Raw genomic sequence first — 115,343 nt, forward strand, 5'->3', positions numbered from 1 at the left:
GGCGCGCCTCCGGTTCGGCGGCGCGCTGGGACGGCACGGCGGCCCAGGTCCGGGTGCCGGCCTCGGTGCCTCCGGTGCCCCCTCCGGCCGCCGCGACGATCGCGTCGGGGGTGCCGAGACGGTCGAGGATGCGGCGGACCGCGGCGGGGGTGTCGGCGATGGCTCCGGCCCGGCGGCGGCCGATCTCCTCGCGCAGTTCCGTGACCAGCCGCATGCGGGTGGCCGACGGCAACTGCCGCTGCTGGGCCAGGTCGCCGACCCGGCTCAGGTAGTCGAAGACCAGCTGGTCGCTCTCGATCCCCACGAAGTCCCCTCCGGGGCGGGTGCGTTGGATACCCCGTGGGGACGAAGGTACCGGTTTCCGGCGCGCGGGAGCGTCCGCTCCGGGGCTCGGTCTGCCGTACGACGTCCACCGGCCCGGGAGATCGCGGGGCCGCCTGACGGTCCACCGGCCGGGGGCCGGGCCCGGGGAGCGTGCCACCCGCTACCGTTGACGGGATGAGCCCCGAGACGACGGCCCCGCGGTCCCTGGCGGAAGCACTCCGCGCGCGGGACGACGCCTCGCTGTCCGCCCTGCTGCGGTCCCGGCCCGACCTGATCACCCCCGTCCCCACGGATCTCACCCAGCTCGCCACGCGGGCGGGCACCCGGGCGTCGGTCGTACGTGCCCTGGAGCGTCTGGACCGGTTCACGCTCCAGACGGCGGAGGCGCTCGCGGTGGCGCGGGAACCGGCGACGTACGACGAACTGCTCGGGCTGCTGGCGGGCGACGACGGCGACCCCGCGGTCACGGCGGCCTTCCCGCACGCGCTCGGGACCCTGCGCGAGCAGGCTCTCCTGTGGGGGGCCGACGACCGCCTCCGGCTCGTGCGCACGGCACGTGAACTGCTCGCCCCTTCCCCGCAGCACCCGTCCCCGACGGGGCTCGGGCCGACGGTCGGCGAGGCCACGGCCGGCATGTCGCCGGGGCGTATCCAGGAGATCGTGACCGCGGCGGGGCTGGCGTCCACCCATGACTCCGTGTCGGCGGTGGCGTCGCTGAGTGGCCTGTTCGCCGACCGGATCCGGATGTCCGCGCTGCTCGACGAGGCGCCCGCCGAGGCGGTGGGGGTGCTGTCCCGGCTGGTGTGGGGGCCGCCGTACGGGCAGGTGACGGCCGAACCCGCGGCGCATCTTCGCTGGCTGATCGGGCGGGGGCTGCTGCTGCCGACGGCACCGGGCACGGTCGTGCTGCCGCGGGAGGTCGCCCTGCATCTGCGGGCGGGCCGCGCGCACCGGGTGACGGAACCGGTGCCGCCCGCGGTCGAGGTCGCGACGACCCACCGCCCACAGGCTGTGGACGCCGCCGCGGCCGGTCAGGCGTACACGACGCTGGCGACCGTCGAGGAGCTGCTGAAGGACTGGCACGAGGGCGGTCCCGCCGTGCTGCGCGCGGGCGGCCTGAGCGTGCGGGACCTGAAGCGGACGGCGGTGGCGCTCGACGTCCCCGAACCGGTCGCCGCCTTCTGGGTGGAACTCGCCTACGCGGCGGGCCTGGTGGCCTCGGACGGTGAGGCCGAGGAGCGCTACGCGGCGACACCGGCGTACGACACGTGGCTGGAGCTGCCCGCCGCGGAGCGCTGGGCGCGGCTCGCCTCGGCGTGGCTCGCGGCGACCCGCACGGCCGGTCTGGTCGGCGGACGGGACGCGAAGGACCGTACGCTCTCGGCGCTCGGCCCCGGCCTCGACCGCTCACCGGCACCCGAGGTCCGCCACCGCGTCCTCACCCTGCTCGGCGAGCTCCCCGACGGCTCCTCCCCCGACACGGACTCGCTGCTCGCCCGGCTGCACTGGGAACGGCCCTCGCGCGGTGCCTGGCCCTCGCCGGCCGATCTGCGGGCCGGGCTGACCCGCTGGACCCTGTCCGAGGCGGAACTGCTCGGGGTGACCGGCCGGGGCGCGCTGTCCGCGCAGGGGCGGGCGCTGCTGGGCCTGCCCGCCCCGGCGGGTACGCGGGCGGCGGAGCCGTCCGGTCCGGGCGACAGACTTCCCGCGCCGCACAGGTGGCGCCCGCCGGTGACCGCCCCCGTACCGCGCTCCCCCGCCGAGCAGGCCGCGGCGGCGGCCCGGGCCGCCGTGCTCCTCGCGCCGCTGCTGCCCGAGCCGCTCGACCACGTCCTGCTCCAGGCGGATCTGACGGCGGTCGCGCCCGGCCCGCTGGAGCGTCCGCTGGCCGACACGCTCGGGGTCCTCGCGGACGTCGAGTCCAAGGGCGGGGCGACGGTCTACCGTTTCACCCCGGCCTCGGTGCGCCGGGCGCTCGACGCGGGCCGTTCGGCGTCCGACCTGCACGCCTTCCTCGCCGCCCACTCCCGTACGCCGGTCCCGCAGCCGCTGGCCTATCTGATCGACGACATGGCGCGCCGACACGGCCATCTGCGGATCGGGGCGGCCTCGGCGTACGTCCGCTGCGACGACGAGGCGGTGCTCAACGAGATCCTCGCCGACAAGCGTTCGCAGGAGTTCGCGCTGCGGCGGATCGCGCCGACGGTGCTGGTCGCGCAGACCGACCCGTCGAGCCTCCTGACCGGCCTCCGGACGATGGGCTTCGCGCCGGCCGCCGAGTCGGCGGAGGGTGACGTGCTGATCAGCCGGGCGCACGCCCACCGCACCCCACCGCGCACGGCGCCCGAGCCCGTCCCGGACGGTCCGCCGGTCCCCGACGCCACGCTCCTGGGTGCCGCGGTCCGCGCGATCCGGGCCGGTGACCTCGCCTCCACGGCCCCGCGCAAGGACGACCCGGCCGCCGGCCGTCCCGGCAACGGCGCGCTGCCCCGCACCAGCTCCGCCGAGACCCTCGCGACCATGCAGGCCGCCGTGATGACGGGCGAGGCGGTGTGGATCGGCTACGTCAACGCCGAGGGGTCGGCCAGCCAGCGCGTCATCGCCCCCATCCGGGTCGAGGGCGGCTTCGTGACGGCGTACGACCACACGGCGGACGAGGTCCGCACCTATCCGCTGCACCGGGTCACGGGGGTCGCGGAGCTGGCCGACGACCAGCCGTGATCGCCCGCCGGTAGGGCACACTGGACGTTTGGCCGAGCATCCGCGCCGGGTGCCGCCACGCAGAAAGGGACGGGTGTGAACGGACCCCTCATCGTCCAGTCCGACAAAACGCTTCTGCTGGAAGTCGATCACGAGCGGGCCGACGCCTGCCGTCGGGTCATCGCCCCCTTCGCCGAGCTGGAGCGGGCGCCCGAGCACATCCACACCTACCGGGTGACGCCGCTCGGCCTGTGGAACGCGCGGGCCGCCGGGCACGACGCCGAGCAGGTCGTGGACGCGCTCGTGGAGTTCAGCCGCTATCCGGTCCCGCACGCGCTGCTCGTGGACATCGCCGAGACGATGGACCGCTACGGACGCCTCACACTGAGCAAGCACCCGGCCCACGGGCTCGTCCTGACCAGCACCGACCGGCCCGTCCTCGAAGAGGTGCTGCGCTCCAAGCGGATCGCCCCGCTCGTCGGCAACCGGATCGACCCGGACACCGTGGCCGTGCACCCCTCCGAGCGCGGCCAGATCAAGCAGACCCTGCTGAAGCTGGGCTGGCCGGCCGAGGACCTCGCCGGGTACGTGGACGGCGAGGCGCACGCCATCGAGCTCGACGAGACCGGCTGGGCGCTGCGGCCCTACCAGCGCCAGGCCGTGGAGAACTTCTGGCACGGCGGCTCCGGCGTGGTCGTGCTGCCCTGCGGCGCGGGCAAGACGCTCGTCGGAGCCGGTGCCATGGCCGAGGCCAAGGCGACCACGCTCATCCTCGTCACCAACACCGTCTCCGCCCGGCAGTGGAAGCACGAGCTGGTGAAGCGGACCTCGCTGACCGAGGACGAGATCGGCGAGTACAGCGGCACCCGCAAGGAGATCCGTCCGGTCACCATCGCCACCTACCAGGTGCTGACGACCCGGCGGAAGGGCGTCTACCCGCACCTGGAGCTCTTCGACTCCCGCGACTGGGGCCTCATCCTCTACGACGAGGTCCACCTGCTGCCCGCCCCGGTCTTCAAGTTCACCGCCGACCTCCAGGCCCGGCGCCGGCTGGGGCTGACCGCCACGCTGGTACGCGAGGACGGGCGCGAGTCGGACGTCTTCTCGCTCATCGGGCCCAAGCGGTTCGACGCGCCCTGGAAGGAGATCGAGGCGCAGGGCTACATCGCGCCGGCCGACTGCGTCGAGGTGCGGGTGAACCTCACCGACTCCGAACGGCTCGCGTACGCCACCGCCGAGAACGAGGAGAAGTACCGCTTCTGCGCCACCACGGCGACCAAGCGGAAGGTGACCGAGGCGCTGGTCCGCAGGTTCGCCGGTCAGCAGATCCTCGTGATCGGCCAGTACATCGACCAGCTCGACGAGCTGGGCGAGCATCTGAACGCGCCCGTCATCAAGGGCGAGACCAGCAATGCCCAGCGGGAGAAGCTGTTCGACGCCTTCCGGGAGGGCGAGATCAGCGTGCTCGTCGTGTCCAAGGTCGCCAACTTCTCCATCGACCTGCCGGAGGCCACCGTGGCCATCCAGGTCTCGGGCACCTTCGGCTCCCGCCAGGAGGAGGCCCAGCGTCTGGGCCGCGTCCTGCGCCCGAAGGCCGACGGCCACCAGGCCCACTTCTACTCCGTGGTCGCCCGCGACACGATCGACCAGGACTTCGCCGCCCACCGCCAGCGCTTCCTGGCGGAACAGGGCTACGCCTACCGGATCATGGACGCCGACGAGATCCTGGCCGACACCGAGTAGCCATCCGGCAGGCAGTCTCACCGCCTCCGGCCGACCTTTCAGCCCCGGCCGAGGACATTTCCAGCCCCTCCGGCGTCGGCAAGATTTCAGCCCCTCCGGCGTTTGAGGAGCGGGGTCCGGGGCGGAGCCCCCGGGGGGGTAAGTCAGACGGGCCCGAGCCGTCCACCGACGGGCCCGGACCGGAGTCCTGGTTGGCCCGGGGCAAAGAGGCGGGCGTACACGTCAGTGGCGCCGTACGCCCGCCTCTTCGCCGTATTCGCCGAGCAGGACGACCCCGATGGCCGCGCGCCCGAACACCTTGACGGCCTTCAGCGCGTCGCCGAGGCGGTGGCGGTGGTCGACGGAAGTGACGGCCGTCGCGCCGTGCGCGACGGACCCGGGATGGGCAGGACCTGGGGTGAAAGTGACTGCGCTCATATCTCCATGGTGCGACTGTCCCGACCCGAACGGCGTCGGTCTCCGGACCGAACCCCGCCCACCCCCAGGTACGGCTCCGGACGGTCCGCCCTCCGCCTCACGACGGACCCCGTCCCCTAGGGACTCGGGGGCCGGACCCTGACACGCCGGGCGGGCACCGGAAGGACACGGCGCGCGGGCACCGGAAAAACCATTGGCCCCGGCATCCGTCCTTCGCCTAGAATCTTCGGTCTTGCCCGCCTCCCTTCACGGAGTGCCGCCGCCCGGCCGGAAACCGGACGGCACCCGGAATCACCACGGATTCCGCAGGGATTCCCGACGGATTCCCGACGAAATCCGCAGCGATTCACGATCTGCATCATCGCGCAGCACCGCCAGAGCACCGCGGCACTCCCGCAGCACCCCCACGCAGGTTTCCGGAGGCAATTCCCCGTGTCCCCCCTGTCCGACGGTCCGGCCGGCGTCCCGACCGATTCCGACGATCCCCTCTCCCGCGAGCGCTCCCACCTCGCCCGGTCCCGTTCCGCGCTCCGCGCGATGCGCGAGGACGCGGAGAACCTCGACATCCGCGACGTCACCGCGAACTGGGTGAACGCCGAGGTGCTGCACCGGCAGATCGCCGAGCGCATCAAGGCCCTCGCCGACCTCAGCCACACCCCGCTGTTCTTCGGGCGGCTCGACTATCTGCACGCCCCGGGCTCCGACCTGGCGGAGGGCGCCGAGGGCGAGCGGTTCTACATCGGGCGACGCCACGTCCACGACGCCGACGGCGACCCGATGGTCATCGACTGGCGCGCGCCGGTGTCCCAGCCGTTCTACCGGGCCTCCAAGAAGGACCCGATGGACGTCGGGCTGCGCCGCCGCTTCGGCTACACCGGCGGCGACCTCACGGCCTACGAGGACGAGCACCTGTCCGACCCGGCCGAGGCGGCGTCCACCAGCAAGCTGCTCCAGCAGGAGATCGAGCGCCCGCGCGTCGGCCCGATGCGCGACATCGTGGCGACCATCCAGCCCGAGCAGGACGAGATCGTACGGTCCGGGCTGTCCGGTTCGGTCTGTGTGCAGGGAGGTCCCGGCACCGGAAAGACCGCCGTCGGCCTGCACCGGGTCGCGTATCTGCTGTACGCGCACCGGGAGCGGCTCGCCCGCACCGGCACCCTGGTGATCGGGCCGAACAAGTCCTTCCTGCACTACATCGAGCAGGTCCTCCCCGCGCTCGGCGAGCTGGAGGTCAGGCAGGCGACCGTCGACGACCTCGTCGCGCACGTCGAGGTGCGCGGAAGCGACGACGCGCCCGCGGCCGTGATCAAGGGCGACGCCCGGATGGCCGAGGTGCTGCGCCGGGCCGTGCGCTCGCACGTGACCGTCCCCACCGAGCCCGTGATGGTGGTCAGGGGGTCACGGCGCTGGCGCGTTCCCGCGTACGAGCTGGAGGAGATCGTCCGGGAGCTGCTGGACCGGGACATCCGGTACGGCGCCGCCCACCAGGCCCTTCCGCAGCGGATCGCGCACGCCGTGCTGGTCCAGATGGAGCGCTCCGGGGAGGCGCCGGACGACCGGGTGCAGGACGCCGTCGCCCGCAACCCCGCCGTGAAGGCCGCCGTGAAGGCGATCTGGCCGCAGGTCGACCCCGCGAAGCTGGTGCTCCGGCTGCTGACCGACGCGGAGTTCCTCGCCGCGCACGCGGAGGGGCTGCTGGACGAGGGCGAGCAGAAGGAGATCCTCTGGGCGAAGCCGGTGCGCAGCGTGAAGAGCGCGAAGTGGTCGGCCGCCGACGCCGTGCTGATCGACGAGGCCACCGATCTCGTCCAGCGCACGCACTCCCTCGGGCACGTGGTGCTCGACGAGGCGCAGGACCTCTCCCCGATGCAGTACCGCGCGGTGGGCCGGCGCTGCACGACGGGGTCGGCGACCGTGCTCGGGGACCTGGCGCAGGGGACGACCCCGTGGGCGACCCGGAGCTGGGAGGAGGCCCTCGGGCACCTGGGCAAGGGGGACGCGGTCGTCGAGGAGCTGACCGCGGGTTTCCGTGTCCCCACGGACGTCATCACCTACGCCTCCCGGCTGCTGCCGCACATCGCGCCCGGTCTCACGCCGGTCGCCTCGGTGCGCGAGAACCCGGGCTTCTTCGAGGTGCGCGCGAGCACGGCGGACGCCGAAGTCCTCGGCGCGGTGGAGGAGTTGCTGGGCCACGAGGGGTCGGTCGGGCTGATCGCCGCCGACGCCCGGATCCCCGTGCTCGCCGAGGCGCTGACGTCGGCCGGGCGGACGTATCTCGGTCCGGGCGAGGAGACGACGGCCGAGACCCGGCTGACGCTGGTGCCGGCCTCGCTCGCCAAGGGCCTGGAGTACGACTACGTGGTCCTGGACGAGCCGCGGGCCGTCGTCGACGGCGAGCCCGACGAGCGCACCGGGCTGCGCCGTCTGTACGTGGCGCTCACCCGTGCGGTCTCGGGGCTGGTCGTGACCCACGCGGCACCGCTCCCGGCCGAACTGGGCTGACCGGCCGACGGCCCCCGGCACGGACGCGGGCGGCCCCCGGCACGGATGCCGGGGGCCGTGAACCGCGTTGCGCGACGGGCTACTTGAACTTGCGGCTGGTGGCCAGGTAGACCTGCTTGGCGTTCTCGCCGAGGCGCGGCCCGGTGATGAACGTCTTGCGGTCGCTCAGCGAGTTGTTGGAGACCAGATAGGTCCGGCCGTTGTGGCTCATGAACCAAGGCCCTCCGGAGGCACCGCCGTTCATGGTGCAGCCGATCATGAACTGGGCGGGGACGTTGCTCGCGAGCACGAACCGCTTCGTGGCGCCGTGGCAGTCGTACATCTTCGAGCCGTCGTAGGGCGACTCGGCCGGGTAGCCGCGGACCTTCATGGACGTGACCTTGTTGGCGGCCGGGGCGGCGAACCACACCGGCAGCGCCGAACCGAGCTGCTCCTGGAGGGACTTGCCGCCCTTCTCGGGCTTGACGTGGAGCACGGCGTAGTCGTACCCGGAGGCCGCGTTGCCCGTGTGGCCGCCGCCCTTCATCCACTGGGACGAGGTGGTGGCCCAGTCGGCCCACCAGATGCCGTACGGGGAGACGGACTTGGCGCGCGGGTCGGTGATCTGGCGGCTGCTCAGGCTCGCGCTGTTGTTGTACGAGGGGACGAAGGCGATGTTGCGGTACCAGCCGCCGCCCTTGCCCGCGTGCACGCAGTGGCCCGCGGTCCACACCAGGTTGGACTTGCCGGGGTGGGCCGGGTCGGTGACGACGGCGGCCGAGCAGACCATGTTGCCCTGGGGCGAGGAGAAGAACATCTTGCCGACGGGCGGCGCGTAGCGGTGATAGGTGCTCTTGACCTTGGCGGCGGTCTGCTTCTTCACCTTGCCGTCGGGCAGGTAGGAGGTGGCACCGCTGCCCGAGCCCGAACTGGTGCTGCCCGCCTGGGCGACCGGGATGCTGGCCTTGGCCTGGGCCATCTTCTCCGGCGACCAGAAGTCCTTGATGTACGGGTTGGCGAAGTCCTCCGCCTTGGAAGCCCAGTTGCCGTAGTCCTGCCACCCCCCGCTCTTCCACTTGTCCAGGGCGGCACCACTGAGTTCGGTGGGAACGCCCGCGGGCAGCTTGTAGCCGCCGATCGAGACCGAGCCGTCGTCCTGGCCGGTGTCGACGCCCTTGTCGGCCCGGGCGGACGCCGTGGGCCGGGCGACGGCCCCCTCGTCGCCCTTCTTGCTGTCACAGGCCGTGGTGGTGATCATGACGGCCGCGATCACGGCCGCGGCCGCCGCGAGCGTGCGGCTGCGTATGGATGGCATGAAGCCTGGTCCCCCTGATGCTGCTGTGCTGCCGCACCGCTTTCGCCGGCACGCACATATGTGTGATTGTCATGCCCCGGCCGATCGGGGCATGACCAAATATGCATGCAAAAGGCTGCTCGGTGATCGCCGTGCGACTCTCACAACACAACAACTACGTGGCGGAGATGGATCCGTGACCTGCCGGACCGGATCGCCCGCACCCGTCCGGAACGCGGGACCGGATCGACCGCACCCGACCGGAACACGGGACCGGCGCGCGGTACCGGCACGCGGGACCCGCCCCGTGGAACCGGCCGCCTACGCGTCCACGGCCGTGCGCCACTCCCGTACCGACTCCGCGGAGACCGGCCCCGTCCAGCCCCCGGGACGTGCGGCACCGCCGATGTGGAAGGCGTCGAGGCCCGCCGCGCGCAGCTCCGGCAGATGGTCGAGGCGCAGGCCGCCGCCGACCATGATCCGCGGCTCGTACCCCGGTTCCCCGCGGCGGGCGCCCTCGGCCGTGAGGACGGGGAGTCCGTCGTCGACACCCGCCGGGGACCCGGCGGTCAGATAGGCGTCGAGACCGGGCAGGTCCGCGAGCTGCTTGCGCAGGGCGTCACGGTCGGCGGCGCGGTCGATCGCGCGGTGGAACGTCCAGCGGCAGCCGTCCAGTTCGGCGACGATCCGCTCCAGGGCGGCCAGGTCGGGGCCACCGTGCTCGTCGAGGAAACCGAGGACGAACTCGTCCGCGCCCGCGTCCCGCAGCTCGCCCGCGGCCCGCACGAGAGCGTCGACGCCCGCCGTGCCGCCGGCCGAGAAGCCGTCGGACAGGCGCAGCATCACGCGCAGCGCGATGTCGACGGAAGCACGGATCCCGGCGAAGGTCTCCACCGACGGGGTCAGCCCGTCGGCCGCCATGTCCGTGACCAGCTCCAGCCGGTCCGCCCCGCCGGCCTGAGCGGCGACCGCGTCCTCCACGCCGAGGGCGATCACCTCCAGGACTGCGCTCTTCCGCTCACTCATCGGACCTCTTCTCCTGGGCCGCTATAGGTCTAGTCCAATCAAACAGTACGCGGGCGGGAGCGGAGGCGCGAGAAGATCGCGGCGGACGAAGGGGAGGTCGCGGCGGTTTCCGGCCCGGGCCCCTCCCGGAATCTCCGGCCCGCGCACCCGACTCCGCCCTGTTCCAGCCATAGTTGAACCCTCATATACCCTCCTCATGCATGGAGATCATGTAAAGGTCGCGTGAAAGGGCGGGGCAGTGCGACGACGCGGGTGGGGTGCGGCCGTTCTGGCGGTCGCGGCGGTGTCCGGGACGCTGATCGTCCAGGGGGCGGGCGGCGGGGACGCGGGCGGCTCCGGGGGCGACGGGAGGTCCGGACCGATCCGGACCGGTTCGGCCACCGCCCCGCTGACGGTGGCCGACGGTGGCACGTCCGCCCGGCTGGACCGGCGGGACACCGCGCCCTTCAGCATGCTCGGCATCACCTGGGCCGAGGCGTCCGCACGGGTGAGCGGCACCATCGAGGTCCGGACCCGGGACACGGCACGTCACACGTGGTCGACGTGGCTGCGGCTGGACGGTGACAGCGGCGAGGGCGAGCGGGGCGCGTCCCGCGGCGGCACCACGCCCGCGTGGGTGGGCCCGTCCGACGGGGTCCAGGTGCGGATGTCGAGCGGTGCGTCGCGGCGGCTGCCCGAGGGCCTCCGGCTGGACATGATCGACCCCGGCGGTACGACCCCGGCGATGGAGCCCGCCGGGTTCGTGATGGACCCGGTGGACCCGACCGGCGAAGCCGAACCGACCGGCACGGCGGACGCGACCGATCCGGCCACGACGGAGGGCCCCGCGGACACCACCTCTCCCGACCCGTCCTCGACCCGGACCTCCGGGTCCCCGTCCGGTCCGACGGACTCCACCGAACCCACGCAGCCGTCCACCGGGAGCGCGAGTCCTTCCCCGGCCGTCTCCGCGCCGGACCCGGCCTCGCCGACCGCTACCGTGCCCCCGGCCCCGCCGTCCACCGCGCCCCGCCCGCCGATCACCTCGCGCGAGGGCTGGGGCGCCGACGAGTCCATCAGCCCCGAGGAGCCCGGCTATCTGCCCGGAGGGAAGATCAAGGCGGTGGTGCTGCACCACACCGCCACCTCCAACGACTACACCTGCGCCGAGGCCCCGGCTCTCATCCGGGCCGTCTACGCCTATGACGTACAGCAGTTGACCTGGAGGGACATCGGCTACAACTTCCTGGTCGACAAGTGCGGCACGATCTACGAAGGCCGCAAGGGAGGCGTCGACCGGCCCGTGATGGGCGCGCACGCCTACGGCTTCAACTCCGAGACCACGGGCATCGCCGTCATCGGTGACTACAGCGACATCGCCCCCTCGAAGGAGGCGATGGCCTCGGTCGCCCGGCTCGCCGCGTGGAAGCTCGGCCAGTACGGCGTCGACCCGACGGGCACCACCACCCTCACCGCGGGCGCGAGCGGGCCGAACTACTTCCGCCAGACCTGGGACGCGGGCACCAGGATGACCTTCCCCGTCATCCACGGCCACCGCGACGGCTACAACACCGTGTGCCCCGGCGACGCGTACTACGCCATGCTGCCCACGGTCCGCGCCTGGGCGGGCGGGACGGTCGAAGGGCTCAAGCTCGACTCGGTCACCGGTACCGGCGTGTCCGGCACCACCGTCCTCACCGACACCGCCGTCACCGTGAAGTGGTCGGCCTCGACCCCGGCCGCCCTGGTCGGGCGGTACGACGTCCTGGTCGACGGCGAGGTCGCGGTCACCGCCGCCGGCACCGCCTCCTCCGCCGAGGTGAACCTGGCCCCGGGTACCCACAAGGTCTCCGTGCGGGGCGTCCACCAGTCCGGCCGGACCGCGATCACGGAGGACGTCACCGTCCTCGCCGAGCCCGCCCCGGCCCTCACGCCCCCCGCCACCCCGCCCACGACGAGCCCCACCACCCCCGAGGCGACCACCTCACCCACGGCCGAGGCCACCACCCCCACCCCGACCACCACGCCCACGGCCGAGGCCACCGCGCCCACCGCGAAGGCCACCACCCCCACCCCGACCGCCTCGCCCACCACGAAGGCCACCGCCCCCGCCGACACCACGCCGCCGGTCTTCTCCACCCAGCCGAATCTCGCCCTGCGCACCGGCACGGTGAGCACCACGGCCGTCCCGCTCACCCTGAAGTGGAAAGCCACCGACACGAAGGAGCTGAAGGAGGTCCGCCTCACCGCCCCGGTCGCCAGGACGTACGGCCCGACGGTCACGAGCGCGAGCCTCACCGCCAAGTCCGGTGTGGCCACGACCTGGAGGATGACGGCGTACGACCGGGCCGGCAACGCCCGCTCGGCCTCCGTGAGCGGCACCCCCGTGATCCTCCAGGAGAGCGCGGCCACCAGAACCGGCACCTGGACGTCCAAGTCGTCGAGCGGCTACCTGGGCGGCAAGTCGTACAGCAGCTCCAAGAAGAGCTCCTCGCTGACCTGGACCTTCACCGGACGCTCGGCGGCCCTGGTGGTCTCGCGCGCCGCGACCTCCGGTCAGGTGTACGTCTACGTGGACGGCCGGAAGACCGCCACCGTGGACCTGAGGACGACGACCAGCAGGTACCGCGACGCGATCTGGGCGACGACCTGGACCGCCGCCGCCAGGCACACGGTGAAGCTCGTGGTCGTCGGCACCGCCGGGCGGCCCGCGGTCACGACCGACGGGCTGGTCTACCTCAAGTAGTCGAAGGACCGGTCCTTCAGGGGCCACCGCGCCGTACCGGTGCGGTGGCCCCTGTCCGCCGGGTCCGTCGCGGCCGGACCGGACCGGCCGCTCGCTCACCCGAACAGATTGAGCTCTTCCTCCCGCGCCCCCACCAGCTCGTACGTCGTCGTCTTCGGGACCGGCCGCCCCGAGAAGAGCCGTACGAGGGTCGCGGCGTCGCCGATGTAACGGGCCGGGGGACGGTCGCCGGGGACGCCTCCCAGGAGCAGCGGGTCGTCGAGCTGGTCGAGGTCGGCGTGCAGCGGGACCCCGTCGCTCTCACGGCTGAAGCGGACCAGGAGCGCGAGGGCGTGCGGGAGTCCCTCCCCCTCGTAGGCGCCCGGTTCGCCGAACGCCTCGCGCACGTCCCCGGCGTGGATCCACTCGCCGAGCGCGACCGCGTCGAGCACGCCCCGGGTGCGGGCGATCGCCGGGCCCGCCTCGGTCATCCCGTGTTCCAGCTCGTCGATGACCCGCGCCGTCGGCCAGTCGGCACGCTCGGCGATGTCGCGGTCGTTGACCTCGGCCTCGAACACCCCTGGTTCGAAACGGCGCTCGACGACCCGTGTCAGCACCGCCGAGCAATGCGCCAGCACGTCCCGCACCGTCCACGCCGGACACCCGGCCGTCAGGCGGGCGAAGTCGTCCTCCGGGCGGGCCCGCAGCAGCGGGATCAGCGCGTCGCGCTCGGTGCGCAGGAGCAGACCGGGCAGTTCCGGGTCCCGTACATCGTGTGCGTCTTGAGGAATCATGACTCCACGCTAGGGGCTGCCCGCGCAGTTCGTAGGGGCTACCCGCGCAGTTCGAAGGAGATGTGCGGGGACAGCGCGCGGAGGAAGTCCCGGGCGTCGAAGATCTCGCCGGCGGAGGCGACGCCGGTCGTCCTGGTGCGTCCGGTGAGGATGCGGTCGAGCGCCTCCACCACGAGCGGCGCGGTGACGGCGTAGATGTCCCGGCCCCGCGCCACGGCACGCCGTTCGGCGCCGCCGGAGCGCACCACGACGTCGACGAGGAAGGTCTGCCCGGACCGCCCGCGCTCGTCGACCGGGCTCGGAGAGGGGGTGTCCGGGGCCGCCAGTTCCCCGGCCGCCTCGACGGTCATGTAGGTGCACACCTCGGAGACGGCGAAGTGGCTGGGCACGGTGACCACGTCGGCCATCGAGAACTCCCCGAGAACGGCGCGCGGGCCCATCGGCTCGGGGAACGGCCACTCCAGGGCGGGCAGGGCGCCCTCGACGTACTCCAACCGCCCTCCGGTGTAGCGGACGCGCCGGCCGCCGCGCCGCTCCCGGGAGACCGCGCCCGCCGCGCGCGTCCCGGCGGTGGGGTGCCAGCCGCTCAGCCCGTACGCGATGTGCGCCTCGTCGGCCGTCGTCCACTCGCCCATCGCGGCGGTGACCAGCAGGTCGCCGAAGCCGCCGTAGAAGGCCATCGCGGGGACGACCACCGTTCCCGCGGCCTCGGCCGGCTCCGCGAAGTGCGCGAACGTGTCGAGGTTGGCCTCGATCTCGGCCGCCACGTCCACGTACGGGATCCCGGCGCGCAGGGCCGCCTCGATCACGGGGCCGGCCGTCGTGGCGAACGGCCCGGCGCAGTTGACCACCGCCGCGGCGCCGGTCAGCGCCCGGTCGAGGGACGCCGGATCGTCGACCGTGGCCGGCCGGACGTCCAGGCCCGGCCACGAGGCCGCCAGTTCCTTCAGCTTCTCGGCGTCCCGGCCGGAGAGGACCGGCGTGAACCCGCGCTCCAGCAGTTCGGCCACCACGAACCGGCCGGTGTGCCCGTACGCGCCGAACACCGTCACCGCCTGCCCCGACTCCATGGGTTCTCCCCCGCGCTCGAAGTGAACTGCCTTGATCCGTAAGGACATCCTGGCGAGAACGGGCGCCGCGCACGAGTGTCCGGAACGCCATGGCCCGTACAATTCCGGACATGACCTCTGTCGCGCTGGCCGTCACCGACGGGATGCTGCACTTCGAACTGGCCCTGGCCTGCGAGGTCTTCGGCTCCGCTCCGGACGCCGTGCGGGTGCCCTGGTACGACCTCGCGCTCTGCGGGCCGAAGGCGGTGCGCGTCGGACCGTTCCGGCTGGAGCCCGACCGCGGCCTCGACCGGCTCCCGTACGCCGACACGGTGATCGTCCCGGGCTGGGCCGACGTCGACCGGGAGCCGCCCGCCGCCCTCGTCGACGCGGTGCGCGCGGCCCACGAGGCGGGTGCGCGCGTGGCCTCCCTGTGCACCGGCGCGTTCGTCCTGGCCGCCGCCGGGCTGCTGGACGGGAGGCGCGCGACCACGCACTGGGCGCACACCCGGACCCTGGCCACCCGCCATCCCCGGGTGCTGGTGGACCCGGACGTCCTGTACGTGGACGACGGCGGCGTGCTCACCTCCGCCGGCAAGGCCGCCGCCATGGACCTGTGCCTGCACCTCGTCCGCCTCGACCACGGCTCCTCGGTCGCCAACACCGTCGCCCGCAACCTGGTCGTGCCCCCGCACCGGGACGGCGGCCAGGCCCAGTTCGTCAGCACGCCGGTGCCCGCACCCGACCACCATCCGCTCGCCGAGCTGTTCCCCTGGGTCATCGAGCGGCTGGACCGTCCGCTGACCGTGGAGGACCTGGCCCGCCGGGCGCGGATGAGCTCGCGCAACCTGGGCCGCCACTTCAGGTCGGTGACCGGCACCACCCCGCTCCAGTGGCTGCTGACCCAACGGATCCGCCATGCGCAGGAGTTGCTGGAGACCACCGACGCGGGCGTCGACGCCATCGCGGCGGCCACCGGCATGGGAACCGGGACGACACTGCGCCGGCACTTCAACCGCACGGTGGGCGTGCCCCCGGACGCCTACCGCCGCACCTTCCGCGCACGGACCCGCCCCGGCCCCGCGCCCGCGGACAGCACCACGGCGGGGACCGATACGGGGACCGGTACGGGCACCACGACGGGAAGCCCCGCGGCGGGGACAATGGCGGCATGGCAGCAGAGAGCAACCGCCACCCCGCCCACGCCGAGCTGACGAAGCGCTGGGCGGACACCGTCCTGGCCGCACGTGAGGACGAGGGCGGGTCCGGCCCCGCGCCGGATCCCTACGGGGCCGACCTCCTGGCCCGCTGGGCCGAGCCCCGGCGCCGGTACCACACCACCGACCATCTCCTCGCGGTCCTCGGCCACATCGACGTGCTGGAGGCCCACGGGGAGCGCCCCGGCGATCCGGCCGCCGTGCGCCTGGCCGCCTGGTTCCACGACGCCGTGTACCTCCCGGACCGTTCGGAGAACGAGGAGCGCTCCGCCCGGCTCGCCGAACGCGCGCTGGCCGAACTGGGCGTCGGCCCGGACCGCACCGCCGAGGTCGCCCGGCTCGTCCGGCTCACCGTCTCCCACGACCCCGCCGGCCACGACACCGACGGTGCCGTCCTGTGCGACGCGGATCTCGCGATCCTGGCCTCGCCCCCGGCCGCGTACGCCGCCTACACCGCCGCCGTCCGCGAGGAGTACGCCTTCGTCCCCGACGACGCCTTCCGTGTGGGACGCGCGGCCGTCCTGCGTCAACTCCTCGACCTGCCGAGGCTGTTCAGGACTCCGTACGGCGAACGCGTCTGGGCGGCACCGGCCCGCCGGAACATGGAGGACGAACTGGCGTCGCTGACGGAAGCCTGACGGCCGCCGCCGTCCGTCCGACCCTCATGGCCAGGAAACCCGTACGCTCCGAGAGGTGATCCGTCCTATTCTCGGCCGCATGACAGACATGGGCGGGGATCAGATCGAGGAAGCCGTAGCGGGCTGCGCCGCGCTGCTGCGGGCGGCGGCCGGACGTGACTGGGACGGCGTACGGGCGGGACGGCTGGAGTGGAGCTGCCGGCGGACCGCCGAACACATCGCGAGCGACCTCATCGCGTACGCCGGGCAGTTGGCCGGGCGGTCCGCCACGGCGTACGTGCCGTTCGACATCACGGTGGACGAGGGCACCGGCGACGCGGGGGTCGTCGACGTGATCGAGACGACCGGCGCCCTGCTCGCCGCCGCCGTCCGCACGACCCCGCGCGAGGTGCGCGCCTTCCACCCGTACCCGTTCCGCAGCGCGAACCGCGAGGGCTTCGCCGCGATGGGGGTCACCGAGGTCCTGCTGCACACGCACGACATCGCCGAGGGCCTCGGCCTGGAGTACGAGCCGCCGGCCGAGCTGTGCGCCCGGGTCCTCACCACGATCTTCCCGCACGTGCGCCCCGAGCCCGACGCCCCGTGGAACACGCTCCTGTGGGCCACCGGACGCGGCGACCTGCCCGGCCGGGAACCGCTCACCGAGTGGCGCTGGAACAACAACCTGGTGATCGACACCGAGCGGCTCACCCTCCAGGGGGTCACCCCGGCCGCCGCCGCCGATCTGCACGCGGGCGGCACGGGCGGCTTCGCGTGGATCGAGGGCGGCCCGTTCGAGGGCTCCCGGTTCGCCGCCGGAATGGTCGCGAGCTCCTACGAGAAGGGGGAGCACCGGCCGGAATGGGGGATGTTCGCGCTCGTACGGCGCGAGGACGGTCTGGCGGTGGGCGGGATCGGCTTCCACGGCGCGCCCGACGAGGAGGGCCGCGCCGAGGTCGGCTACGACCTCGCGGAGAACGCCCGAGGCCGGGGCTACGCCACCGAGGCCCTGCGCGCCCTGGCCGAAACGGCCCTCGCCCGCGACGGCGTCAAGCTCCTGATCGCCACCATCGAGCAGGAGAACGCCCCCTCGCAACGGGTCATCGCCCGCGCCGGTTTCACCCGGGCGAGCGAGGACGTGGAGAAGTCCGCCCGCGAACTGCACGGCCTGGAGGAGTCCTTGAGGCTGTACTCCCGCGAGGCCTGAGCCTGTGCGAGGGCCTCGAGCCCTCCCGTGGACCGGCCCGGTCAGCGCGTCCGCTTGCGCCGGCGCAGTCCCGCGCCGTGCAGCAGTCGCACGACCTCACGGCTGCTGACCTCCACCGCTCCGGCGGCGACCGCGTCGTCGTAGCGGTGCGAGGGGATGTCGTAGTGGTCGCGCTCGAAGGCCCTCGGGGGCGCGCCCAGCCGGTCGGCGAACGCGTGGAGTTCGTCGTAGGAGACATCGCTGATCAGGTGGGACCACACCCGGCCGTGGCCCGGCCAGGTGGGGGGATCGATGTACACGGTCACGAGGGCGGATTCGTGCCGGTCGCCGAGCCGAGCGCGCCCACCGGGGAGATCTTCACGCCCGCCTGGTGGCACACCCAGTGCGGGTCGGGGCCCAACTCGGGTTCCACCTCCAGGGCGTGCGGGTCGCCGCTGGAGCACACCGGGCACAGCGGCCACCGTCCGTGCCGCTCCAGGATCGCGTCCTGCACGTCCTGGGCGACGAGCCCGGCGACGAACCCGGCGCCTTCCGGCCACTGCTCGACCCACCAGCGGCGCTGCACCACCGAGTCCTCGACCAGGGAGACGACGTCCGCCTCGGCCACCTGGCCCGCGATCAGGTCGGCGAGCACACGGGCGCGCGCCGCGTGCAACGCCTGCTCCAAGGGGCTGAGGGGGTTACCGGTGGGGTCCATGTCCTCATTGTGCGCACCCTTGACCGTATGCCCCAAAGGAAAATATCTTTCATGGTGTGACCCATGACGTGAAGGAAATTTTCGCGGGTGAGGCACCGCCCGCCCCCGCGGCCCTCGCGGCCAAGGTGCGGACCCTCGCCCCCTCGATGACACGCTCCATGCAGCGGGTCGCCGAGGCCGTCGCCGGTGACCCGGCCGGGTGCGCGGCCCTCACGGTCACCGGACTCGCCGAGCTCACCGGCACCAGCGAGGCCACGGTCGTCCGCACGGCCCGCCTCCTCGGCTACCCCGGATACCGCGACCTGCGCCTCGCGCTCGCCGGGCTCGCCGCGCAGCAGCAGTCGGGCCGGGCCCCCGCCGTCACCGCCGACATAGCGGTCGACGACCCCATCGCCGACGTCGTCGCCAAGCTCGCCTACGACGAGCAGCAGACCCTCGCCGACACCGCCGCCGCACTCGACACGGTCCAGCTCGGCGCCGCCGTCGCCGCCATCGCCACCGCCCGCCGCGTCGACATCTACGGTGTCGGCGCGTCCGGGCTCGTCGCCCAGGACCTCCTGCAGAAACTCCTGCGGATCGGGCTCATGGCCCACGCGCACAGCGACCCGCACCTCGCGGTGACGGGCGCGGTGCAGCTGCGCGCCAAGGACGTGGCGATAGCCATCACGCACTCCGGCTCGACCGGCGACGTCATCGAACCGCTGCGGGTCGCCTTCGAGCACGGGGCGACGACGGTGGCGATCACCGGCCGCCCGAACGGACCGGTCGCGCAGTACGCCGACCACGTCCTCACCACCTCGACCGCCCGTGAGAGCGAGCTGCGCCCGGCGGCCATGTCGTCGCGCACCAGCCAGCTCCTGGTGGTGGACTGTCTGTTCGTGGGGGTCGCCCAGCGCACCTACGAGACGGCGGCGCCCGCGCTGTCCGCCTCGTACGAGGCCCTGGCGCACCGCCACTCCCCGCGCGGCGGCCGCTAGCCGCGCCGCACGACCGGCGGACCCGGGCTCCAGGGCCGCGACGCCGGCCGGCGGACCTGGAGCCGGCGCCCCGGGACACACCGGGAAACTTGAACCAGCGGGGAGAGCGCGGTCCCGCGGGCGGCTGTCGGCGCTCGCGCGGCGGTGCCGCGCGTCGTCCCGGCCCGCGCCCCGCTCCCGGGGCCGCGGATACGACACCTCACCGGAAAGAGCCGACCCTGTCATGACCTCCATGCCCAACCACGGTGATCTTCGAGCAGAGTTGGAGACGCTGACCACCGAGGCGTTCCGCCCCGAACTGTCGGACATCGACCGCCTGTCCACGCTGGAGATCGCGCGGCTCATGAACGGCGAGGACACGACGGTGCCCGCGGCCGTCGCCGCGCAGCTCCCGCTCATCGCCGCCGCGATCGACGGCATCGCGGAGCGCATGGCCCGCGGCGGCCGCCTCGTCTACGCGGGCGCCGGCACCGCGGGCCGCCTCGGCGTCCTGGACGCCTCGGAGTGCCCGCCGACCTTCAACACCGATCCCTCCCGGGTCGTCGGCGTGATCGCGGGCGGCCCGACCGCCATGGTCACCTCGATCGAGGGCGCCGAGGACTCCCGGGAACTCGCGGCGGCCGACCTGGACGCGCTCGCCCTGACGGCCGACGACACCGTGGTCGGCGTCTCCGCCTCGGGCCGTACCCCGTACGCCGTCGGCGCGGTCGAGCACGCCCGCAAACAGGGCGCGCTCACGGTCGGCCTGTCCTGCAACGCGCACAGCGCGCTCGCCTCCGCCGCGGACCACGGCATCGAGGTCGTGGTCGGCCCCGAACTGCTCACGGGCTCCACCCGGCTGAAGTCCGGCACCGCGCAGAAGCTCGTCCTCAACATGCTCTCGACGATCACGATGATCCGGCTCGGCAAGACGTACGGGAACCTGATGGTCGACGTACGGGCCTCGAACGAGAAGCTGCGGGCCCGCTCCCGCCGCATCGTCGCCCTCGCCACCGGGGCCTCCGACGAGGAGATCGAGCGCGCGCTCGCCGCCACCGACGGCGAGGTGAAGAGCGCCATCCTGACGATCCTCGGCGGCGTCGACGGGCCCACCGCCGCCCGCCTTCTGGAGGACGCGGAGGGCCATCTGCGCGCCGCGCTGGCGGCTTCGGCCGGCTGACCAGCACGCTCGGGGAGTGAGCACACCGGACTCCATCACAGCGGCGGCCATCCTCCCCCTCGTGGGCGGACCCGCGAACGTCCTCACCGTCGCCCACTGCATGACCCGGCTCCGGCTGGGTCTGCGGGACGGCGGCCTGGTGGACGAGGCGGGCCTGCGGGCCCTGCCCGCCGTCCTCGGCCTGGTCGCGGACGACGGCTCGTACCAGATCGTGCTGGGCCCCGGCACGGTCGCCCGGGTGACGCCCGCCTTCGAGGCGCTGCTGGCGAGCGCCCCGGCACCCCTCGCCCCGCACGGCGCGGAACCGGCCACCGCTCCGGCCACCGCGCCGGGTGCCGAATCCGGTGCCGGACCGGGTGCCGGACCCGGTGCCGAAGCGGCGACCACAGCGGACCGGCTCGCCCTGCGCGGCGCCGAGCTGAAGGCCTCCCGGTCCCGCCGCAACGCCACCCCCCTCAAGCTGTTCCTGCGGCGCGTCGCGGACGTCTTCGTGCCCCTGATCCCCGCCCTGATCGGCTGCGGGGTCATCGCCGGCCTCAACGGCCTGCTGATCAACCTCGGGGTGCTGAGGGGCCTGACCCCCGCCCTGACCGCCATCGCCGCCGGGTTCATGGCGCTGATCGCCGTATTCGTGGGATTCAACACGGCCAAGGTGTTCGGCGGCACCCCGGTCCTGGGCGGCGCGGTGGCCTCGGTCGTCGTGTACGCGGGGGTCGCCAAGGTGACCGTCCTCGGGGTGACGCTCGCCCCCGGCCAGGGCGGTGTCCTCGGCGCCCTGGCCGCCGCCCTGCTCGGGACGTACGTGGAGAAGTGGTGCCGCCGCTGGGTGCCGCCGACCCTGGACGTCCTGGTCACCCCCACCCTCACCGTGCTGCTGACCGGCCTGGTCACCCTGTACGCGCTGATGTACGCGGCCGGTGAGCTCTCCGCCGCCATCGGCACCGCCGCCGCCTGGCTGCTCTCCACCACCGGCGCCCTCGCCGGGCTCGTCCTCGGCGCCCTGTTCCTCCCCCTGGTCATGCTGGGCCTGCACCAGGCCCTCATCCCCATCCACACCACGCTCATCGAACAGCAGGGCTACACCGTCCTGCTGCCCGTGCTCGCCATGGCGGGCGCGGGCCAGGTGGGCGCCGCCCTCGCGGTCTACGTCCGGCTGCGCCACGACACCTCGCTCCGTACGACGATCAGATCGGCACTCCCGGCCGGGCTCCTCGGCGTCGGCGAGCCCCTGATCTACGGCGTCTCCCTGCCCCTCGGCCGTCCCTTCGTCACGGCCTGCGCGGGCGGAGCGGCGGGCGGCGCGTTCATCGGCTTCTTCTCGATGCTGGGCGACCGTGTCGGCTCGACCGCCATCGGACCCTCCGGCGTGGCCCTGTTCCCGCTGCTGTCCGGCAACCGGGGCCTCGCCGTCACCGCGGCGATCTACGCGGGCGGCCTGCTGACCGGGTACGCCGTCGGGTTCGCGGCCACCTACTTCTTCGGCCTCGGCGGCACCCTCCGGAACGGTCCCGACGGCGGACTCGACCGTGACACCGGCGGCGCGTCACCGGCCCACCGGTCGGAACAGGCCGCCGTGTAGCCGAGCTGTCGGCGGCGCATGCGACGCTGGGAGCATGAACCACGCACAGCTGGCCGAACTGGGCCGCGCCCTGCGGGTGCTCGGAGAGCACGGCGACGCCCTGAGCACCGACACCCCCGACGCCAAGCTGCACGAGGTCAAGGCGGACCTGAAGCGGGCCCTGAGCCTGCTCGACGAGACGGTGGCGACGGCCAAGCCGACCACCCGCTGCTCCGAGCACCCGAACGGCCCGGTGGACGAGAGCGCCCCGGACCGCTGTCTGCTCTGCGAGACCCGCCGCCGCACCGCCCGCCGCACCGAGGTCAACGACGCGTACACGCAGGGCCGGCCACTCGCCCCGGACGAGCTGCCCGACCGCACGATGTCCCGCTACGGAGTGCGCGGCGACCGCCCCCAGCCCCAGCAGCGCTGGCTCCCGGAGGTCTGGAACGGCCAGACGTGGCTCCTGTGCGGCACTCCCCGCCGCGACCGCCAGGAGGCCGAGCGCTACCTCGCCGCCGAGCGCCGGGCCCCCCGCCCCGGCATGGCCTACCGCCTCGTCCACGAGTTCACGGACTACGAGGTGCTCCGCATCTGGGGCACCCCGGTCAAGGTCGACATCGAGCCGATGGGCAACCTCTAGGCAGGCCGGAGAACCTTCAGGCAGGCCAGGGCTCAGGCAGGCCGGGGGCCCGGAGGCGGGCCCCCTCTCCCCGGCTCCCGGGTCAGGGCAGCCGCCCCTCCGCGTTGATCCGTCGCACCCGGGCCCGCAGCACCTCCCCCGGTGGCGCCTCGCCGAGGGCCTCGGGCGGACAGTCCCACTCGATCCCCCCGCCGGGCGGCCGCAGTTGTACGAGGCCGCCCTCGCGCCCCATCACCTGCCCGAGCCGCCCGTCCCGCACGTCGATCGCGTACTCCTCGCCGGACGCCATCTCCATACCCACCGATCCCTCCACACTGAGTGTTCCCATTCACCACCCAGCGTGACCGGCATGCTCGTAACCTGGCCAGAGTCGGCGCTCCAACAACCCCACCTGTTGGACGGGAAGTCGCCATGCCCAACCCCAAGGACCTCGACCCCTCCTCCTCCCCACGCGCCATGATCGGCGCGGAGCTGCGGCACGCCCGCGAGAACGCCGGCCTCAGCCAGTCCGAACTGGGCGAACCCCTCTTCGTCAGCGGTTCCTTCATCGGCCAACTGGAGTCGGGCACACGCCGCCTCCAGCTCGAGTACGCCGTCCAGATAGACGAGATCCTCGGGACCAAGGGCTTCTTCGAGCGCAATTGCAGGGCGCTGGCGAGGTCGAAGTACCCGGACCACTTCGTGGAGGCGGCTGAGGCGGAGGCGGTTGCGACGGGGATCAGGGAGTATGCGCCGGCACTCGTCCCCGGCCTCCTGCAGACACGAGGGTATGCCCAGGCAATGTTCCGCCGGGGACGCCCGACGGCAACAGCGCAGGTCATCGACGAGTTGGTCGCGGCCCGACTGGAGCGTGGGCGCCTGCTCGACGATCCAACAAAGCCGCTGTTGTGGGCGATCCTTGACGAGGCCGTGCTGCGCCGAAGGGTAGGAGAACGGCCAGTCATGGCCGAAGCCCTACGTCACATTGCCACCCTGGCGGAAGAGCACCGGGTCATCGTGCAAGTGCTGCCCTTCGCAGCGGGAGCCCACATGGCCATGGAAGGCTCCCTCAAGCTGATGACCTTCGACGATGCAGCGCCTCTCGCCTACCTGCAAGGCTTGGGGACAGGCCGGCTGGAGGACGACCCAGCCACCGTCGCCCACCATGACCTGACCTTCCATCTCCTCGCGGCCAACGCACTCTCACCGCACGAATCACTGGCTCTGGTCCGCTCGGTGGCAGAGGATTACGCGCATGAGCGACAGCCCTAAGTACGCCCTGCGCAAGGCCACTTGGCGCAAGTCCAGCTACAGCGGAGCAAGCGGCGGCGACTGCCTGGAAGTTGCCCTCACCGAAGGCCACCCCACCCGCATCCCCGTTCGGGACTCCAAGAACCCCGGTCCCCTGATCGCCTTCGGTGCCGCCGCGTGGGGCGCCTTCGTGGGCCACGTCGGTACCACCGGCTGACCGGCACGAGGCGCGCAAAAAAGGGACGGCGCCCGCGTACAGCGGGCGCCGTCCCTCCCCCGTTCCCCCCGTTACCGGGAAGCTGTCAGCTCAGCGAGCCCAGCGCCGCCGCGTCGTACGGGGCCAGGTCCTCGAAGCGGCCGGCCAGGACCTTCGCCGCCCACTCGGGGTCCTGGAGCAGCGCGCGGCCGACGGCGACGAGGTCGAACTCGTCGCGCTCCATGCGGTCGAGAAGGTCGTCGATGCCCTTGACCGGGGAGCCCTCGCCCACGAAGGCCTTGATGAAGTCGCCGTCCAGGCCGACCGAGCCGACGGTGATGGTGGGCTTGCCCGTCAGCTTCTTCGTCCAGCCGGCGAGGTTGAGGTCGGAACCGTCGAACTCGGGCACCCAGTAGCGGCGGGTGGAGGCGTGGAAGGAGTCGACGCCGGCCGCGGCGAGCGGGGCGAGGATCGCCTCCAGCTCCTCCGGGGTCTCGGCGAGCCGGGCGTCGTAGGCCTGCTGCTTCCACTGCGAGTAGCGGAAGATGACGGGGAACTCGGGCGAGATCGCGGCGCGCACCGCGGCGACGATCTCCGCCGAGAACTTGGTGCGGGCCACCGGGTCGCCGCCGTACGCGTCCTCGCGCCGGTTGGTGCCCGCCCAGTGGAACTGGTCGAGCAGGTAGCCGTGGGCTCCGTGCAGTTCGACACCGTCGAAGCCGATGCGCTCGGCGTCCGCGGCGGCCTTGGCGAACGCCTCGATGACGTCGTCGAGGTCCTGCTGGGTCATGCTCTTGCCGGTGACCTCGGCGCCCTCCTTGTAGAGGCCGGAGGGGCCGACGGGCGGGGCGTCCGCGATGGGCGGCTCGCCCGCCTTGCGGACCATGCCGATGTGCCAGAGCTGCGGGACGATCGTGCCGCCCGCCGCGTGCACGGCGTCGGCGACCTTCGCCCATCCGGCGAGCTGGTCCTCGCCGTGGAAGCGCGGCACCGCGTCGCTCTGTCCGGCCGAGTCGTGGCCGACGTAGGTGCCCTCGGTGACGATCAGGCCGACGCCCGCGGCGGCGCGGCGGGAGTAGTAGCCGACGACGTCCTCCCCCGGTACACCGCCCGGCGAGAACATCCGGGTCATCGGGGCCATGGCGATCCGGTTCGGGACGGTCAGGCCGTTGATCGAGACGGGACGGGACAGGATCTCGGCTGCGCGGGTCGCGGCGTCAGTGGTCACGTGGGGGCTCCTCGAAGAGGTGGTCGGTATGACGTCGAGCGGTCTGCGAAGCAGGAGATTCCGTGCGGTATGTGCACATGCATCAACTGCTCGTCAGCGTCAACCTCCACACCGGGCGGGGCATTCCGCCGCACCCGCGCCCACCCCTGTGATCCGGGCCACGTCGGGGGCGGGGGCCGGCCCCGGAAGCCGTCCGGGGCGGGCCGGGAAACGCCCGAGGGCGGCACCCCCCTTGCGGGAGGGTGCCGCCCTCGGAACGTCAGGACGGTTGATCGACCGGGGTCGATCAGAAGTCCATGTCACCGCCCGGCATGCCGCCCGGAGCGGCCGCGGAGGCCTTCTCCGGCTTGTCGGCGATGACGGCCTCGGTGGTCAGGAACAGCGCGGCGATGGAGGCGGCGTTCTGCAGGGCAGAGCGCGTCACCTTCGCCGGGTCGATGATGCCTTCGGCGATCATGTCGACGTACTCACCGGTCGCGGCGTTCAGGCCGTGGCCGACGGGCAGGTTGCGCACCTTCTCGACGATGACGCCACCCTCGAGACCACCGTTGACGGCGATCTGCTTGAGCGGGGCCTCCAGGGCCAGACGCACGGCGTTGGCGCCGGTCGCCTCGTCACCCGTGAGCTCGAGCTTCTCGAAGACCGAGGAAGCCTGGAGCAGGGCCACGCCACCACCGGCGACGATGCCCTCCTCGACGGCCGCCTTCGCGTTGCGAACGGCGTCCTCGATGCGGTGCTTGCGCTCCTTGAGCTCGACCTCGGTGGCGGCACCGGCCTTGATGACGGCCACGCCGCCGGCCAGCTTCGCCAGACGCTCCTGGAGCTTCTCGCGGTCGTAGTCCGAGTCCGAGTTCTCGATCTCGGCACGGATCTGGTTCACACGGCCGGCGACCTGGTCGGCGGAGCCGGACCCGTCGACGATCGTGGTCTCGTCCTTGGTGATGACGACCTTGCGGGCGCGGCCCAGCAGGTCCAGACCCGCGTTCTCCAGCTTGAGGCCGACCTCCTCGGAGATGACCTCGCCGCCCGTGAGGATGGCGATGTCGCCGAGCATGGCCTTGCGGCGGTCACCGAAGCCCGGAGCCTTGACGGCGACGGACTTGAAGGTGCCACGGATCTTGTTGACGACCAGGGTCGACAGGGCCTCGCCCTCGACGTCCTCGGCGATGATCAGCAGGGGCTTGCCGCCCTGCATGACCTTCTCCAGGAGCGGGAGCAGGTCCTTCACGTTCGCGATCTTGGAGTTCGCGATCAGGATGTACGGGTCGTCGAGGACGGCCTCCATACGCTCCATGTCGGTGGCGAAGTACGCCGAGATGTAGCCCTTGTCGAAGCGCATACCCTCGGTGAGCTCCAGCTCCAGACCGAAGGTCTGGGACTCCTCGACGGTGATGACGCCTTCCTTGCCGACCTTGTCCATCGCCTCGGCGATGAGCTCGCCGATCTGGGTGTCGGCGGCGGAGATGGAGGCCGTCGAAGCGATCTGCTCCTTGGTCTCGACATCCTTCGCCTGCTCCAGCAGGGCACCGGAGACGGCCTCGACGGCCTTCTCGATACCGCGCTTGAGGGCCATCGGGTTGGCGCCGGCGGCGACGTTGCGCAGACCCTCGCGCACGAGCGCCTGGGCCAGCACGGTCGCCGTGGTCGTACCGTCGCCGGCGACGTCGTCCGTCTTCTTGGCGACTTCCTTGACCAGCTCGGCGCCGATCTTCTCGTACGGGTCCTCGAGCTCGATCTCCTTGGCGATGGAAACACCATCGTTGGTGATCGTGGGGGCGCCCCACTTCTTCTCGAGGACGACGTTACGGCCCTTGGGGCCGAGGGTGACCTTGACGGCGTCAGCGAGCTGGTTCATCCCGCGCTCGAGACCGCGCCGTGCCTCCTCGTTGAACGCGATGATCTTGGCCATGTGAAGTGGTCCTCCCGGACGGGGTGGATTGCTCCGGATCGTGCCCGCGCCCGCGACGGACGGCCTGCGAGCCTTGTGGTTCCTTGCCCCACAGGCCCGCGGGCCTCGCTGACCCGATCCAAGTTCTGTCACTCTCACTGGGAGAGTGCTAACGCCAATGATTAGCACTCGACCACTGCGAGTGCAAGCGCCTCTCACGAAAACGGGGCCGATGGACGACCTCCGCACGCGCCCCGGAGGGCGGCCCCCGCGCGGCCCCCACGCGAGGGCGCTCGCGGGCGCGCGGGCGCGCGCAGGACGAGCGGAGGGCGGCCGAAGGCGGCCGGGGACGCACGAGGGGCCCGCATCCCCGATGGGATGCGGGCCCCTCGTACGTGAGTTGCGTCGGTGGTCGTTCGCGCCCGATCAGACGGCGAGTTTGACCATGTCCGCCTGCGGACCCTTCTGGCCCTGCGAGATTTCGAACTCCACTCGCTGACCCTCTTCAAGGGTGCGGTAGCCGTCCATCTGAATCGCGCTGTAGTGCACGAAGACGTCCGCACCACCGTCGACCGCGATGAAGCCGTACCCCTTCTCCGCGTTGAACCACTTGACGGTGCCCTGAGCCATGCCTAACTCCCCTATTACTGGCCCTTGCACAGATCCACACTTCGCGGATCCGGGTCAGACCTCACCCCCCAACGGTTGGGGGTGTGCGCCGGAACGCGTCGACCGCGGCTGAATGTATCTGTCCAACTGCCCTCTGCAACAGGTCAATCGGACGAGAATTCTGGGCATGGCCGATCAATGATATGCGGAGAATGTGCAAGGATTCGGGGCAAGTCGGGCCCCGCAAATGCCATAAAATGCCCAAAAAGGCGAGCGAGTTTGGCTACTTCTTGTCGGCCCGCGAACGCCCACTCATATGCGTCCGGCATGAAACCAACATCCAAAGCGAAGCGACTTCCCCAACTCTAGCGCGTTCAACCCAATAGAATTGCCCCCTCCGTTTGTCTCACGGAGGGGGCAATTCTGTGAACGCGCTGTGTTCGGCATTACCGAGGGTAACGATCAGCCTCCGGCGACGGCCGGAATGATCGAAACGCCGACACCGTCCGGAGTCGCCGTCTCCAGGCCCTGCTCGAAGCGGACGTCGTCGTCGTTGACGTACACGTTGACGAAGCGGCGCAGCTTGCCCTGGTCGTCCAGGACGCGCGCGGCGATGCCCGTGTGGTTCTTCTCCAGGTCACTGATGACCTCGGCGAGGGTCGTGCCCTCGGCCGTCACCTCGGCGGCGCCACCGGTGTAGGTGCGCAGGATGGTGGGGATGCGGACGTTGACGCTCATGATGCGAGGCCAGCCTCTCGGAAGGAGTCGAGGTTCGGGCGGATGGTCGCGGTCAGCCCGGTGTCCGAGGCCACCGCGTCCAGGGTCTTGAGGCCGTCGCCGGTGTTCAGCACGACCGTGGTGAGGGTCGGGTCGAGGAGACCGTTCTCGATCAGCTTGCGGGTGACGCCGACGGTCACGCCGCCTGCCGTCTCCGCGAAGATGCCCTCGGTGCGCGCGAGCAGCTTGATCGCGTCGACGATCTGCTCGTCGTTCACGTCCTCCACCGCGCCGCCGGTGCGCCGCGCGATGTCCAGCACGTACGGCCCGTCCGCCGGGTTGCCGATGGCGAGCGACTTGGCGATGGTGTCCGGCTTCTGCGGCCGTACGACGTCGTGGCCGGCCTTGTAGGCGACGGAGACCGGGGAGCAGCCCTCGGCCTGGGCGCCGAAGATCTTGTAGGGCCTGTCCTCGACGAGCCCGAGCTTGATCAGCTCTTGGAGTCCCTTGTCGATCTTCGTGAGCTGGGAGCCGGAGGCGATCGGCACCACGAGCTGGTCGGGGAGCCTCCAGCCGAGCTGCTCGCAGATCTCGTACGCCAGGGTCTTGGAGCCCTCGGCGTAGTAGGGCCGCAGGTTGACGTTGACGAAGCCCCAGCCCTCGCCGGCCGGGTCGCCGATCAGCTCGGAGCAGAAGCGGTTCACGTCGTCGTAGTTGCCCTGGATGCCGACGAGCTCGCCGCCGTAGACCGCGGCCATGACGACCTTGCCCTGCTCCAGGTCGTGCGGGATGAACACGCAGGAACGGAAGCCGGCGCGGGCCGCCGCGGCGCCCACGGCGCCGGCGAGGTTGCCCGTGGAGGAGCAGGAGAGGGTGGTGAAGCCGAAGACGCGGGCCGCTTCGATGGCCTGGGCGACGACGCGGTCCTTGAAGGAGTGCGTCGGGTTGCCCGAGTCGTCCTTGACGAAGAGCTTTCCGGCGTCGACACCGAGCTCACGGGCCAGGTTGTCGGCCTGCACGAGCTTGGTCCAGCCGGGGTTGATGTTGGGCTTGTCCGCCACGTCCGCGGGGACGGGCAGCAGCGGCGCGTAGCGCCAGATGTTCGCGGGTCCCGCTTCGATGCGCTTGCGGAGTTCTTCGGTCTCGTAGGCCGAGAAGTCGTAGGCGATCTCCAGCGGGCCGAAACACTCCTCGCAGGCGAAGACCGGGCCGAGCGGGACGCGGTGCCCGCATTCGCGGCAGGAGAGCGCCGCGGCCGGGCCGAGGTCCACCGCTTCGGCGGAGTTCGTGGTACTTGCAACTGTCTGCGCAGCCATGGAGGCGAGGCCCTTTCCTCATCTTCCTCACGACGCACTTCGCCGTGAGACGGATTTGGCACCTTCCCGAGCCGGGAGCCTCGCGACACGATCGGCATCGATCGGTACGAGACCGGCTGGAGGGTTGCCGGGGCTTCATCGGGCCGTATCCCTCTGCCCCTCTGGATGAGCGGTATTTGATTGTTGAACCGTTGAACGCGATACGTACCGACGATCCAGGACATGCGATGGTCATCCGCGTTGTTCAAGACTGTAACCGAAGGCCAGGACAGTTGAGATAGTCGTCCGAACCGCGAGACGACGGCAATCGATCTGCCGCTGGCCGCAGCGGGCACGCCGATGAGAGCGTGTGATCAGACAGTGAGGAGCCGCAGACCGTGCTGAAAGACGTCGAAAGCTGGCTGAGCACACGCTCCTGGTCCGTGACCGACCGCCCGCTCCACAAGATCATGGCCGCGAAGCGCATCACGGGATCGACGGTCAGTGTCGTGCTGCCCGCGCTCAACGAGGAGGAGACGGTCGGCGAGATCGTCGCGATCATCCGCCACGACCTGATGCAGCAGGTGCCCCTCGTCGACGAGATCGTCGTCGTCGACTCCGGCTCGACGGACCGCACCTCCGCGGTCGCCGCCGCCGCGGGCGCGAGGGTCGTGCACCGCGACGACATCCTCCCGCGGATCCCGGCCGTGCCCGGCAAGGGCGAGGTGCTGTGGCGGTCGCTCCTCGTCACGAGCGGGGACATCGTCTGTTTCATCGACGCGGACCTCAAGGAGTTCTCGTCCGACTTCGTCTCCGGGATCGTGGGCCCGCTGCTCACCGATCCCGGCGTCGACCTGGTCAAGGCCATGTACGACCGCCCGCTGGGCGGCGCCTCGGGACAGGGCGGCCGGGTCACCGAGCTGATGGCCCGCCCCCTGCTGAACATGCACTGGCCGCAGCTCGCGGGCTTCGTCCAGCCGCTCGGCGGCGAGTACGCGGCCCGCCGCTCGCTGCTCGAACAGCTCCCCTTCCCCGTCGGCTACGGCATCGAACTCGGCATGCTGGTCGACGCCCTGCACCTGGTCGGCCTGGACGCCCTCGCCCAGGTCGACGTCGGGGTGCGCAAGCACCGCCACCAGGACGGCCAGGCGCTCGGCCGCATGGCCGCCGCGATCTACCGCACCGCCCAGCTCCGGCTGGCCCGCGGTCACCTGATCCGCCCCGCCCTCACCCAGTTCGAGCGCGACCGCGACGGTTTCCGGCCGCGCACCTACTCCGTGGACACGGAGGAAAGGCCGCCGATGAGCGAAATCTCCGAGTACCAGACGCGCAGAGCCGCGTAGTCCGGCGCCGACGGCCGCCGATCGCATACGGCCGAAGGGCGCGTTTGAGCGTTTCGAGACGGGGCTAGGTTTCGAGGCATGGCTTCAACGCACGGTGCCCACAGGATTCTGGTCGCCTCCAACCGCGGCCCGGTCACCTACGAGGTACGGGAGGACGACTCGCTGCACGCCAGACGCGGCGGCGGCGGCCTCGTCTCGGGACTCTCGGCGATCGGGCCGGACGCGGGCGCCCTCTGGGTCTGCTCCGCGCTCGGCGACGGCGACCGGGAGGCCGTCCGGCGGGGGGTCCACGAGGACGGCGTACGGATGCTGGCCATCGACGCCGAGGTGCACGCCGACGCGTACAACGGCATCGCCAACTCCGTGCTGTGGTTCGTCCACCACCTGCTCTACCAGACCCCGCTGGAGCCGGTCTTCGACGCGGAGTTCCGGCGCCAGTGGGAGTCGTACCGGACCTACAACCGGGCCTTCGCCGAGGCGCTGGCCGAGGAGGCGGCCGAGGGCGCGGCCGTGCTGGTCCAGGACTACCACCTGTGCCTGGTGCCCGGAATGCTCCGCGAACTGCGCCCCGACCTGCGCATCGGCCACTTCTCCCACACCCCGTGGGCACCCGAGGACTACTTCCGGATGCTCCCCGACGACATCCGCGACGAGCTGATGGAGGGCATGCTCGGCGCCGACCGGGTGGCCTTCCTGACCTGGCGGTGGGCGACGGCGTTCCTGCGCTGTGCGGAAACGACCGACCCCTGGCACTGGGCCGGGTCCTGGTCCTCGGGAACGCCCCGGGCGGTCAGGCACCTGGACGACCCCGGGGCGGGCGGGCGCGAGACCCGCATCGGGGTGCACGGCCTCGGCGCGGACGCCGAGTTCCTGCGCGAGCGCTCGCACCGGGCGGACGTCGAGGAGCGGATGGCCGCGCTGCGCGAGGAGATCGGCTCCGGCCGCAGGACGATCGTGCGCGTCGACCGGACCGAGCTGTCCAAGAACATCGTGCGGGGACTGCTGGCGTACCGGCAGCTGCTCGACGACCACCCCGAGTGGCGCGAGCGGGTCGTCCACGTGGCGTTCGCCTACCCCTCGCGGCAGGACCTCGCGGTCTACCGGGACTACACGGCCGAGGTGCAGCGCGTCGCCGACGAGATCAACTCCCAGTACGGGACGCCCGGTTGGACCCCGGTGGTGCTGCACGTGAAGGACGACTTCGCGCGCTCGCTCGCCGCCTACCGGCTGGCCGACGTCGCCCTCGTCAACCCCATCAGGGACGGCATGAACCTCGTCGCCAAGGAGATCCCGGTCGTCTCCGACGAGGGCTGCGCGCTGGTCCTGTCCCGGGAGGCCGGGGCTTACGAGGAACTGGGCGAGGACGCGATCTCCGTGAACCCGTACGACATCACCGGGACGGCGCGGGCGCTGCACGAGGCGCTCGGCATGCAGCCGGGCGAACGGGCCGAACGCACCAAGCGCCTCACCGCCGCGGCCACCGCCCTCCCCCCGGCCCAGTGGTTCCTGGACCAACTGCGCGAGCTGGAGGCCTGAGCAGAAAATTCAGCCCCCGGCCGGATCCCGGCTGCGGCTGCAATTTTCAGCCCCGGCCGGGGAAATCTCAGCCCCTCCGGCGTTTGAGGAGCGGGGTCCGGGGCGGAGCCCCGGGTACGGGAAGGGCAGGGGCGGAGGGGGCGAAACACGCTTGCGGCCGACCCGCCCCGCAGGGGACGAGCCGGCCGGATCAGGCGAGTGCGGCCGCGAGGGCCGCGAGGAGGCCGACGACTCCGGCGGGCCCGTCGACCACCAGGTCGGCTCGGTCGGCGAGTTCGGCGACCTCGGAGCTGCCGCTGCACACCAGAAGGCCGGGGATCCCGTCGGAGCGGAGCTTGTCGACGGCGGCGAAGGCGGGCAGGTCGCCCAGGTCGTCCCCCGCGTACAGCACGGCCTCGGCCCCGATCTCCCGGACGTACTCCATGAGAGCGACGCCCTTGTCCATCCCGGGCGGACGCAGCTCCAGGACCATGCGCCCCGGCTCGACGATCAGCCCGTGCCGGGCGGCCAGTTCGCCCAGCGGCTCCCGGAGCGCCTCGAAGGCGGCCTGAGGATCGGCGGCACGCCGCGTGTGCACCGCGACGGCACGGCCCTTCTCCTCGATCCAGGTGCCCTGCCAGGCGCCGATGCCGTCGAGGAACCCCGGCAGTTCGGCGCGGACGGCGGCCACGCCGGGATGCGGGGCGGGGGCGGTGACGGTGCCGCTCACCGCGTCCCAGCGCTCGGCGCCGTAGTGGCCGAGGACGACCAGGTGCTCCAGTCCGGCCACGCCCGCGAAGCCGCCGTGGCGCACGGCCACACCGGCGGGGCGGCCGGTGACCACGGCGACGGAGGCGACCTTGGGGGCGAGTGCGGCGAGTGCGGGGACCGCGTCGGGGTGCGCGCGGGCCCGGTCGGGGTCGGGGACGATGGGGGCGAGGGTTCCGTCGAAGTCGAGTGCGACGACGGTGCGGGTGGGGCGCGTGAGGATCGCTTCCAGAGCGTCGCGTCCGGCGGGGGTCACCGGGGCCGGCAAGGAGTCCTTGGATTCGGGGTGGCTGCCCATGGGGCGACCCTATCCGGGCGGGGGCGGCCGCACCGTTCCTATGGATGAGCGGGAGTGGGTCCTGCCGCCCGGACTCGTACTGGATCAGGCCTTGCGCCCCGGCTACCCCGGCCGGACCGGATGCCCCCGTCTCACCGCTCGTCCCGGCGGGCCTCCCGGACCCGGCGCAGTCTGTTGACCGTGACGGGGTCGTGCGCGAGGGCGCGCGGGTCGTTCAGCAGCGCGTTCAAGAGCTGGTAGTAGCGGACCGGGGCCAGGCCCAGTCGCTCGCGTATGGCGCGCTCCTTGGCGCCGGGACCGGGGAAGCCGCGGCGTTCCAGGGCGAGAATGCTCCGTTCGCGCGCGGGCAGCTCTTCCATGGACAGCACGGTAGTCCCCGGCACCGACAAGCGCCGGGGCCGGGGCCGCGGTACCGCCGCGCCCGGGGTGCCGGTCCCGGAACGCGGAATACGACGTCCCCTATCCCGTGAGTGGACTAGACCTTTCAAGGGGTAAAGGGCGACACTGTCCCCCGTGAGACACGTCATCGCCCTCGATGTGGGCGGCACCGGGATGAAGGCCGCCCTCGTCGGGGTGGACACCGAGCCCTCCCCGGACCGCCCCGACGCGCCGCGCCCGGGGGCCCCCGGGCACCCCGCGCTGCTGCACCAGGCCCGCCGGGCGACCGGCCGCGAACGCGGACCCGACGCCGTCGTCGAGGAGATCCTCGACTTCGCCGCCGAACTGCGCGCCCACGGCGAGGAGCACTTCGGCGAGAGCGCCCTGGCCGCGGGCGTCGCCGTCCCCGGCATCGTCGACGCCGCCGAGGGCATCGCGGTCTACGCCGCCAACCTCGGCTGGCGCGACGTCCCGCTGCGCCGGCTGCTCGGCGAACGGCTCGGCGGCGTGCCCGTCGCGCTCGGGCACGACGTGCGCACCGGCGGGCTCGCGGAGGGCCGGATCGGCGCCGGGCGGGGAGCCGACCGCTTCCTGTTCGTCCCGCTGGGCACCGGCATCGCGGGCGCCATCGGCATCAACGGCGTCGTCGAGGAGGGCGCGCACGGCTTCGCGGGCGAGATCGGCCACATCGTCGTACGGCCCGGCGGAGCCCCGTGCCCGTGCGGGCAGCACGGCTGCCTGGAACGGTTCGCCTCCGCGGCGGCCGTCAGCCAGGCCTGGGCCGAGGCGTCCGGCGACCCCGGGGCGGACGCGGCGGACTGCGCCAAGGCCGTCGAATCGGGCGACCCGAGGGCGCTGGCCGTCTGGCAGGAGGCCGTCGACGCGCTCGCCGACGGCCTGGTCACCGCGCTCACCCTCCTGGACCCGCGCACGCTGATCATCGGTGGCGGCCTCGCCGAGGCGGGGGAAACCTTGTTCACACCCCTGCGGGCCGCGGTCGAGCGACGCGTCACGTTCCAGAAGCTGCCGTCCATCGTCCCCGCGGCCCTCGGGGACACCGCCGGATGCCTCGGTGCCGGGCTCCTCGCCCGGGACCTCCTGAACACCACTCCCACGACTCCCCGGAGGTAACCACCCGATGGCTCCTAGCAAGGTTCTCGCCGGCGCCCGGGTGGTACTGCCCACCGGGATCGTGCACGACGGCCGCGTGATCATCGACGGTGCGCGGATCGCCGGCGCGGGTGCCCCCGAGACGCGACCCGCCGGAGTCCTCGGGGAAGCCCCCGCGGACACGCCCGTGACCGACCTGTCCGGCCACTGGGTGGTCCCCGGCTTCGTCGACATCCACAACCACGGCGGCGGCGGCGCGTCCTTCACCTCGGGAACGGTCGAGGACGTCCTGCGGGGCATCCACACCCACCGGCTGCACGGCACCACGACCGTCGTCGCCTCGACCGTCACCGGTGACATGCACGGCCTCGCCGAACGCGCCGGGATGCTCTCCGAACTGGCCGAACAGGGCGACCTCGCGGGCATCCACTTCGAGGGCCCGTTCATCTCGCCGTGCCGCAAGGGCGCGCACTCCGAGGAACTGCTGCGCGACCCGGACCCGGCCGACGTCCGCAAGCTCCTCGACGCGGCGCGCGGCCGGGCCAGCATGGTCACGCTCGCCCCCGAACTGCCGGGCGGACTCGACTCCGTACGGCTGCTCGCCGAACACGGGGTGATCGCCGCGATCGGGCACACCGACGCGACGTACGAGCAGACGAAGGCGGCCATCGACGCGGGCGCGACCGTGGCGACGCACCTGTTCAACGCGATGCCGGCGCTCGGTCACCGCGCGCCGGGCCCCATCGCCGCCCTCCTGGAGGACGAGCGGATCACCGTCGAGCTGATCAACGACGGCACGCATCTGCACCCCGCCTCGCTGGAGCTGGCGTTCCGTCACGCGGGCTCCGGCCGGGTCGCGTTCATCACCGACGCGATGGACGCGGCGGGCTTCGGTGACGGCCGCTACATGCTCGGCCCGCTGGAGGTCGAGGTCGCGGACGGCGTCGCCCGCCTGGTGGAGGGCGGTTCCATCGCGGGCTCCACGCTCACCCTCGACCGCGCCTTCCAGCGCGCCGTCACGGTCGACAGGCTGCCGGTCGAGGACGTCGTGGCGGCCATCTCCGCCAACCCCGCCCGTCTGCTCGGCGCGTACGACCGGGTGGGCTCCCTGGAGCCGGGCAAGGACGCGGACCTCGTGGTTCTCGACGCCGACTTCGCGCTCAAGGGCGTGATGCGCGGCGGAGAATGGGTGGTCGATCCCCGACTGGGGTGATTCACCCCTTTGTTGCTTGCGGCGGTTGGCCCGGGGGGACTGGGCCGACCGCCGTTGTGTTTGGCATGATCGAGCCTCCGGAACCACCGGCGGGCGTCCGACCGGCGCCCATGTCACAGAACTCTTCGGGGGAGGTCGGCCCAGGTGATCCTCACGGTCACACTGAACACCGCTCTCGACATCACCTATCGCGTGCGGGCGTTGCGCCCGCACAGCTCGCACCGGGTGAGCGAGGTGACCGAACGTCCGGGCGGCAAGGGCCTGAACGTGGGACGGGTGCTCACCGCGCTCGGGCACGAGGTGACGGTCACCGGTTTCACCGGCGGCGCGACCGGCCGCACCGTACGGGACCAACTGGCCGAGTCGGCCGGGGTGGTGGACGCGCTCGTCCCGGTGCGGGGCTCGACGCGGCGCACGATAGCCGTGGTCGACACGACGACCGGTGACACGACCCAGCTCAACGAACCGGGACCGGCGATAACACCCGCCGAGTGGTCGGCCTTCCAGGAGACGTACGAGCATCTGCTGCGCTCCGCCTCCGCGGTGGCCCTGTGCGGCAGCCTGCCCCCGGGCGTCCCGGTCGGCGCCTACGCCCAGCTGGTCCGCACCGCACGCGCCTCGGCCGTCCCGGTGCTCCTGGACACCAGCGGCGAGCCCCTGCGCCGGGGAGTCGCCGCCCGCCCCGACATCGTCAAGCCGAACGCCGAGGAACTGGCCGAACTCACCGGCTCCCACGAGCCGCTGCAGGCCACCCGCAACGCCCGGCGGCGCGGCGCGCACGCGGTGGTCGCCTCCCTCGGCACGGACGGGCTGCTCGCCCACACCCCCGAGGGACACTGGCGGGCCACCCCGCCCGTGCGGGCGCACGGCAATCCGACCGGCGCGGGCGACTCGGCCGTCGCGGGCCTGCTGTCGGGCCTGGTGGAGAAACTCGACTGGCCGGCCCGTCTCGCCCGAGCGGTCGCGCTGTCGACGGCGACGGTGGCGGCACCCGTGGCGGGCGAGTTCGACCGGGCCCTGTACGAGAGCCTGCTGGGCCGGGTGACCGTGACCGCGGAGTCCGCCGCGGCCTAGCCCCCTCGGCCCCTCCGGCCCCTCCGGTCTCCGGGGGGGGGGAGGCTAGCGCTCGACCTTCCCCTTCTTCACCGAGAGCTGGTCGAGCAGCACGTTGCAGCTGTCGCCGTCCCCGCAGGAGAGGGTGATCGTGTTGGTGCCCTTGTTGAGGTTGGGCCACGCGTAGGTCGTCGTCCAGCCCTTGGCGAAGTCGCCCTCGGCGGCGTGCGCGAAGTTCTTCATGCTCAGCTTGGAGCCGAAGGGCTTGCCGTTGACGGTGAGCGTCATCGACGCGTCCTGGCCGGGGACGCTGTAGCGCGCGAACACGGTGTAGATACCGTCCTCGGGGATGCCGTTGAACGTCCAGGTCACCGAGGCGCCCGGGGCGTTCAGACCGGCCACGTAGATCCCGCCGTCGGACTGGGCGCCCTGGACGTCGGAGGCCGTCGTCACGCCGGTGCCCAGGTTCAGCGCCTTCGCGTCGGCCTTGGGGAGCTTCGCGGGCTTGTCGGACCCCTTCGTCTCCTCCTGGGTCGGCGCGGCGCTCTGGGAGGCCGTCGGGGTCGTGCCCGCCTGGTCGCCGTCCTTGTCGTCGTCACCGCCGCCCGTCATGGCGACGGCGATGCCGATCACCACGGCGGCCACCACGGCGACCGCTCCGATGAGGAGGCCCTTGGTGTTCGGGCCGCGGCCGCGGCCGCCGTCACCGTGACCGGGCATCGGCGTCCGCGCCGTCTGCGCACCGCCGGGAACGGTCTCGGGGGCCCCGTAGTGGGCGTTCGGCTGGCCGTAGCCGCCCTGCTGCGGCACCTGGCCGTACGGGGCGGTGGGGGCCTGCTGGCCGTAGGTGCCCTGGGCGGTCTGCTGGCCGTACTTGCGCTCGCCGACCGCCCGCACCCGGTTGACCGAGCCCGGGTAGCCGTAGCCGCCGCCTCCAGAGGGCGGCGTGGCTCCGTTGGCCTGACCGTCGGCGTAGAGATAGCCGAACGGGTCGTCCTCCTCGGGCGTGCTCGCGCCGTTGTTGCCGGGCGTCATCCCTTGGTCTCCTCAGCGGGTGCGGTTCTGATGCGGTACACGAATGAATGGCGAGCCTACCCGGTTTCCCTGGGCCGAACGGGGGGCCTTCACCGCATCGATGCACTGACCTGCGTCTTACCCCGCGCGCCTGTGCTGTTTGGGACGAGAACGTTTCTCGACGTACATCCGTTCGTCAGCCGATTTCAACACCTCGTCCGCCGTCATTCCACAGTGGGCCCACCCGATGCCGAAACTGGCGCCGACGCGGACGGCCCGTCCATCGACCCTGATGGGAGGGATGATCGCGTTCCTCAGGCGTACGGCGAGGTCCTGGGCGTCCGCGCGGCCGAGGCCGTCGGCGAGCACCACGAACTCGTCGCCGCCGAGCCGGGCCACCGTGTCGCCGTCCCGGACCCCGTGGGTGAGGCGGCGGGCGACCTCGATGAGAACCTCGTCACCCGCGTTGTGCCCGAACCGGTCGTTGATCGACTTGAAACCGTCGAGGTCGCAGAAAAGCACCGCGAGCCCCTTGGTGCCGTCGTCCGTCTCGCCCTCGGGCGCGACGGTGTGCACATGGTGGTCGAAGGCCTCGAACGCCTCGGCGCCGGCCCGGAAGTCGAAGCCGTGCCCGTTCCCGTCGTAGGCGGGGTGGCCGTTGTCGTCGTACTCGCCGGACAGCGGGTCCGTGAGGTCCCCGTGGCCGTACGCCGCGTCCAGCGAGGCGACCGCGCCGGGCGGCAGGGACGCCGGGCGCCGGCACAGCCGGGCGCCGAGCCGGGAGCGCAGCTCGGCGGAGTTGGGCAGACCGGTGAGGGCGTCGTGCGAGGCGCGGTGCGCGAGCTGGAGCTCACGGCGCTTGCGGTCCTCTATGTCCTCGACGTGGGTGAGCAGGAAGCGGGGGCCGTCGGCGGCGTCCGCGACGACGGAGTTGCGCAGGTGGACCCAGACGTAGGTGCCGTCGCGGCGCCCCAGCCGCAGCTCGGCCCGGCCGCCCTCGGCGGAGGTCCGCAGCAGGGTGCCGATGTCCTCGGGGTGCACGAGATCGGAGAAGGAGTAGCGGCGCATCGCGGAGGCGGGCCGGCCCAGCAGCCGGCACAGGGCGTCGTTGGTGCGCAGGATGCGGCCGTGCTGGTCGCCGCCCATCTCGGCGATCGCCATGCCGGAGGGGGCGTACTCGAAGGCCTGCCGGAAGGATTCCTCGCTGGCGCGCAGAGCCTGCTGCTCGCGTTCCAGGCGGACCAGGGCGCGCTGCATATTCGCGCGTAGACGTGCGTTGCTGATGGCGATGGCGGCCTGGAAGGCGTACATCTGAAGGGCTTCGCGGCCCCAGGCGCCCGGCTTGCGGCCGTTGCGCGGCCGGTCCACCGACAGCACGCCGATCAGCTCGCCGTGGCCGCCGCCGTTGCTGCCGCCGCTGTTGACGTTCGGGGTGTACAGCGGCGCGAAGAGACGGTCGGAGGGGTGCCACTCGTCCTCGAAGCGGGGCGCGGGACCGTCGGTGTACCACTGCGGTACGTCGTCCTCGTCGAGGACCCAGCCCTCGGTGTGCGGTATGAACCGCAGGTCGCCCCAGGCCTCGCCCATGGTGAGCCGGCGCTCCCAGGACGTGCGGGAGCCGACGCGGCCGGTGATGAGGGCTTCGGCCGCGGGATTTCCTGCGAGGGCGGCGACGACGAGGTCGCCGTCGGGGCGTACGAGGTTGACACACGCGAGCTCGTAGCCGAGCCCGGTGACCACGCCGTCGGCGACGGTCTGCAGCGTGTCCGCCAGGCTGCGGGCGGTGTTCATGTCCGCCATCACCTGGTGCAGCTGCCGCAGGGTCGCAAGACGGACGTAGGGCTCCGACTCGGTCTCCATTCGCCCTCCCCTCGAGACCTCGCAGCAACTCCAGGGTTCACTCGGCGTACTGGGTGCTCTTTCGGTTCCGTGCTGACTGCCCGGCGCTTCCCCGCGAACCCCTTCACGCCGTACTGCTTGGTAGCTTCCCCGCTCAACGCCTCCGCCACTGAATCACAGCGCGCTCCCCACTCGGTACACAGGGTCAACAAAATATGGCTCCTGTGACTCAAGTCACAGCGAAACCTGAGCAATTGAGTGGAGATTCTGCATTTCCGTGTGTGTCTGACACATGCATTATTGGCCGACTGTGCAAAACCTGTGCACGCCCGGACCCGTGGAACGAGTACGGACGAGAGTACGGCCGTCCCGCCCTCCGCGTTCGCCCGCCCCGTCTCCGGCCCCGGCGCCGGGTCCTCTCCGCCCGGACCTCTCTCGGTCCCCGGACCTAGGTCCCGGTTCGGGCCGAGGTCCGATGCGGCGCCCCCGGCGCGGAGACTAGCGTTTCGGCGTGCTCACGACTCCCCCTGTCCTCACCGCCACCCCGTCCGTGCATGCTGAGGGGGTGAGCAACGACGAGTTCCGCGCCGCCATGACCCGGCTCGCCGCGGGTGTGGTCCTGGTGACCGCGCACGAACCCGCGCTGGCCCCCGACGGGCCGAGCGGCGAGGACGTCGGCATGACCGCGACCGCGTTCATGTCCGTCTCCCTGGACCCGCCGCTGGTCCTGGTCAGCCTGCGCGAGGGGTCCCGGATGGACGACCTGCTCGACGAACAGCCGCTGTGGGGCGTCTCCGTGCTCGCGGAGAGCCAGCGCCACATCGCCGGCCGCTTCTCCATGAAGGGCCGCATCAGCGACCGGCTCCTCTTCGAGGACATCCCGTACGTCCGCGGCGAGGCGTCCGGGGCGCTCCTGGTGGGCGGCGCCCTGGCCACCCTGGAGTGCAGCACCGAGCAGCGGATCCCCGCGGGCGACCACACCCTCGTCATCGGCCGCGTCCTGACGGCCCGGGTGCCGAGCGCCGACGGCGGGCCCCTGACGTACTTCAAGGGCCGCTACCGGCAGCTCGGCTAAGCGGCCCGGGCAAGCGTGACGGCTCGGGACGGCCGGGGGGGGACGGCTCGGGACGGCTCGGGCCTAGCCCCAGTCGCGGCCCGTGCGGCCGCGCTTGGTCTCGGAGCGGGCCTTCTTCTCGCGCAGCCGGCGTTCGTTGATGCCCCGGGGGATACGGGTGGCGCGGCGCGGCCGGGGCGGCGGCGCGGTGGCCTCGGCGAGAAGGGCGGCCAGGCGCACGGCCGCCGTCTCGCGGTTGCGCCACTGGGAGCGGTGCTCGGAGGACCGGACGCTGACGACCCCGTCGACGAGCCGTCCCGCGAGCTTCTCGAGGGCGCGGTCCTTCCACACGGGCGGCAGCGCCTCGGTGTTCGCGAGGTCGAAGCGGAGCTCGACCTGCGAGTCGCTGGTGTTCACGTGCTGCCCGCCCGGCCCGCCGGAGCGCGAGAAACGCCACATGAGCTCGGCCTCGGGCAGGGAGACGGAGCCGCGGATGACATAGGGACCGGACATGTGTTCATGGTCGCCCGCGCGGGCGGTCCGCGTCACGCGATTTTCGGCGTCTCTCGGGGTGAAGAGGGGAGTCTGGGTAAAAAAGGTAAAGACAGGCGGAACCTCGGGTACCCCCCTCGGCGTTCATAGGGGTGACGGTAGCTTCGTCCCCAGTACGAAGCCCGTATGTCACGAGGGAAGGGACTCCCAACAATGGCTGTAAGCCTGTCCAAGGGTGGCAACGTCTCGCTCACCAAGGAGGCGCCGGGCCTGACCGCCGTCACCGTGGGCCTCGGCTGGGATGTCCGCACCACCACGGGCACCGAGTTCGACCTCGACGCCTCGGCCATCGCGGTCAACCCCCAGGGCAAGGTCTACTCGGACGCCCACTTCGTCTTCTTCAACAACAAGCAGACCCCGGACCAGACCATCGTCCACACCGGTGACAACCGGACGGGTGAGGGCGCGGGCGACGACGAGGCGATCAACGTCAACCTGGCGGGCCTCCCCGCCGACGTCGAGAAGATCGTCTTCCCGGTCTCCATCTACGACGCGGAGACCCGCACGCAGAACTTCGGCCAGGTCCGCAACGCCTACATCCGCATCGTGAACCAGGCCGGCGGCACCGAGATCGCCCGCTACGACCTCTCCGAGGACGCCGCCACCGAGACCGCCATGGTCTTCGGCGAGCTCTACCGCAACGGCGCGGAGTGGAAGTTCCGCGCGGTCGGCCAGGGCTACGCCTCGGGTCTCGCGGGTATCGCGCAGGACTTCGGCGTCAGCGTCTGACAGCCGCGCGCACGCGCACGATGAGCGAAGCCCCCGGACCGCGGTTCACCCGGGGGCTCCTCTCATGGGGCGGCGCCGTCCGGGCTGTCCGGCGGGCGGGACGCCGGGGCGCTCACGGGCGTCGGCCTGCCCGCCGGCTCACGGGTGGGCCGGCTTGCCCTTTCCGTACAGCCAGTTCTTCCAGATCCCGCCGAAGTCCTTGTCCGGCGCGGCCTTCTCGACGTACGCGGTGAACGCGGCCGTGTCCGCGTTCGCGTGACGCCGGGTGGCGGCCCAGCCCTGGACGATGTCGTAGAAGGTGTCGTCGCCCACCAGTTGGCGAATCTTGTGCAGGACCATCGCACCGCGGTAGTAGACGGGCGGGTCGGAGATCTGCGCGGCACCGGGCGGGTCGGCGGGCGGGAAGGCCCAGATCTCGCCGCTGTCGACCGGTTCGTAGTAGTCGCCCTTGTAGAGGGAGTTGAAGATCTCCTCGGCCGAGTCGCCGTCGTGGTCCTCCTGCCACAGCCACTCCGCGTAGGTGGCGAAGCCCTCGTTCAGCCACATGTCCCGCCAGGACTTCGGGGTGACCGAGTCGCCGAACCACTGGTGGGCCAGTTCGTGGACCAGGATTTTGGTGTCCGGCGCGCCGGGGAAGACGGGGCGCGTCTGGGTCTCCAGGGCGTAGCCCGCGTCGTCGGCGCGGTCCACGATCGCCCCGGTGGAGGAGAAGGGGTAGGGACCGAAGTTGTACTCCGCCCAGTCCATGATCTCGGGGATCTCCCCCAGCACCTTCTCGCTCGCCTGCTTCTGGGTCGGGTCCACCGCCGTGTAGACCGGCAGCCCGTTCTTCGCCGTCGAGCGGGTGACGTCGTAGTTGCCGATCGCGAGCGTCGCCGCATGGCTCGCCATCGGCTCCGCGGTGTGCCAGGCGTAGGTCGTCCGGCCGTCCGTGGTCGACTCGCTCGTCAACTCGCCGTTGGAGACGGCCTGGAGGCCCTTCGGGACGGTGATCCTGACGTCGTACGACGCCTTGTCGGAGGGGTGGTGGTCGCCGGGGAACCAGGTCATCGACCCCGTGGGCTCCCCGAGGGCGAGGGCGCCGTCGGCCGTGCGCAGCCAGCCCTCCTTGGAGGAGTCGGCGTCGGTGATCGTCCGGGGGATCCCGGAGTAGCGGACCGTCGTGCTGAACGTCTCCCCCTTGTCGAGGTCGTCGTGCGGACGCACGGTCAGTTCCTGGCCCGCCCGGCTCCAGCGGGCGCCGCGGCCCTCGACGGTGACGTCGGAGACGTCCAGCCCCAGCAGGTCGAGACGGAAGGCGCTGAGGTCCTCCAGGGCCCGCGCGGTGATCTCGGCCGTTCCCGTCAGCCGTTCGTCCCGGGGGTCGTAGGACAGGGTGAGTCCGTAGTGCGCGACGTCGTACCCGCCGTTGCCCATCTTCGGGAAGTACGGGTCGCCGACGCCGGCCGCGCCGGGTTTCCCGTGCACGCCGTCCCCGCCGCAGGCGGTGAGCCCGGCGACGAGCGCGAGAGCCAGGGCAAAGGGGACGGTGACGGAAGATCGGGGCACATCCGCGATCCTAGGCGGCCGCTCCGCCACCCGCCGCGTCCCTGCGGCCGAACGTCCCCGGACCGTCCGGAAACCGCCGCCCCGGTGCCCCCTCTCCGGCCGGAAACCGCCTCCCTGGGCCGACCGGGAAGCGGGCGCCGCCCGGCGTGACACCATCACCTCGTGCTCGACATCGGCTACGCCCTCTCCAACCGCTTCCCCGACCCCCCGCAGACCGACTACCGCCGCGCGGACGTCCACGCGCTGCGGCACGACCTGTTCTGCGGGGACGTGTACCTCGCCGACACCAAGACGGACCGGGAGGTGTCCACGGGCTGGGGCTGGGTACCGGTGCTCGACTTCGCGTGGGCGCTGTGCGACATCGTGGAGCACCTCGACCGCGACCCGCTGGGCAGCCGGGCCTCCCGCCCCCAGCAGGCGGAACTGGACTTCACCGAGTCGACCGACCGCATGCTCTTCGAGCGCCGCTTCGGCTGGGTGGACATCGAGGCCGACTGGATGCCGGGCGACGAGGAGCCGCTGACCTTCTCGCACACCGAGTTCCGCCGCGAGGCCCGTGACTTCCTGCACGACCTGCTCGCGGACCTCACCGACCTGCACGAGGACCTCGCCGAGAACCCGGCGATCTGGACGCTCCAGGCCCGCTTCCCCCGCGTCTCCTAGCGGGCGGACCGGACAGCCGGTGGGTCTCAGACCCCCTCCGCGCCGCCGTCCACCCGCACCCCCAGGGCGGCCGCCAGCACCGGTGCCAGGTCCAGGAGCTGGTGGGTGCTGATGACCGCGCCCGCGAGCCGCTCCACGCCCCGCGCGATGTCCAGCTCCGCCGCCGCGCGCAGGTCCACGTCCACGAGGGTGGCCCCGGTGAGGTCCGCTCCCTTCAGGACGCAGTTCACGAACTCCACCCGCTCCAGGCGGGCGCCCCCGAAGTCCGGCTCGACCAGGACACAGCCCTCGAAGACGACGTCCTTGAGTCTCGCCTTGCGCAGATTCAGATAGTCGATCTTCCCGCCGCGCACGACCACCCGCTCCAGGACGGAGCCGTACAACTGCGCCCCGCCGAGGCGGGCGTCGATCAGCTCGACATCGCGCAGCGTCGACTCGGCGAGATCGGTGCCCACGCCCCGGATGCCCGTGAGGACCGAGTCCAGCACGCGCGCGTGGTGCAGCCGTGTCTCGTCCAGCGCGCAGCCCGTCAGCGCGCAGTCCATGAAGCGGGCTCCCCCGCCGTCCTGTCCGGCGAAGTCCGCCTCCCGGAACTCCAGCCCGTCGTAGTCGCCGTCCGGCTCCAGTTCCGCGCCGTCGTACGGCTCCAGCGCGGGCAGCCGCAGCTCCGGCCGCCGTGCCGCCCTCGGACCGGCTCCCGGTGCCTTCGCACCCGTCCCGTCGCGTCCGCCCGCCACTCTCCTCGCCATGCCCCCATCCTGCCCGCCGCCACTGACAACGGGCGCCGGCCCACGAGAGCGCCCGCATGTCACATCGCGCCGGCCTGCGGAAACGCACGGCATGTCACATCGCGGGCCCGCGTCACGTCGTACCCACGGAAAGCCTTGTCGTCAGAGCACGCCAAAAGCGCGAGCGCAGGTCGGCCGGCACCGAGCAGACACCGAGCAGAGGAGACCTCCAGCCATGTACCGCATCACCGTCATCGGCGGCGGCTTCGCCGGACTCACCGCCGCCGTCACCGCCGCCGAGGCGGGTGCCGAGGTCACCGTGTACGAAGCTCACCACACCCTCGGCGGGCGGGCCCGGACCGCCGAGGGGCCCTACCGGACGAACGAGGGACCGCACGCCCTCTACAGCGCGGGCCCGCACTGGACCTGGCTCCGTCAGCGGGACCTGATCGGAGCGCTCGCCCCGATCCCGCCCCTGGAGGCGGCCCGGCTGCGCCTGCGGCACCGGGGCGTGCTGCGCCGCACCCCGCCGTTCGCGATGCTGAAGCTGCTGCGGCGCTCCGGCCAGCGGGCTCCGGCGGACGTCGACTTCATGACCTGGGCGAGGGGACAGGCCGGGGAGGAGGGCGCGCGGGCCGCGGCCCACTACTCGGCCGTCGCCCTCTTCCACCACGATCCCGGTTCGCTGTCGGCGGCGTTCGTGCAGGAGCGGCTGCGCCGGGCCATGAAGGTGCCGACGGAGGTGCACTGCCCCCGGGGCGGCTGGGCCGGCGTCATCGACCGGATGGCGGGGCGGGCGTGGAACCTCGGCGTGCGGATGGAGACGCTGGCCCGGGTGGACGCCGTCCCCGAGGGCCGGGGCCCGGTCATCGTCGCCACCTCGCTGGCCTCGGCCCGCCGTCTGCTCAAGGACGACTCGCTGACCTGGCCGAGCGGCCGTACGGCGCTGGTCGACCTGGCGCTGCGGAGCCGCCGCGGGGACGCGTTCGCCGTCTCCGACCTGGACGCGCCGGGCTGGATCGAGCGCTTCACCGCCCGGGACCGCACCCTCGCCCCGGCCGGTGAGCAGCTCCTCCAGGGGCAGTTCCCGATCGCCCCGGGAGAGTCCGGGGCACACGGCGCCGCCCGTGCCGAGCAGCTCCTGGACCTCGCCTTCCAGGGCTGGCGCGAGCGCGTCACCTGGCGGCGCACGAGCGTCGCGAACGGCCGTACGGGCGCGGTCGACCTGCCCGGCACGACCTGGCGGGACCGTCCGCGCATCGACCGGGGCGACGGCGTCTACCTCGTGGGCGACCAGGTCGCGGCTCCCGGGGTGCTCTCGGAGGTGTCCTTCAACAGCGCGATGGAGGCCGTGTCGCTGGCCCTGGGCCTCCGGGAGCGCCTTGACCTCAAGCGGGCTTGAGGTTGAACAGTGGTCAGGGCCCGACCGGCCGATCCCGCCGATTCCGAGGAGCCCCCCGATGTACGCGATCCGACTGCACGCCTTCGGTCCCGCCGAGAACCTCGTCCTCGAGCGGACGGAGGACCCCGAGCCGGGACCCGGCCAGGTCCGGATCGCCGTGGCGGCCGCGGGCGTCCACCTCCTGGACACCGCCCTGCGCGCGGGCATGCGGGGCGGCCCGGCCCCCGAGCCCGTCCTGCCGACCGTCCCCGGCCGTGAGGTCGCCGGAACCGTCGAGGCCCTCGGCGAGGGCGTCGCCGGGCTCTGGCTCGGCAGACGCGTCGTCGCCCACCTCGGTTTCGCCCCCGGGGGCTACGCCGAGCTGGCGGTCACGGACGTCGAGCGCCTCCACGACATTCCCGGGAACCTCGACTTCGCGCAGGCCGTCGCCATGATCGGGACGGGCCGTACGGCCATGGGGATCGCGCAGTTCGCCGAGTTCGGCCCCTCCTCCGTGGTCGTCGTGCCCGCGGCGGCGGGCGGCGTCGGCACGCTCCTCGTGCAGTACGCGCACCACGCGGGCGCGACCGTGGTGGGCCTCGCGGGCGGCCCCGAGAAGGTGGCGCTGGCCCGCGCGAACGGCGCCGATCCGGCCGTCGACTACACCGATCCCGGCTGGCCGGAAAAGGTCCGCGCGCACCTCGGCGGCCGGGCGGCGACCGTCGTGCTCGACGGCGTCGGCGGTGACGTGGCCCGGGAGGCCGTCGGGCTGCTCGGCCCCGGCGGCCTGCACCTCGTCTTCGGCTGGTCCGGCGCGGGCCTGCGCGGCGGCTCCCCGTACCTCGTGGAAGGGGTGTCCGAGCAGGTGCTCGGCCCCGTGATGATGCGCAGGGCGGGCGGACCCGACCCCGTGCGGACCCTGGAACTGCGGGCCCTGGCCGAGGCCGCGGCCGGCCGCCTGGTCCCGGCCGTGACCCGTTTCCCCCTCGCCGGGGCGGCCGCGGCGCACCGGGCCCTGGAGAACAGGGCGACGATCGGAAAGGTGGTGCTGGAACCATGACCACGAGCCGGTGGAACGCGCCCCACGAGGCCGAATCGCCCAAAGATGCGACCCCTTCCGTTCCATGGTCTTCTGGGCGAATGAGTGTCACCCGGACAGGTGAACCAGAAGCGCCCGCGGGTCCCGACCCCCATCGCTGGTGGGCGCTGGTGATCATCGCGCTCGCCCAGCTCATGGTCGTGCTGGACGCGACGATCGTGAACATCGCCCTTCCGTCCGCGCAGCACGCTCTCGGCATATCCGACGGCGACCGGCAGTGGGTCATCACGGCCTACACGCTGGCCTTCGGCGGGCTGCTGCTGCTCGGCGGCCGGGTCGCCGACCTCGTCGGACGCAAACGCACCTTCGTCATCGGGCTGATCGGCTTCGCGGTGGCGTCGGGCATCGGCGGCGCGGCGACCACGTCCGGCATGCTGTTCGCCGCCCGCGCCCTCCAGGGCGCCTTCGCCGCCCTGCTCGCGCCCTCGGCGCTGTCCCTGCTGACCACGACCTTCACCGACCCGAAGGAACGTGGAAAGGCGTTCGGTGTCTACGGAGCGCTGGCGGGCTCCGGCGCGGCGATCGGGTTCATCCTGGGCGGCGTGCTGACGGAGTACCTGAACTGGCGCTGGTGTCTGTACGTCAACATCCCCATCGCGGTGATCGCGGTCTTCGGCGCGTTCGGACTGCTGCGCGACCGGCCCGGCCACAAGAACGTCCGGCTGGACGTGCCCGGCGCGGTGCTGGGCTGCGGCGGACTGGTGGCGATCGTGTACGGGGTCAGCGAGGCGGAGTCGCACGGCTGGTCGGCCCCGCTGGTGCTGGGTCTGATCGCGGGCGGGGTCGCGCTGCTGGTCGCGTTCGTGTGGTGGCAGAACAGGGCGCCGAGCCCGCTCCTGCCGCTGCACATCGTCAAGGACCGCAACCGCGCCGGCTGCTTCCTGACGATGGGGCTCGCCGTCATCGGCATGTTCGGCGTGTTCCTGTTCATGACCTACTACCTCCAGGTCGTCCTCGGATACTCGCCGGTGAAGACCGGTCTGGCGTTCCTGCCGCTGACCGTCGCGATCATCATCGGCTCGACGCAGATCTCGGCGCGGCTGCTGCCCCGTGTGGCGCCGCGCGTGCTGATGGTCCCGGGCATGGTCCTCGCGGCCGGCGGCATGCTGTTCTTCACCCAGCTCACCGTCGACTCCGCCTACGCCACCGAGCTGCTGCCGGGGCTGCTCCTGCTGGGTCTCGGCATGGGCCTGACCTTCATGCCGGTCTTCGCCACCGCGACCGCCGGGGTCGCCCCGCAGGACGCGGGCGTCACCTCGGCGACGGTCAACACCTCGCAGCAGGTGGGCGGTTCGATCGGCACGGCGCTGCTGAACACCATCGCCACCACCGCGAGCACGGCCTACATCGCCGCCCATCTCCGCGACCCCGCGCAGAGGGAGCTGATCACCCGGGAGGGCGTCGTCCACGGGTACACCGTGGCCATCTGGTGGGCCGTCGGCATCATGCTGCTGGCCGGCCTGGTCGCGGGGCTCATGGTCACGGCCAAGGCCCCCAGGCACGCGCCGTCGGACGCGGCGGTCGCGGAATCGGTGGGCTGACCCCGGTCCTCCGGACGGTGTGGCCCCGGGCCGCGGGGAGCCGGCGGCCGGGGGTCACACCGGCACCGGGTCAGTGGCGCCCCGCCACCCGGTCGGCGATCCGGGCCAGCCGGGACGACTCCGGGCTGTGGGTGGTCCCTTCACGGCGGTCGGCCGTGCGGTAGGTCGCGTACATGCCGTGGACGCCGATCCAGCGGAAGGGCTCCGGTTCCCACTTGCGGACCTTGTGGCCGACCCAGGGCAGGGCGGTCAGCTCGGTCGCGCCCGCCTGGCCGGAGTCCTGCCGCACGAGGTCGCGCAGGGTGCGTGCGGCGAGGTTGGCGGTGGCGACGCCGGAGCCGACGTAGCCGCCGGCCCAGCCGAGGCCCGTCGAGCGGTCCAGGGTGACCGTGGCGCACCAGTCGCGCGGGACTCCCAGGACACCCGACCATGCGTGGGAGACCTGGACGCCGATCAGCGACGGGAAGAGGCGGACGAGGATCTCGTACAGGGCGTCGACGGTGGACCGCTGGGTGCGGCCGTCGTTGTCGGTGCGCGAGCCGAAGCGGTACGGGACGCCGCGGCCGCCGAGCGCGATCCGGCCGTCGGCGGTGCGCTGGGCGTACATGTACGCGTGGGCCATGTCGCCGAGGGTCTCGCGGCCCTCCCAGCCGATCTCCGCCCACTGGCCGTCCGTCAGCGGCTCCGTCGCGATCATGGACGAGTTCATCGGCAGCCAGGTCCGCTTCTGGCCCTTGAGGTTCGCGGTGAAGCCCTCGGTGCAGCGCAGGACGTAGGGGGCGCGGACGGTGCCGTACGGGGTCACCGCGTGCTGCGGTCGGATCTCGGTCACCGGCGTCTGCTCGTGGATGGTGACGCCGAGCGCCTCCACGGCGGCGGCGAGCCCCTTGACCAGCTTCACCGGGTGCAGCCGGGCCCCGTGCGGGGTCCAGGTCGAGCCCACCGCGTCCGCGACGCGAATCCGTTCGGCGGTCTCCTTCGCGCCGTACAGCTCGCGGTCCTTCTCGCCGAACGACAGTTCGTGGGCGTGGAAGGCCTTGAGCCGCGCGAGCTGGGCGGGCGTGTAGGCCACTTCCAGGACACCGCCCTGGTGGATGTCGGCCTCGATGCCTTCCTCGGCGGCCACCCGGACGACCTCGTCCACGGTGTCGTTCATGGCCCGCTGGAGCCGTACGGCCGCCTCCTGGCCGTGCAGCCTCGCGTACCGGTCGCGGCCCGCGATGCCGTTGTAGAGCCAGCCGCCGTTGCGCCCGGAGGCGCCGTAGCCGCAGAACTTCTGCTCCAGGACGGTGACGCGCAGGAAGGGGGCCGCCTTCTTCAGGTAGTACGCGGTCCACAGTCCCGTGTAGCCGCCGCCGACCACGACGACGTCGGCGGTCGCGTCGCCGGGCAGCGGCTCCCGGGGCGCGGGCAGGCCGTCGTCCGCGTACCAGAAGGAGATGCCACCGTTCACGACCTTGCCCGCCGAGCTGCTCATGGCGGGACGCTAACTCCGCCGGGTGCCGGCTGTCTCCTTCGGATTCCGTGTTTCTCCGCGCCCTCCGGTCAGCGGATAACAGGCGAGTCCGATGAGAACGGAGGTGAAATGCCCGAGATCGGTGAAGGAGCGCTCGATCACGAAGGGAATCCCGTACGCCGCCAGGACGGCCACCAGATACGCGTATCGCCAGGGCGTGGCGATCCGGTAGGTGAGCACGCCGACCACCCCCGCCAGGGCGTAGCTCACTCCGACATCGAGGGTGTCGACCGCGGAGTGCGGTGCCACGCCGTGCTTGATCGCCCAGAGCAGCGCGCCCTCGCTGACCAGCGTCGACAGCACGTGCGCGGCCGCGTTGACCGCCAGCCAGCGGGCGGTTCCCAGCCAGCGTTCGGCGGGTGCCTGGAAGACGGTGTAGAGAACGGCGTACGGAATCCAGTGCCCGCCGTCGATCCACATCGCGCTCGCGAACAGCACCCGCACCGGGTTGTTCGACAGCTCGTGGATGTTCGTCGAGCGCTGCCGCAGGAAGTCCTCTTCGAAATCCGGGGACATGTGGTGCAGGGCCACGGTGGTGACGAAGAGGATCGTCAGCCAGATGTACGTGCCCGGCGCCCCGCGCACGTACATCCACACCCTGTGGAAGAACCGTTCACCCCGCATGACCTGATTGACCCATGCCCGCGGTGTCCCCGGCGCGATCGACATCCCGGACGAGCCGAGCGGGTCACGGGAGCACCCGGCACAACGGCGGACCCGGCCCGGGCGGGCGGCCGCGGGGACCTCTTGGCCCCGGCCCATGATCCGTACCGCCGCCCCCGACGGCGCGCTGGAGACCCTCGAAAAGCGTGGCCGAGGCCCGGCGGTTCCGGGGTCCGGCGCGGGTATCCGGGGCCGCCCCGTCGCGTACACGACACGACCTGTGAAATTGGCCGAATCGACAGAGTGTTCGTAGCGGCCCTGGCTACTCTCTGGTGCTGTGAAGGTTACTGATGGTGCGGAAGTTCTCCGTTTCTCCTTACTGGGCCCACTGCGTGCCTGGCGGGGCGAGACGGAACTGGCACTCGGCTCGCCCCAGCAACGCGCCGTGCTCGCGCTCCTGCTCCTGCGACGCGGGCGAGCGGTCGGCATCGACGAACTCATCGACGGCATCTGGGGCCACGACCCGCCGGCCGGCGCCGTCCCCGTGCTGCGCACCTACGTGTCGCGGCTGCGCAAGCTGCTGGAGTCCGAACGGAGCCCGGGCGCACCGCCCCGGCTCGTGGTGTCCATCGGTGACGGATACGCGCTGCGGACCGAGGAGATCACCAGCGATCTCGCCGAGTTCGAGGAGGGCCTGGCGCTCGCCGAGCACAGCCGCGCCCGGGGCGACAGCCGCGGGGCGGCCCGGCTGCTGGACACCACGCTCACCGGCTGGCCCGGCACCCCCCTGGCCGGCGTGCCCGGGCCGTTCGCGGAGACCGAGCGGGCGCGGCTGGCCGAGCGGCGGCTGACCGCCCTGGAGTACCGGCTCCGCGTGGAGCTCGAACTCGGCCGCCACGAAACGGTGTTGCCCGAACTGGTGGCACTGCGCGCCGCACAGCCGCTGCGCGAGGCCGTGTGCGAACTGCTGCTGGTGGCCCTGTACCGCTGCGGACGGCAGGCCGAGGCCCTGGAGGTCTACGCGAGCACCCGCCGCACGCTCGTGGACGAACTCGGCATCGAACCCGGCCCGTCCCTGCGCGCCGCGCACGCACGACTGCTGGCCGGTGACCCGGGCCTGTCGCCGCCGGCACCGGTATCGGCGGCGGCGGACGGCACGGACACCGAGGACGGCCCCTACGCCGAGCGGGCGGACGACCCCGACCGGGACGATCCGATACGGGCCGCAGGCGGCGTACACCCCTCCCAGCTCCCGGCGGACCTGCCCCTGTTCACCGGCCGTGACGTCGAACTCGGGCGGGTGGACGCGCTGTTGCCCGCCGAGGACCATCCGGACGCGGCCGTCGTCGGGCTCATCAACGGCATGGCGGGGGCGGGCAAGACGACCCTGGCCGTGCACTGGGCGCACCGGGTCGCCCACCGTTTCCCCGACGGCAGCCTCTATGTGAACCTGCGCGGATACGACCAGGGCGGCTCCGTCATGGAACCCGCCGAGGCGCTGGAGACGTTCCTCGTCGCCCTCGGCGTGGCCCCGCAGGCCGTCCCCGAAGGGCTCGACGCGCAGGCCGCCCTCTACCGCAGCGTCCTCGCCCGCCGGCGCGTCCTGATCGTGCTGGACAACGCCCGTGACAGCGGGCAGGTACGACCGCTGCTGCCCGGCACACCGGGCTGTCTCGTCATCGTCACCAGCCGCAGCCGGCTGACCGGACTGGTGGCCGGCCACGGCGCCCACCCGCTGACCCTGGGCCCGCTGACCACCGGCGAGGCCCGCGCGATGCTCACCCGGCGCATCGGCGCCACGCGGGTGGACGCCGAACCGGAGGCCGCCGACGCCATCGTCGAGCTGTGCGCCCGGCTGCCGCTGGCCCTCGCCATCGTGGCGGCGCGGGCCGCCCACCACCCCGGCTTCCGGCTCGCGGACATCGCGGGGGAACTCCGCGAGACCCACGGAAGCCTGGACGCGTTCACCGGCGGCGACGCCCACACGGACGCGCGCGCCGTCTTCTCGTGGTCGTACCACGCACTGCCGTCCGCCGCGGCGGAACTGTTCCGCCGGCTGTCCCTCCACCCGGGACCCGACATCAGCACGGCCGTGGCCGCCGCCCTGACCGCGGTGCCCCCACGCCCGGTCCGCGCGCTGCTGGCCGAACTCACCGGCGCCAGCCTGCTCGGCGAACACGCGCCCGGCCGCTTCGCCTTCCACGACCTGCTGCGCGCCTACGCCCGCGAACAGGCCGACACCGAGGACACCGAGGAGCGGCGCGGCGCTGCGCTGCGCCGGATGTACGACCACTATCTGCACACCACTCACCACGCCTCCGCGATCATCAGCCCGCTCCGCGAGACCATCCCCCTGCCGTCGAGCACAACGGACAGCGGCGCGCTCCGGTTCACCGGCCGGAGGAAGGCCATGCAGTGGCTGCGCACGGAACGGCACGTCCTGCGGTCGGTCGTCGAGCACGCCGCCACCCACGGCTACGAGGACCACGCCTGGCGCACCGCCGTCGGACTGGACCTGTACTTCGACCGGCTGGGCTTCTGGCACGACCTGATGGAGATCAACAGTTCCGCGCTCCGGGCCTCCCGCGCGATCGGCGACCGTCTCGGCGAGGCGCACGCCCTGCGCGGTCTGGGCTTCTTCCACACCCGGTTCGCGCACTCCGCCGAGGCGCGGCGGGACCTCGGCCGGGCGCTGGAGCTGTTCCGGGCCGAGGGCGACGCGTTCGGCGAGGCACGCACCCGGCGCTGTCTCGCCTACCAGGCCAACGGGGAGGGCCGGTTCACCGTCTCGCTCGACCACTACACGCACGCCCGCGAGCTGTACCGGGCCGAGGGCGACACGAGCAGCGAGGCCATCGTCCTCAACGAGGTCGGATGGACGTACATCCTGCTCGGTGAGCACGGCAAGGCGCTGGAACACTGCGAGAAGGCCGTCGCCCTGCACCAGGAGATCGGCAACCCGATCGGCGAGGCCGGGGCACAGGACAGTGTCGGCTACGCCCACCACCAGCTCGGGCAGTACGACGCCGCCGTCGAACGCTTCGAGCGCGCGCTGGCGCTGTACCAGGAGATCGGCGACCACTATCTGGAGGCCGACACCCTGCGCCACATCGCCGACTCCCGGCTCGCCGCCGGCGACCGGGACGCGGCGATCGACGCCTTCCGGGCGGCGCTCGCCCTCCTGGAGGAGAACTCCCACCCGGAGGCCGCCGACCTGCGGGAAACCCTGCGCGACCTGGAAGCCTCCGATCCCGGAGGAACCGGTCCGGCGTGATGGGACGCGGGCGGGGCGAGAACAGGCGGGGTCCGCGGGGCCAGGCGTGCCCGGCATGGGCAGGAGGGGTCCGGGGGGTCAGGCGGCGGCCCTGACCGGCTCCGGTGCCGGCTCCGGTGCCGGGTGCCGGAGCCGGCCGTCCTCGTCCGCGAAGACACCGTGTTCGCGCAGCGCCAACCGCAGACCGCGCAGCGCGTAGTACACCCGGGACTTGACCGTGCCCTGCGGGATGCCCAGGGCCTCGGCCGCCTCCTGGGTGGTGCGGTCCTCCAGGAACGTCGCCCGGATCACGTCGCGGTGGGCGGGAGTGAGCGCCCGCAGCGCCTCCTGCACCACGATGGACGACAGCATCCGCTCGATGTCGTCCGCCTCGGCGCCCAGTTCGTTCAGCCAGGTGGCACCGCCTATCTCCAACGGCCGCGCCATCCGCGTCCGGTGCGCGTCGATGACGAGGTTGCGGGCGACCCGGAACATCCAGGGGCGTACGGCCATCCCCTCGCCATCGGCCAGGTTCCGCTTGTTCCAGCAGCGCAGCAGCGTCTCCTGGATGACGTCCTCGGTACGGTGCGTGTCCCCGCCCAGCATGCGCAGTACATACGTGTAGAGCGCCGGGCCGTGTTCCAGGTAGAGGTCACGCAGCGCCCGTTCCTCGGGAGAGACCGCGCTCGCGGATCCGATGACCGTGACATTCATGGGTGCTCCTGTTCCTTGCGATGACCGGCCCCGGTCGGGGGGACCTGGGGCCGGGGCCTCCTGGGGAACGGAGTGTTCCGAGCGTCGTTCCACGTTCGTTTGACGTCGGGTGTACGAAGTGATGGACGAGCTGGTCGGGGCGGGTGTGACCAGGGGTGGCGGCGAGGTCGCGCGGGGTGACTCAGACGTACGCCTCCAGGGCGTCGACCTGTCCGCGGACCTGCCCGACGAGTGCCGCGTGGCCGGGGGGCAGCAGGCCGTGCCGGTCCAACGTGTCCCACATGTGCAGGAGTTCACGCCCGTGGGCGACGACCGCCCGGTCGTCGTCGAGCTGCTGCCAGGCGGCCGCGGCCCGCGCCACCTCCGCGGGTGCCCGGCCGTCCCTGGCGCCGCACCGGATCCGGGCCACGGCCAGGGCCAGCACGATGGCCTCCCGGTGATCGCCGCGCAGGTGCGCGAGGTACGCCTCGACGGCCCGGGCCTCCACGGCGTGCGGGTGCTCGGCGCCCACCGAGCCGGTCAGGCTCTCGCGCAACGCGGTCGCGTCGGCGAACGCCTCGTCGAGCCGGCCGTCGGCGGCCAGCTCGTTGATACGGCCGATCCGTTCGGTGAGGCCGGCGGGGAGAGCGGTGTCGGCGGCGGGGGCCGCGACGGCACCCGGGTCCGGTACCTCGGCGCGGGCGGCGGCCGTGGCGCGGGCCCGCGCGACCGCGGTGGCGACGGCGGTGGCCGCGGCGGAGACGGGAACGACGACGGTGGCGGGAGCGACGGGGGCGCCGGCCGGAGCGAGGGCCTCCGGAGCGGCGGCCGCCGGGGCAGCGGCCGCCGGGGCAGCGGCCGCCGGGGCAGCGGCCGCCGGGGCAGCGGCCGCCGGGGCAGCGGTCGTTGGGGCAGCGGTCGTTGGGGCAGCGGCCCGGGTGGGGGTTGCCGGAGCCGCGGGTTCGGGCTCGTCGAACGGTTCCTCCTCCGGTTCGAGGACGCGGCTGGACCCGTCCGGCAGCACCTCCAGCACGAAGCGGGCGCCGCCGGGACCGTCGTACACCGTCGCCGCCACGGCGCCGGCACGCTCGTGCGCGTGCCCCTGCAACCGGTCGAGGACGGCCTCGTGAACGGTCTGGCCGGGCGCGGTGGCAAGGGTGTGTCCGTCGATCTCGGCGAGCCCTTCACCGGAGATGTACACATCGAAGCGGGCCATGGCTGTCCTCCTCATGCGGCGGTCTGGGTGGAAGTGATCGCGGTCGCGGTCGTCGTCACGGTCGCGGTCGTGGTCAGGTCGTGGTCAGGTCGTGGTCGCGTCAGGGTCGGGCGTGACGCCCGGAGTGGCGCCCGAGGGAGGGGCGCCGATGCCCTGGTACTTCGCGAACTGGGCGCGGATGGCGAGGACATAGCCCTGGGCCTCGTTCGTCTCCGGCACCCCTCTGGCCGCGCGGACGGCGTCCATCCCGACGTCGTAGGCGGCCAGGGCGAGGTCCAGGACGCTGTTGGCGGTCCCGTCCCCGCCGCTCTGGTTCACCTCGCCGTTGTCGATCATCTGCTGCCCCTGCTTGGCCAGTTCGCACAGGTAGCGGCCCTGCGCCATGATCGAGTCCTTCGCGTCCAGGGCGGAGGTCTTGCCGTTGTCGTCGTCGTCCTTGCCGTACTGCGTGAAGATCTCGGGCGGCAGCTGCGAGAGGCCCTGTTCGCCGTTCGGGCCGACCAGAGCGCTGTTGAAGCCGGACTCCTTCTCGATCTGGGAGGCGATGACGATCGGGCCGATCGCGCCGCACAGTTCGCCGGCCTTCTGAATGGGGTCCACCAGGTCCGCGGGGACGGTGGAGGTGTCCAGCCGGCCCTTGCCGTCGCCCTGGAAGATGCCGAGCGACTGGTCCGCGTCGGCCTGGCTCGGGGGGCTGCCGCCGCCTCCGTGGAACAGCAGGTACAGCGCGATGAGCGGGGCCAGCAGGACGCCGAATCCGCCCAGGATCACCACGACGACCAGCGTTCCGGCCAGGGCGAGCGGCGACAGCAGGCAACCGCAGCCGGTGCCCGCGATGATCCCGTTCCTGACGGCGGTCGACGCACCGCCCTCCCCGCTCTCTCCGCTCATGAGCGCCCGCCTTCTTCCCCTCGCCTTGAACCGCTGCGGCCACATGGCCCGTTGTGCTGTCCGACGGGCTCGACAGACCGAAACGGGGCCCGGAGCAAATAAGTTCAAACCAGTGGAAACCAGATGAGCCAGAGCAGCGGATCAACGAGCGAAAAGGGGGGCGGGGCACACATGGGCACTCCTTCGGCAATGCCGTCGGGCCCGGGGGCATGGGTACGGGGACCCAAGAACCCACAACCGGCGCCCCCGGAAGCACGGCCCGCTCCTGACCCCGCCGGTCAGACGGTGTTCATCCCGGATCCCGGCGCCCGGCCCACGCCTCCGCGGGCGCCCGGCGACCAGCTCGCGGCACCCGTGCCGCAGGCCGGGACGCCGCCTCGTGCTCCGGCCGCCGTGCAGGCCGCCCCACAGGCCGCGGCCCACCCCAAGGGTGTCCCGCCGCGGTCCGCAGGGCGGCGGGCGGCGCGGGCCTCCGGTTCCCCGGAGGCGGCCTGGGGCCAGACGAAGCGGCCCGGGCCGGTACGCGGGAAGTCGCGGGACGAGGTCGGCTGGGTCAAGGCGCACGGCGGCTCCGGCGCGACCTCGCTGGCCGAGGCGTTCGGCGGAGTGGAGGTGGGAGCCCGCTGGCCGGACCCCGCCCGCGGCGAGCCCCGCCGGGTCGTCCTGGTCGGCCGGACCAGCGCGCGGGGACTGCGTTCCGTCTCCCAGGCGTTGGGCGCGCTCAAGGACGGCAACGCCCCGCAGGGAATCGAACTGCTGGGCGTGGTCCTCGTCGCCGACGCTCCCGGACGGCTGCCGCTCGGCCTGCTGCGCCGCATCCGCGTGCTCCGCTCCGTCGCCCGGGTGCACCGCGTGCCGTGGATACCGGCCTGGCGTACGGGTGGCCGCCCGAAGTCCACCCCGAGACAACTCGCCGCCCTCGCCAAGCTGGTGGGCGGCGAACTCTACGGCGAGGGAGCCGTGTCGTGACCCGGCCCCTCTTCGACGCGCGGTTCCTGGCCGCCTACACCCCGCCGGTGGAGGCCGACACGATCCTCGGTCTGCTCGCCTGGTGCGCCTCCGCCTGCGGTGTCGGCGGACTGATCATCGTCGGCATCCAGATGGCGCTCCAGCTGCGCCGCGGCGACCCCGGTGAGGGCGGCGAACACTTCCGCGGCGTCTTCTTCGTCACCCTCAGCTGCCTGGTCGCCACGTGCGCCGGTCCGCTCGTCGCGGCCCTCGGCAGCCTTCAACTCCTCGGTCCCTGACCTCGACGCACCTTCCCGCAAAGCCAGTCACCTTCCCGCCCACCGTTCGTGCCGGGCGCCGAACCCCTCGGAGATCCTCATGTCCTCTCTGCTCCACGAAGCCTCCACCATCCTCGCCGCCGGCGTCCCGCAGCCCGCGGCCAATGCCCCCGGTGCGCTCACCTCCAAGGTCAACACGGTCCTCGGCATAGCCGCCTGGGCCGGCACCGCCGCCGGTGTCGCCGGCGTGCTGATCACCGGCGCGATGATGGCCGTCTCCGTCAAGCGGGGCGAGAGTTCGGAGCACATGAGCCGGCTCGGCATGGTGCTCGGCGGCTGTGTCCTCGTGGCCACCGCGGGCCCGCTGATCAGTTTCGTGTTCGCGTAGGCCCGGCGGACGGTCGTGATGTTCAAACGCAGGGAGCGCCGGATCGCGGAGTCCGGGCCGTACTACAGACAGCGCAGTTGGCAGCTGTCGGCGGGATTCCTCGGCATCGTGGTCGTGGTGGGCGGGATCGTCACCATGCTGTCCGGCCCGGACACGACCACGGACCGTGCGAACGCCGCGGCCTCCGAGGGCCCGCTCGCCACCGCCTCCGGAAAGAAGGACGGTCGGCCCGGTGGCTGTCGTACCGACGACAGCGCGGGCGCGGCGCCGCCCCGGGCCGCGCCCAAGGACGTGAGCTGGCGCACGCTCGGTGTCGCGCGGGTTCCCGTCTCCGTCTCCGCGGGGCCGACCCTGATCCAGGGGTCCCTGTGGTGGTGCTACGCGCACACGCCCACCGGGGCCGCGCTGGCCGCCCACATCATCCCCTCGCAGATGAGCGGATCGAACTGGCGCACCGTCACCGAGCAGCAGGTCGTCTCCGGGCAGGGCCGCGAGATGTTCGAGTTCCAGCGGGCCACCGTCCGGAGCACCGACAGCCAGAGCAGCGGTACGACCGTCGCCTCGTACGTCGGCTTCTCGGTGGCCTCGTACACGGACACGGCGGCGACCGTGCGCCTGCTCCTCAAGAGTGCCCAGGGATACGCGGCGACCGACATCTCCCTGCGCTGGAGCGGCGGTGACTGGAAGGTCCAGCCCGACGACAACGGTTCGCTGCACTCGCCGGTGTCGGCCGTCCAGAGCACCAGCGGCTTCGTCCTTTGGGGGGTTTGACGTGAACTGCACGTCCGGGAATCCGGTCATCGACCTGGTGAAGGGGTTCTTCAGCTTTCTCGGCGATCCCATCGGGACCATCGTCGACCTGATCGCGAAGACCATCCTCGCGGGCGCGGTCGCGGTGTTCGCGGCGCTGACCACCAATGTCCCGACGCTGGAGCAGACCCAGACGTCGAAGGACATCAGCAGCGACACGCAGTGGATCGTGGTCTACCTCGCCGTCGGCTCGCTGCTCTTCGCCGCCTGCCGCATGGCCATCGAGCGGAAGGGCGACGCGGGCCGCACGGCGCTCAAGGGCATCATGCGGGTGGTGCTCGTCTCGGGTGCCGCCACCACCGTCGTCGTGGCCGCCGCGGCCGTGGGGGACAGCTACTCCAACTACCTGTTCAACAACGCCGTACGGGATTCGCTGAACAACGTCGGAGCCTGCTCGGACGGCAGCGGGATCCAGTCCTTCCTGCTGCTGGTCCTCGCGTTCCTGCTGCTGATCGCCGGGATCATCCACACGGTCCTGATGTACATCCGGCTCGGTGTGATGATGCTGCTGCTGGGCACCCTCCCGCTGGCCGCCGCGGCCTCGATGACGGACTGGGGCGCCGGCTGGTGGCGCAAGCACATCGGCTGGATGATCGCCTGGCTGCTCTACAAACCCGCGGTCGCCCTCGTGCTCAACGCGGGCATGGCGATGATCAACTCGGGCCGGAACAGCGGCACCGGTGACGCCGCCACCATCAACACCCGGATCGCCGGCATCGGCGTGATGCTGCTGTCCGCCATCGCCCTGCCCGCGCTGCTGAAGCTGATCGTGCCGGCGACCGCCGCCATGGGCACCGGCAACCCGATGTCCAGCATGGGACAGGCGGGCTCCAGCCTGGCCAGCGGCGCGGTCCAGCTCGGCGGCAGCCGCGGCGGCTCGGGCGGCGGTGCGCAGGTGGGTCCGAGCGGCGCGACCGGATCCGGCGGCTCCGGCGGCTCGTCCGGTGCGGGCGGCTCGTCCGGTGCGGGCGGAGAGGCGGGTGCGACCGGATCGGGCGGCGCGAACGGCGCGGCCGCGGCGGGCCGGGCCGGTGCCTCGGGTGCCGGAGCGGCGGGCGGTGGCGCGGCGAGCGGCGCGGCCGCGGCGGCCGGACCCGCGGGTGTCGCCGTCCTCGCGGCGGTGGCCGCGGCCCAGGTGGCCGGTTCCACCGTCTCCGGCGCCGTCGAGGGAGCCGACGGCGAACTGGGCCACAACAAGTGATCCCCGGGGAGACGACGGCGTGCGGACCGCGCGCGCGACGCGGGCGCGACCGGTCGTCACCGGCGGGCGGTCCCCGCCGGTGACCGGCGGACTCCCCGTCGTCTCCCCCTCCTCCCCATGAACGACCGCCGGGTTCCCGCTCCCCCCTGGGAACCCGGCGGTCTCCCCACCGCCGCGCCGTACCCCCGTCACTTCACGAAGGGAAACCGGACCCATGTCCACGGAAGCCGTCATCCATCCGACCTACGGGAACTGGCGCAGGCCACGCCGGCCGGGGCTCGGACCGCTCGGGCTCGTCGGCACCTTCGGCGTCTTCGGCGGGCTCATCGTCACCCTGCTGGCGTCACTGATCTCGCTGTACGCGGCGCTCGTCGTCCTCGTACCGGTCGTCGTGTTCCTCGTACCGCTCGCCGTCCGTACCCAGGACGGGCGCAACGTCTACCAGTTGATGACCCTGCGCATCGGATGGTGGCGCCGCAGGGCGAAGGGCGCGCACCTCTACGTCTCCGGCCCGCTGTCCGCCCGCCCCGGAGGCCGGTTCCGCCCTCCCGGCCTGCTCAACAAGGTCACCGCGACCGAGGGCCGGGACGCCTACGACCGGCCCTTCGGCGTCCTGCACCACCCGGTCCGCAACCTGTACACGATCGTTCTCGGCTGCGACCCCGACGGCGGCTCGCTCATCGACCCCGACCAGGTCGACGTCTGGGTCGCGCTGTGGGGCGAGTGGCTGGCCCGGCTGGCCCACGAACCCGGCCTGCGGGGGGCCACCGTGATCGTGGAGACCGCCCCCGACCCGGGCACCCGCCTCGCCAACGAGGTACTGCCCCGCATCCACCCCGACGCGCCTCCCGCCGCCCGTGCCGTCATGGAGGAGGTCGTCGAGCGGTACCCGAGCGCCTCCTCCGAGATGCACACCTACATCACCCTGACCTACGGCGTCCCGCCGGGCCAGCGGCGCAAGAAGGACGACGTGATCACCGATCTCGCCATCCGCATCCCGGGCCTGCTCAGCGGGCTCGTCGCGGCCGGCGGCGGTGCCGCGTACCCGCTGTCGGCCGAGCGGATCGCCGAGGTCGTCCGGGTCGCCTACGACCCCGCCGTCGCCGCCGACGTCCTCAACGCCCGTGCCCAGCAGGGCGGAACGGGCCTGGAGTGGGACGACGCGGGCCCCGCCGCCGCCGTCGAGACAGTGAACAGCTACCAGCACGACTCCGGTGTCTCGCGGACCTGGATGCTGACCCTGGCGCCGCGCGGCACCATCCGGTCCTCGGTGCTCCGGGGCATGCTGGAAGCCGCCCCCGGCACCCGTCGCAAGCGGGTCGCCCTGGTCTACCGGCCCATCGACCCGGCCACCTCGGCCCGCATCGTCGAGGCGGACCGGCGCAGCGCCCAGTTCATGGCGTCGTCCGGCAAGGGCATGGTGCAGGCCCGCGCGGCCTCCGAGGTGAGGGCGGCGGAGCAGACCGCCGCCGAGGAGGCCTCGGGCGCCGGACTCGTGGAGTTCTCGCTGATGCTGACGGTCACCGTGGACAGCATGGAGGAGCTGGCGGACGCGAGCGTCACCGTCCGCAACCTGACCGCGGCCTCCCGGGTGCTGATGCGGCCCGCGGACCGGATGCAGGCGGCGGCGTTCAGCTGCACCCTGCCCGCCGGAATCCTCCCCTGGGAGCAGACCCTCGTCCCGCACGAACTTCAGGAGGCGCTGTGAGCCGGCGTGAGCAGAAGCAGGCCGAACGGGCCGACCGGCTGGCCGAGGAGGAGCAGGCGCTCACGGTACTGGCCGGGGGCCGGTCCAAACGGAACGACCGCCGGGATGAGACGTCCGGGCGCGGGAAGACCAGGAAGGGGACGTCGGACGGCCGGCTCGACGGCCGGGACGGCACGCCGGACCGGGCGGCCGGAACAGGCACCACGAGCGGGGCGACCGGGACAGGAGGGGCGGGCAGGGCGAACAGGGAGAGGACTCCGTCGAAGCCCAAGGAGCTGTTCGTCCCGCACCGCGGCTGGTACGGCGTGGGCGGTGGACGGGTCGGCTACATGGATCCGCCCACCATGTGGCGGGCCACTACCGTGCAGGCCTGCGGCATGTGGCCCTTCGCCGCGGGTTCCGGCTCCCCGATGACCGGGGTACCGCTGGGGCAGCACCTGTTCACCGGCGCCACCGTCTGCGGCGACCCGCTGAACTGGTTCACCCGGGCCCGCTACATCTCCAACCCCTCGCTGTTCATGCTCGGTATGCCGGGTCTGGGCAAGTCCACCCTGATCAACCGGATGCTGATCGGGCTCGCCGCGACCGGTGTCGTCCCGCTCGTCCTCGGCGACCTCAAGCCGGACTACGCCGACACCGTCCGCGCGCTCGGCGGCCAGGTGATCTCCATCGGCCGCGGCCGGGGCGGCATCAACGTCCTCGATCCCGGCGCCATGGGCGAGGCCGCCGCGAAAATCGGCGGCGAGGCCGGCGAGGTCCTGAAGGCCGAGGCCCACGGCCGCGTACTGAACATGGTCGCCGCCCTCATCACCATCGTCCGCGGCCGGCCCATGGACGACCACGAGCAGTCCGTGCTCTCCGCCGTCCTGCACCACCTGCGCGAACGCACCGTCGAAGGCCGCGCGCTGCTGCTGCCGGACGTGCTGCGGGTGCTGGCCGAGGGCCCGCCTCGGGTGCGCGCGGTCACGCTCGACCGGGGTGACGACGCCCGCTACCGGGACGCCGTCGATCCCCTGCACCGCTCCCTGCTCGGCATCCTCGACGGCCCGCTCGGCGACACCTTCGCCTCCGAGACGTCCACCCGGATCGACCCGAACGCGCCCGCCGTGTGCATCGACATCTCCGGCATCGGCGAGGCCGACACCCAGCTGACCGCCGCCGCGATGCTCGCCGCCTGGTCCGACGGACTCGGCACGGTGGCCGCCTCGCACGCCCTCGCGGACGCCGGACTCGCCCCCAGGCGCTGGTTCTTCACCGTCCTCGACGAACTGTGGCGCCCGCTGCGCGCCGCCTCCGGCATCGTCGACCGCATCGACGCGCTGACCCGGCTGAACCGCTCGCTCGGCCTCGGCGACGCGAAGATCACCCACACCCTCAAGGACGCCGAGGCGCTGGGCACCGACGCCGACCGTGCCAAGGCCCGCGGCTTCGTCGAGCGGGCCGGGATGGTGGTGTGCGCCGGGCTGCCGAAGACCGAGATGGAGGACCTCGGCAAGGTGGTGGGCCTGTCGCGGCGCGAGATCGAACTCGTGTCGTCCTGGTCCTCGCCGCCCGGCTGGGGCGTCAACGGCGACAACGAGGAGCCGCCGGGCCGTGGCCGCTTCCTCATCAAGGTCGGCGGCCGCCCCGGCATCCCCATCAAGGTCGCCATCACCGACGCGGAGCGCCGGCTGCACAACACCAACACCCGTTGGACACCCAACGAGGACGCCGTCGAACAGGCGGCGGCCCGGGCCGCCGCGCAGGTCGCACGGGCCGCCCGGGAGGGTGTCCACGGACTCCCGGGCGCCGGCGGCCCCGGCGCCGGGGCGACGGCCGGGCGGTGGACCGCGTGAGCGCCCCCCGCAGCGGCGGCGACCTGCACGACATGCTGCCGTGGGCCATCGTCGCCGTCGCCGGAACCGGTCTGCTGATGTTCACCGTCGCCTGGTCCGGCGGCACCCTCGGAGCCGGACTCTCCGGCAACGGCTGGGACGCCCCGCCGTTCGCCCTGTCCACCATCACCCGCCTGGTCTCGTACGGACCGGACGCGCTGTGGCCGACGACGCCCGCCGCCGCCGTCTACGCGGGCATGCTCGGCCTGCTGGCAGCCGTCGCGGTGCCCGTCGCCCTCGTCGTACGCCTCCTCATGGGCCGTTCGGCCCGCCCCGAGGGCCTGGCCGGACGGCGTGAACTCGCCGCCATGTGCCCCAAGGGCATCGAGGCCCGCGCCCGCGACCTGCGCCCCACGCTCAAGGGCCGCGACCAGGTCCACCCGGACGAGACCGGCAACCTCCTCGGCGACCTGGAACCCAAGGGCCCCGAGCTGCGCAGCAGTTACGAGGACGTGGAACTCGACCTCATGGCGCCCCGCGCCGGCAAGTCGACCGGGATCGCGGTGCCCCGGGTGCTGCGCGCCCAGGGAGCCGTCCTGCTCACGTCCAACAAGGCCGACGTGTACTCCGTCACCCGTGCCGAGCGCGCGAAGGCGGGCACGGTCTGGACGTTCGACCCGCAGGGCATCGCCCACACCCCGCGGGCGATGTGGTGGAACATCCTCGGCGAGTGCCACACCATCGAGGGCGCCCGCCGGATGGCCGGCCACTTCGTCGCGTCCGTCAACGACGACACCGCGAAGAAGGACTTCTGGATCTCGGCCGCCCAGAACACGCTCACCGCGCTCTTCCTCGCCGCCGCCCGCGGCGGGGCCCCGCTGACCGAGCTGCTCGCCTGGCTCGCCGACCCCGCCGACCGCTCCCCGGTCGACCTCCTGCGCCAGGTCGGACTCGTCGCGATGGCCGAGCAGTTGCAGGGCACGGTGCGGGGCGCGGTGGAGACCCGGGACGGCATCTACGAGACCGCCCGGCAGACCGCCTCCTGCCTTCTCGACCCCGAGATCCTCGCCTGGGTCACCCCCGACCCCGACCTCCCCGAGTTCCGCCCCGAGCAGCACGTCCTCGGCCACGACACGCTCTACCTCCTGTCCAAGGACGGCGGCGGTTCGGCGGCGGGCGTCATCGCGGGCCTCGCGGACGCGACGATGCGGGCGGGCGTCGTCGCCGCCGAGCGCATGGGCGGGCGCCTCGACCCGCCGCTGACGGCGGTGCTCGACGAAGCGGCGAACGTCTGCCGCATCTCCGATCTCCCCGATCTCTACTCGCACTTCGGCTCCCGCGGCATCAACGTCGTGACGCTGCTCCAGAGTTACCGCCAGGGAGCCCGGGTGTGGGGCGAGGTCGGCATGGACGCCCTGTGGAGCGCGGCGACCATCAAGCTCCTCGGCGCGGGCCTGGACGACGCCGACTTCGTCCAGAAGATCTCCACCCTGGTCGGTCAGCACGACGTGCGCACACCGAGCGTCTCCCGCAGCAAGGACGGCACTTCGCGCTCGTACTCCTACCGCCAGGAGGCCGTCCTGCCGCCCGACAGGATCCGCGCGCTGCCCAAGGGCACCGCGCTGCTCCTCGCGACCGGGGTCAGGCCCGCCCTGATCCGGCTGCGCCCCTGGTACAAGGAGCCCGGCGCCGGCGCCATCTCGGCGGCGGCGAAGGCGGAGACCGCGGCGATCACGGAACGGGCCGCGGCTCGGCTCCTGCCGGGTGTGACCCTGGGCAAGCCGGAGCCCGGCCGGGACACCGCGCCAGCGTGACCGTGCGCAGCACCAGTTCGGCGGGCCCGTACCGGACGCGGTTCATCAGCCGTGCGCCGAGGGCCAGTTGGAGGCCGTACAGCACCACGCAGCCCGCGAGGACGACGGCCGTGCCGACACGGTCGTAGAGCCCGAACCCGTACCCGGTGAACACGCAGGCGAGGACCAGCGACTGGGCGAGGTAGTGGCTGAGCGCCATGCGCCCGGAGGCGGCGAGCACGCCCGCCGCCGGGCGCATGGCGCCGGCCAGCAGGAGCACTCCGCACGCGTACGACACCGTGAGGGCCGGCGCGGTCAGCAACGACACCGCGTGGCCGACCAGGAACCACCGGCTGTCGAGGGGCCCGTTCGCACAGCACGCGGTGACCGTGCCGCCGGCCAGACCGACCGGCAGCCACCGTACGGCCGTCCGGCGCAGCCACACCCGGTCCCGCCCGCGCCGCTCGACGAGTCCCGTCCCGGCCGCCGCGAGTCCCGCCAGGAAGGCGGCCAGCATGTCGGGGGTGTACATCAGGTTGGCACCGAGCGAGGCCGGCAGCTCGCGCAGATGCGCTCCGATCACCGACGGGAACCCGCCCCGGTAGGCGGCCACGGTGTGCGCGGCCTCGGGGGCGTACCGGGCCGGGGTGACCGGCTCGGTGAGGGCGACGGTCAGCAGCCCGTACCCGAGCAGCAGGACGGCCAGGCCCGCCACCAGACAGACCGCGACCCGCACGGCCGTCCGGGGAGCGAGGTCGCGCAGGCCGTACAGGACCAGGGCCAGAGCGGCGTACGTCATGAGGATGTCGCCGGGATAGAGCAGCACGGCATGCGCGAGACCGAGTCCGAACAGCCCCGCCGTACGCCGCAGGTGCTGGGTGGGGAACGCGGCTCCCGCCTCCCGGGCGGCCCGCCTCTGGAGGACGAAGCTGTAGCCGAAGAGGAAGGAGAACAGCTGGTAGACGGTGGTGGTCGCGGTCACCGCCCACGCGGACGCCCGGTCGACGGCCGAGGCGTCGGGACCGCCGCCGAACGCCGTGTAAGGGCCCGCCATCAGCTGGGCGTTGACGAGCAGGATGCCGAACAGGGCGAACCCGCGCAGCGCGTCGATCTCGTGGACCCGCCCGCGGTCCTCGGCCCCGCCCCGCCCCGCCGCGGTCGTCCCCCGGCTCACGACGAGACCACGACCCCGGTTCCGAACGCCAGGGTCGAGGACAGGAACCATCCGAACGACGGGGCGAGCAGATAGCGCAGCGTCCACAACCGGGCGGTGGCCGGCCGGTTCTGCGCGTAGACCACGGGAACGCTGCCGCCGACCGGCGGCAGCCCGCACAGCGGCCCCCGCCATCCCGGGTCGAGGACGAGCCCCCGCCCCAGGTGGTCGGGGAACACCACGAGCCCGCCCCATCGCCGGTCCGACGCCCCGCGGGGCGTCACCTGGCCCATGACCCGCAGGCCACGCACCCACAGCCTCACGGCCCCCAGCGCCGACCGTGTCGCCAGCGCCAGGAAGCCGAGGCCGAACCCCGTACACAGCGCCAGCAGCACCAACTCCGCGCCCATACCGATCCCTTCGTCCGCGAACCGCACCTGGGACGCACAACGGGGCGCGCGTCCGACCGGTTCATACCCCCGGTTTGAACCACCGGACGCCACCGCCCCGTTGTGGGGACGACCCCGCCCGCACGCCTCATGCGACGTCCACGAAAGGAGCTCCGGCACAGATGAGACGGACTCCGCGCGCGCAAAACCACCGGACGGCGGCGACCGTCACCCTGGCCCTCGCCCTGACGGTGACGGCCCCGCAGCCGGCCCGGGCCGAGCCCGGCACCCTCACCGAGGTACGCGCCGAACTGAAGCGGCTCTACCACGACGCGGAGGTCGCCACGGACAAGTACAACGCCGCCGACGAAAAGGTGACCGAGCAGGAGAAGCGCGTCCACACGCTCCAGGGCCGGATCGAGGCGGCCGAGACGAGACTGGACCGCCTCACCTCCCTGGCGGGGGCGGCGGCCCGCGCCCAGTACCGGGGCGACAGCCTGCCCGCCGAGATGCAGTTCGCCCTCTCCGACAACCCCGAACGCGCCCTGGACAACGCGTCCTTGGCCCGCCGGGCGCAGCAGGCCACCCAAGGGGTGCTGGCCGCCCTGGGCACCACCCGAAAGAGCCTGGTGAGCCGCACCGACCAGGCCGCGGACGAACTGAGGAGTCTGCGGGCGAGCCGCCGCGCCAAGGACACCGAGCGCCGGGCGATCGAGAAACACATCGACGACGCGAGGAAGCTGGAGTCGCGGCTGGAGAAGAAGGAGGTCGAGCGGCTCGCCGCGCTGGAGAAGAAGGAGGCCGACGACGCCCAGGCGAAGTGGGTGGACACGGGCATCCTCGAGAAGGTCGGCACCGACGCGACCCCCGCCGGGAAGAAGGCCATCGCGTTCGCCACCCGCCAGCTCGGCAAGCCCTACGTGTGGGGAGCCGAGGGCCCCGACTCCTTCGACTGCTCCGGCCTCACCTCGCAGGCCTGGCTGGCGGCGGGCCACCCCATCCCCCGCACCTCGGAGGAGCAGTGGCGGCTGCTGAAGCACGTCCCCATCGAGGACATGCGCCCCGGCGACCTCATCATCTACTTCGCCGACGCCAGCCATGTCGCCCTCTACATCGGCGGCGGAAAGATCATCCAGGCTCCGCGGCCCGGCCGCTGGGTGTACGTCTCCCCGGCCGCGTCGATGGAGATCCTCGGGGTGGTCCGGCCGGACGCCTGACCTTCGACGAGGGCGGGGACAAGGACGAGGACGAGGACAGACAGGGACGGAGGCGGGGACGGACAAGGACGAGGGGCGGACCGTCGTGGTCCGCCCCTCGTCCCGCCAAAACCGCGAACGCGTCCGTCAGCCCTGGGCGGGCGGCGGCCCGAACGGGTCGACGACGTCGACGACGGGAACCTCCTTCGGGCGGTGCGAACCGGGCTTGCAGCCGGCGAACACGCCCGACGGGTCCCGCAGGTTCTGCAGGGCCGGACCCAGGAAGTCCCGGTGCCAGGCGGCCGGGCCGCTCATGCCGGACCCGGAGCCGGTGTCGCTCAGCTCCCCCCAGGCGAGCCACAGCCCGTGCAGCTGGGCCACCGCCTCCGGGTGCTCCCACCAGCGCGAACACCACGGAGCCATGGAGGTGACCTCCCGGCCGTAGACCGGCAGCAGCACATGGTGCACCCACAGGGTCAGCTGCCGCAGCGCCCGGCCGTACTCCGGCGCCTCCAGGTAGAGGATGAACTTCGGCGCGGGGGGCGGTGGCGGAGCCCCCTGCGGGGCCTGCGCGGCAGATTCCGGGGACGGTCGTGGAGGCACTGCGGTCGCCTGCTCGGCGTCAGGCGTCTGGACCGTCATGGCGCTCCTTCCTGATGTGCGGGGCTGACGGGAAACCTTCCGGGCCCGCGGCGTGTTCGCGGGGTGCGGGTCCGGGCGCACGGCCCGCTCCGTGCCGGGAAGCGGGCCGTGCGACCTCTCGGTACGACCTTTCAGCCGCTGCGGGGGGCCCGGCCGCCGGTGCCGTTCCCGTTCTGCGTGGAGTTCCGGACCTGTGCCGTCGTCCGGCGGGTCACCGTCGGCCTCGAGGTCGAACCGATCGAGGTGCCCGTCGCCAAGGAATCCTGACGATCTATCGTGGCCCTGCCCGCCGGCAGGATCGGGGGCTGCTGCTGATCCGCGGGCTGCTGCGACGGCTGCGACGACGACACCGTGGGCGCCGGAACGGAGGTCGGATTCACTGTCGTACCGGAGGTCGGATTCGCTGCCGTACTGGAGGCCGAATCCGCGGGCGCGGGCTGCTGGGCCGTCGGCGAGCTGTAGTTCCAGGTGGCCGAACCGGCCTGAAGACCCGCGCCGGCCGCCTGCCAGTTGGCCTGGGAGGCGACCGGGAGGGTGCTGTCGTTGCCGTAGCCGGACATGGCCGCCCCGGCGACTCCCACCGCGGCGGCGACACCCTGGGCCAGATAGGCCTTGTCCCCGGTGTCGTAGTAGTTCTTCCCGGCCTGGGCCAGGTAGGCGGCGCTCTTGACTCCTGACGCCGCGACGCCCACGACGTTGACGTAGTTGCCGACCTCGTTCTGAGCCCCCTTGCCCGCGGCCTGGAGGACCAGCGGAACGGCGTCGAAGGCGAACCGCTTGACGCCCTCCCGGTTCTCGCTGAGCCAGTTCTGCGCACCCTGGCTCCACCGGTACACGGCACTGTTCGTGGGGTCCGCCGCGAGGTAGGTCTGCGCCTCCACATCGAAGACGCCCACGGGGTTCTGTCCGGGCGGGTCGGTGGCGGGGACGGGTGGCGGGCTCGCCGGCGGGCTGATCTCCGGGCTGGCGTTCGGACTGGCGCTCGGGCTGGCCGACACGGTCGCCGGGCTGGCCGACACGCCCACCTGGCCCGTGTTCGGCAGGTAGGCCGACGAGCCCGTGGCATGGGTGTAGCTGATCGTGGAACCACCGCTTTCGGCGGTGGTGAAGGACCCTTCGCTGTCCGAGCTCGAGCCGTTGCTCCGTGGCATCTGCGGACTTCCTTTCCTGCGTCGCTGGCACGCTGTCCTGGGTGCCGCTCGTCCTCGCTCCGGTGCTCCCCTCCTCCCTCGCTTCCCCCGGCTCGCCTCGTCGGCGATGCGCCGCGTCACCCAGTAGTGGGGCACAACGGGGCCGTACCACCGGGGGGTTCAATGCCATGACCGCAGCACTCCGAAATCCGTCTCGGGGTGCGATGGGTTGAACCACCGGGCGCGCTCGGGCCGTTGTTCTCCTGCGACTGGCGTCGGCACCCGGCCGACGGATCACAGCCGACAGGGAGGTACACCCATGACCGCAGCCCACCCGTGGCGGTCCGCGTCGCAGGGTCTGCTGAAGCGCCGCCGGTCCGCGTCCGACCCGGACGGCTGTTACGCCCGCCGGACGCCCCCTTCGCGACCGGTCGACGGCGCCCCGTGGTTCCCCGAGGCCGCGCTGCCCCCCGGCCTGCTGCCGTTGCCGAGCGGGTTCGATCTGCGCGGGGCGTGACCCCGGCTCCGACCCGAAGTCGCATTCCCGATCTTCCGATACGAACAGGGGGCACCCGTGGCGAACGACAGCGCGGCTTCCTCGGCCGGAAAGCGGCTGGCCGGAAAAACGCCGCCCGAGCGGCCGGATCCCCCCGAAGTCGCGCTGGCGCGCAGCCTGCTCCGGACCGAGTACGCCATGCGGGGCCGGCGTCTCGGCGGCGCGTCGCGCCCGAGGGACACGGGAGGCGCCTGGGATCAGCTGGCGGACGAGCTGCGTCGCTTCATCGACCGCCTCAGGGGCCGGTCGTCGGGAGGGGGAGCCCCCTCGGCCGGCGGCGGGCAGGCGGCCGAGGGATCCGGCCGGGGCGGGCCGGACTCGGCTCGGACGACGGGGGACGGGTCACCGGAGCAGCAGCCGCGCTTCACTCAGCCGGCACCGTCGTCGAGGGCGGCTTTCGAAGGGACGATCAGCCGGCTTCCGCCCCCTGCGCGGGAAGCCTTCGAGGACGCGGTTCTGCAACTGGTCAGAACCGAGAACAAGTGGAAGAAGGCGTACGACAGATCGCCCGCCGGCATGCCGAGTGTCGCGATGTACGCCAACAACGCGTACATGAGGGAGCTGCGGCGCGACGCTCCCCCGAGCGCCGACCCGCCGACGCGGGGCGTGTCGCGGGGCGATGTACCGCGGACGGTCACGGCCGCGGAGGCCATGACCAACGCCCAGACCGCCGTCGTGGCCCAGGACCAGGAGCAGTTCGCGCGACTCCGCGCACGCTGGGAGCGCCCGGCGACCGGTCGGCAGGGCTCGGTCGCACCGTCGGCCAGGAGCGGTTTCGACCATCCGCGCGAGAACGAGATGAGCGACGGCCAAGCCTTCCTCCAGGCCCAGCGGGCACAGTACGCCTGGAGCACCGGCAACTCCCGCGATCCGGGCCGGGATCAGCTGAGCGACGCCGTCGGTTTCCGGGCAGCCGAGGAAGCGAGACTCGAACGAGTCACCGCCGACCGCCCGGGCCCGGCGCCCACCCCCGTCCAAGAAGCCGAGCCGGCCCACCAGGCCTGGAACACCGACGACTTCAGCGACCCGGGACGGGAACCGATGAGCGACGGAACCGCCTTCCTCTCGGCCCGGACCACCCAGCGGTTCGGGAGCACCACCCCCCTGTCCTTCGCTCCCCCGAGTCCCCTGACGCCGCTGTCTCCCCTGCCCGGTTCCGCGGTCGCCGCGACGGACGGGCAGCAGTCCCCGCTCGGCAACGAGGGGCACGCGGCCCTGCGCGACTCGCTCGCCTCCAGCAACCGGTCCGCCTCGACCTCCCGGGATGCTGTCGACTCCCCTTCGAGGTCCGCCGCCCCCGTGCACACCGGGCAGAACACGACCACGCCCACCCGGACGGTGAGACGGGTCTGACATCCGCCACCGGTTGAACCGTCCTCCCCCGCGGTCCGTTGTGCGGGTGAACCCGGCCGGGCCCCACCCCCCGGAGCCTCGGCCGGACCCTGATCGAAGACGTGGCAGACATGGAGACGCGGAAGGCACCGAGGACGTCAAAGGCGTCGGCATCGCGGGTATCGAAGGAGACGTATGTCAGGCGGTCCGCCCCGGCTCGGCAGCCTCCTGGGCGCGGGCACCGGGCGTGCCGTCCTCCAGGCGGCCGAGCCGCGCACGGACCTTCTCGGCGTCCGGATGGTCGAACTCCACGAAGATGGCCAGGGCCTGAAGCCAGCTGTCGCGCGCGGCCTGCGGTTCCCGGGCGTCCAGACGGACGTCCCCGAGATTGCTCAGGGTGTGGCCCTCTCCCCACCGGTTCCCGATGTCCCGGTGTGTCCTGAGCGCCTGGAGGTGGTACTCGACCGCCGTGTCGTAGCGCCCGAGGCGGCGATGGACGGTGCCGAGGATGTCGAGGGTGATGCCCTCGACCCACCGGTTGCCGTTGACGCGCAGGACGGCCAGCGCCTGGTCCAGGGAGTCGACGGCCTCGTCGAACCGGCCGAGCCGCTGGTAGGCGTCGCCCAGGTTGCTCAGGGCGATCCCCTCGCCCCAGGCACTCCCGATCACCCGTTCGACGGCCAGCCCTCGGCGGGTGTACTCGACACCCATGGCGAGCTGTCCGGTCTGGAGATAGGCGTCGCCCAGGTTGGACACCGCCGACCCCCTGCCGTGGTGGTCCCCGAGATCCCGGTACGCGGCCATCGCCTGACGCAGATGGTCGATCGTCTCGTCGAGCCGGCCCGAACTGCGCAGGGCGGCCGCCAGGTCCGCGAGCCCCTGGGCCTCGCCCTCGCGGTCATGGGTGGCACGGGCGGCGGCCAGCCCCACCCCGGCGGTGTCGAGCCAGTCGTGCATGTGGCTGCGGAGGTAGAAGAACCCCCACAGGACGGCGGGCAGCCGCCAGGCGATGCCGGGATGCCCGGAATCGGCGGCCTGATGCACCGCGCTGACCAGGTTTCCCCGCTCCGTCTCGCACCAGCCGAGCGCCTCGTCGTGCGTCGTGAACTCCCGCCGCCGGCACGGGGCGGGCAACGGATCGAGGGGGATCGGCCGACGGCGCGGGGTGATGTACGCGTACGCGGCGTCGGCGGTGTGCAGATACCAGGAGAGCAGCCGCTGAACCGCCAGGTCGCGCTCCTGGGCCGTCTCCTCGGCGTGGACCCGTTCGGCGGCGTACACCCGCAGCAGGTCGTGCAGGGTGTAGCGGCCCGGGAAGTGTTCGGTGAGCAGATGCGCGCGGGTGAGCTCGACGAGCAGGCCACGGGCCTCCCGCGGTACGAGCCCGGCGAGAGCGGCCGCGGCGGGCGCGGAGATGTCGGGTCCGGAATGCAGGCTCAGCAGGCGGAAGAGGCGCGCGGCCGGACCGGACAGCGCCTTGTACGACCAGGAGAAGACGGCCCGTACGTCCGTGGTGATGTCGTCGCCCCCCGCGAAGGCGTCGAGGCTGCCGTGGCTCTCGCGGAGCTCGTCGACGATGGCGCTGAGCGGGAAGTCGGGGTACGCGGCGGCATGGGCGGCGACGATGGACAGCGCCAGCGGCAGCCGGGCGCACCGCGTGATGATCTCGTCCACCGCCCGGGGTTCCGCCGCCGGCCGGCCGGTGCCGAGGCGGCGAGCCAGGAGGTCGTACGCCTCCGCGGGCGTCAGCTGGTCCAGCGTCAGCGGGTGCGCCCCCTCCGCGGCGACCAGACCGGTGAGCTGGTTGCGGCTGGTGACGATGACCAGGCAGCCGGGGGAGCCGGGCAGCAGCGGGCGGACCTGCTCGGTGTCCCGGGCGTTGTCGAGCAGGACGAGCACCCGCCGCTGGGCGAGCATGCTGCGGTAGAGCGCCGTCTGGGCGTCGAGACTCGCGGGGATCCGCATCGGGGGGACGCCGAGCGCGTCGAGGAAGGTCCGGATGGCATCGTCCGGCGCCACCACCACGCCGGTCGGGTCGAAGCCGCGCAGATTGACGTAGAGCTGTCCGTCGGGGAAGCGGTCGGCCATCTCGTGGGCCCAGTGCACGGCCAGGGTGGTCTTGCCCATACCGCCCATGCCGCCGATCGCGGCGATCACCACCGAGGCCGGGGCTTCGCCGGCCTCGGGCAACAGGGCGCGTATTCGGTCGAGTTCGGCCTCTCGACCGGCGAACGTCGGCAGGTCGGCGGGCAGTTGAGCCGGAAGGGCCGTGTGCGCGACGACCGGCGGGGCCGGCTTCGCGGACGGCCCGGGTTCGGGCGGCCGCGACGGCCCGGGCAGCCCCGCGCCCGTAGTGACGTCCGCGCTCAGGGACGCGTCCGCCGCCAGGATGCGGTCGTGCAGGTCCTTCAGCGGCGCTCCGGGTTCGATGCCCAGCTCGGCGACCAGGGTGGCGCGCGTCCCGCGGTAGGCGGCCAGCGCCTCGGCCTGCCGCCCGGACCGGTACAGCGCCAGCATGAGCAGCCGGCACAGCTGCTCCCGCAGCGGGTACTTCCCGGTCAACGCGACCAGTTCGGCGATCACTTCGCCATGGCGTCCGAGTTCCACGTCGACGTCCAGCCGCATCTCCAGCGCGGTGAGCCGCTGTTCGTTCAGCCGGGAGCCCTCGGACTCGGCGAGCGGTCCGGGCACTCCCGCCAGCGCCGCTCCCTGCCAGCCGCCGAGCGCGGCGTGCAGCAGATCCGCCGCCGCGGACGGATCGCCCCCGGCGCGCAGTTTCCTGGCCTCGGCGACCCGCTGCTCGAACACCCCCAGGTCCAGGGCGCCTTCGGGAATCCGGAGCAGATATCCGTCTCCGACCGAGACGATCGTCCGAGGAGCGTCGGCGGCGCCCCGTCCCGGCTCCAGCCCCTTGCGCAGACGCGACACATAGGTCCGTACGACCGACACCGCGGCCGTCGGCGGCTCCTCGCCCCAGACGGCGTCGAGGAGTTCGCCGAGCGTGACGGGGCGTCCTCGCCGGAGCAGCAGCACCGCCAGCACGGCCCGCTGCTGCGGGGAACCGACGTCCACCTCCTGCCCGCCGCGCCATGCCCGGACCGGCCCCAGCACGGCGAAACGCACGGAATCCTCGTTGGCGTTCACTCTCTGCACTCTACTGAACACCCGTGTCACATCAGGGGTGTTGGCGGTGTGCAGGAGCCCACACACCCCTCAGGCCCGGCCGGCGCCATGCGGCAGGGAACGTCAGGAAGGAAGCGCCATGAGCCGGGACGATCGGACGCCCGACCCGACCACGGGGGACGACCCCGCCGTGCCCGGGAAGCCGACGGATCCCAGCGGGCCGGAATCCGAGGTGAAGGCGCTCTCGCCGGAACCCGCGGGGGAGGCGTCCGCACCCGAAGCCGTGGGGAAGGCGCCCGCGCCGGCTTCCCGCTTCACTGTGGTCATCTCCGGCGACGGCTCCGCCGCCATCGACGGTGAGCCCGTACCGCCGATGGACGGGATGACGGTCGACGCCGTGATCCTCGACGTGCTGCACGGATACGCACGGGACCGCGGGACCACCGTGACCGCCGCCGTGTCGGACCCCTCCGCGGGTTACGTGGCACACGTCGAGGTGGCCCCGGACGGTTCGAGCACGCTGGTGGACCAGCGGGAACAGCCCTCCGGGCCCGCCGGGGACGACTCCGCCGAAGGATCCACCGAGGAGTCCGCCGAAGAGGCGGCACCCGACGAGCCGCTCGACGAGGACTTCGACGCCGACGCCCAGGACGACGACGTGGACGCCGAAGGCGAAAACCATGACGAAGACGAAGACGAAGACGAAGACGACGATGCCGATGCCGATGCCGACGAATTCGACGTCGAGGCGTACACGCTGGAGCAGCGGCGCCGGCGGGAGTCCGCATCGCCGCCCCCGCCCCCCTCCCCGGGCGGGGGCGGCGACCCCGGCGCGAGGTCCGGCCCGCAGCTCGTCCGCAGGCACGGAACGCGTCAGTCGGACGACGAGTACGTGGGGCCCGGCCTGCTCCACAGGCCCTTGGTGGTCGGGCCGGTGGCCCTCGTCGCGGCCGCCCTCGTCATCGTTCCGCTGGTGATCCTGGGCAGCGGCGGGTCGGACGACGACGGGCGCCGGAAACAGGCCGCCCGGTCGAGCGACGAGACGAGCGGAGACCCGCAGGCCGAGAGGTCGGGGCCGGTCTCCACGTCGTCCGCGAGCATCCCGCCGCCACCCAGCCCTTCGGCGTCGGCGAAACCGAGGGAGTCGAAGGGCGCGAAGGAGTCGAAGGGGCCCGAGGGCGCGAAGGCCCCGCGGAGCGGCGGAGGCGTCACCGTGACCGTGACCGCCAGGCCGCCGCAGGCCACGGTGACCGCGAAGCCCGCCCAGGAGACCGCCGCCACCGCCGTGAACCGTCTCGCCCTCAACGATCCGTCGGGGCGGCACATCTGCTACCGCGCCTACGTCTCCGGACAGGGCTGGCAGAAGCCCGTGTGCGACGGCACGATGGCCGGCACCTCGGACCGGAACCGTCCGATCAAGGCCCTCAACATCGCGGTGTCCGGCAGCGGCGGATCGGCCGCGAACGCCTTCGTCCACGACCCCGACTCGTCCAACGGACAAGGCAGGTGGGAACCGCAGTGGACGGACGTCATCGCCGACGGCAGGAACAACTACATCGGCAGCACGAAGAAGAGCGCCCCTGTCATGTCGGGCTTCGCCATCAACATCGGCAGCGGCCGGATCTGCCAGACGGCCAAGGTTCACGGCTTCGACTGGGGCGGTCAGGGCTGTGCCGACGCCCGCCCCGGCCTCGTCTTCGGCGGCGCCCTGGAGAACGACCGCCGGCTCGAAGCGGTGAAGTTCACGGTCTGAAGCATCCGAGCACCCTGAAGTCCCTCGCCACCGCCTCCGCCGCCCGCGACGCCGCCACGCCCTGACCAGGACGTCCGTACGACCGAGCCCCCTGTCGGGCCGCTACGGAGCAGAATCGTCGACGATCTCCACGAACTCGATCGTTGAACGCAAAAGCCCAGCTCAGGAAGTGTCTGAGCCGGGCCTGAAGCGGAGCCCCCTGTCGGATTCGAACCGACGACCTACGCATTACAAGTGCGTTGCTCTGGCCATCTGAGCTAAGGAGGCACGGCGCGCGCGTGGGGCGTGCGTGCCCGTGCAGTGTACCCAGGTCGCCGCGGGGAGCCGTCGGGAGTTTCCGCGAACTTCACCGGCCCCGGGGTGCTGACAGAACACATGAACGCCAGGTAGCGTCCTGACCCGGTTCACTCCTGTGGACTACACCACTATGGGCGTTTCCGTAGTGGTTCACCACCTTTACAACGGATCGTCCGGCACGTTCCTGCCGGTGAAGGGGGCCCATCACCATGGCCACTGTCTCGTTCGACAAGGCGACCCGGATCTACCCGGGTTCCGAGAAGCCCGCCGTCGACGCTCTCGAGATCGACATCGCGGACGGCGAGTTCCTCGTCCTCGTCGGTCCCTCCGGCTGCGGCAAGTCCACCTCGCTCCGCATGCTCGCGGGGCTCGAGGACGTGAACGGCGGCGCCATCCGCATCGGCGACCGCGACGTCACGCACCTGCCGCCCAAGGACCGGGACATCGCGATGGTGTTCCAGAACTACGCGCTGTACCCGCACATGACCGTCGCCGACAACATGGGCTTCGCGCTCAAGATCGCCGGCGTCAACAAGGCCGAGATCCGCCAGAAGGTCGAGGACGCGGCGAAGATCCTCGACCTCACCGAGTACCTCGGCCGCAAGCCGAAGGCCCTCTCCGGCGGTCAGCGCCAGCGTGTCGCCATGGGCCGCGCCATCGTGCGTGAGCCCCAGGTCTTCCTCATGGACGAGCCGCTGTCGAACCTCGACGCCAAGCTCCGCGTGTCGACGCGTACGCAGATCGCCTCGCTCCAGCGCCGCCTCGGCATCACCACGGTGTACGTCACCCACGACCAGGTCGAGGCCATGACCATGGGTGACCGCGTGGCCGTGCTCAAGGACGGTCTGCTCCAGCAGGTCGACTCGCCGCGCAACATGTACGACCGCCCGGTCAACCTCTTCGTCGCCGGCTTCATCGGCTCCCCGGCCATGAACCTGGTCGAGGTCCCGATCACCGACGGCGGCGTGAAGTTCGGCAACAGCGTCGTCCCGGTCAACCGCGAGGCCCTCAAGGCCGCCGCCGACAAGGGCGACCGCACGGTCACCGTCGGCGTCCGCCCCGAGCACTTCGACGTCGTCGAGCACAACGGCGAGGCCGCCAAGTCGCTCTCCAAGGACACCGAGGACGCCCCGGCCGGTCTCGCCGTCTCCGTGAACGTCGTCGAGGAGCTCGGCGCCGACGGCTACGTCTACGGCTCCGCCAAGGTCGGCGACGAGCACAAGGACCTCGTCGTCCGCGTCAGCGGCCGCGCCGTCCCGGACAAGGGCGCCACGCTGCACGTCGTGCCGCGTCCGGGCGAGATCCACGTGTTCTCCACCTCGACGGGCGAGCGCCTGGCCGACTGACGTCCGCGTCATCCGGGCGAAAGCACTCACCCCTGTAAGGGTTGAATTCACCCACGTTGATGAAGAGGGCCCCGCGGTTGACCGCGGGGCCCTCTTCGTTGTCGACAAATACCCCGGCAGACCGGGCATTTCGACCTCCGTACGGTAACCGAACGTCAACCCACTACCCAGAAAAACCAACTTCTCCATCCCCCGAACCGGTGACTAAATGTCGCCAAATCATCACCCCGCGCTACCCTCACTCGCGTGAAGCACTCCACCACTAACCAGCGGCCCCGGCGTGGCCGTGGCCCCGCCCGCCAGATCGGCCGCACCCTCGCCCTCGTCCTGCCTGTCGTCCTGGTGCTCTCCGGGACTCTCGCGGTCACCCAAGTCAACTGGTCGGGGAATCCATCGAGCTCGGTGCTCACCGCGTCCTCCGAGGAGGTCTCGACGCGAGCCGTCTCCCACGCCCCGCAGGACGTCCTGCGCGACAGGCTTCTCCTGGAACTCCAGGAGAAGGACCCGGGCGTGGCCCTCACCCACCTCCAGCAGGCGGTGAACGGCCGGCCGTCCCTCGCGAAGCACTGCGTCACCATCGCCCGCGCCCTCGGCCGCGCCGCGGTCCGCGCGTACGGGCCGACGCGCGCCCAGTCCTACTCCCGGCCCGTGTGCGACACGGCGTTCGCCTCGGGGGTCGCGGCCCGTTCCTGAGGTCACCGCACCCGGCCCGTACGCGCACCTGGAACCGTTCACGCGCCCGGGTCCGCACCCCGGGCCGGTTCCCCTCGGAGACCACGGTTCCCTCCGAGGGGAACGGCCCATCACGGCCGACCGCGGTAACAGCCGGTTAAGGAACGGTTGCCGCGGGGAACCGCGTGCGGGGCGCCACGTACAGTTCGAACATGACCGATCCGAACGCCGCGTCGCGCCCCGTTCAAGCTGTCGTCCTGGCCGGCGGCCAGGGTTCCCGGCTGCGTCCCTACACCGACGACCGGCCCAAGCCGATGGTCGAGATCCCCGGCACCGGGACACCGATCATCGGCCACCAGCTCACCTGGCTCGCCGAAGAAGGCGTGACCGACGTCGTCGTCTCCTGCGGTCACCTCGCCGACGTCCTCCAGAAGTGGCTGGACTCGGCCGACCTGCCGCTCAACGTCACGACGGTCGTCGAGACGGAGCCCCTCGGCCGCGGCGGCGGCCTCAAGTACGCCGCCGCGCATCTGCCGCACCCCGACCTGCCCTGGTACGCGACGAACGGTGACATCTGGACCCGTTTCTCGCTGCGCGACATGGCGGACTTCCACGACGAGCGCGACGCCGTCGCCACGCTCGCGCTGGCCCGTCCGCGCATCCCGTGGGGCGCCGTCAAGACGGACGGCTTCGGTCACATCACGGACTTCATCGAGGCCCCGCCCTCCACCTTCGAGATCAACGCGGGCGTCTACGTCTTCTCGCCCGAGTTCACCGACATGCTCCCCGAGCGCGGCGACCACGAGCGCACCACGTTCCCGCGCCTGGCCCGCGAACGCCGACTGTCCGGCTTCCCGATCCCGCAGGGCGCCTACTGGCGCGCCATCGACACCGCCAAGGACCTCACGGAGGCGGCGAAGGAACTCGCGGCTCTGGGCCGCTAGAGACGCCCGCACGGCCCGTAGGGGAGCCACGGGCGACCCAGGCCGCCCTATGAGGGGCACCCGGGCCGGGACGGCCGAGGTCCTACGAGGGGAACGGCCGGACGGCCGAGGTTCTGCGAGAGCGGGGACCGCGGGCGCGACGACACGACGGCAGGGCCCCGCACATCCGTGTGCGGGGCCCTGCCGTCGTCGCGCCCGGCCCGGCGGGCCGTCGCGCGTCGGTGAGACGTCAGCCCAGCAGGCCGCCCACCAGGCCCGGCTGACCGGTGGACGAGCCGCCGCCGGTGGAGGTGCCGCTCCCGGTGCCCGTGCCTCCGGTGCCGGCGGCACCGCCGCCGCTGCCGCCGCTGCTGCTGCCGCCGCCGCTGCCACCGGTCGACGAGCCGCCGCTGCTGGAGGGACCCGAGCTGGTGCTCGGCGCCCCGCCGACCGGCGAGGACTGCTGGGGCGGGGCCTGACCGCTGCCCTGGGTCTGGCTGGGCTGCCGGCCGCTGCCGGAGGGGCCGGTCTCCTGGGTCGCGCCCGGCGTGCCCGCCGTGTGCGACGGGGTCGCGGAGCTGCTCCGGGTGGGCGCCTTCGAGGCCGAGGGGGTGGCCTTCCGGTGCCGTTCGCCGGGCGTCTCGGGGAGCGGGGAACCGGGCAGTTCGTTGCGCGGGGCCTCGCCGGGACCGGGGACCACGATCCGGCTGGAGTCGCGGACGGCGCCGCCGAGGAGCGAACCGATGAGCAGCGTCAGTCCGACCGCGACGGCCGTGAGCAGCGCGCCGCGCCGCAGCACGCGGGCACGCAGGTCCCAGATGTCGGCGCGCGGCCCGAGCGTGCGCCAGGCCTCGCTGGAGAGCCGTCCGTCGGCGGAGTAGACCGGGGCACCCGCGATGATCAGCGGGGACCAGGCGGCGAGGTAGATGATGTCGGGCGTGTCGTACACGGGCACCGTCTTCCAGCTGACGGTGACGATGAGCGCCGCCGACAGCGCCGCGCCGACGACGGCCGCCACCCGCTGCCACAGCCCGAGGACGGTCAGAACGCCGACGATGACCTGGAAGAAGGCGACGACGAGTCCGGAGCCGACGGGGTGGTGGAGCGCGAACTGCCGCAGCGGCTCGGCGACTTCCCACGGGTGCAGCGTGTTGAGCCACTTCACCATGGAGCCGCGCTTGCCGCCGTCGAAGTAGAGGGGGTCGCAGAGCTTGCCCATGCCGGCGTAGACGGAGATGAATCCGAGGAAGACGCGCAGCGGGAGCAGCACGACGCCCAGGTTCATCCGGCGCCCGGGGTGATAGGCGTGCCGGACCGAGTCGGAGCCGCGCCGCCTGACGGGGGCGTCGCCCGCGGCTGTGTCGTAGCCGTCGTCCTCGTAGCCGTCGTCGTCCCCGAAGTCGGCGTCCGTGTAGGCGTGTTCACCGTAGGGCGGACCGCCGTACCGCGGTTCGTCGTAGGCGCTGCCCGCACTGCGCATCCGGGGCAGCAGCCGCTGCTCTTCGCCGAGGGGGGCGCGTTGGCTGCCGACGAGGGGCGTCTCGACCGTGTCGACGGTCAGATCGCCCGCGTAGCCCGGCTGTTCGCCGATGCGCGGGATGACCCGGGTCGAACCGGCGTCGCCCGCCGGCCCGGTGGAGCCGTGGGGCAGGCCCGCGCTCCGTACCGCCTGGAGCAGGCGGTGGGCGCCGGTGTCGTCCGGCGCGGACTTCCCGCTCCAGACGACGGGCGCACGGCGGCGGGCCCCGCCGGCCGGACCGGCCCCGCCCGGCCGGCCCGGCGCACCGGCGCCGGGAGAGCCCGGGTGCCGCGCGATGCGCGGGGACTGGCCCCGTGACGCACCCGCCAACTGGACGCGGAAGCTCGCATGGTTGACGATGACCTGCGCCGGATCGCTCGGCACCTTCACCATGCTCAGCGCGGGAACGTCGTCGAATCCCGACGAGCGGTCCCCCGTGGGTGTGCGGGGTGTTCTGGTGTCCACACTCATCTAACCGAGTGACGTGTGGTTAGGACACTGCTTTGACCACGCCGACTGTCCGGACCGCGTCAAGATCGTTCCGAACACCCCGGTCACACCACGAGGATGACCGCCCGTACCTCGGGTCAGGCGCGGCGGCGCGCGGCCTCGTACAGCACAACTCCCGCCGCCACACCGGCGTTCAGCGATTCCGCGCCACCGGGCATCGGGATCCGCACCCGGAAGTCGCAGGTCTCGCCGACGAGCCGGGACAGGCCCTTGCCCTCGCTGCCGACGACGATGACGACGGGGCCGCCCAGCGCCTCCAGGTCACCGACCTCGACCTCGCCGTCCGCGGCCAGGCCGACCACCACGAGGCCGGCCTTCTTGTACGACTCCAGGGCCCGCGTCAGGTTGGCGGCGCGCGCGACGGGCGTACGGGCGGCGGCACCGGCCGACGTCTTCCAGGCACCGGCGGTCATGCCGGCCGCGCGCCGCTCGGGCACGACGACGCCGTGGCCGCCGAAGGCGGAGGCGGAACGGACGACCGCTCCGAGGTTGCGCGGGTCGGTCACGCCGTCGAGGGCGACGATCAGCGGGTCCTGGCCCTCGTCGTACGCGGCGGCGGCGAGGTCCTCGGGGTGCGCGTACTCGTACGGCGGGACCTGGAGGACGAGACCCTGGTGGTTGAGCCCGTTGGTCATGCGGTCCAGCTCGGGACGCGGGGCCTCCATCAGGTGGATGCCGCCGCGCTCGGCGACGAGCTGGAGCGCCTCGCGGACCCGCTCGTCGTTGTCGATGAACTGCTGCACGTACAGCGTCGTCGCGGGGACGCCCTCGCGCAGCGCCTCGACGACGGAGTTGCGGCCGACGACCATCTCGGACGTGCCCTTGCCGCCACGGCCCTTGGGGTGGGCGGGGCGGCGGACGATCTGCTTCGCCTTGGCGTTGGCGACGCGGTTCTTCTTGTGGCCCTTGCGCGCCTCGGCGGGCGGGGTCGGGCCCTTGCCCTCCAGGCCCCGGCGTCGCTGGCCGCCACTGCCGACCTGCGCGCCCTTCTTGCCGGACATGCGGCGGTTGTTAGCAGCCATGACCTACCTGTCTGTGTGAGACGTGCGTGCGTACGTAATGAAGTGTGCCGCCCGGAGGTCCGGGCGGCACAATCGATCAAGGCCGACCGAGGTCGGCCGGGACCGCCGGAGCGGGTGCTCAGCGCGGTCCGAGCGTCCAGCGCGGCCCCTGCGGGCTGTCCTCGATGACCAGGCCGGACTGGTTGAGCTGGTCGCGGATGGCGTCCGCGGCGGCCCAGTCCTTGCGGGTCCGGGCGGCCTCGCGCTGGCCGAGGACCAGATGGACGAGGGTGTCGACGACTCCGTGCAGATCGTCGCCGCGGTCGCCCTCCTCGGCCCACTGCGGGTCGAGGGGATCGAGTCCGAGGACGCCGAGCATGGCCCGTACCTCGGCGAGGCGGGCGACGGCGGCTTCCTTGTCGTCGGCGGCGAGGGCGGAGTTCCCCTGGCGGACTGTCGTGTGCACGATGGCGAGCGCCTGGGGCACACCCAGGTCGTCGTCCATCGCCTCGGCGAACGCGGGCGGCACCTCGGCGGACGGCTCGACGACGCCCCCCGCCTTCTCGACCACCCGCTGCACGAAGCCCTCGATGCGCGCGAACGCCGACTCGGCGTCGCGCAGGGCTTCCTTGCTGTACTCGATCATGGAGCGGTAGTGCGGCGTGCCGAGGTAGTAGCGCAGCACGATGGGACGCCACTCCTTGGTCATCGTGGACACGAGGACCGAGTTGCCGAGGGACTTCGACATCTTGTCGCCCTTGAGGGTGACCCAGGCGTTGTGCACCCAGTACTTCGCGAACTCGTCCCCGAAGGCCTTGGCCTGGGCGATCTCGTTCTCGTGGTGCGGGAAGATCAGGTCGATCCCGCCGCCGTGGATGTCGAAGGCGCTGCCCAGGTACTTGTGGGCCATGGCCGAGCACTCCAGGTGCCAGCCCGGACGGCCGCGGCCCCAGGGCGTCTCCCAGCTGGGCTCGCCCGGCTTCACGGCCTTCCACATGGCGAAGTCACGCGGGTCGCGCTTGCCCGTCTCCCCCTCGCCGGACGGCTGGAGCAGGTTGTCGAGCTCCTGGTTGGAGAGCTGGAGATAGCCCTCGAACGACCGCACGTCGAAGTAGACGTTCCCGTCGGCCGCGTACGCGTGACCGCGCTCGATGAGCCCGCGCATCATCTCGATCATCTCGGGGATGTGGCCGGTGGCACGGGGTTCGTACGTGGGCGGAAGGCAGCCGAGCGCGTCGTAACCGTCGTTGAAGGCGCGCTCGTTGTCGTAGCCGATGGACCACCAGGGACGGCCCTGCTCGGCCGACTTGGCGATGATCTTGTCGTCGATGTCCGTGACGTTCCTGATGAACGTCACGTCATAGCCGCGGTACGCGAACCAGCGGCGCATGATGTCGAAGTTGAGGCCCGAGCGGATGTGCCCGATGTGCGGTGCGGCCTGCACGGTCGCGCCACAGAGGTAGATCGAGACGCAACCCGGCACGAGCGGGGTGAAGTCACGGATCTGCCGGGCGCTGGTGTCGTACAGGCGAATAGTCACCACTCCAGGGTAGTGGGCCCCGGGCAGTGCCCCGCGCCCCTTTTCGCGGCAGGCCACGTATTCGTGACATACGGAGGGACCTCGCCGCCCACCGGGCGTCCCGGGAGGGACCTTTCGGGCGAACCGCGGGCGGACCGGGGAGCGTCGGGGCAGCCCCCGCCCCGGTCCCGGAGCGCCCGGACGGCGGTATCACCCGCCCCGGAAGGCTCTCCCCGGCGCACCCGGACAGCCGCCGCTCCCGCTCCACCCGCACGGCCGTATCAGCCACTCCCGGACGGGGGTCCCGGACGGCACTCACGGACGGCGGTCCCGGACGGCGGTCCCGGCGCGCCCGGACGGCCGCCGCTCTCAGCGCGCCCGCACGACCAGTGCCGTGGCGACGGCCATCAGACCCTCGTCGCGGCCCGGGAACCCGAGCCCGTCCGTCGTGGCGCCCGACACCGACACCGGCGCCCCCACCGCGTCCGACAGGATCTTCTGGGCCTCGTCCCGCCGCTTGCCGATCTTCGGACGGGGTCCGACGACCTGGACCGCGACGTTGCCGACGACGAAGCCGGCCTCGCGGACGATCCGCGCCGCCTCCGTCAGCAGGACGACTCCGGACGCTCCGGACCACTCCGGCCGTCCGGTGCCGAAGTGCGCCCCGAGGTCACCGAGGCCCGCCGCCGAGAAGAGCGCGTTGCACGCGGCGTGCGCGACGACGTCCGCGTCGGAGTGCCCGGCGAGTCCGGGCCCCTCCCCCTCCCACTTCAGGCCGGCGCACCACAGCTCCCGGCCCTCCTCGAAGGCGTGGATGTCGGTGCCGATCCCGACCAGCGGGAGCACCAGGCCCTGGACGGAACCCTGGCCGTTCCCCGGTCCGGCCGTCGGCTCCGGTGCCTCAGAACCCATCGTTGAGCCTCCGCCGCGCGAGAACCGCCTCCGCCAGCACCAGATCCAGCGGACGCGTCACCTTGAACGCCTCCTCGTGACCCGGCACGACCACGACCCGCACGCCCAGCTGCTCGGCCATGCTCGCGTCGTCGGTCACGTCGTCGGTCACGGTCTCGTGGGCCCGCAGCAGCGTCTCGCGGTCGAAGCCCTGGGGCGTCTGCACGGCACGCAGCCGCGCGCGTTCGGGCGTGGCCACGACCGGCTCGGGCTCCCCGGCGACGGCCGCGGGCTCGACCTCCTTGACGGTGTCGGCGAGCGGCAGCGCCGGTACGACGGCGGGAGCGCCGTCCCGTACGGCCTCGATGACGGCGTCCACGGTGTCCACGGGGACGAGCGGCCGGGCCGCGTCGTGCACGAGGACGATGTCGATGTCGGGCGGCAGCGCGTCGAGGCCGTACTTCACGGACTCCTGGCGGCTGTCACCGCCCGGGACGACGACGAAGTCGGTGCGCTCGGGCAGCGCGTGCGCGTCGAGCAGCGTCTTGACCTCGGCCGTGCCGTCCGGCGGAGCCACGACGACGACCAGGGAGACGGCGCGCGACGCGGCCATCGCGCGGACGGCGTGGATGAGCATGGGCGTGCCGTTCAGCGCGCGGAGCGCCTTGGGGGCACCCGGACCGAGGCGCACACCTCGTCCGGCGGCCGGGATCACGGCGGCGGTACGGGCCTCCGGCGGCGAAGGGAGCGAAACGTCAGACATCGGTTCCTGTCAGGTTTGTGTGCTCGACCGGGATGGGTATGGCCTGGGGGTACCCCCTGCTCGGGGAGCTGGGGGAGCACCGGGCGCGACGCCTTGACCGGACCCTTCCGTGACATCCGGTCAAGTCGACCGCCCGGTTCGGTATCCCAAGTATCGGTTACGCCGGTATACCTCGGGAAAGCCGATGCCGGGTGAACGCCCGGTTGACCGAATGGGTGCGGGTACGAACATGCCGCAGCGCCCGGCGACAGCAATTCGGCAATTGCGTCATCGGGCACCGCGGCATTTCATTGCGCTTCTGCGCGGGCTTGGGCGTACGTCAAGACGACTCGCGTCTCGGCGACTGAGCCGGCGTCAGGACGCGAGAACCTCGTCGAGCAGGGCCTCGGCCTTGTCCTCGTTGGTGTTCTCCGCGAGGGCGAGCTCGCTCACCAGAATCTGGCGCGCCTTGGCGAGCATGCGCTTCTCACCTGCGGAGAGTCCGCGCTCGCGCTCACGACGCCACAGGTCACGCACGACTTCCGCGACCTTGATGACATCGCCGGAGGCGAGCTTCTCCAGATTTGCCTTGTAGCGACGCGACCAGTTCGTGGGCTCCTCGGCGTACGGCGCGCGCAGCACCTCGAAGACCCGGTCCAGCCCGTCCTGACCGACCACATCACGTACGCCGACGAACTCCGCATTGTCCGCTGGCACACGTACCGTCAGGTCACCCTGGGCGACCTTCAGCACCAAGTAGGTCTTGTCCACGCCTTTGATCTGGCGAGTTTCGATGGCCTCGATCAGCGCGGCCCCGTGATGGGGATAGACCACGGTGTCGCCAACCTTGAACGTCATGTGACAGGTACCCCTTCCGTGGCTATCCAGAGTAACACGGAAACGGCGTCTTCTGAATGGCGTTTTCGCAGGTCAGGGCATATCTCGGGGCTTGACAACCGCAACAGGAACGTGCTGCGAGGGGCGAGCGGAAGAGGGTATTCGCAGGTGGGAGCGGCTGTCCATGCGGAGCGAAACGCGCACGTTACGCACACCCGAAGCCCGTCACCAGGGTCCGAACATCCCGTTTTGTCCTGCTCCAAGAGCGCGAGTTCCGCTACTCCGTTCGACGGGCGGAGCCGAGTACGAGCCGAATCCGGAATTGATCAAGACGTTCGATGATCACGTACTCCGCGGCCCTCGATGACACCGTGATCCTTTTTCGGAGAGCCGGGCATTCATTCCGTGAAATACGCAGGCCTAAGACTGCGGAAGTTATGTGAATGGCGGACGGGACGCGGTCAAAGTAGCGGACACGCCGATGGAGCGGATCGTGTCCGGCGGGGCGCACACCCGGCGCAATGGGGCCCGCGGGCGCATGCCCGGCGCCCGGCGCAACGGGGCCCCGCGGGCGCGTGCCCGCCGCCCGGCGCCGGACGGCCCCGAGCGCGCCCCTCTTCTCCCTCGCACGAGCGAAGTCGGCGGCTTGGGGAGGGTCGGGTGCGGTCGGGCGGGAACGGATCGGTAACCTAAGGCCGCTGACAGACCCTTAGGGCGGCTTTACACAGAGGTCGCCCTGCTTCGCCCACGTTCAAGGAGTTGCCGCCGCCGTGAGCAGCAGCCTTCGACGCGGCACTCTCGCCGCCGCCGTCATCGCGTTCTCGATCGCCTCGCTCGCCGCGTGTGGCGCCGGCAGCGACGCCCAGACGCTGGAGGTCAAGCCGGACAACGCGGCCACCTCCGTGGGCGTCGTCAAGGTCCAGAACGCGCTCGTCATCACCCAGCCCGACGTGAAGGCCACCGGTCCGGCGGTGATCTCCGCGACGCTGTTCAACAACGGCACCACCGAGCAGACCCTGGACTCGATCAGCGTCGAGGGTGAGGGCTCCGCCCAGATCACGCCCGCCGAGGGCAAGGGCAAGCTGACCGTCCCGGCCGGCGGCTCGGTCGTCATCGGCGGCGAGGGCAACGCCTCCGCGGCGCTGTCCAGCCCCTCCGAGACCGTCCTGAACGGCAGCGTCCAGAAGGTCACCTTCTCCTTCAGCGAGACCGGTGACGTGAGCCTGAGCGCGTTCGTCGTCCCGGCCGAGAGCTACTTCTCCACGTGGGGCCCGAGCGACATCCCGGCGGCCCCGGCGACCTCCCCGGCCCCGGTCACCTCGCCGTCCGAGTCGGTCACGGGCTCCCCGTCCGCGTCCGAGTCCGCGTCGGGCGAGCCCGGCACGACCGAGTCGTCGAGCGCGACGGCCACGGCGTCGGCGTCCGAGTGACGCCGACGGCGCGCTAGACAGAGGTCGGCAGGCCGGCACCCGTCACGCGGCCGTACGCGCGCACAGCAGTCCGGTACGCCGAAGGGCGGGACCCCCGGAGAGGGGTCCCGCCCTTCGGCGTACCGCCGTGCCGTACCGCCGTGCCGTGCCGCCCGGGGGACGAGGCCGGTCTACGGCTCGAACTTGTAGCCGAGACCGCGGACCGTCACCAGGTAGCGCGGCGCGCCCGGGTCCGGCTCGATCTTCGCGCGCAGGCGCTTGACGTGGACGTCGAGGGTCTTGGTGTCACCGACGTAGTCGGCACCCCAGACCCGGTCGATGAGCTGCATGCGGGTCAGCACACGGCCCGCGTTGCGCAGCAGCATCTCCAGGAGGTCGAACTCCTTCAGCGGGAGGTCGACCTTGCCGCCGGAGACGGTGACGACGTGACGGTCGACGTCCATCCGGACCGGACCGGCCTCCAGGGCTGCGGGAGCCACCTCCTCCGGCTCCCCGCGGCGGCGCAGGACGGCCCGGATACGGGCGACCAGCTCACGCGAGGAGAAGGGCTTGGTGACGTAGTCGTCGGCTCCTATTTCGAGTCCGACCACCTTGTCGATCTCGCTGTCCTTGGCGGTGACCATGATCACCGGGACGTTGGAGCGGCCGCGCAGCTGACGGCAGACCTCGGTGCCGGGCAGGCCCGGCAGCATCAGGTCGAGGAGGACGAGGTCGGCGCCGTTGCGCTCGAACTCGTCGAGTCCGTCGGGCCCGGTGGTCGCGATGGCGACCTCGAAGCCCTCCTTGCGGAGCATGTACGACAGGGCGTCGGAGAAGGACTCCTCGTCCTCGACGACGAGCACACGGGTCACGGAAGGACCTCCGGGGCAGGAAGCGGTTCGTACGGGGATGTGACGGTGGTCGTCCCGTCGGGCTGCCCGGTCTCGTCCTCTTCGTCGAGTCCGGGCATGTGGTGATCGGTGACGCGGTCGCGGGCCGCGGTCGCCTCCGGCAGCCGCAGGGTGAACGTGGAGCCCTGACCCTCGGAGCTCCACACCGTGACCTCTCCGCCGTGCGAGGCGGCCACGTGCTTGACGATCGCCAGCCCGAGGCCCGTACCGCCGGTGGCACGGGAGCGGGCCGGATCGACACGGTAGAAGCGCTCGAAGATGCGCTCCTTGTCCTTGTCCGAGATGCCGATGCCCTGGTCGGTCACGGCGATCTCGATGTGTTCCCCACCAGGTGCCGTCACCCGGCGGGCGGCTATCCCGACCCGGGTGCGGGCGGGCGAGTAGTTGACGGCGTTCTCGACGAGGTTGCCGAGGGCCGCGGCGAGCTGGCCCCGGTTCCCCCACAGGCTCAGGTCGGCGGTGCCGCCGGCGGCCATGGTGATCTGCTTCGTGCCGGCCTGGTGGCGGCAGCGGTCGATCGCCTCGGCGACCAGTTCGTCGACCCGGACCGGCTCGGCGTCCTCCAGAGGGTCGTCGTTCTGCACCCTCGACAGGTCGATGAGCTCCTGGACGAGGTTGGTGAGCCGGGTGGCCTCTATCTGCATGCGTCCGGCGAACCGCTCGACGGCCTCCGGGTCGTCCGAGGCGTCCATGACGGCCTCGGACAGCAGGGAGAGCGCTCCGACGGGAGTCTTCAGTTCGTGGCTCACGTTCGCGACGAAGTCCCGCCGCACCGCTTCGATGCGGCGTGCCTCCGTCAGGTCCTCCACGAGAAGAAGGACCAGCCTGGATCCGAGGGGAGCCACTCTCGCCGAGACGGCGAGGGCCTCTCCCCGTCCCGTGCCCCTTCTCGGCAGGTCCAGTTCCACCTGACGTATCTCCCCGTCACGGCGGGTGTCACGCGCCATGTGGAGCATCGGTTCGACGGCCAGTTTGCCGCCGCGCACCAGTCCGAGGGCGTACGCCGCCGAGCTGGCCTTGACCACGGCGTCCGCTTCGTCGAGTACGACCGCGGACGACCTGAGCACGGACAGCACGGTGTCGACACCGGGCGGAAGCACGGCGTCGGTGTGCAGGGAGGTGCGGGTCGGGCGTTTCTGGTCGCGCTCGCTCCAGCGGAACGCCAGCATGGCGATGACACCGGTAAGCACTCCGGCGATCGCTGCCGCTGCGGCGACCGCCGCGTTCACGTCCATGCACCCAGGTTAGGCATGCCGTCGCTGCTGGCCACAGCCATCCGAGTGCGAGCTCGAACACTCGTCGCCCAGAGTTCACCCAGGAGCCAGTACCGATTCACTTGAGGTGCCGGAAACGGACGCGTACGGGCCCGAACGTGGGAACGTGGGGTTCCAGGGTCCCTCCGGTGGCCGGTCGGCTGTCGGCCGGCTGTCGGAACAGCCAGGTCCCGGACCCCGGACCCCGGAAGCTGACGTACGAGAGGGACGACCACATGCGTGACGCGTATCACGAGGAACTTGACTCGATCGGCGACGGCCTGGTCGAGATGGCCCGGCTCGTCGGGTCGGCGATCGGGCGCGCCACGACGGCCATACTCGACTCCGACCTGAAGCTGGCCGAGAGCGTGATCGCCGCCGACCAGAGGGTCGACGATCTCCAGCACGAGCTGGAGGCCCGCGCGATAGCCCTGCTGGCACGCCAGCAGCCGGTGGCGACGGACCTCCGTATCGTCGTCACCTCGCTGCGGATGTCCGCCGACCTGGAGCGCTCCGGCGACCTGGCCCAGCACGTGGCCAAGCTGGCCCGGCTGCGTTTCCCCGACCGCGCGGTCCCGCACGACCTGCACGCCACGATCCTGGAGATGGGCCAGCTCGCCCAGCGCCTGATGGCCAAGGCCGCCGAGGTCATCATCACCAAGGACGTCGACCTCGCGATGCAGCTCGAGCAGGACGACGACGAGATGGACCTCCTGCACCGCACGCTCTTCCAGCACCTGCTGGACGACAAGTGGCAGCACGGCATCGAGACCGCCGTCGACGTCACCCTCCTCGGCCGCTACTACGAGCGCTTCGCCGACCACGCCGTCTCGGTCGCCAAGCGCGTCGTCTACCTGGTCACCGGCGAACACGCCGACGAACTGCAGCCGGACATCCAGCCGGTCACGGGGGTGGAGGGCGCGTAGCCCTTACCGGGCGGGAACCAGGAGGGGCACGCAGCCCTTGCCGGGCGGAACCCGGAGGGGCGCCCAGCCCCACCGGGCACCGGCCCAAGGGAGGCCCAGCCCCACCGGGCACGAACCCCGCGGCGCTCAGCCCTGCCGAGCACCGGCCGCGGGGCCCAGCCTCACCGGGCACGAACCCGGAGGTGCTCAGCCCTGCCGGGCACCGAGCGTGGGACGCCCCACCTCGCCGGGCACCGGCCACGGGGTGCCCAGCCCTGCCGGGCGCCGGGCGTGGGGCGCATGCCCTCCCGGGGACCGGCCGGCGACCGGCCTGCCTTGGGCGGGCGCCCCTTTCGCACTCGTGAGGCCGACGGGCCCAGCCGCTCCCATCAGGGAATGGCCGGGCCCGGCCGCGTTCCGGGGCGGTCGTCACCGTGAGGTACGGAGGCGAGCCCGTCCCGGCGGGCGGGTCGGCGGGCCCGGCTTGCCCTGCGGGCCAAGACCGCGGGACGGCCTGCCCGAGTCGGCCCTCGGGCAGGGGCGGCTCGCGGGCAAGTGCGGCTCGCGGGCGGGGCAGCGTGGCCTGGTTCCGGCCCGCCCCGCGCGGGATTCGCACCCTGGGCGCGCAAGACGCCTCAGTGCGCCGTTGATGCGCCCGCCCGACTGGGCATGAGATGGGCGACAGGAGCCGTGCGGCGCGGTGTGCGCCGACGCCTCCGTGCCTGAAGGAGGGACCCATGGCCGAATCCCCCAGCACGCCCGACCCGACCCAGGACCGCGACACCCAACAGCCCGCCGAGATCAAGAACCTCCCTTTGTTCGGCGCCTGCGGCTGCGGCTCAGGCTGCGGCTGCGGCTGCCAGTCGGGCAATCCCTGCCAGTGCGGCTGATCACCTACGTCCGTCCGGAAGGGCCCCGTCGCCACGACGGGGCCCTTCTCCCTTCCTCGGCCACGCGCCCCGGCCCGTCGGCCACGTGCACCGGCCCGCGCTCCTCCGGCTCGGCCCGTCGCACGAAGACGTACACGCGAGGATCGGATGCGCTCGGGTCCGACCGAAATCTGCACGCTTATGGTGCTGTTGTCCGATTGACCGTGGTCTGACCGACGAACTCTGCTACCTCTGGGACAGGGGAGGCGGGCTCTGGCCCGCGGCGGCGCGAAGGGCGTCGCCAGGAGGGGACACACGTGAGCACGACACCACGGGACACGGTCATCGCCAACGAGCAGAAGGCCGTCGACCGCGCCTACGACTGCTACGAGGCCAGGCTCGCGGAGATGACGTCGCCGTCGGCGGCCACGGCTTCCGCGAGCGGCAAGGACGGCATCGCGGTCCGCGAGAAGGCGGTGAGCGCGGCGGAGGAGTACGGCGGTCTCGGGGGCGAGGCCCTGGTCATCAGCCGTGTCGACGTCCAGGAGGCGGACGACGCCGAGCCGGAGACGTTCTATGTCGGACGACGCCATGTCTTCGACACCGAGACCCGCGATCAGGTCGTGGTCTCCTGGACGAACCCGATCGCCGTGAGCTGGCACAACGCCCGGCCGGAGACGCCGGGCGAGGTGCTCCTGCGGCGCCGGTTACGCTGCGCCGGACGCCGGGTCGAGGACTTCCTGGACGAGATCACCCCGGACGCGGGACCGTACCCCGGCTCGCCGGAGCCCGGGCAGGAAGCCGGCCTGCCGCCGCGTTTCGTGGACGATCCCGCTCCGCTCGAAGCCCCGTACCTCCCCGAAGCCGCCGAGATACCCGACGTCCCCGATGTCCCTGCCGTCCTGGAAATCCCAGGCTCCCGCGATGGCGAGGAAGCCCCGGAAGATTCCCCGGGAGGATCCCCGGAGGAACCCTCGGGGGGAGCCCCGGCGGAGTCCTCGGAAGGAGTCCCGGAGGGAGCCCCGGCGGAGGCGGGAAACACCACCGCCCCGCCCGCCGGAGGCCGCCACGCACGGCCGCGTGCCGTCGTCCCGGCACAGCGGCAGGCCACCGGCCGACGGCGTCAAAAGCCGCAGCCGGTCGACGAGTTCCTCCTGCGGGAGCTGCGCCGGTCGCGCAGCGGCCGGATGCGCGACATCGTCGAGACGATCAGACGTGACCAGCTGGCGCTGGTCACCGGTTCCCCGGCGGACATCCTCGTCATCCAGGGCGGGCCCGGCACCGGGAAGTCCGCGGTCGGCCTGCACCGCGTGACCTGGCTCGTCAACAACGATCACTTCCGTGCCCAGGACATCCTGGTCGTGGGCCCGCACCAGAACTTCCTGGAGTACGTGGGGCGCGTCCTGCCCACCCTCGGCACCCGGAACGTCACGGCCGTACAGCTCGCCCGTCTCTGGGAAGGGGAGGTCCGGAACTCGGACTCCCCCACCGCGCGGCTGGTGAAGTCCGACGAACGGATGGCGGCCGTCCTGCGCAGGCGGGTGGAGAGCGAGTGCCGGCCCGAGGCCGTCGACACCGTCGTCTCCGCCCCCTCCCACGCCCAGGACGAACCGGCCTTCGTCGTTGTCGTGGGCGGTACCTCCCTGCGTCTGCCTCGCTCTGAGGTGCTCGGTCTCCTCCAGGACGCCCGAGAGGGAACCGAGGGCTACCGGGCACGCAGGGACCGGTTCCGCACCCTGCTGGTGGACCGGCTGCTGGGCGAACTGGTCGGCGTGGCCCCGCACCGCGGCAGGGACGCGACCGTGCGCCGCGACCTGGAACGCAACCGGCAGGTCACCACCCTCGTCGACCGGGTCTGGCCCGCACTGAGCCCCGAGGTGGCACTGCGCGGCCTGCTCAACTCCCCCACCAGGCTGCGTGAGTGCGCCGACGGGATCCTCGACCCGGGTGAACAGGCCTCCCTGCAGAGGCGGAAGGCCGAGAGCGCCGCCGAAGAGCCTTGGACGGCGGACGACTTGGTGTGCCTCGAAGAGCTGCGCTTCCTCATCGCGGGCGAGAGTCCGCGCAGGTACCGGCACATCGTGGTCGACGAGGCGCAGGACCTCACCCCGATGCAGGCGAGGTCCCTGCGCAGACGGTGTCCGACCGGCTCGATGACCGTGCTCGGCGATCTGGCCCAGGCCACCGGGCCGCATTCCTACACCAGTTGGAAACGGCTGGGCGGAATCCTGTCCGCGCAGGGTGACTGGCGCGTGGCCGAGCTGAACACCAGCTACCGGGTCCCCGCGGAGATCATGGATTTCGTGGCGCCCCTGGCCCGGGCCATCGCCCCCGCCCTGCCCTACCCGACTGCCGTACGACGGGCCGGCGACGGGGCCGTGCGGCTCGTCCCCACGACTCCCTGGGAGCTGCTGGACGACGCGGCGACCCGTACGGCACGCCTCGCGGGCACGAACGACGGCCGGTCCCCGCGGTCGATCGCCGTCATCGTGCCCGACGACTCCGGCTGGCTGGAGGAGGTCCGCCGGCGCGTCGACCTCGTGGACGGCATGACCGAGGAGACCTCGCGGACCGTGTCCGTGCTCCCCGCCGCCCAGGCCAAGGGCATGGAGTTCGACCACGTCCTGGTGCTGGAGCCGACGGCCATCGCCGAGCGGGATCCCGCCGGACCGCGCCGGCTGTACGTCGCCCTGTCCCGCAGCACCCAGACGCTGACGGTCCTCCACACGACACCGCTGCCGAGCGAACTCGGCACACCGGCCGACGCCACGGACGGCGAAGTCACCTCCGCCTACGCCTACTTGACGCCCATGGCCGCCCGGCCGGAGAACGGGACGGGCCCCGGCGATCCCACCCGGGCCTCCGTCGGCCGTGCCTGCGGCAGCACCGATCCCACGGGCGACGACCTGCCGGTCGGCACCCCCGTCGAGGTGCGGGTGCTCGGCCCGGGCCCCGGTTCCCACCTGAAGGTGAAGGTCCTCGCGCCTGACACGGAGCGGACCGTCCTCCTCGTCCCGCGCCACGGTGAACCCACCCCGACCACGGGCTCCCGGCTGGACGGCTGGGTGACCCGGAACGAAGGCCAGTTGAGCCTGGTCTCGGCCGGCGAGTTCGGGCGCCGGCCCATCTCCTCCCGGATGGCTCCCCGTTACGAGGCCGCGCTCGGCGTCCTGCGGGACATCGCACACGGCGACGACGCGGCCCCGCCGGAGACGACGGCCCTCCTCGCCGAACTGAAGGGCATGGCCGGACGCTGCCTGCGGCGCGACCGGGTCGACTGGCTGAGCGTCTGGCGGCTGCTGGGTTCCGCCGACCGTGACCGGCTGAGCGATCTGGCGGACCTCGCCCAGCGCACCCGGCAGGCGATCGGCTCGGACACCCCCGGCCTGCGAGCCGCCCTGACGGACGACCCGGCGTTCCGGTACTGGACCGACGCTCTCGACCGGGCGCGCGACGAACTCCGCCATCGGATGCACACCGGCCCGGAGACGGGTGCGCAGACCGGGCCCCCGGCGACCGGGACCGGCACGCCGACCGGGACCGGCACGCCGACCGGGACAGCACCACCCGGGACGATCGCGGTCCCGCCGACCGAGCCCCGCAGAACACTCGAACAACAGAAGGACACCGACCCCATGAACACTGCCGCTCTCCTGGAGATCGAGCCCGCCGCCCCGTCCGCCGACTCGTCCGCAGACTCGTCCGAGGGAGGGACGGCGTGGAGCGAGGCACTCGCGCGGCGACTGGACGTCGAGGCACAGGCCGACCGGGACTGCAACACGCACGAGGCCGTGCGCTTCGAGCTGAAGGCAGCGCTCCTGCGAGCGGGACTGCGGCCTTCGGACTCCCCGGTCTGCGACGCGACCCTGGAGGGCCCGGAGGGCTGCTTCCGCTACGAGGTGCTCGGCGCCGACCGTTCCGGCTACGCGCAGCTGCGGGCGGGAGCGGCCCGCCTGATGGAACTCGACCGGGTCGAAGCGCGTTCGGCGGACGTCCGATACCTGGTCCTGTCCGAGCCGCCCACGGAGGACTGGGCTCCCGACGCGATCCGGGAGGCCTTCGGTGTCCACGTCGTATGGCGAACGGCGGCGGGCTGGCACGGCCCGGACGCACGAGCCGCCCTGCACCTGACCGACTGAACCGATCGAACCGATCGAACCGATTGACTACGACTCGACCGTCCGATCGACTGATCCGTCGGGGACGCACCCACCGTCCCCGACCATCAGGAACACCTGTCCAGAAAGCACCTGTCCAGGAAGACGGGTCTGCTGCGACAACTGCCCGGGAACGCCACCGGGGAACAACTACCCAGGAAACACGGTGGATGTGGACCGCCCGATCCTCTTCCTCGACGTCGACGGCCCCCTGATCCCGTTCGGCCCCTCGTGGGCACCCCGCGAGTCCTCCGGCTCCGTATCGGACCCCGAAGCACTCCCTGACGAGGGAAACCCGCTGCTCGGACGGCTCGACCCCACCGTGGGCCCGCGACTGACGGCGCTGGGATGCGACCTGGTGTGGGCCACGACGTGGATGGAGGAGGCGAACGAGTCCGTCGGCCCACGGATCGGACTGCCCCCGCTGCCTGTGCTGGAGTGGCCCGAGGCGACCGAAGCGGGTCCGCGGGGTCTGCACTGGAAGACCCGCCCCATCGTCGAACGGGCCGGAGGCCGTCCGTTCATCTGGGTCGACGACGAGATCGGCCCCGTGGACCGGCTCTGGGTCGCGGCACAGCACGAGAGCCCCTCCCTGCTGCACCGCGTGAACCCGTCCAAGGGCCTGACCGAGGACGACTTCTCCACCCTCACCACCTGGCTCCACACCACCGAACCGGACGACTGACGCCCGTCGTCGACCACGTCCGTCACGTCCACCACGGCCGCCCATACCAACCGACCTGGCTCGGGGCCCGATATGTGGCTATCGCCAGGGACTGTCCGGCGGACCCCGGAATCGGCCGTTCGACGCGTCCGAGAGGGGCGCCGGCCGGACCTCTATCGGGCACGGCTCCCGTTCGGCTGCGGATGGCTCGCGCGTTTTGCCTGACCACGGTCTTGTTTGACACATATGCGTGCCGACGTCCAGCGCATGGGCGCGTCACGCGCAGTCGTGAAAGGACAAGACATGCCCATATCCGGATCGATAGCAGGCCGTCGGAGTTGCGCCGCGGTCGTTGCCGCGGTGGTGGCCTGCTCGACGGTGTTCATAGGGACGAACCCCGCCGTCGCCGGCGGTCCTCCGACACCTTCGGTGCCCGCCCCGAAACTGGACTGGAGACCCTGCGTTCAGGGCAGCCCGTTCGACTGCGCGACCGCGAAGGTGCCACTGGACTACCGCACCCCGCGCGGCCGCACCATCGAACTGGCGGTCGTCAAACGGAAGGCGACCGGTCCCGGACGGCGCGTCGGCACCCTGTTCTTCAACCCCGGCGGCCCCGGCGGGCCCGGAACAGTGCAGATGCCGCAGAACTACGAGTCCTTCCCGCGAAAGGTACGGGAGCGGTTCGACATCGTCAGCTGGGACCCCCGCGGGATCGGCAACAGCACCGCGGTGAACTGCTTCGCGAGCCCCGAGGAAGCCGCCGCCTGGAACGCGAGCAAACCGGCGGGCTTCCCGGTGGGCGAACGGGAGCGGACGGCCTACATCGCCGCGTACAAGGACCTGGGCCGGCGCTGTCAGCAGCGCGACCCCGAGCTCCTGCGCCATGTGTCGACCGCCGACACCGCTCGCGACCTCGACCGTCTCCGGCAGGCGGTGGGTGACCCACAGCTCACCTACTACGGGATCTCCTACGGCACGTTCCTGGGTGCCACCTACGCCAACCTCTTCCCCGGCAACGTCCGCGCCATGGTCCTCGACAGCGACTGGGATCCGCAGGCCTGGACGAACCATGGGTCCGACAAGGCCCCCCGGTCCACGGCGATGCTGCGCCTGGGTGCGGACCGCGCCGCGGCGGAAACCCTGGACCAGTTCCTCACCCTGTGCGGGTCCACCACCACCGCCCGCTGCGCCTTCTCCGCCGGTAGCCCGAAAGCGACCCGGGACAAGTACCACCAACTGATGAAGCGCCTCCGGGAGCATCCCGTGGGCGCGTGGACCTACGCCCTTACGGTCAGTGACATGGTGAGCGGCTTCTACGTCGTCCACCCAGGATGGACGAACGTCGCCGGCAAACTGCAGAGCCTGTGGCAGGGCCGCGCCCCCGAGCCGTCCCCGCTCCCACCCGCCCCGGCGGTCCCGGATCCGAATCCGTACCTGGGCGAAGAACAGGCCGGTGCGGTGTTCTGCGGCGACAGCCCCAACCCGCGTGACCCCGCCGCCTACCACGTCCTGGAGGAGGCCAGTGCCGCCCGTGCGGGCGACACCGGACGCCACTGGACCTGGGCCACCGAGGTGTGTACCGACTGGCCGGGAGTCGCCGCCGACCCCTATCGCGGACCGTGGAACAAGCCGACAGCGCATCCCATCCTGGTGGTCGGCACCACCTACGACCCCTCCACTCCCTACTCGGCCGCGAAGGCCATGACCCGAGAACTGGCCGACGCCCGCCTGCTCACCAACAGCGGGCACGGGCACACGGCACTGTTCAACCCCAGCAGTTGCGTCAACGCGCACGAGAGCCGCTACCTCATCGACGGCGCCCTCCCGCCGGCCGGGACAGCGTGCCGACAGGACACGCCGCCCTTCTCCGCACCCAAGCCCCGCGGCGGCGTCACCACAGGTGGGGGCTGGATGGCCGGCACCGTCCCAGGCCGCCCATAACTTGCGGTCTTGGGCAGAGCAGTCAGGAACTGCCTACGGCCGCACGCCCCTTGGCAACATGAAAATGCCTCCCGCCCGCACCGTATGCGCAGGCGGGAGGCATGATCGCTATTCCTGCTTCTTCCCCGCTCGTTCTGGTGCGCCAGTGGTGTTCCGGGCCCATCCCCGTTCACGTCCGTTCGGTTCGGGCCTCCTCGTCGGGGTGGGCGCACTACCGTCGGCGCATGAAGGTCCGTCACAACGTACGTGCAGTTCTGCTCGATGGCGGTCAGCTGGTGTTCCTGCGCTCTCACCGCTGACGTGCTGGACATGGATCTCAGCCGCCGCAGCGGGCCCGAGCTCGATGATCCCGACACAGGCGACTTCTCGCCGGTGCGGGTCGCGTTGGACGCGTCAGCGGTGAGAGCACTTGAACTCCATCCGCCCGAACTCGCCGACTACCTACGGGAGCACGCCGAGAACTGGGGGGCTTGAGGGGTGGCGCGATGGTCAGACCTTGGGCGGTGACTGCTTCGTCCCGAACCATGGGCGGGACGGTCGTCGAGGTCCGCTCGGCAGATCACGTGGGTGTGCGGAGACATTGCCGGTCGGCTGCGGTCGTGGTGGTTGCTGTACAGCCCTGCCGTACAGCGGTCGGGGCCTGGGGAACTCTCCTGCCGCACTGCTGGGCACTGCTGTGATTCAGCAGCCGTTGAGTGCCGTCCCTGGGCATCGTCGGCCGCATGTCTGACGAGTGTTTCGGACACCCACGGCCGGCCGAGATCTACGACCCGCTCGACTCCGATCGCAGCGATCCGAGTGCGTGCCGCGAAGGTTCCGGCTCCTCGGCGGCAACCAGCGGGACCAGCGGGACCTGCGGAAACTTGCGCAGGTGTGCCGTGCAACCCTGAAGGGGCTCTGGGGGTCTTGTGAGCAGCCTTGTCTTCCTAGTGGGGGTTGCATCACTGTGCGTGTGCGCAGCATTTCGGCCGTGACAGCGCTCGCGGTCACTCTCGGTTCTGTCGTCCTGATCGGGTCGGTCGCGGGTCCTGCCGTCGCCGACAGCAGCGCCGCGCTGCCCATCAGGTCCAGCGGCGACATCATCGTGGACGGCGTTCACCAGCGGGTCTTCATCAGCGACCCGTCGGGAGGCAAGATCGTCGCCACCGACTACGACGGCACCGTCATCGGGACGGTCACCTCGCTGCCGCAGGCTGACGGCCTGGAGCTTTCCGCCGACTCGGCAACGCTCTACGTCGCCGTGCCGGGAACCGATGAGATCGTGGCCATCGACACGGCGACGGTCACCGAGGCCGGGCGGTACGCGACGGGCGACGGCACGGATCCGCAGCACCTGGCGCTCGCGGGCGGCAAACTCTGGTTCGGCTACGGCAGCGTCGGTCACGGCAACATCGGCTCTCTCGACCTGTCCGGCGGGCAGACGCGGGTCTCGCTCGCCCAGGAGGCCGAGGGGACGTGGAAGGACGCTCCCCTGCTGGACTCGGCACCCGGCGCTCCCGACACCCTGGCGGCCGGCTCGCGCCAGTACTACTTCACCCTCGGCATCTATGACGTGTCGTCCGGCACGGCCGGCCGGACCGCGTTCCTCGGCGGGCAGGACGCAGCCATCGGCGGCACCGCGGAGGATCTGGCGCTCACCCCGGACGGCACAGAGCTCGTGGTGGCCACCTCAGTACGCGACTTCCAGCAGGTCTTCCGGACATCGGACCTGGCGGAGACCATCAGGTATCCGAGCACCCACTGGGAACAACGGTCGGTGGACGTCGCGCCGGACGGCCTCGTCGCGATGGGCACCGACACCTACGCCTACTTCTCCCCCCAGGTGTCCATCTACAAGCCGGGTGGCACGGCTCCGAGGCGGACCGCCAATTTCACCGACGAAGTGGGTGGAGTTGCCCAACAGACCCTGCTCGACCACGGCGACCTCGCTTTCGCGCCGGACAGCAGCCGGCTCTTCGCGGTCACACGCAACCTCCAGGGCTATTACCGGCTGCGCGTTGTCACCGACCCCGCCAAGGCCGTCACCACCGTCACGGTGAACGCCCCGTCGACGGCCGACCGTGCCAAGGCGCTGACCGTCTCCGGCAAGGTCACGAACACGCTCGGGCTGCCCGCGGGGACCACCGTCGCGGTGACCCGGACGGACCTGGAGTCCCCGAACGGCAAGGCGCTCCCGGCCGCGACGGTGAAGACGGACGGGACCTTCTCCTTCGCCGACACCCCGCCCGCGGGCAGCAAGGTCACGTACGAGGTCTCCTACGCCGGCGACGCCGATCACACGGCTGCCTCCGCCTCCGACACGGTCGAGGTCTCCCGGACCTCGCCGACCCTGACCGTGAACAAGAACAACAACGTCTACGCCTACGCCAGTAACGTGACGTTCACCGCCCACCTCGGCACGACGTACAAGAACCGGACGCTCTCGCTCTACGCGGACACCGCGGGCGACGGCAAGGGCAAGTACCTGGTCAAGACCGGCACGGTCAACAGCGCGGGCAACCTGTCGGTCACCTTGCTTCTGAAGCGCGACACCACGGTGAGCGCGTCCTTCTCCGGCGACGCGCGGACCGCCCCGAAGACGGCCACGAGCTGGGTGGGCGCGAAGGTCAAGGTGTCGCTGAGCCTGAGCCGCCACTACAAGACGGCCACGGTCAACGGGTACACCAAGTACTACTTCCGGAAGACGACCAATCCGCTTCTCACGACCACGATGACGGCTTACCCCAGCCGTGCGCAGAAGCTGGAGTTCCAGATCTACTCCGGCGGAGCCTGGCGGGCGGCGGGGTACGGCTACTTCAACCTCGACTCCACGGGCAAGTCGGTGGTGCAACTGGGCGGCACACACCAGACCGGTTACTCGATGCGCGTGCGGTCGTCCTACATCAACAACTCCTCGAACGACTCCGTGAACTCGACCACGCACAGCTCCTGGAAGTACTTCACCTTCACCAGCTGAGGCCCCCGAGGCCCGGCGCATCCGATGACGCGCCGGGCCTCGGGAAGTGGCGGTCGGCCTGGATCGGATGTCCGAGGGCAGCGCAACGCGACGGCTGACCACAGCAAATGACCCCTTGCCTGCGGGAAAACCGCAGGCAAGGGGTCATTGATGATGCGAGTTACTTCTTCTTGCCCTGGTTCTTGACCGCCTCGATCGCGGCCGCCGCGGCGTCCGGGTCGAGGTAGGTGCCGCCCGGGTTGAGGGGCTTGAAGTCGGCGTCCAGCTCGTAGGAGAGGGGGATGCCGGTGGGGATGTTCAGGCCCGCGATGTCGGCGTCGGAGATGCCGTCGAGGTGCTTGACCAGGGCGCGCAGCGAGTTGCCGTGGGCCGCGACCAGGACCGTACGGCCGGTCAGCAGGTCCGGGACGATGCCGTCGAACCAGTACGGGAGCATGCGGACGACGACGTCCTTGAGGCACTCCGTCTGCGGGCGCAGCTCGGGCGGCAGGGCCGCGTAGCGCGCGTCGTCGAACTGGGAGTACTCGGCGTCGCGGTCCAGCGCCGGCGGCGGGGTGTCGTACGAGCGGCGCCAGAGCATGAACTGCTCCTCGCCGAACTCGGCGAGCGTCTGGGCCTTGTCCTTGCCCTGAAGGGCGCCGTAGTGACGCTCGTTCAGGCGCCAGCTGCGGTGGACCGGGATCCAGTGGCGGTCCGCGGACTCCAGGGCCAGCTGCGCGGTGCGGATCGCGCGCTTCTGGAGCGAGGTGTGGACGACGTCAGGCAGCAGGCCAGCGTCCTTGAGCAGCTCACCGCCGCGGACTGCCTCCTTCTCGCCCTTCTCGTTGAGGTTGACGTCCACCCAACCGGTGAACAGATTCTTCGCGTTCCATTCGCTCTCGCCGTGGCGGAGGAGGATCAGCTTGTACGGTGCGTCGGCCATGGCTCCGAGCGTAATCGAACCCTGCGGCAGCTCGCTCCTCCAGCCATCTGTCGGACACGGGAGCCCCCGTCCGGCCGTCCCCCGCCCGCTCCGACGCCCTTCAGTTGACGGCATCTGTTAATTGAGTGGATCTCGACGACAGGCGGCTCGTAAGTTGTGCTCACCGCCCGAGCCGCTTACATCCGTGGGGGATCCATGCCAGCCGCCGTCATGAGACGTGCCGTCCGAGAGACCGTCTCAGGGCTCCCCCGCGAGTTCTGGTGGCTGTGGACCAGCACGCTCATCAACCGGCTCGGGGCCTTCGTCGCCACCTTCATGGCCCTGTACCTGACCCTCGACCGCGGCTACTCCGCCTCGTACGCGGGTCTGGTCGCGTCCCTGCACGGCCTCGGCGGTGTCATCTCCTCGCTCGTCGCGGGTGTCATGACCGACCGGTTCGGGCGGCGCCCCACGCTGCTCGTCGCGCAGGTGTCGACGGCCGCTTCGGTCGCCCTGCTCGGCTTCATGCACGACCCCCTGGCCATCGCCGCCGTCGCCTTCCTCGTCGGCATGGCCAGCAACGCCTCCCGGCCCGCCGTGCAGGCGATGATGGCCGACATCGTCCGGCCCGAGGACCGCGTCCGCGCCTTCTCGCTCAACTACTGGGCCATCAACCTCGGTTTCGCCGTCTCCTCGATGGGCGCCGGCTTCATCGCCGAGTTCAGCTACCTCGCGGGCTTCCTCATCGAGGCCGCCATGACGTTCGTCTGCGCGCTCGTCGTCTTCGCGAAGCTCCCGGAGTCCAAGCCGGTGCAGGCCGCCAAGGACACGGAACCCGCGGTCGGGCTCGGGACGGTGCTGCGCGACGGACGGTTCATGAGCGTGGTCGGGCTGTCGTTCCTCGTCGCCCTCGTCTTCCAGCAGGGCTCCGTCGGACTGCCGGTCGCCATGGGCCGGGCCGGCTTCACCCCGGCCGACTACGGCATGGCCATGGCCGTCAACGGCGTCATGATCGTCGCGCTCCAGATCCCGGTCGGCCGTTTCATCGAGCACCGGGACCCCAAGTGGCTGCTCGTCATCTCGTCGCTGCTCGCCGGATACGGGTTCGGGCTCACCGCCTTCGCCGGGTCGGTCGGGGTCTTCACGCTCACCGTCTGCGTGTGGACCCTCGCCGAGATCGTCAACGCCCCGACGCAGACAGGTCTCGTCGTCCGCCTCTCCCCCGTCCACGGGCGCGGCCGCTATCAGGGCATGTACACGCTTTCCTGGGCCCTCGCCGCGCTGATCGCCCCGGTGATGTCCGGCGTCGTCATCGACCGCTTCGGCGCGGTCTGGCTCTGGGGACTGTGTGCGGTGGTCGGCACGGCGGCGGGTCTCGGGTACGGGCTGCTCATGCGACGGCTTCCGGCGGAGGAGCCGTCGGTACGGGAACCGGTACGGGAGTCCGTGCGGGAGTCCGTACCGGAGCCCCTCCGAGAGTTCGCGCCGGACTCCGTGCGGGAACCGTCCCAGGGCGCCGGAGCCGGGGCCGGAGCCGAAGTCATCCCGGCCTGAGGAAACCGGCCCGGGGACACCCCGGCCCAGGGACACCCCGGCCTCGGGGCCCCGGAGGGTGCAAAAGGCGCCCTCCGGAGAGCCCTCCGGAGGAACGTCCGGACCTCACGGATGCATCCGCGCCCCCTTCACCACCTTGTCCACCGCGTTCCGCGGTCCGTACACCGCGAGTCCCACCAGGTCCAGCCAGCCGGTCGGCACGGCTCTTACGGCCGCGCGGTTGTCCCGGTCGTTGCCCGTGGCGAAGAGGTCCGAGGTGAAGACCGCTCGCGGCAGCGCCCGGGACAGCGCGCGCCCGTGGGCGGCGGTCAGCGTCTCCTTCGAGGCCTCCAGGACCAGCACCGGCTGCCGGAACATCGGCAGGTAGGAGATCCCGTCGGCGTCCTCGTACGGCTCCCCGACCACCTCGGGGACAGCCGTCCCCAGGCCGCTGACCAGGAAGGCGGTCACATTGAGCCGCTGCCAGGGCTCCAGGTCGTCCCGCAGGACGACGGTGATCTTGGTGTCGAAGCGGACGGGTGCGGCGTCCGAAAGGCCCGCTCCGCCCACCGCCCCGCCACCCGAAGGACTCGGACCGCTCGGGCCACTCGGGCCGCTCACATCACCGGTGCCGGACGGGTTCATGTCGGTCTCGCTGCTCATGCGAGAACACTGCCGACCGGCGTACGCCGTCGTCTTGTACGTTCTTAGCGTGACCCCTCAGCGTGAGATGTCCGCGTGGCGCCCGAGCGTCCCGGGCATCGTCGAGGTCTTCCACGCGCACTACACCGAGTACGCGTACCCGATGCACGTGCACGAGGCCTGGACCCTGCTGATCGTCGACGACGGCGCCGTCCGCTACGACCTCGACCGGCACGAGCACGGCACCCCGCGCGACACGGTGACCCTGCTCCCGCCGCACATCCCGCACAACGGCGCTCCCGCCACCGAGCACGGTTTCCGCAAGCGGGTCCTCTACCTCGACGGCTCGCGCCTGGCCGACGACCTCATCGGACCCGCGGTGGACGGCCCCGGTCTCGCGGATCCCGTACTGCGGCGGCGGGTCGCCCGGTTGCACACGGCGCTCGCCCACCCGGGCGACGAGCTGGAGGCCGACAGCAGACTGACGCTGATCGCGGACCGGGTGCGCGGGCTGCTGCGCCCCCGGTCCGTGGAGGTCCCGCACGCCGACCGGCCGCTCGCCCTCCGCCTGCGCGAGCTCCTCGACGAGCGGGTCGTGGAAGGCATCACCCTCGACGAGGCCGCGCGGCTGGTGCACGCCCACCCCGCGCATCTGGTCCGGGCGTTCAGCGGCGCGTTCGGCATCGCACCGCACCAGTACCTGATGTCCCGCCGCGTGGACCGCGCCCGCGGTCTGCTCCTCGACGGACGGCCACCGGGCGAGGTGGCCACCCTGACCGGCTTCTACGACCAGTCCCATCTCACCCGCCATTTCCGACGGCTGGTGGGGGTGACTCCGGGGCGGTACGTGCGGTCGTGAACCCGCGGTTCCGTCCGGACTACAGGTCGCGCTGGGCCTCGTACAGATTGCGCGGCCGTACGACGTCCGTCGTCCCGTACAGCTCCAGCCGGGAGCGCAGGTCCCCGGTGAAGTCGGGTACGTCGGTCTGGTCGAACTCGGTGACCTCGTTGACGCCGACGGTGGCGCTGCGGGGAGCGAGGCCGTCGATCTTCATCAGACCGGCGCGCCCGTTGGTGACCCGGATGTTCCAGTGCGTGAAGCGCGCCCCGAAGAGCGGTCCCGCCGAGGCGTCGCCGCCGTGCCGGCCGTCGTTGTCGACGGTGATGTCGGTACGGACGTTCGCGAAGGGCAGTCCGCGGTGGGAGTCGAAGGTGCCCATCCGCATGTCGCCGCGCGACCAGACGTTGTACGAGGACAGGCCCTCGACGTTGATGCCGTGCAGCTGGGTTCCGGCGGGCGCGGGAACGGTGCGCTCCTCGACGGTGAAGTCCTCGATCAGGTTGTCGTGCGAGCCCTCGCGGCAGAAGTACGGGTGGTGCGAGCCGCGTCCGGCGACGGTCGTACGGCGCAGGGTGCAGGCGGAGGCGGCGACGAGACCGAATCCGTTGTCGACGTGGCGGACCGTGACGTCGTCCACCCAGCAGTCGTAGGCGCACTGCAGGACGACTCCGTTGTAGCCCTTGTCGAGCAGGTGCGGGGACTGCGGTGTCTCCACGGCCTCCAGGGTCAGCCCCTCCACCGCCGAGCCGGTCAGCTCCTCGGCGTGCGTGGTCAGCCGGGGGTCCCACTCCGGACGTACGTCGAGCGGGAGGGGGCGTTCGAGGGTCACCCTGCGGCCGCGCACATGGGCGACGCGGACGGGCCACTCGTAGGGGACGTACGAGGTCAGCTTGGTCTTGTCGTCCCAGAAGTACGCCTCGGGCCCGGGTCCGCCGCCCGACATGTGCTCCAGGAGCGTGTGGTCGGCGTCGTCTGCGAGGCGGAGCAGGACGAGTGCTCCGGGGCGCAGTGCGGAGGCGTCCGCGACGGTCACCGTCCAGGAGCCCTGACGCGCGGGCTCGACGGTCGTGAGGGTCCGCCAGGCGTCGCGTGTGTTGCCGGTCCAGCCCTCGAAGGGCCACGCCTTCGCCTTGACGGCGGAGACGAGGGAGTCCCAACGGGCCGTGGGGGCCAGCCAGATGAGGCCGCCCGCCCAGGACCAGGACGACTTGTCGCCGCCGTACCGGGATCCGTAGGCGCCGATCAGTTCGGTGAGGTTCCGGGTCGCGTACAGGGTCGTACGGCCGCTGCCGGCGCCCCGGAGGACCACGTTCGAGTGGCCGACGCGGATCAGGTCGTCGATGCGGAACGTCCCGGGAGGGATGGTGACCGTGCCACCGCCGGCCCTTCCGGCGGCGGCGATGGCACGGTTGATCGCGGGAGCGCAGTCCGTCGTGCCGTCGGCGACGGCGCCGTGGTCGCGGATGTCGGTCACGACGCGCCGACGGGGAAAGCGCGCGGCCCCGCGGTGCGCGCCCGCCCTGCCGACGTACGGGATCTGCGGGTGGGTGAACGGGGAGCGGACGAACTCCCTCCAGAGCGGGGGCACTTCGCCGGACCGGGCGGAGGCGGCCTGCGCGCCGCCGGACAGTGCGGCGGCCGTGCCCCGGGCGGGTGGCGGGGCCGCCGCGGTGGCCCCTGGCGCCGCGGCGGCCGTCGTGCCGGTGACGGCCGTGGCCGCCACCGCCGTGGCGCTGCCGAGCAGGGCCCGCCTGGTGATCCCCGTGTACCCGTACCCGTACCCGTGCCTGTCGGTCATGACCGTCCGCCCTTCCATGCGTTTCCCTGCGGAGCGTTTCCCTGCGGATTTTCATGTACGTGAACGACGTTCAGGTGTGCGTCGGCGGCGAGCATGCCACGGAGGCCCCGGGCGGGGAAAGGGTCCCGCAATAGCTATTTAACGGAGGTCGGTCACCAGGGAACCGCCGGACGGCGAGCGTCAGTTGACGGGGCGCCGAGTCAGGTTTGTGAACGCGTCCAGGTTGCGCGTCGACTCGCCGCGGGACACCCGCCAGGCGTACTCCTTGCGGATCGCGGAGGCGAAACCGAGTTCCAGGAGAGTGTTGAAGGAGCCGTCGGCGGCTTCGAGGACGGACCCGAGGAGACGGTCCACCTCCTCCGGGGTGACGGCGGTCAGCGGCAGCTTGCCGACCAGATAGACGTCCCCGAGGGAGTCGACCGCGTAGGCGACCCCGTAGAGCTTGAGGTTGCGCTCCAGGAGCCAGCGGTGGACCGCTTCGTGGTTCTCGTCGGGGTGGCGGATCACGAACGCGTTCAGCGACAGCGAGTGCTTGCCGACGATCAGCGAGACCGTCGTCGACAGCTTGCGGGTGCCGGGCAGTTTCACGACGTACGAGCCCGCGTCGGGGCTCTCCCACTCCAGCTCGGCCTCGGTGAGGACCCGCTCGATGATCGACGCTGCGTCAGCCATGGGGCGAGCGTACTTGACCCTCGTCGGGGGGTGCCGCGCCTGGTCGGACGCGGGGAACCGACGTCGGGCGCGGTGCGTCCGCAGGCGGTTGCCGGAGGGTGGTGGCTCCGCGGACGGTTGTCAGGCATGGCGCCTCCGCGGACGGTTGTCAGGCATGGCGCCTCCGCGGACGGTTGTCAGGCGTGGCGCGTCCGCGGACGGTTGCCGGGCATGGCGCCTCCGCAGCCGGTGTCGGGCATGGCGCGCCCGCGGGCGGCGTCCGGCGTGGTGCCTCCGCCGCCGTCTCAGGCGTGGTGCGCGCGCAGGCGGCGCCGGTGGTCCTGTGTCGCCGCCGTGTACACGTCCGCCGTCGCCGCCGCCGCGGTGTCCCAGCCGAAGCGCTCCGCGTGGCGTGCCGCGGCGGCCCCCATACGGGCCACGAGGGTCTCGTCGTCGGCGAATTCGCCGAGCACGCGCGCGTAGTCGGCGGGATGGTGCCCCTGCACGAGGAAGCCGGTCTCCTGGTGGCGTACGGCCACCGGCAGGCCGCCGACCTCGGCCGCGAGCACCGGCGTGCCGGCCGCCTGCGCCTCGATGGCCACCAGTCCGAAGGACTCGCTGTACGAGGGCATGACCAGCACCGACGCGGCCCGGAACCAGTCCGCGAGCTGATCCTGGCCGACGGGCGGCCGGAACCGTACGACGTCGGCGATACCCAGCCGCGCGGCGAGCTTCTGGAGCCCTTCGGGCTTGGCGAGTCCGCTCCCGCTCGGGCCGCCCACCACAGGGACGACGATCCGGGCACGCAGCTCGGGCCGCTCGTCGAGCAGGACGGCGACCGCGCGCAGCAGCACGTCGGGGGCCTTGAGGGGCTGTATGCGGCCCGCGAACAGGGGGATCAGGGCGTCCTGCGGGAGGCCGAGCCGCGCGCGGGCGGCGGCCCGGCCGTCGGCGGGCCGGAAGCGGTCGAGGTTGACCCCGGGATGGACGACGGCGACGCTGCCGGAGTCCGCCCCGTAGTGGCGTACGAGCTCGTCGGCCTCCTCCGCGGTGTTCGCGATGAGGCGGTCGGCGGCGCGCACGATCTGGGTCTCGCCGATGACACGGGCGGCGGGCTCGGGGGTGTCGCCCTCGGCCAGCGCCGCGTTCTTGACCTTGGCCATGGTGTGCATCGCGTGCACCAGGGGCGCGCCCCAGCGTTCGGCGGCCAGCCAGCCGACGTGGCCGGAGAGCCAGTAGTGGGAGTGCACGAGGTCGTAGTAGCCGGGGCGGTGACCGGCCCAGGCCTGCATGACCCCGTGGGTGAACGCGCACAGCTGGGCGGGGAGGTCTTCCTTGGCGAGTCCCTCGTAGGGGCCCGCGTCGACGTGCCGGACGAGGACGCCCGGTGCCAGCTCGACGGCCGGCGGGAGTGCCCCGGTCGTGGCCCGCGTGAAGATCTCGACCTCGATGTTGATCGCGGCGAGCCGCTGGGCGAGTTCGACGATGTACACGTTCATGCCGCCCGCGTCGCCCGTGCCGGGCTGGTGCAGGGGCGAGGTGTGCACGGAGAGCATGGCGACGCGACGGGGCCTGCGGTGCAGTCTGAGCCGCGAGGCCCCCGCCGGGGAGCGACGCCCGAGCCTGCTGACGTACTGGCTCACGTGGCGGTCCTCCTTGCTGCGGGCATGCCGGTCGGAGGACGTGTCACGCCCTCCAGGAGGGAGAACGCCGGAGGTGTCCGCTCCATTTCCCCTTTGCCGAATCATTACCCCGCATCGCTCAACCGTTCGATCGCGGGGTGCGTCTGCCTTCCTGCCGGTCCGGATCCACCGGGGTTTTCCACAGGCGGGGCGGGGGCTCCCGCCGGTTGTCCACAGGGTCACCCGGTCCGAGCCGGGCCGCCTACTCTCGTACGCATGACACCCCGCGCAGCGTCCCTCCCCCACTCTCGGCTTCGCTCGAGCGGGGGGACCCCCATCGTGGGCACGGTGACACGCGGGACGACGAACCCCAACCGCCTGCGGCGCATGGACCGCTGGATCGCGGCCGTGCACGGCGCCGAACTCCGCCGGGCGCCGGAGCCGGTGGCCGTGGACCTCGGCTATGGCGCCGCGCCCTGGACCGCGGTCGAGCTGCTGGCCCGGCTGCGCACCGCCGCGCCCCGCACCCACGTGTTCGGCGTCGAGATCGACCCCGCGCGGGTCGCCGCCGCCCGCCCGTACGAACGCGAGGGCCTCGCCTTCCGGCACGGCGGCTTCGAGGTCCCGGTGCCGGGCCGGCCGCAGCTGATCCGGGCGGCGAACGTGCTGCGCCAGTACGACGAGGAGCAGGTCGCCGAGGTCTGGCGGCGGCTCCGCGCACGGCTCGCGCCCGCGGGCCCCGGCTCCCGGGGCGGACTGCTCGTCGAGGGCACCTGCGACGAGATCGGCCGTCGGCACGTCTGGGTCGCCCTCGGCCCGGAAGGCCCGCGCACGGTCACCTTCGCCACCCGGCTCGGCTCCCTGGACCGTCCGTCCGACCTGGCCGAGCGGCTGCCGAAGGCCCTCATCCACCGCAATGTGCCGGGCGAGCCCGTGCATTCCTTCCTGCGCGACTTCGACCGCGCCTGGGCCGCCGCCGCGCCGTACGCGGCGTACGGCGCGAGGCAGCGCTGGATACGCACGGTCCGCGACCTGAGGGCCGACTGGCCGGTCACGGACGGGATCGCCCGCTGGCGCCAGGGCGAAGTGACGGTGCGCTGGGAGGCGTTGGCGCCCCGCGCCTGACGGAGCGCGGGCCGCCGGGCCGCCGCGGCGGCCGGGAGGCGACCGGTGCGCGACCGGTGCGCGAACCGGCGGGAACGATCTCGGTGAGTCGCACGTCACACAGGCGGGGGGATGAGATCGTCATGCCGACGCGAGCCGCGGGGAAGGGAGTTCCTGCCTGTCGCTCGCGCGAGGGGGAGGGAGTTCTTGCCCGGCTCTGTCGCATTGCGCGCCGACATGGCACGATCCCTCAGACATCCGTATGTTACTGACGGTAAATCAGATGGGGGGCGGAGAAATGGGATCCGGCAAGCGGAGCCTGACCACGGCGGCCATGGCCCTGGCCTGCGCGTGTGCCTGTGTGGTGCTGGCGTCGGCGGGGACGGCCTACGCGAGCCCGGAACCGAAGCCGACGCCGACGAGGACTCCCACGGCGACCCCGACACCCGTGAGCAACAAGGACCTTGAAGAGGTCCGCAAGAAGCTCGACAAGCTCTACCACGAAGCCGCGGTCGCCACGGACGCCTACAACGCGGCCGAGGAGAAGGTCCAGAAGCAGTCCGCCGAGATCGTGGGGCTGGCCCAGCAGATCGTCAAGGGCCAGGCGAAGCTGGACGCCTTGAAGGACCGCGCGGGTGCCGCGGCCCGCGCACAGTACCGGGGCGGCGGGCTGCCGCCCCAGGCGCGGCTGTGGCTGAGCGACGACCCGCAGGAGTTCCTGGACGGCGCGGGGCGGGTGCGGCAGGGCGAGCACGCCACCAAGGGGCTGATGGGCGAGATGGCCCGCACCCAGGAGGACCTGCGGCAGTACGCGAAGGACGCCTCCACGCAGTGGCGGAAGCTGGAAGCCGACCGCGAGACCCTGGCCGAGGCCAAGAAGAAGATCAAGCAGCGGATCTCCGACGCCGAGGAGCTGGAGTCCCGGCTGGAGAAGAAGGAGAAGGAGCGGCTCGCGAAGCTGGAGGAGGAGGCCGCCTACCAGGCGCAGTCCGTCTGGCTGAGCTCCGGCGTCCTCTCGGACATCAAGAGCGACGCCTCCGAACAGGGCAGGAAGGCCGTGAAGTACGCGACCGACCAGATCGGCAAGCCGTACGAGTGGGGCGCCGAGGGCCCGAAGACGTTCGACTGCTCGGGACTCACCTCCCAGGCCTGGGCGGCCGCCGGTCACCCCATCCCCCGCACCTCGCAGGAGCAGTGGAAGCAGCTCAAGCACATCGACATCAAGGACATGCGCCCCGGCGACCTGATCATCTACTTCGACGACGCCAGCCATGTCGGGATGTACATAGGGGACGGCGCGCTCGTGCACGCCCCGCGCCCCGGACGCACGGTGACGATCGCGGGCGCGGGTTCGATGCAGATCCTGGGCGTCGTACGGCCGGACGCGTAGGACGCCCCATCAGGCACGGAGCGCCGTGAACGGGGGTGTGCCGTCAGGCGTGACGGCACACGCGTGACGCACCGCACGTGACCTACCGCACGGTTGCCCCGGCCGATCGGACCCAGGGACGTGACCTTCGTCATCTCCCGGGGAACCGCGTCCTGTCCAAGTGCGTTACGGGATGCGGCATATGACGCCGGCCCTTTGCCCGGCACCGCGCCGTACGCCATTCCGCTGCGGCACCGGCGGGCGCTATGGTCCCCGTCGGTGGGTCGAGGTCCTTCGCCCCACCACGCCCTCGGGGGGAGGGAAGGAACCCAGACGATGCCCGTACCCGTACCGCGGCAGAGAGCGATCCCGGCCGTGGAGAGTGGTCAGGCTCAAGCCGTGTTCTCACCCGGCGGCCCATCCGGCGACACCACCGGCGGCCCCGCCGGGACAGCACCGGAAGCCCGCACCACGACCCCGATCACCGGCACCACCCATCTGACCCTCCTGGTCATCGAAGACGACCCGGCGGGTTCGCTCGGCGTGCCCGAGATGCTCGACGCGGCCGGCAGGCCGGTCCGGGTCCGCACCGCCCGCAACCTCACCGAGGCCGAGCGGCTGCTCACCGACGACGTCCACTGCATCCTGCTCGACCTCGCGCTGCCCGCACCGGGCAAGGCGGCGGAGAGCGCCGACGAGCTGGCGACGCTCAAGCACGTCCTGCGGCTCGCGCCCGGCCACGCCGTCCTCGCGCTCACCGCGTCCGGCGACGCGGAGCGCGGCACGGAGGCGGTGCGCGTCGGCGCCCAGGACTACCTGTTCCGCGACGAGCTGGACAGCCGGCTGCTGAGCCGCGCGATCCGGTACGCGGTGGAGCGGAAACGTTCCGACAAGGCCGAACGACGGCTCACCGAGTCCAGGCTCCGCGCCCAGGAGAACGCCCGCCTGGAGCGCGGCCTGCTGCCGACCCCGCTGCTGGAGGGCTCCCCGCTGCGCTTCGCCGCGCGCTACCGCCCGGGCCGCTCCCGCGCGCTGCTCGGCGGCGACTTCTACGACACCGTGCGCACGGCCGACGGCACGGTGCACGCGATGATCGGCGACGTCTGCGGGCACGGGCCCGACGAGGCGGCGCTCGGTGTGGAGTTGCGCATCGCCTGGCGTGCGCTGACGTTCGCGGGCCTGTGCGGCGACGAACTCCTGTCCACGCTCCAGCAGGTCCTGGAGCACGAGCGCGAGAACGACGAGATCTTCGCGACGCTGTGCACCGTGGACATCGCGCCGGACGGCCGCCGCGCCGGGCTCTGCCTGGCCGGTCACCCGTCACCGCTGATCGCCCGTCCGGGCCGGCCGGCCCAGCTGCTGCCGTACGACAACAACGGCCCCGCGCTCGGTCTGCTGCCGAACGCCCGCTGGCCGCGCATGCAGGTGGAGCTGGGTGCCGCGTGGAGCCTGATGCTCTACACCGACGGCCTGATCGAGGGCCACACCGGCGTGGGCAAGGAACGCCTGGGCCTGGACGGCATGGTGGACATGGTCCGCCGTCAGCTCGCCCAGGGACTCCAGGGCGAGGACCTGCTG

At 72.1% G+C, this 115,343-nt stretch carries 96 protein-coding genes, 1 tRNA gene and 1 riboswitch (2 of these 98 only partly in view); of the genes, 52 read left to right on the forward strand and 45 right to left on the reverse strand.

Annotation, left to right across the window (positions count from 1 at the left end; translation table 11 throughout):
* Positions 1-304: the 5' portion of a hypothetical protein gene (locus ACFYW9_RS10090; RefSeq protein WP_389147203.1), read on the reverse strand. 698 nt of this gene lie to the left of the window's left edge; 304 of the gene's 1,002 nt are visible here — the first part of the coding sequence; it begins with the start codon at positions 302-304; its stop codon lies beyond the left edge, outside the window.
* Between the two features lie 194 nt (positions 305-498).
* On the opposite strand from ACFYW9_RS10090, the gene ACFYW9_RS10095 reads away from it, so the two are divergent.
* Positions 499-3,045 (forward strand): helicase-associated domain-containing protein, encoded by a 2,547-nt coding sequence (locus ACFYW9_RS10095; protein WP_389147206.1) that lies wholly within the window; start codon positions 499-501, stop codon positions 3,043-3,045.
* Positions 3,046-3,120: 75 nt separating this feature from the next.
* On the forward strand, positions 3,121-4,767 hold the full coding sequence (locus tag ACFYW9_RS10100; protein ID WP_351860068.1) for a DNA repair helicase XPB: 1,647 nt from the start codon (positions 3,121-3,123) through the stop codon (positions 4,765-4,767).
* A gap of 222 nt (positions 4,768-4,989) precedes the next feature.
* On the opposite strand, the gene ACFYW9_RS10105 is transcribed toward ACFYW9_RS10100, so the two are convergent.
* A complete protein-coding gene (locus ACFYW9_RS10105) occupies positions 4,990-5,184 on the reverse strand; it encodes a hypothetical protein (protein ID WP_328451210.1) in 195 nt (64 codons plus the stop codon).
* A 432-nt stretch (positions 5,185-5,616) separates the two neighbouring features.
* On the opposite strand from ACFYW9_RS10105, the gene ACFYW9_RS10110 reads away from it, so the two are divergent.
* Positions 5,617-7,686, forward strand: a complete 2,070-nt coding sequence (locus tag ACFYW9_RS10110; RefSeq protein WP_389147212.1) for a HelD family protein — start codon at positions 5,617-5,619, stop codon at positions 7,684-7,686.
* A 79-nt stretch (positions 7,687-7,765) separates the two neighbouring features.
* Here the strand turns inward: ACFYW9_RS10110 and ACFYW9_RS10115 are convergent, their stop codons facing one another.
* Both ACFYW9_RS10115 and ACFYW9_RS10120 read right to left on the reverse strand, forming a co-directional pair.
* The gene (locus tag ACFYW9_RS10115) at positions 7,766-8,980 is read right to left on the reverse strand and encodes a trypsin-like serine peptidase (protein ID WP_389147215.1); all 1,215 of its coding nucleotides are present in this window, start codon (positions 8,978-8,980) and stop codon (positions 7,766-7,768) included.
* A gap of 300 nt (positions 8,981-9,280) precedes the next feature.
* A complete protein-coding gene (locus ACFYW9_RS10120) occupies positions 9,281-9,985 on the reverse strand; it encodes a copper homeostasis protein CutC (protein ID WP_389147218.1) in 705 nt (234 codons plus the stop codon).
* A 238-nt stretch (positions 9,986-10,223) separates the two neighbouring features.
* Here ACFYW9_RS10120 and ACFYW9_RS10125 point away from each other — a divergent pair, with 238 nt between their 5' ends.
* Positions 10,224-12,710: an N-acetylmuramoyl-L-alanine amidase gene (locus ACFYW9_RS10125; RefSeq protein ID WP_389147221.1), complete on the forward strand. Its 2,487-nt coding sequence runs from the start codon at positions 10,224-10,226 to the stop codon at positions 12,708-12,710.
* Positions 12,711-12,805: 95 nt separating this feature from the next.
* Here ACFYW9_RS10125 and ACFYW9_RS10130 read toward each other — a convergent pair whose 3' ends face one another.
* Positions 12,806-13,483: a maleylpyruvate isomerase family mycothiol-dependent enzyme gene (locus tag ACFYW9_RS10130; RefSeq protein WP_351860081.1), complete on the reverse strand. Its 678-nt coding sequence runs from the start codon at positions 13,481-13,483 to the stop codon at positions 12,806-12,808.
* A gap of 38 nt (positions 13,484-13,521) precedes the next feature.
* Positions 13,522-14,553: a saccharopine dehydrogenase family protein gene (locus ACFYW9_RS10135; protein ID WP_389147226.1), complete on the reverse strand. Its 1,032-nt coding sequence runs from the start codon at positions 14,551-14,553 to the stop codon at positions 13,522-13,524.
* Positions 14,554-14,663: 110 nt separating this feature from the next.
* Between ACFYW9_RS10135 and ACFYW9_RS10140 the strand changes: the two genes are divergently transcribed.
* From ACFYW9_RS10140 to ACFYW9_RS10150, 3 genes are all read left to right on the forward strand, one after another.
* Positions 14,664-15,746, forward strand: coding sequence for a helix-turn-helix domain-containing protein (locus tag ACFYW9_RS10140; RefSeq protein ID WP_389147230.1), 1,083 nt, complete (start codon positions 14,664-14,666; stop codon positions 15,744-15,746).
* Complete coding sequence (locus ACFYW9_RS10145) at positions 15,704-16,387, forward strand: hypothetical protein (RefSeq protein WP_389147232.1); 684 nt, start codon at positions 15,704-15,706, stop codon at positions 16,385-16,387. The genes ACFYW9_RS10140 and ACFYW9_RS10145 overlap by 43 nt, the downstream gene beginning before the upstream one ends.
* A gap of 103 nt (positions 16,388-16,490) precedes the next feature.
* Positions 16,491-17,573 carry a GNAT family N-acetyltransferase gene (locus tag ACFYW9_RS10150; RefSeq protein ID WP_389147607.1) on the forward strand — a complete coding sequence of 361 codons (1,083 nt, stop codon included), beginning with the start codon at positions 16,491-16,493 and terminating at the stop codon, positions 17,571-17,573.
* A 41-nt stretch (positions 17,574-17,614) separates the two neighbouring features.
* Here the strand turns inward: ACFYW9_RS10150 and ACFYW9_RS10155 are convergent, their stop codons facing one another.
* Positions 17,615-17,878, reverse strand: a complete 264-nt coding sequence (locus tag ACFYW9_RS10155; protein WP_351860091.1) for a DUF4031 domain-containing protein — start codon at positions 17,876-17,878, stop codon at positions 17,615-17,617.
* Positions 17,875-18,270 (reverse strand): hypothetical protein, encoded by a 396-nt coding sequence (locus tag ACFYW9_RS10160; protein WP_351860093.1) that lies wholly within the window; start codon positions 18,268-18,270, stop codon positions 17,875-17,877. Before ACFYW9_RS10160 ends, ACFYW9_RS10155 begins: the two co-directional genes overlap by 4 nt.
* Positions 18,271-18,326: 56 nt before the next feature.
* Here ACFYW9_RS10160 and ACFYW9_RS10165 point away from each other — a divergent pair, with 56 nt between their 5' ends.
* From ACFYW9_RS10165 to ACFYW9_RS10180, 4 genes are all read left to right on the forward strand, one after another.
* Positions 18,327-19,247, forward strand: coding sequence for a MurR/RpiR family transcriptional regulator (locus tag ACFYW9_RS10165; protein WP_328451186.1), 921 nt, complete (start codon positions 18,327-18,329; stop codon positions 19,245-19,247).
* Positions 19,248-19,470: 223 nt separating this feature from the next.
* A complete protein-coding gene (gene murQ / locus ACFYW9_RS10170; protein ID WP_389147237.1) occupies positions 19,471-20,406 on the forward strand; it encodes an N-acetylmuramic acid 6-phosphate etherase in 936 nt (311 codons plus the stop codon).
* Between the two features lie 16 nt (positions 20,407-20,422).
* Complete coding sequence (locus ACFYW9_RS10175; protein WP_389147240.1) at positions 20,423-21,985, forward strand: PTS transporter subunit EIIC; 1,563 nt, start codon at positions 20,423-20,425, stop codon at positions 21,983-21,985.
* A 34-nt stretch (positions 21,986-22,019) separates the two neighbouring features.
* Positions 22,020-22,607 (forward strand): hypothetical protein, encoded by a 588-nt coding sequence (locus ACFYW9_RS10180; RefSeq protein ID WP_351860100.1) that lies wholly within the window; start codon positions 22,020-22,022, stop codon positions 22,605-22,607.
* 82 nt (positions 22,608-22,689) lie between these two features.
* On the opposite strand, the gene ACFYW9_RS10185 is transcribed toward ACFYW9_RS10180, so the two are convergent.
* Positions 22,690-22,896: a hypothetical protein gene (locus ACFYW9_RS10185; RefSeq protein ID WP_351860388.1), complete on the reverse strand. Its 207-nt coding sequence runs from the start codon at positions 22,894-22,896 to the stop codon at positions 22,690-22,692.
* Positions 22,897-23,018: 122 nt separating this feature from the next.
* On the opposite strand from ACFYW9_RS10185, the gene ACFYW9_RS10190 reads away from it, so the two are divergent.
* Positions 23,019-23,858, forward strand: a complete 840-nt coding sequence (locus ACFYW9_RS10190) for a helix-turn-helix domain-containing protein (RefSeq protein WP_389147244.1) — start codon at positions 23,019-23,021, stop codon at positions 23,856-23,858.
* Complete coding sequence (locus ACFYW9_RS10195) at positions 23,842-24,054, forward strand: DUF397 domain-containing protein (protein WP_389147247.1); 213 nt, start codon at positions 23,842-23,844, stop codon at positions 24,052-24,054. The genes ACFYW9_RS10190 and ACFYW9_RS10195 overlap by 17 nt, the downstream gene beginning before the upstream one ends.
* 85 nt (positions 24,055-24,139) lie before the next feature.
* Here ACFYW9_RS10195 and ACFYW9_RS10200 read toward each other — a convergent pair whose 3' ends face one another.
* The 5 genes from ACFYW9_RS10200 to thrC form a co-directional block, all read right to left on the reverse strand.
* Entirely contained in the window at positions 24,140-25,261 is a 1,122-nt protein-coding gene (locus ACFYW9_RS10200) for an NADH:flavin oxidoreductase (RefSeq protein WP_389147250.1), read from the reverse strand.
* 286 nt (positions 25,262-25,547) lie between these two features.
* Positions 25,548-27,170, reverse strand: a complete 1,623-nt coding sequence (gene groL / locus ACFYW9_RS10205; RefSeq protein WP_328554839.1) for a chaperonin GroEL — start codon at positions 27,168-27,170, stop codon at positions 25,548-25,550.
* Between the two features lie 405 nt (positions 27,171-27,575).
* Complete coding sequence (locus ACFYW9_RS10210; protein ID WP_005315736.1) at positions 27,576-27,779, reverse strand: cold-shock protein; 204 nt, start codon at positions 27,777-27,779, stop codon at positions 27,576-27,578.
* 441 nt (positions 27,780-28,220) lie between these two features.
* Positions 28,221-28,496 (reverse strand): MoaD/ThiS family protein, encoded by a 276-nt coding sequence (locus tag ACFYW9_RS10215; protein ID WP_326787048.1) that lies wholly within the window; start codon positions 28,494-28,496, stop codon positions 28,221-28,223.
* Positions 28,493-29,791: a threonine synthase gene (gene thrC, locus ACFYW9_RS10220; RefSeq protein ID WP_389147256.1), complete on the reverse strand. Its 1,299-nt coding sequence runs from the start codon at positions 29,789-29,791 to the stop codon at positions 28,493-28,495. Before thrC ends, ACFYW9_RS10215 begins: the two co-directional genes overlap by 4 nt.
* 15 nt (positions 29,792-29,806) lie before the next feature.
* Positions 29,807-29,963: riboswitch (SAM riboswitch) on the reverse strand.
* Positions 29,964-30,168: 205 nt separating this feature from the next.
* Here thrC and ACFYW9_RS10225 point away from each other — a divergent pair.
* Both ACFYW9_RS10225 and ACFYW9_RS10230 read left to right on the forward strand, forming a co-directional pair.
* A complete protein-coding gene (locus tag ACFYW9_RS10225; protein ID WP_351860109.1) occupies positions 30,169-31,113 on the forward strand; it encodes a glucosyl-3-phosphoglycerate synthase in 945 nt (314 codons plus the stop codon).
* A 78-nt stretch (positions 31,114-31,191) separates the two neighbouring features.
* Complete coding sequence (locus tag ACFYW9_RS10230) at positions 31,192-32,649, forward strand: trehalose-6-phosphate synthase (protein WP_389147260.1); 1,458 nt, start codon at positions 31,192-31,194, stop codon at positions 32,647-32,649.
* A gap of 190 nt (positions 32,650-32,839) precedes the next feature.
* Here ACFYW9_RS10230 and otsB read toward each other — a convergent pair whose 3' ends face one another.
* The gene (otsB, locus tag ACFYW9_RS10235; protein ID WP_389147263.1) at positions 32,840-33,694 is read right to left on the reverse strand and encodes a trehalose-phosphatase; all 855 of its coding nucleotides are present in this window, start codon (positions 33,692-33,694) and stop codon (positions 32,840-32,842) included.
* Positions 33,695-33,825: 131 nt separating this feature from the next.
* Entirely contained in the window at positions 33,826-34,053 is a 228-nt protein-coding gene (locus ACFYW9_RS10240) for a DUF3263 domain-containing protein (protein WP_326787043.1), read from the reverse strand.
* Positions 34,054-34,207: 154 nt separating this feature from the next.
* On the opposite strand from ACFYW9_RS10240, the gene ACFYW9_RS10245 reads away from it, so the two are divergent.
* From ACFYW9_RS10245 to ACFYW9_RS10255, 3 genes are all read left to right on the forward strand, one after another.
* On the forward strand, positions 34,208-35,203 hold the full coding sequence (locus tag ACFYW9_RS10245; RefSeq protein WP_389147267.1) for an ROK family protein: 996 nt from the start codon (positions 34,208-34,210) through the stop codon (positions 35,201-35,203).
* 7 nt (positions 35,204-35,210) lie between these two features.
* Positions 35,211-36,395, forward strand: a complete 1,185-nt coding sequence (gene nagA, locus ACFYW9_RS10250) for an N-acetylglucosamine-6-phosphate deacetylase (RefSeq protein WP_389147270.1) — start codon at positions 35,211-35,213, stop codon at positions 36,393-36,395.
* Between the two features lie 144 nt (positions 36,396-36,539).
* Complete coding sequence (locus ACFYW9_RS10255) at positions 36,540-37,469, forward strand: 1-phosphofructokinase family hexose kinase (protein WP_389147273.1); 930 nt, start codon at positions 36,540-36,542, stop codon at positions 37,467-37,469.
* A gap of 45 nt (positions 37,470-37,514) precedes the next feature.
* Here ACFYW9_RS10255 and ACFYW9_RS10260 read toward each other — a convergent pair whose 3' ends face one another.
* Positions 37,515-38,483 carry a carbohydrate-binding protein gene (locus ACFYW9_RS10260; RefSeq protein ID WP_389147276.1) on the reverse strand — a complete coding sequence of 323 codons (969 nt, stop codon included), beginning with the start codon at positions 38,481-38,483 and terminating at the stop codon, positions 37,515-37,517.
* A gap of 117 nt (positions 38,484-38,600) precedes the next feature.
* Positions 38,601-40,322 (reverse strand): diguanylate cyclase CdgB, encoded by a 1,722-nt coding sequence (gene cdgB, locus ACFYW9_RS10265; protein ID WP_351860125.1) that lies wholly within the window; start codon positions 40,320-40,322, stop codon positions 38,601-38,603.
* A 490-nt stretch (positions 40,323-40,812) separates the two neighbouring features.
* Between cdgB and ACFYW9_RS10270 the strand changes: the two genes are divergently transcribed.
* On the forward strand, positions 40,813-41,376 hold the full coding sequence (locus ACFYW9_RS10270; RefSeq protein ID WP_351860127.1) for a flavin reductase family protein: 564 nt from the start codon (positions 40,813-40,815) through the stop codon (positions 41,374-41,376).
* Positions 41,377-41,439: 63 nt separating this feature from the next.
* Here ACFYW9_RS10270 and arfB read toward each other — a convergent pair whose 3' ends face one another.
* On the reverse strand, positions 41,440-41,868 hold the full coding sequence (gene arfB / locus ACFYW9_RS10275) for an alternative ribosome rescue aminoacyl-tRNA hydrolase ArfB (protein WP_326787036.1): 429 nt from the start codon (positions 41,866-41,868) through the stop codon (positions 41,440-41,442).
* Between the two features lie 192 nt (positions 41,869-42,060).
* Between arfB and ACFYW9_RS10280 the strand changes: the two genes are divergently transcribed.
* A complete protein-coding gene (locus ACFYW9_RS10280; protein WP_351120692.1) occupies positions 42,061-42,636 on the forward strand; it encodes a TerD family protein in 576 nt (191 codons plus the stop codon).
* Between the two features lie 138 nt (positions 42,637-42,774).
* Here the strand turns inward: ACFYW9_RS10280 and ACFYW9_RS10285 are convergent, their stop codons facing one another.
* Positions 42,775-44,184 (reverse strand): M1 family metallopeptidase, encoded by a 1,410-nt coding sequence (locus ACFYW9_RS10285; RefSeq protein ID WP_389147282.1) that lies wholly within the window; start codon positions 44,182-44,184, stop codon positions 42,775-42,777.
* A 162-nt stretch (positions 44,185-44,346) separates the two neighbouring features.
* Here ACFYW9_RS10285 and ACFYW9_RS10290 point away from each other — a divergent pair, with 162 nt between their 5' ends.
* Positions 44,347-44,847: a hypothetical protein gene (locus tag ACFYW9_RS10290; protein ID WP_351860131.1), complete on the forward strand. Its 501-nt coding sequence runs from the start codon at positions 44,347-44,349 to the stop codon at positions 44,845-44,847.
* Positions 44,848-44,873: 26 nt separating this feature from the next.
* Here ACFYW9_RS10290 and ACFYW9_RS10295 read toward each other — a convergent pair whose 3' ends face one another.
* Positions 44,874-45,596, reverse strand: a complete 723-nt coding sequence (locus ACFYW9_RS10295) for a pentapeptide repeat-containing protein (protein WP_389147285.1) — start codon at positions 45,594-45,596, stop codon at positions 44,874-44,876.
* Between the two features lie 214 nt (positions 45,597-45,810).
* Here ACFYW9_RS10295 and ACFYW9_RS10300 point away from each other — a divergent pair, with 214 nt between their 5' ends.
* From ACFYW9_RS10300 to ACFYW9_RS10310, 3 genes are all read left to right on the forward strand, one after another.
* On the forward strand, positions 45,811-46,977 hold the full coding sequence (locus ACFYW9_RS10300) for an FAD-dependent oxidoreductase (protein WP_351860135.1): 1,167 nt from the start codon (positions 45,811-45,813) through the stop codon (positions 46,975-46,977).
* A gap of 58 nt (positions 46,978-47,035) precedes the next feature.
* Positions 47,036-48,016: a zinc-binding dehydrogenase gene (locus ACFYW9_RS10305; RefSeq protein ID WP_351860137.1), complete on the forward strand. Its 981-nt coding sequence runs from the start codon at positions 47,036-47,038 to the stop codon at positions 48,014-48,016.
* 80 nt (positions 48,017-48,096) lie between these two features.
* Entirely contained in the window at positions 48,097-49,596 is a 1,500-nt protein-coding gene (locus ACFYW9_RS10310; RefSeq protein ID WP_389147290.1) for an MFS transporter, read from the forward strand.
* Positions 49,597-49,666: 70 nt separating this feature from the next.
* On the opposite strand, the gene ACFYW9_RS10315 is transcribed toward ACFYW9_RS10310, so the two are convergent.
* On the reverse strand, positions 49,667-51,073 hold the full coding sequence (locus ACFYW9_RS10315; protein WP_389147293.1) for an NAD(P)/FAD-dependent oxidoreductase: 1,407 nt from the start codon (positions 51,071-51,073) through the stop codon (positions 49,667-49,669).
* A gap of 9 nt (positions 51,074-51,082) precedes the next feature.
* A complete protein-coding gene (locus tag ACFYW9_RS10320; RefSeq protein WP_389147296.1) occupies positions 51,083-51,736 on the reverse strand; it encodes a rhomboid-like protein in 654 nt (217 codons plus the stop codon).
* A 316-nt stretch (positions 51,737-52,052) separates the two neighbouring features.
* On the opposite strand from ACFYW9_RS10320, the gene ACFYW9_RS10325 reads away from it, so the two are divergent.
* Positions 52,053-54,989 (forward strand): BTAD domain-containing putative transcriptional regulator, encoded by a 2,937-nt coding sequence (locus tag ACFYW9_RS10325; RefSeq protein ID WP_389147299.1) that lies wholly within the window; start codon positions 52,053-52,055, stop codon positions 54,987-54,989.
* A gap of 78 nt (positions 54,990-55,067) precedes the next feature.
* On the opposite strand, the gene ACFYW9_RS10330 is transcribed toward ACFYW9_RS10325, so the two are convergent.
* From ACFYW9_RS10330 to ACFYW9_RS10340, 3 genes are all read right to left on the reverse strand, one after another.
* Entirely contained in the window at positions 55,068-55,682 is a 615-nt protein-coding gene (locus ACFYW9_RS10330) for a sigma-70 family RNA polymerase sigma factor (RefSeq protein ID WP_389147302.1), read from the reverse strand.
* 181 nt (positions 55,683-55,863) lie between these two features.
* On the reverse strand, positions 55,864-56,877 hold the full coding sequence (locus ACFYW9_RS10335) for a hypothetical protein (protein ID WP_389147305.1): 1,014 nt from the start codon (positions 56,875-56,877) through the stop codon (positions 55,864-55,866).
* Between the two features lie 84 nt (positions 56,878-56,961).
* Positions 56,962-57,768 carry a lytic transglycosylase domain-containing protein gene (locus ACFYW9_RS10340; RefSeq protein WP_389147308.1) on the reverse strand — a complete coding sequence of 269 codons (807 nt, stop codon included), beginning with the start codon at positions 57,766-57,768 and terminating at the stop codon, positions 56,962-56,964.
* A gap of 285 nt (positions 57,769-58,053) precedes the next feature.
* On the opposite strand from ACFYW9_RS10340, the gene ACFYW9_RS10345 reads away from it, so the two are divergent.
* The 8 genes from ACFYW9_RS10345 to ACFYW9_RS10380 all read left to right on the forward strand — a co-directional run bounded on the left by ACFYW9_RS10345 (position 58,054) and on the right by ACFYW9_RS10380 (position 66,729).
* Positions 58,054-58,737, forward strand: a complete 684-nt coding sequence (locus tag ACFYW9_RS10345) for a hypothetical protein (RefSeq protein WP_389147311.1) — start codon at positions 58,054-58,056, stop codon at positions 58,735-58,737.
* Positions 58,734-59,015, forward strand: a complete 282-nt coding sequence (locus ACFYW9_RS10350; protein WP_389147314.1) for a hypothetical protein — start codon at positions 58,734-58,736, stop codon at positions 59,013-59,015. The genes ACFYW9_RS10345 and ACFYW9_RS10350 overlap by 4 nt, the downstream gene beginning before the upstream one ends.
* A 79-nt stretch (positions 59,016-59,094) precedes the next feature.
* Positions 59,095-59,382, forward strand: a complete 288-nt coding sequence (locus tag ACFYW9_RS10355) for a hypothetical protein (RefSeq protein WP_351860159.1) — start codon at positions 59,095-59,097, stop codon at positions 59,380-59,382.
* Positions 59,383-59,400: 18 nt separating this feature from the next.
* Positions 59,401-60,153: a hypothetical protein gene (locus ACFYW9_RS10360; RefSeq protein ID WP_389147318.1), complete on the forward strand. Its 753-nt coding sequence runs from the start codon at positions 59,401-59,403 to the stop codon at positions 60,151-60,153.
* A gap of 1 nt (position 60,154) precedes the next feature.
* The gene (locus ACFYW9_RS10365; protein ID WP_389147321.1) at positions 60,155-61,393 is read left to right on the forward strand and encodes a hypothetical protein; all 1,239 of its coding nucleotides are present in this window, start codon (positions 60,155-60,157) and stop codon (positions 61,391-61,393) included.
* A 214-nt stretch (positions 61,394-61,607) separates the two neighbouring features.
* On the forward strand, positions 61,608-63,101 hold the full coding sequence (locus ACFYW9_RS10370) for an SCO6880 family protein (protein ID WP_389147324.1): 1,494 nt from the start codon (positions 61,608-61,610) through the stop codon (positions 63,099-63,101).
* Positions 63,098-64,936 (forward strand): ATP/GTP-binding protein, encoded by a 1,839-nt coding sequence (locus ACFYW9_RS10375; RefSeq protein ID WP_389147327.1) that lies wholly within the window; start codon positions 63,098-63,100, stop codon positions 64,934-64,936. The genes ACFYW9_RS10370 and ACFYW9_RS10375 overlap by 4 nt, the downstream gene beginning before the upstream one ends.
* Positions 64,937-64,968: 32 nt before the next feature.
* The gene (locus ACFYW9_RS10380) at positions 64,969-66,729 is read left to right on the forward strand and encodes a type IV secretory system conjugative DNA transfer family protein (protein ID WP_389147612.1); all 1,761 of its coding nucleotides are present in this window, start codon (positions 64,969-64,971) and stop codon (positions 66,727-66,729) included.
* On the opposite strand, the gene ACFYW9_RS10385 is transcribed toward ACFYW9_RS10380, so the two are convergent.
* A complete protein-coding gene (locus ACFYW9_RS10385; protein WP_389147330.1) occupies positions 66,647-67,882 on the reverse strand; it encodes a DUF418 domain-containing protein in 1,236 nt (411 codons plus the stop codon). The two genes, ACFYW9_RS10380 and ACFYW9_RS10385, sit on opposite strands and share 83 nt — an antisense overlap.
* Positions 67,879-68,271 carry a hypothetical protein gene (locus tag ACFYW9_RS10390; RefSeq protein ID WP_351860170.1) on the reverse strand — a complete coding sequence of 131 codons (393 nt, stop codon included), beginning with the start codon at positions 68,269-68,271 and terminating at the stop codon, positions 67,879-67,881. Before ACFYW9_RS10390 ends, ACFYW9_RS10385 begins: the two co-directional genes overlap by 4 nt.
* Before the next feature lie 161 nt (positions 68,272-68,432).
* Between ACFYW9_RS10390 and ACFYW9_RS10395 the strand changes: the two genes are divergently transcribed.
* Positions 68,433-69,467 carry an NlpC/P60 family protein gene (locus ACFYW9_RS10395; protein ID WP_389147333.1) on the forward strand — a complete coding sequence of 345 codons (1,035 nt, stop codon included), beginning with the start codon at positions 68,433-68,435 and terminating at the stop codon, positions 69,465-69,467.
* Between the two features lie 126 nt (positions 69,468-69,593).
* On the opposite strand, the gene ACFYW9_RS10400 is transcribed toward ACFYW9_RS10395, so the two are convergent.
* Both ACFYW9_RS10400 and ACFYW9_RS10405 read right to left on the reverse strand, forming a co-directional pair.
* A complete protein-coding gene (locus tag ACFYW9_RS10400) occupies positions 69,594-70,088 on the reverse strand; it encodes a DUF4913 domain-containing protein (protein WP_389147336.1) in 495 nt (164 codons plus the stop codon).
* A gap of 131 nt (positions 70,089-70,219) precedes the next feature.
* Positions 70,220-71,239 carry a hypothetical protein gene (locus tag ACFYW9_RS10405; RefSeq protein ID WP_389147339.1) on the reverse strand — a complete coding sequence of 340 codons (1,020 nt, stop codon included), beginning with the start codon at positions 71,237-71,239 and terminating at the stop codon, positions 70,220-70,222.
* A gap of 298 nt (positions 71,240-71,537) precedes the next feature.
* On the opposite strand from ACFYW9_RS10405, the gene ACFYW9_RS10410 reads away from it, so the two are divergent.
* Both ACFYW9_RS10410 and ACFYW9_RS10415 read left to right on the forward strand, forming a co-directional pair.
* Positions 71,538-71,735, forward strand: a complete 198-nt coding sequence (locus ACFYW9_RS10410) for a hypothetical protein (RefSeq protein WP_389147342.1) — start codon at positions 71,538-71,540, stop codon at positions 71,733-71,735.
* 57 nt (positions 71,736-71,792) lie between these two features.
* Positions 71,793-73,127 (forward strand): hypothetical protein, encoded by a 1,335-nt coding sequence (locus ACFYW9_RS10415; protein WP_389147345.1) that lies wholly within the window; start codon positions 71,793-71,795, stop codon positions 73,125-73,127.
* Between the two features lie 177 nt (positions 73,128-73,304).
* On the opposite strand, the gene ACFYW9_RS10420 is transcribed toward ACFYW9_RS10415, so the two are convergent.
* Positions 73,305-76,250 (reverse strand): BTAD domain-containing putative transcriptional regulator, encoded by a 2,946-nt coding sequence (locus tag ACFYW9_RS10420; RefSeq protein ID WP_389147348.1) that lies wholly within the window; start codon positions 76,248-76,250, stop codon positions 73,305-73,307.
* 118 nt (positions 76,251-76,368) lie between these two features.
* On the opposite strand from ACFYW9_RS10420, the gene ACFYW9_RS10425 reads away from it, so the two are divergent.
* Positions 76,369-77,982 (forward strand): hypothetical protein, encoded by a 1,614-nt coding sequence (locus tag ACFYW9_RS10425; protein WP_389147351.1) that lies wholly within the window; start codon positions 76,369-76,371, stop codon positions 77,980-77,982.
* Between the two features lie 193 nt (positions 77,983-78,175).
* On the opposite strand, the gene ACFYW9_RS10430 is transcribed toward ACFYW9_RS10425, so the two are convergent.
* Positions 78,176-78,249, reverse strand: a tRNA-Thr gene (locus ACFYW9_RS10430).
* A 239-nt stretch (positions 78,250-78,488) separates the two neighbouring features.
* On the opposite strand from ACFYW9_RS10430, the gene ACFYW9_RS10435 reads away from it, so the two are divergent.
* The 3 genes from ACFYW9_RS10435 to ACFYW9_RS10445 all read left to right on the forward strand — a co-directional run bounded on the left by ACFYW9_RS10435 (position 78,489) and on the right by ACFYW9_RS10445 (position 81,241).
* A complete protein-coding gene (locus ACFYW9_RS10435) occupies positions 78,489-79,625 on the forward strand; it encodes a sn-glycerol-3-phosphate ABC transporter ATP-binding protein UgpC (RefSeq protein WP_351860188.1) in 1,137 nt (378 codons plus the stop codon).
* Between the two features lie 246 nt (positions 79,626-79,871).
* Complete coding sequence (locus ACFYW9_RS10440) at positions 79,872-80,318, forward strand: hypothetical protein (RefSeq protein ID WP_351860189.1); 447 nt, start codon at positions 79,872-79,874, stop codon at positions 80,316-80,318.
* 191 nt (positions 80,319-80,509) lie between these two features.
* On the forward strand, positions 80,510-81,241 hold the full coding sequence (locus tag ACFYW9_RS10445) for a nucleotidyltransferase family protein (RefSeq protein ID WP_351860191.1): 732 nt from the start codon (positions 80,510-80,512) through the stop codon (positions 81,239-81,241).
* A 229-nt stretch (positions 81,242-81,470) separates the two neighbouring features.
* On the opposite strand, the gene ACFYW9_RS10450 is transcribed toward ACFYW9_RS10445, so the two are convergent.
* The 6 genes from ACFYW9_RS10450 to ACFYW9_RS10475 all read right to left on the reverse strand — a co-directional run bounded on the left by ACFYW9_RS10450 (position 81,471) and on the right by ACFYW9_RS10475 (position 88,260).
* Positions 81,471-83,210, reverse strand: coding sequence for a DoxX family protein (locus ACFYW9_RS10450; protein WP_389147356.1), 1,740 nt, complete (start codon positions 83,208-83,210; stop codon positions 81,471-81,473).
* Between the two features lie 116 nt (positions 83,211-83,326).
* Positions 83,327-84,271, reverse strand: a complete 945-nt coding sequence (rlmB, locus tag ACFYW9_RS10455) for a 23S rRNA (guanosine(2251)-2'-O)-methyltransferase RlmB (protein WP_351860195.1) — start codon at positions 84,269-84,271, stop codon at positions 83,327-83,329.
* A gap of 118 nt (positions 84,272-84,389) precedes the next feature.
* A complete protein-coding gene (gene cysS / locus ACFYW9_RS10460) occupies positions 84,390-85,790 on the reverse strand; it encodes a cysteine--tRNA ligase (protein WP_351860197.1) in 1,401 nt (466 codons plus the stop codon).
* Between the two features lie 348 nt (positions 85,791-86,138).
* The gene (gene ispF, locus ACFYW9_RS10465) at positions 86,139-86,681 is read right to left on the reverse strand and encodes a 2-C-methyl-D-erythritol 2,4-cyclodiphosphate synthase (RefSeq protein ID WP_389147361.1); all 543 of its coding nucleotides are present in this window, start codon (positions 86,679-86,681) and stop codon (positions 86,139-86,141) included.
* A complete protein-coding gene (gene ispD, locus ACFYW9_RS10470) occupies positions 86,671-87,423 on the reverse strand; it encodes a 2-C-methyl-D-erythritol 4-phosphate cytidylyltransferase (protein ID WP_389147364.1) in 753 nt (250 codons plus the stop codon). The genes ispF and ispD overlap by 11 nt, the downstream gene beginning before the upstream one ends.
* A 354-nt stretch (positions 87,424-87,777) precedes the next feature.
* Positions 87,778-88,260 carry a CarD family transcriptional regulator gene (locus ACFYW9_RS10475; RefSeq protein ID WP_003953493.1) on the reverse strand — a complete coding sequence of 161 codons (483 nt, stop codon included), beginning with the start codon at positions 88,258-88,260 and terminating at the stop codon, positions 87,778-87,780.
* Between the two features lie 749 nt (positions 88,261-89,009).
* Here ACFYW9_RS10475 and ACFYW9_RS10480 point away from each other — a divergent pair.
* Positions 89,010-89,669, forward strand: a complete 660-nt coding sequence (locus ACFYW9_RS10480) for a DUF461 domain-containing protein (RefSeq protein WP_389147367.1) — start codon at positions 89,010-89,012, stop codon at positions 89,667-89,669.
* Positions 89,670-89,839: 170 nt separating this feature from the next.
* On the opposite strand, the gene ACFYW9_RS10485 is transcribed toward ACFYW9_RS10480, so the two are convergent.
* Together ACFYW9_RS10485 and ACFYW9_RS10490 are read right to left on the reverse strand one after the other, a co-directional pair.
* On the reverse strand, positions 89,840-90,520 hold the full coding sequence (locus ACFYW9_RS10485) for a response regulator transcription factor (RefSeq protein WP_037622332.1): 681 nt from the start codon (positions 90,518-90,520) through the stop codon (positions 89,840-89,842).
* Positions 90,517-91,794 carry an ATP-binding protein gene (locus ACFYW9_RS10490; RefSeq protein ID WP_351860206.1) on the reverse strand — a complete coding sequence of 426 codons (1,278 nt, stop codon included), beginning with the start codon at positions 91,792-91,794 and terminating at the stop codon, positions 90,517-90,519. The genes ACFYW9_RS10485 and ACFYW9_RS10490 overlap by 4 nt, the downstream gene beginning before the upstream one ends.
* A 254-nt stretch (positions 91,795-92,048) precedes the next feature.
* Between ACFYW9_RS10490 and phoU the strand changes: the two genes are divergently transcribed.
* From phoU to ACFYW9_RS10520, 6 genes are all read left to right on the forward strand, one after another.
* Complete coding sequence (gene phoU / locus ACFYW9_RS10495; RefSeq protein WP_389147371.1) at positions 92,049-92,738, forward strand: phosphate signaling complex protein PhoU; 690 nt, start codon at positions 92,049-92,051, stop codon at positions 92,736-92,738.
* A gap of 716 nt (positions 92,739-93,454) precedes the next feature.
* Entirely contained in the window at positions 93,455-93,607 is a 153-nt protein-coding gene (locus ACFYW9_RS10500) for a hypothetical protein (RefSeq protein WP_328451008.1), read from the forward strand.
* Positions 93,608-93,903: 296 nt separating this feature from the next.
* On the forward strand, positions 93,904-97,725 hold the full coding sequence (locus ACFYW9_RS10505; RefSeq protein WP_389147375.1) for an ATP-dependent DNA helicase: 3,822 nt from the start codon (positions 93,904-93,906) through the stop codon (positions 97,723-97,725).
* Between the two features lie 184 nt (positions 97,726-97,909).
* Positions 97,910-98,428: an HAD domain-containing protein gene (locus tag ACFYW9_RS10510; RefSeq protein ID WP_389147378.1), complete on the forward strand. Its 519-nt coding sequence runs from the start codon at positions 97,910-97,912 to the stop codon at positions 98,426-98,428.
* Between the two features lie 408 nt (positions 98,429-98,836).
* On the forward strand, positions 98,837-100,348 hold the full coding sequence (locus ACFYW9_RS10515) for an alpha/beta hydrolase (RefSeq protein ID WP_389147381.1): 1,512 nt from the start codon (positions 98,837-98,839) through the stop codon (positions 100,346-100,348).
* 970 nt (positions 100,349-101,318) lie between these two features.
* A complete protein-coding gene (locus ACFYW9_RS10520) occupies positions 101,319-103,304 on the forward strand; it encodes a YncE family protein (protein ID WP_389147384.1) in 1,986 nt (661 codons plus the stop codon).
* A gap of 160 nt (positions 103,305-103,464) precedes the next feature.
* Here ACFYW9_RS10520 and ACFYW9_RS10525 read toward each other — a convergent pair whose 3' ends face one another.
* Positions 103,465-104,226 (reverse strand): phosphoglyceromutase, encoded by a 762-nt coding sequence (locus ACFYW9_RS10525; protein ID WP_328450998.1) that lies wholly within the window; start codon positions 104,224-104,226, stop codon positions 103,465-103,467.
* 195 nt (positions 104,227-104,421) lie between these two features.
* Between ACFYW9_RS10525 and ACFYW9_RS10530 the strand changes: the two genes are divergently transcribed.
* Complete coding sequence (locus tag ACFYW9_RS10530; protein ID WP_389147388.1) at positions 104,422-105,759, forward strand: MDR family MFS transporter; 1,338 nt, start codon at positions 104,422-104,424, stop codon at positions 105,757-105,759.
* Between the two features lie 105 nt (positions 105,760-105,864).
* On the opposite strand, the gene ACFYW9_RS10535 is transcribed toward ACFYW9_RS10530, so the two are convergent.
* Positions 105,865-106,401, reverse strand: coding sequence for a DUF2000 family protein (locus ACFYW9_RS10535; RefSeq protein ID WP_389147391.1), 537 nt, complete (start codon positions 106,399-106,401; stop codon positions 105,865-105,867).
* A 67-nt stretch (positions 106,402-106,468) separates the two neighbouring features.
* Between ACFYW9_RS10535 and ACFYW9_RS10540 the strand changes: the two genes are divergently transcribed.
* On the forward strand, positions 106,469-107,239 hold the full coding sequence (locus ACFYW9_RS10540; protein WP_389147615.1) for an AraC family transcriptional regulator: 771 nt from the start codon (positions 106,469-106,471) through the stop codon (positions 107,237-107,239).
* A 19-nt stretch (positions 107,240-107,258) separates the two neighbouring features.
* Here the strand turns inward: ACFYW9_RS10540 and ACFYW9_RS10545 are convergent, their stop codons facing one another.
* The 3 genes from ACFYW9_RS10545 to mshA all read right to left on the reverse strand — a co-directional run bounded on the left by ACFYW9_RS10545 (position 107,259) and on the right by mshA (position 111,313).
* Positions 107,259-109,019 carry a glycosyl hydrolase family 28-related protein gene (locus ACFYW9_RS10545; RefSeq protein ID WP_389147394.1) on the reverse strand — a complete coding sequence of 587 codons (1,761 nt, stop codon included), beginning with the start codon at positions 109,017-109,019 and terminating at the stop codon, positions 107,259-107,261.
* A 180-nt stretch (positions 109,020-109,199) separates the two neighbouring features.
* The gene (locus ACFYW9_RS10550) at positions 109,200-109,691 is read right to left on the reverse strand and encodes a YbjN domain-containing protein (RefSeq protein WP_389147397.1); all 492 of its coding nucleotides are present in this window, start codon (positions 109,689-109,691) and stop codon (positions 109,200-109,202) included.
* A gap of 284 nt (positions 109,692-109,975) precedes the next feature.
* Positions 109,976-111,313, reverse strand: a complete 1,338-nt coding sequence (gene mshA, locus ACFYW9_RS10555) for a D-inositol-3-phosphate glycosyltransferase (protein WP_351860231.1) — start codon at positions 111,311-111,313, stop codon at positions 109,976-109,978.
* A 318-nt stretch (positions 111,314-111,631) separates the two neighbouring features.
* Here mshA and ACFYW9_RS10560 point away from each other — a divergent pair, with 318 nt between their 5' ends.
* The 3 genes from ACFYW9_RS10560 to ACFYW9_RS10570 all read left to right on the forward strand — a co-directional run.
* Complete coding sequence (locus ACFYW9_RS10560; protein WP_389147400.1) at positions 111,632-112,417, forward strand: class I SAM-dependent methyltransferase; 786 nt, start codon at positions 111,632-111,634, stop codon at positions 112,415-112,417.
* A 277-nt stretch (positions 112,418-112,694) separates the two neighbouring features.
* On the forward strand, positions 112,695-113,786 hold the full coding sequence (locus ACFYW9_RS10565) for an NlpC/P60 family protein (RefSeq protein ID WP_389147618.1): 1,092 nt from the start codon (positions 112,695-112,697) through the stop codon (positions 113,784-113,786).
* Between the two features lie 315 nt (positions 113,787-114,101).
* A protein-coding gene (locus tag ACFYW9_RS10570; RefSeq protein WP_389147404.1) for a PP2C family protein-serine/threonine phosphatase crosses the window boundary here: on the forward strand, positions 114,102-115,343 show its 5' portion. 87 nt of this gene lie beyond the right edge of the window; the window shows 1,242 of its 1,329 coding nt (coding positions 1-1,242); it begins with the start codon at positions 114,102-114,104; its stop codon lies beyond the right edge, outside the window.

The organism is Streptomyces sp. NPDC002698 (assembly GCF_042888945.1).
Lineage (GTDB): Bacteria > Actinomycetota > Actinomycetes > Streptomycetales > Streptomycetaceae > Streptomyces.

Coding starts and splice junctions, on each gene's coding strand:
- ACFYW9_RS10095 (WP_389147206.1), top strand. CDS start 499: ATGAGCCCCGAGACGACGGCCCCGCGGTCCCTGGCGGAAGCACTCCGC.
- ACFYW9_RS10105 (WP_328451210.1), bottom strand. CDS start 5,184: ATGAGCGCAGTCACTTTCACCCCAGGTCCTGCCCATCCCGGGTCCGTC.
- ACFYW9_RS10115 (WP_389147215.1), bottom strand. CDS start 8,980: ATGCCATCCATACGCAGCCGCACGCTCGCGGCGGCCGCGGCCGTGATC.
- ACFYW9_RS10120 (WP_389147218.1), bottom strand. CDS start 9,985: ATGAGTGAGCGGAAGAGCGCAGTCCTGGAGGTGATCGCCCTCGGCGTG.
- ACFYW9_RS10130 (WP_351860081.1), bottom strand. CDS start 13,483: ATGATTCCTCAAGACGCACACGATGTACGGGACCCGGAACTGCCCGGT.
- ACFYW9_RS10135 (WP_389147226.1), bottom strand. CDS start 14,553: ATGGAGTCGGGGCAGGCGGTGACGGTGTTCGGCGCGTACGGGCACACC.
- ACFYW9_RS10140 (WP_389147230.1), top strand. CDS start 14,664: ATGACCTCTGTCGCGCTGGCCGTCACCGACGGGATGCTGCACTTCGAA.
- ACFYW9_RS10145 (WP_389147232.1), top strand. CDS start 15,704: ATGGCAGCAGAGAGCAACCGCCACCCCGCCCACGCCGAGCTGACGAAG.
- ACFYW9_RS10160 (WP_351860093.1), bottom strand. CDS start 18,270: ATGGACCCCACCGGTAACCCCCTCAGCCCCTTGGAGCAGGCGTTGCAC.
- murQ (WP_389147237.1), top strand. CDS start 19,471: ATGACCTCCATGCCCAACCACGGTGATCTTCGAGCAGAGTTGGAGACG.
- ACFYW9_RS10180 (WP_351860100.1), top strand. CDS start 22,020: ATGAACCACGCACAGCTGGCCGAACTGGGCCGCGCCCTGCGGGTGCTC.
- ACFYW9_RS10185 (WP_351860388.1), bottom strand. CDS start 22,896: ATGGCGTCCGGCGAGGAGTACGCGATCGACGTGCGGGACGGGCGGCTC.
- ACFYW9_RS10190 (WP_389147244.1), top strand. CDS start 23,019: ATGCCCAACCCCAAGGACCTCGACCCCTCCTCCTCCCCACGCGCCATG.
- ACFYW9_RS10195 (WP_389147247.1), top strand. CDS start 23,842: ATGAGCGACAGCCCTAAGTACGCCCTGCGCAAGGCCACTTGGCGCAAG.
- groL (WP_328554839.1), bottom strand. CDS start 27,170: ATGGCCAAGATCATCGCGTTCAACGAGGAGGCACGGCGCGGTCTCGAG.
- ACFYW9_RS10210 (WP_005315736.1), bottom strand. CDS start 27,779: ATGGCTCAGGGCACCGTCAAGTGGTTCAACGCGGAGAAGGGGTACGGC.
- ACFYW9_RS10215 (WP_326787048.1), bottom strand. CDS start 28,496: ATGAGCGTCAACGTCCGCATCCCCACCATCCTGCGCACCTACACCGGT.
- thrC (WP_389147256.1), bottom strand. CDS start 29,791: ATGGCTGCGCAGACAGTTGCAAGTACCACGAACTCCGCCGAAGCGGTG.
- ACFYW9_RS10230 (WP_389147260.1), top strand. CDS start 31,192: ATGGCTTCAACGCACGGTGCCCACAGGATTCTGGTCGCCTCCAACCGC.
- otsB (WP_389147263.1), bottom strand. CDS start 33,694: ATGGGCAGCCACCCCGAATCCAAGGACTCCTTGCCGGCCCCGGTGACC.
- ACFYW9_RS10240 (WP_326787043.1), bottom strand. CDS start 34,053: ATGGAAGAGCTGCCCGCGCGCGAACGGAGCATTCTCGCCCTGGAACGC.
- nagA (WP_389147270.1), top strand. CDS start 35,211: ATGGCTCCTAGCAAGGTTCTCGCCGGCGCCCGGGTGGTACTGCCCACC.
- ACFYW9_RS10260 (WP_389147276.1), bottom strand. CDS start 38,483: ATGACGCCCGGCAACAACGGCGCGAGCACGCCCGAGGAGGACGACCCG.
- cdgB (WP_351860125.1), bottom strand. CDS start 40,322: ATGGAGACCGAGTCGGAGCCCTACGTCCGTCTTGCGACCCTGCGGCAG.
- arfB (WP_326787036.1), bottom strand. CDS start 41,868: ATGTCCGGTCCCTATGTCATCCGCGGCTCCGTCTCCCTGCCCGAGGCC.
- ACFYW9_RS10280 (WP_351120692.1), top strand. CDS start 42,061: ATGGCTGTAAGCCTGTCCAAGGGTGGCAACGTCTCGCTCACCAAGGAG.
- ACFYW9_RS10295 (WP_389147285.1), bottom strand. CDS start 45,596: ATGGCGAGGAGAGTGGCGGGCGGACGCGACGGGACGGGTGCGAAGGCA.
- ACFYW9_RS10300 (WP_351860135.1), top strand. CDS start 45,811: ATGTACCGCATCACCGTCATCGGCGGCGGCTTCGCCGGACTCACCGCC.
- ACFYW9_RS10305 (WP_351860137.1), top strand. CDS start 47,036: ATGTACGCGATCCGACTGCACGCCTTCGGTCCCGCCGAGAACCTCGTC.
- ACFYW9_RS10310 (WP_389147290.1), top strand. CDS start 48,097: ATGAGTGTCACCCGGACAGGTGAACCAGAAGCGCCCGCGGGTCCCGAC.
- ACFYW9_RS10315 (WP_389147293.1), bottom strand. CDS start 51,073: ATGAGCAGCTCGGCGGGCAAGGTCGTGAACGGTGGCATCTCCTTCTGG.
- ACFYW9_RS10320 (WP_389147296.1), bottom strand. CDS start 51,736: ATGCGGGGTGAACGGTTCTTCCACAGGGTGTGGATGTACGTGCGCGGG.
- ACFYW9_RS10330 (WP_389147302.1), bottom strand. CDS start 55,682: ATGAATGTCACGGTCATCGGATCCGCGAGCGCGGTCTCTCCCGAGGAA.
- ACFYW9_RS10335 (WP_389147305.1), bottom strand. CDS start 56,877: ATGGCCCGCTTCGATGTGTACATCTCCGGTGAAGGGCTCGCCGAGATC.
- ACFYW9_RS10340 (WP_389147308.1), bottom strand. CDS start 57,768: ATGAGCGGAGAGAGCGGGGAGGGCGGTGCGTCGACCGCCGTCAGGAAC.
- ACFYW9_RS10355 (WP_351860159.1), top strand. CDS start 59,095: ATGTCCTCTCTGCTCCACGAAGCCTCCACCATCCTCGCCGCCGGCGTC.
- ACFYW9_RS10360 (WP_389147318.1), top strand. CDS start 59,401: ATGTTCAAACGCAGGGAGCGCCGGATCGCGGAGTCCGGGCCGTACTAC.
- ACFYW9_RS10370 (WP_389147324.1), top strand. CDS start 61,608: ATGTCCACGGAAGCCGTCATCCATCCGACCTACGGGAACTGGCGCAGG.
- ACFYW9_RS10380 (WP_389147612.1), top strand. CDS start 64,969: ATGCTGCCGTGGGCCATCGTCGCCGTCGCCGGAACCGGTCTGCTGATG.
- ACFYW9_RS10390 (WP_351860170.1), bottom strand. CDS start 68,271: ATGGGCGCGGAGTTGGTGCTGCTGGCGCTGTGTACGGGGTTCGGCCTC.
- ACFYW9_RS10395 (WP_389147333.1), top strand. CDS start 68,433: ATGAGACGGACTCCGCGCGCGCAAAACCACCGGACGGCGGCGACCGTC.
- ACFYW9_RS10400 (WP_389147336.1), bottom strand. CDS start 70,088: ATGACGGTCCAGACGCCTGACGCCGAGCAGGCGACCGCAGTGCCTCCA.
- ACFYW9_RS10405 (WP_389147339.1), bottom strand. CDS start 71,239: ATGCCACGGAGCAACGGCTCGAGCTCGGACAGCGAAGGGTCCTTCACC.
- ACFYW9_RS10410 (WP_389147342.1), top strand. CDS start 71,538: ATGACCGCAGCCCACCCGTGGCGGTCCGCGTCGCAGGGTCTGCTGAAG.
- ACFYW9_RS10425 (WP_389147351.1), top strand. CDS start 76,369: ATGAGCCGGGACGATCGGACGCCCGACCCGACCACGGGGGACGACCCC.
- ACFYW9_RS10435 (WP_351860188.1), top strand. CDS start 78,489: ATGGCCACTGTCTCGTTCGACAAGGCGACCCGGATCTACCCGGGTTCC.
- ACFYW9_RS10445 (WP_351860191.1), top strand. CDS start 80,510: ATGACCGATCCGAACGCCGCGTCGCGCCCCGTTCAAGCTGTCGTCCTG.
- ACFYW9_RS10450 (WP_389147356.1), bottom strand. CDS start 83,210: ATGAGTGTGGACACCAGAACACCCCGCACACCCACGGGGGACCGCTCG.
- rlmB (WP_351860195.1), bottom strand. CDS start 84,271: ATGGCTGCTAACAACCGCCGCATGTCCGGCAAGAAGGGCGCGCAGGTC.
- ispF (WP_389147361.1), bottom strand. CDS start 86,681: ATGGGTTCTGAGGCACCGGAGCCGACGGCCGGACCGGGGAACGGCCAG.
- ispD (WP_389147364.1), bottom strand. CDS start 87,423: ATGTCTGACGTTTCGCTCCCTTCGCCGCCGGAGGCCCGTACCGCCGCC.
- ACFYW9_RS10475 (WP_003953493.1), bottom strand. CDS start 88,260: ATGACGTTCAAGGTTGGCGACACCGTGGTCTATCCCCATCACGGGGCC.
- ACFYW9_RS10490 (WP_351860206.1), bottom strand. CDS start 91,794: ATGGACGTGAACGCGGCGGTCGCCGCAGCGGCAGCGATCGCCGGAGTG.
- phoU (WP_389147371.1), top strand. CDS start 92,049: ATGCGTGACGCGTATCACGAGGAACTTGACTCGATCGGCGACGGCCTG.
- ACFYW9_RS10500 (WP_328451008.1), top strand. CDS start 93,455: ATGGCCGAATCCCCCAGCACGCCCGACCCGACCCAGGACCGCGACACC.
- ACFYW9_RS10525 (WP_328450998.1), bottom strand. CDS start 104,226: ATGGCCGACGCACCGTACAAGCTGATCCTCCTCCGCCACGGCGAGAGC.
- ACFYW9_RS10530 (WP_389147388.1), top strand. CDS start 104,422: ATGCCAGCCGCCGTCATGAGACGTGCCGTCCGAGAGACCGTCTCAGGG.
- ACFYW9_RS10535 (WP_389147391.1), bottom strand. CDS start 106,401: ATGAGCAGCGAGACCGACATGAACCCGTCCGGCACCGGTGATGTGAGC.
- ACFYW9_RS10540 (WP_389147615.1), top strand. CDS start 106,469: ATGTCCGCGTGGCGCCCGAGCGTCCCGGGCATCGTCGAGGTCTTCCAC.
- ACFYW9_RS10545 (WP_389147394.1), bottom strand. CDS start 109,019: ATGACCGACAGGCACGGGTACGGGTACGGGTACACGGGGATCACCAGG.
- ACFYW9_RS10550 (WP_389147397.1), bottom strand. CDS start 109,691: ATGGCTGACGCAGCGTCGATCATCGAGCGGGTCCTCACCGAGGCCGAG.
- ACFYW9_RS10565 (WP_389147618.1), top strand. CDS start 112,695: ATGGGATCCGGCAAGCGGAGCCTGACCACGGCGGCCATGGCCCTGGCC.